Below are 115,343 nucleotides of genomic sequence, written 5' to 3'. Positions count from 1 at the left end.
GGAGGTTTTCCGGGCCGCCGGTCAGGACCGGAAGGGATGCCAGGGGAACCAGCCTGGCCTGGGCTGCGCCGCTGGTCGCGTAGATCTCGATCGACGGCCGCTGCAGCAGGGTGCGGTAGTCGACGGTGATCGTGTCGGACTCGCCGACGGCCCCACTGGGAGGACCGAAGGTGGCGACGCGCTCCAAGCCCGACTCCTGAAGGGACCGCACCATGACACTCGGGGGGTCTCCTTGGGCATCGAGCCGGATGTCGTTGCGCACCAGCACGAACGCGACACCTGCCATCGCGAGCGTGCTGCCCAGTCGCTCCACCCGCTGACCCGTCGCCAGCAGGTCCATCACCGAGTCGAGGAGGCGAGTGGCGCCGGCGGAACCCAGCGGCACGGCATCGCGCACGACGTGGGGCCGCTCCAGGAGCGCCTGGAACGGCTCGTCCTTGGTCGAGCCCCACGTGAAGTCGGCAAAGGCGGCCGAGGGTGCCACGAGCACGCTGCCCGTCTCCGGCTGAGCGTCCAACCAGGCTGCCGCGTCGCGCCAATGGTCCGGGATGGCCGCGTACCCCTCAGGGCGGGCCATGGAGGAGGAGACGGCCGGGGCGGCGGAGGCGACCAGGACACAAGCGACGGCGAATGCCATCAACGGCCTGACCGCAGATCGGACGGGCCGCGTCGGAGTGCGGGCCCGGACCAGTGTCGCCCCCCGCTCAAGAGCCAGGGCGACTCCGACGGTGATCGGGATGCGGACGACGAGCTCGAACTTGTGGGTGTTGCGGAAGGCCGCCAGTGGCCCGTCGAGGAGGTCCTGCAACCAGCTGGCCCAGGGCCACCCGCCCCCACCGTGGTGCCCGAAGGTGACGAGAGCAACCCCCACCACCAACCCGAGCACGAGGAACGAGCGGACCTCCCCCCCAAACCGAAGGCCCAAGAGGCCGACCGCGGCGACCAGGACGGTCGCCATGAGGACCACGGGAACAGTCGTCTGGAGCCAGGCCGCGGGCCATGAAGGGCCGGTCGGGGTGAGCAGGAACCCGAGCCACGCGGAGGTCCCGCGCACCACCTCGAAGGGGCTGGCGGTGCCCGTCGTCACGCTCGCGTTCTCGATCCAGGACAGGAATGGCGGGCTGAAGCGTCCCAAGGCCAGCAGGGGCACGATCCACCAGGTGGCCACGGCCATGATGGCCAACCCCCACGCCACAGCGAGGCGCACGTGGGCCTTGTGCCAGCGCCGGGTCATCAGCCACAACATCGGCAGCACGAGTGTGGCCAGCGTGGCCGCAGCGTTGACGGCGCCGACGAGCAGGAAGGCGAGGGCCGACCGGCTGGCCCTCCAGCTCGTCGAGCGGTCCCGGACGACCAGGGGGAGCAGAACCCAGGGAGACAGGGCCAGCGGCCATACCTCGACCGAGGTCACCGCGATCTCGGCCACAAACCTCGGCGCCGCCGCGAAGGCGATCGCCGCGCCCAGACGTGCCCAGGGGTCCCGTACGCCCAGGGCGCGCGTGAGTAGCCACATGCCGAGCAGCGCCGTGGCGAAGATCGTTGTCCACCAGAGGCGCTGGACCACCCACGGTGGGAAGCCGGCGGAGGACAGGGCCCAGTGGAACGGCCCGACCGGGAAGAGGTAGCCGTACGCCTGGTTCTGCAGCTGTCCGAAGGCCCCACCGGGGTCCCAGAGGTGCAAGGCCCGGCCCAGGAACGCGCCGGGGTCGGCAGTCAGGTCGAGCTTCGTGTCAGGGACGATGAGCCCGGTCGACTGACGGAAGGCCACCGCCGCGAACGCAGTGACGGCAACGAGCAGGCGTACCCGCCACACGAGCGCGCGGGGACCGCTCTTGAGGGCGCTGTGAGTGGGACGGAGCTCCTGGTGCAGAGCAGCTGTCATGACTTGCGCAAGACCAGGACGGCGTTCCAGCTGACGGCCTCACGCAGGCCCGGCACCCGGATGACCCACTTCGCCCATGCCGGGTGGTACCTCGGCAGTACGTCCACCACGTCCACCCGACCCTCAGCCGCCGCGCCGCCGGCCCAGCGCATCATGCGGCTGATCGAGCACGCGTAGAGGCTGCTACCGAAGTCGTTCTTGGGACGCCGCCCGTGGATGCGAGCGTACCGATTCGCGGCCCGCCGTCCCCCGAGGTAGTGCCACGGCGACGTCTCGTGGCCCCCCCAGGGCGAGAGCCACGGGGTCCATGAGATCACGATGGTCCCGCCCGACCGAGTGACCCGCACCATCTCCTCCGCCATCCGCTCAGGGGAGGGCACGTGCTCGAGGACATTGCTCGAGTAGGCGAGGTCGACCGAGGCGGTTGCCACCGGCAGCTCGAGGCCGGAGGCCCGGACGGTGTTCACTCCGGCGCGCCCCCGCGCTGTGAGCTCACCCACATCCGGGTCGAGTCCGGCGTAGCGCGCTCCTGCCGCCAGGAAGGAGTCCGCGAAGTAGCCGGGGCCCCCGCCGACGTCGAGAACCGTGGCGCCCTCCAGAGGAAGCCACCGCCGGAGCTCGCGGATGGAGTCCTGTGCGAGCATGGAATAGAAGTGGTCCGGGTCGCTCTGCTCGACACGAAAGGCCCTGAACAGCTGGATGGACCGTCGGAGCGAGCCCGAGGGCTCGAGGAGGTGTCCCGTCACGCGGAGACCACCTGGCGACCGCGGTCGCCGGCGTCCTTCCGGGCCACGGACTCGAGCAGTCGGTCCCACTCTTCGACGGCAGCGTCCCAGGTGTAGCGATGGGAGAGCGCTCGCGCGTTCTCGGCGAGCTGCTCCCGTCTGGGGCCATCGCCGAGGAGGGCACGGGTCACCTCCGCCATCTCCGCCACATCGGCGACGAGGACCCCGGTGACGCCGTCGACGACCGACTCGGACAGCCCGCCTGCGCCGTGGTGGGCGATCGTCGGCACCCCGTGTGAGGCCGCCTCCACGACATTGAGGCCCCATCCCTCTTTGGCGCTGGGGGCCAGGGCCAGCCAGGCGCGGGCCAGCTCGCGATGCTTCGTCTCCTCGTCGACATGACCGAGGAGCCGCACCCGGTCCGCGACACCCGACGTCGCCACGTACCTTTCGACGGCGGGACGCCACCACCCGTCCCCGACGACCCGCAGCTCGACATCCGGCACGTCATGGCGCACATCCGCCAGCACGTCGATGGCGAGCTCGACCCTTTTGTGGGGCACGAGCCGGCCGAGCACGACGATGGTCGGACGCTCGGATCGCGTCGCACCAAGGGCGAGCGGGCGATCGGCTCCGTTGTGGATGACATGGATCAACTCGGGGTCGCGTCCGAGCTCGATGATCTCCTGCCTGCTGCGGTCCGACACCGTGACGCAGCGAACGCTCCGGTAGGCCACGGGGGCGACACGAGACTCGATCCACCACCCCAGACGAGAGACGACGGGCCCGAAGACGACGGGCCACTGTTCCCGGTGGACGTGGTGGATCAGCGAGATGACTGGGTAGTCCACGGCCAGCGGAGCCCAGAACGGCAGACCGTTCTGCGTGTCGACCACGACGTCGAAGGAGCCTTCTTTGCGAGCCATGCGCCGCAGCGCCAAGAGGCTCTTGGCATAGACCCCGAGACGCCCACCTGAGCGCACGATCCGGTATCCGTCGAGGTCCTCGACACCAGGTGCACCGTCGTGAGCCGCACAGAAGAGCACGACGTCGTGGCCGCGGCTGGCGAGGCCGGCACAGATCGTCTGGGCGTAGCGTTCGGCGCCCCCACCCTCAGGGTGGGTGAGATCGCGCCAGTTGAGGAAGGCGATTCGCACTGGATGAGCCGGGTCGCGCCAGGAGCGGCGCCCTCAGCCTCCGTAGTGGATGAGCTGGCCCGGGTCGACCAGCTGCCCGGGACCGGACTGGACGGCAGACGAGTCGTTGGGCGCGCTCGAGGAGATCACCGCGTTGACGGCGGCGATGGCCAGGCCGGCTCCTGCGAGCAGGCTCACACCGGCGATGAGGAGGGCAGACAGGCGACTTCCGCGACGGGGCTGATTCGACACTGATTTCCTCTCAGCACGCCACCACGGCGTGACTTACTGGTGAGTATGTTAGCGGCAAAGCGGGATGTGGCAAGTGAGGCAACCGGTCTCGGTGCTGATCACGGGACTCCCCAGATCCTGAACGTCGAGGTCTCCGACAGCAGCCGGAGCCGACCGGCTGCCGCCGTCACTCCCGGGCTCTGCCGCCACTCGACCACCTTGGTGATCCCGAGCCTGCCGAGCTCGGTCGGCTCGATCCGCCCCTCCCGCCAACCGGTCGCCGCTGACGGGTCACTGGAACCGACCTCGAACCATTCCCCGTCGCGCTCGACGACGAGGTCGGATGCCGCGATCACGTCTCCGGGAAGAGCCCGTGGGAGCGGGTCCAGGAAGGGCCGATCCCCATTCCATGGCGTCAGCCGCATCGGCTGCCAAGGCAGCACCAGAGTGCGGTCGCCCGCGACGAGTGCGACCGCACTGCTCCAGTCCGGCGGGAAGTCGACCGGCACGTAGGCCTGACGCAGCCGCATGGGCGCGTCCGGGGACGCCAGGAGCACCACGGCCGCGCCGGCGCAGACGGCGCCCGCCACCACGGCCCGCCGTGCGACCCCGGTCTGCCCCTCCCCCACACGCTGGTGAGCAAGGTCCACGAGACGGCCGACGCCCAGGGGAACGGCCACGGCGAACGCGAAGGCCGAGATCGCGAGCAGCCGGTGCGTGTCGCGGAAGAGAGCCACGCCCGGCACGGACTGAGCCGCGGCGAAGGCTGGCAGCCCGATCGGGGAAGCGAGGAGCAGGACGAGCACCGGCGGAACGACCAGCCCCAGCCAGAGGAGGCGGCGACGCGAATGCCCACAGTGCATCGTTCCCAGAGCGGCGAGCAGCAGGAGGAGCGTCATGGCGGCCACTGCGGCCGGCTCGTCCCGCGAGGCCAACCTGGCCCCCTCCGCCCAGACACCACCGCCGGTGAGGATGTCGAGGACCCCGCTCGGCCCCGTGGAGTCGACGCGGAAGGCCGCGGCCCCTGCGGAGTCTCCGGCCCCGGTCCGACCCCCGAGAGCAGGAACGAGCCACGGGAGGCACCACGCGACCCCGAGACCCATGACGGCGCCCGTCTCCCCGCGGCTGCGTCCAGCGAGGACCGAGAGCGCCACTGCTGCGCAGGCGGCGGTCAGCCCGCCCGTGGGGGTGAGAGCAGCGGGCACTGCTGCGAGAACGACGAGGGCCACTCGCCGGCGGGGCCGCCCCGGACGGATGCTCGCCGCCACGAGCCAGGGCAACATGGACCAAGCCAGCAGGGTGGGTGCCTGGCCGAGCAGCAGCCGCTCGGCCGGGTAGGGAGACCAGGTGCCGACGACGCCGCCGAGGCCTGCGACGAGTGGGCCGCGGTGACGGAGCAGGACCGCGACCCCGGCGCCACCGAGCCAGAGGGACCCGAGGAGAATCATCTTCTGCTGCAACCAGGTCGGAACGACAGGATCGCACCACGCCATGAGCGCGTCGAGGGGCACCGCGCGCGGCGCGGAGCCGTCATATCCCCACGTGCGGGGGCTCAGGGTCGGGTCAGGCACCGTGACGAAGTCCCGGTAGAGCAGGTAACCCGGACTCAGGGCGGGCCACAGCATGAGCAAGGTCACGGCTGCCGAGAGCACGATGCTGACCGCTGCCGCCACCATGGCGGGGCGCCGGGCTGGCATCATGCTCGGCACTATGGCACAACGGACGACGCACGACGCCCCTGCCGCCAACCGGTTTGCCCGCTCGGGCGTGTTCCTGCTCGTCGGCACGTTGGTGTCGAACCTGCTCAGCTATGCGTTCTTCGCCGTCCTCAGCCGGCGCATGAGTCCGGCCGACCTCGGCGCGGTCGGCTCGATGATCAACCTCAGCGTCATTGCCGGTATCCCAGCCCTCGGCCTCCAGCTCGTGGCGGCTCGGTTGGTAGCGCGACGTGCGCATGACCGGACCCGTGTTCGCGATCTCGAGATCCGACTGCTCAAGGCGGCCTTCTGGCTCGGCGTCACCACGGCCGCCCTCCTGACCGTCGCGTCCCCGTTGCTCGCCATCGTCCTCGACATCACGGTGGGCGCAGCCCTGGTCCTCGCCGTGGGCATGGTCCCGCTCGCCGTTCTCCTCGCGGCCCAGGGTCTGCTCCAAGGACGCGAGCGCTTCATCGCACTGTCAGCAGCTCTCGCACTGGTCGGCGTGGGCAAGGTCGCGGCGGCCCTTCTCGCCAACCGGGTCGGCCCCGACGCCACGGCGGTCGTCGGCCTCTACGTCCTGGGCCTCCTGCTCGTTGCCCTCTTCTGCCTGCTCCTCGTGCTGTTCGACCCGGTTGACCGCGCGGGGCGGGCCGGCCTCACTCGACCCCTCCTTGCCCCACCCCCCGGGGCCACCGCACGCCTCGTCCGGCTCGTCGCGGCCGCCGTGGTACCGACGTCAGGCTTGCTCTTCCTCGTCAGCGTCGACGTTCTGCTGGCCAGGCACGAGCTGGCTGCTGCTGACTCGGGCCACTACACGATCGGAGCGCTCTTCGAAAAGGCCGCCTTCTGGGGCATGAGCTTCCTCGCGACCCTGTTCTACCCGGCGATGGCGCATGAGGCCCGCCGTCGCGCTGCGCTCGTCCGCGCCCTGACCGTCACGGCGGGCCTCGGCCTGGTCGGAACGGCGGGGACCGCAGCGGTCGGGAATCAGCTCGCCACGCTCGTCGGCGGGCCCAGCTTCACGTCGCTCGGCGCCGACCTGTGGCGCTTCGTGGCGTTCGGGGTGGCTCTCGCTCTCGTCCAGGTGCTGGCCTACGCCGGTGTCGCCGCGGCGTCGATGCGCATGGGCGTCGCCATGTGGGTCGTGAGCACTGCAGCGGTGACCTGGGTGGCCATGGCCGGCAAGACCGTCAGCGACGTCGTCACGATCATGCTGATCTGCGCCATCGGCCTGGTCGCCGCCGGGCTCTACATCGAGCGGGGGACGCTGCTCGGAGGCCGGGTCGCGTCGCGTCAGTGAGCCGCGTCGTGCCACGAGCGGCCCACCCCGATGTTGACGTCGAGCGGGACGTCCATCTCGGCGGCGTGCCCCATCTGCTCGCGCACGATCCGCTCGACGTCGGCGCGCTCGTCCCCGGCCACCTCGAGCACGAGCTCGTCGTGCACCTGCAGCAGGATCCGCGACCGGGCACCGGCCGCGGCCAGGGCCCGGTCGACGCCGATCATGGCCACCTTCATGATGTCGGCGGCTGAGCCCTGGATCGGCGCGTTGAGCGCCATCCGCTCGGCCATCTCGCGCCGCTGCCGGTTGTCCGACGTCAGGTCGGGCAGGTACCGACGACGTCCGAACATCGTGGCCGTGAAACCCGTACCGCGGGCCTCCGCCACGATCTCGTCGAGATAGGCGCGCACTCCCCCGAAGCGCGCGAAGTAGCCCTCCATGAGGGCACGAGCCTCGTCGGTGCTGATGGTCAGCTGCTTGGACAGGCCGTACGCGGAAAGCCCGTAGGCCAGACCGTAGGACATCGCCTTGACCTTCGAGCGCATCTCAGCCGTCACGTCCTGCGGGGCCACTCCGAAGACCTGGGAGCCGACGAAGCGGTGCAGGTCCTCCCCCGAGCGGAAGGCCTCGATGAGCCCCTCGTCCCCCGACAGGTGCGCCATGACCCGCATCTCGATCTGGGAGTAGTCGGCCGACATGAGCGCTTCGTAGCCGTCCCCGACGACGAACAGCTCGCGGATCCGTCGCCCCTCCTCGGTGCGGATGGGGACGTTCTGGAGGTTGGGCTCGGTCGACGAGAGCCGGCCGGTGGCGGCGATCGTCTGGAGGTAGGTCGTGTGGATCCGCCCGTCGTCGCTGACCGACTTCTGCAGGCCCTCGACCGTGACGCGCAGCTTGGCGGCGTCGCGGTGCCGGAGCAACGCCTCCAGGAAAGGGTGCTCGGTCTTGGCGTAGAGCTCCGCCAACGCGTCCGCGTCCGTGGTGTATCCGGTCTTCGTCTTCTTCGTCTTCGGCATGCCCAGGGTCTCGAAGAGGACGACCTGGAGCTGCTTCGGCGAACCGAGGTTGATCTGGTCGCCCCCGATGGCGTCCCAGCAGTCCTGCTGGGCCTGGGCCACCTTGGCGCCGAATGTCTGCTCGAGCGAGTCGAGCCCGGTCGCGTCCACCGCGATGCCCGCGCGCTCCATCCGGGCGAGCACGTCGACGAGGGGCAGCTCCACGTCCGCGAGCAGCTCGGTGCCGCCGGTGGCGGCCACCTGCTCGTCGAGCACGGCAGCGAGGTCGCGCACGGCGGTGGCTCGGACCATGTCCTGCAAGGCCGCCTTCTCGTCGGCGTCACCGCCGAAGTCGAGCATGCCCTGCCCGTGCGCGTCGATCGTCGCACTCAGCTCGCGCCTGAGGTGCCGTAGGACGAGGTCGTCGAGGTGGTAGGTGCGCTGGTCGGGCTTGACGATGTAGGCCGCCAGCTGCGTGTCACTGGTGAGCCCACGGAGCGTCCAGCCCCGCGCCGCGAGGGCCTCGATCGGACCCTTCGCATCGTGCATCGCCTTGGGCTGCTTCTCGTCCTCGAGCCACGCCCCGACGGCTGCCTCACCGGCGGGGTCGAGGGTCGTCAGGTCGATCCACGCCGCGGTGCCGTCCGGGGCAGCGACCGCCAGCGCGACGGCGTCCCCGGTGCCCCGCGCCCACGAGCCCGTCACGGCCAAGCCGGCGCGCTCCCCACCGGACAGGTGCTCACCGATCCACCGCGGCACCGCCGGCACCGCCAGGATGCTCCCATCGACCTCGAAGCCCTGGTCGGCCTCGGGGGTGCTGGCTTCGACCTCGGCGAAGAGGCGGTCGCGCAGCACGCGGAACTCCAGGCGGTCGAAGACCTCGTGCACCTCCTCACGGGCCCACTGGCGCCGTTCGAGGTCGTCGACCGTGCATCCGACCGGGGCGTCCTTGACGAGCTGGTTGAGCCGGCGGTTGCGGAGCACCTGGTCGAGGTGGCTTCGCAGCGAGTCACCGGCCTTGCCCTTGATCTGGTCGATCGCCGCGACGATGCCCTCGAGGTCGCCGAACTGGTTGATCCACTTCGCTGCGGTCTTGGGGCCGACTCCCGGGACACCAGGCAGGTTGTCGGACGACTCCCCCACCATCGCCGCGAGGTCGCTGTAGCGGGCCGGGGGGACGCCGTACTTCTCCTCGACCTGCGCCGGGCCCATCCGCCACACCTCCGACACGCCCCGGACCGGGTAGAGGATCGTGACGTTGTCGCTGACGAGCTGGAAGGTGTCGCGATCGCCCGAGCAGATGAGGACCTCGAGTCCCTTGGCGTCGGCCTCGCTGGCGATCGTGGCGATGATGTCGTCGGCCTCGTAGCCGTCGAGCTCGCAGTAGCGGATCCGCAGCGCGTCGAGCACTTCCTTGACCAGCGGCAGCTGGCCGGTGAACTCGTCCGGCGTGCGGGCCCGGCCGGCCTTGTACTCGGCGTACTCCTCGGAGCGGAACGTCTGTCGCGACTTGTCGAAGGCAACGACGACGTGCGTCGGCTGCTCGTCCCGCAGCATGTTGATGAGCATCGACGTGAACCCGTAGACAGCGTTGGTGTGCTGGCCCGTCACGGTCGAGAAGTTCTCCGCCGGAAGGGCGAAGAAGGCGCGGTAGGCAAGCGAGTGTCCATCGAGGAGGAGAAGTCGGCTCACCCGGGAGAGCCTAGTGTCCGGGGCCGACACCAGCGTGGGGCGGATGATCGTCCGACGCACCTGCTGGCGGCTGGCGCTACCATCGCCGTCATGTCTGAGCCCACGCATCTCGAGTCGATCCACACGGTGGGCGTCGGTGCCCTGGCCGATCGGATGGGGATCGAGATCGTCGAGGCGACACCCGAGCGGTTGGTGGGCACGATGCCCGTCGACGGGAACACCCAGCCCTACGGCCTGCTCCACGGCGGTGCCAGCGTCGTCCTCGCTGAGACGCTCGGCTCGTTCGGCGCCGCGCTCTCGGCGGGCCCGGACCGCGTCGCCGTCGGCCTCGACATCAACGCGACCCACCACCGGGCCGCACGGTCGGGGATCGTCACGGGCACGGCGACGCGGCTGAGCGCGGGGCGCTCGGTGGCCAGCTACGAGGTCGTCGTGACCGACGACGAGGGGCGTCGCCTCTGCACGGCGCGGATCAGCTGTCTGCTGCGAGACCGGGCCCCCGGCGCCTGACTCCCCTATCCGGCGGCCCCCGGGGACTGGGCCGTGGCCGTCCGGGCGCGCACGTCGCGGCGTCGCTGCAGCACCTTGTCGAGCGAGTAGCGCTGCGCCCGCGGCTCGCCGGCGAGCTTGCGTTGCAGCGTCGCCGACGAGGTGACACGACGGACCGTCTCTGGGGCGAACCCCAGCCGGGCGAAGAACCGGTTGGCCTCACGGTCCTGGGCCGGAACCGCGCTGACGAGGTGCTCGCACCCGTTGCGGTCCGCGTAGCGTGAAGCCGCGGCGAGCAGGCCCTTCCCGACCCCTTGCCGCCGGTAGTCCGCGTGCACGTAGAGCATGTCGATCGAGACGCTCGGCGCCGCCACCAAGAGGCTGCGCGTGGTGTCGGCGATGACGACATAGCCCGCGGGGACGCCGTCGACGAACGCGATGTATGCCGTCACGTCGTGTCGCGCCAGCGCGCGACGGAGTGTGCCGTCGGCGGCGAGGCGACAGGCAGCCTCGGGCGTCGTCCCGATCTCGATGCGGTGAGCGATCCACAGCTCGATGAACTGGGCTTCTAGACCGGCCTCGACCCGCTGGACGGTAACCAGCGAACGACCCATACGTCCCTCCAAGTTGTGTGCCCCGGAAGTCACCCGCCTGACCTTACGTGCAGAAGGGTCCAGAGCGAAAGGGGCAGGTTTGCGGCCTCTCGTCCGCTCCGCCGGGGTTCGCGACAGACGTCGGTATGCCGCTGGGCCGGCCGCCAGCCAAGCGCCGGCTTGCGGTGTGGCTGGCCTAGGGTCGGGCGGACCACAGCCGGTTGGGCCCGTCGCCCTGCCGGGTCACCAGATACAGCACGTCGCCGACGGCCGCGGCGGCCATCGGCGCCCCCGGGGGGCCGGTGCGCTCGTCCCACCCGCGTGACGTTCCTTCGAGGACGAGACCGGGCAGGGCGATGTAGCTCGATCCGGCGATCCCGACCGGGGGCGGCACCACCTGCTTGTCCGCGAGGACGACCTGCGGCGTCGTGAGTCTCGTCGGCGTCGACCCTTGCACGTCCCAGACGGCCAAGGCGTCGCCGTCGGCACCCACCACGAGGCAGCGGGACTGTTCACAGCGTGCAGAGTGGGCCTCCGCGATGGACTGGGCTGCCGGGAGCCGGACGAGTGTCCAGGGACCCTGTGGGCCGGACGCGAACCACAGCGCCGGAACCGACACCACGGACCCGCCGCCGAGGTCGGTGACCGATCCTGCCAGGGCCAGCCCCTGCCCTGTCGTGGCGATGAACCGGGCACCGTTGAGGGCTGTCGGCGTGCTCCCGAGTGGCGTACCCGTGGAGTCCTGCCGCGCCCAGCGGTCCTCAGAGGCCCGCCACAACGACACGTCGTTGCCGGTCCGCTCGCTGGCCCAGGCCCCCGCGATGACCGGTTCGGCTCCCGCGAAGGCGACACCGGTGAGGTCGCCGGCGCCCCAGCCACCGAAGACTCCGAAGGGTTGCGGGTGCTCGACGAGCTGAGGAGTCCTGCCTGTGGCGCTGCCCTGCCACACCGTCCACCGGACGTTGGCGTGCGCCCCACCACGGGCCCCACCCACAGCGACGAGGTGACCGTCGGCGACGGCGATCGAGACCCACCGCGCGACGAAGGCGTACGGCGAGTGCGGCTCGACCTGGATGGGCGTCAGGCGCTGGTCCCGGACGATGAACATCACGGGGCGCGGGCGGTCGGTGGCGAAGCCACCGATGACCAGCGCGTCGTCGGCTGGCACCACCGTGACGGGCTCGACCCCGTCGGGCAGGGTGAGCTCGGCCCACGTCAGGGGTTGCGCGGTCGTGACGGCCCCCGAGCCGGACGTCGACCGGCCCGGCGCCCCGACCTGGCAGCCGGCAGCCAGCACCGCCACCGCGAGAACGACGAGCACCGACAGCTGGGCTCGTCCTCTGGAGCGGGGACGGCGACCACCCGAAGGTCCCATCCACTGATGGTCCCAGAGCGGCCGCCGTCCCCTCAACGGGAATGTGTCGCGGTCAGTCCTCGCCGAGGTAGGCCTTGCGGACCTCGTCACTGGTGAGCAGCTCCTTGCCGGAGCCCTTGAGGACGATCTTGCCCACCTCGAGCACGTAGCCGTGGTTCGCCCGCTGCAGCGCGGCCTGGGCATTCTGCTCGACGAGCAGGATGGTGGTTCCCTGCTGCTGCAAGGTCGTCACGGTCGACATGATCCGCTTCATCATGATGGGTGACAGACCCATCGACGGCTCGTCCAGCATGAGCAGCTTGGGGCGGCTCATCATGGCCCGGCCCATCGCGAGCATCTGCTGCTCGCCGCCGGAGAACGTCCCGGCGGGCTGCTGGCTGCGCTCCTCGAGGATCGGGAACAGCTCGTAGACCGCCTTGAGGTCCTTGCCGATCATGTTGTCGCGCCGTGCGAACGCCCCGAGGCGGAGGTTCTGCTCCACGGAGAGGCGCGGGAAGATCCGACGCCCCTCCGGGGACTGGGCGATACCGAGGCTGACGATCTCGTGGGCGGCCACCCCGTCGATCCGCTTGCCAAGGAAGCGGATCGAGCCGGCCGTCGGACGCATCAGTCCCGAGATCGTCCGGAGCGTCGTCGTCTTGCCGGCGCCGTTGGTGCCGATGAGGGTGACGACCTCACCCTCGTCGACCGAGAAGCTGATTCCCTTGACGGCCTTGATCTTGCCGTACGAGACGACGAGGTCGCGGACCTCGAGCATGGCGCTCACTCGTCTCCCTCCTCGTCGTCGGCGCTTCCGCCGATGTATGCCTCGATGACTCTCGGATCGGACTGCACCTCGTTCGGTGAGCCCTCGACGAGGACCTCTCCGTTGACCAGGCAGAGCACCCGGTCACAGAGGTTGAAGATGAACCGCATGTCGTGCTCGATGACGACGACCGCGAGCCCACTGTCCCGGATCCGGAAGATCAGGTCGCTGGCCTGCTGCGTCTCGCGGGGGTTCATGCCTGCGGTCGGCTCGTCGAGGAGGAGCAGCTTCGGGTCCGTGGCGAGGGCGCGGGCGATCTCGAGCCGCCGCTGGTCGCCGTACGGCATGTTGCGCGCCAGATGTTCGGTCGACGCGCCCAGCCCGACGAACTCGAGCAGCTCCTGCGCTCGCTCCCGGGTCTCTCGTTCCTCACGACGGAACTTGGGACCGCGAAGGATCGAGGTCAACGCCATGGAGCTGGTCCGGCAGTAGCGCCCGACCATGACGTTCTCGAGCGCGGTCATGTTGCCGAACAGGCGGATGTTCTGGAACGTCCGCGCCATACCGGCCATGACCACGAACCGTGGTTTCGGCGGGAGGTCGTTGCCGAGCAGGCGGACTCGTCCCTCGGTGGGCTTGTACATTCCCGTGAGGCAGTTGAAGAACGTCGTCTTGCCGGCTCCGTTGGGACCGATGAGCCCCAGGATCTCGCCGGGACGAACGGTCATCCCGACGTTGTTGACGGCGGTGAGGCCACCGAACCGCATGGTGACGCCGGTGGCCTCGAGCACCGGCCCGTCCGCGTGGCTGTCGGTGCGCACGGTCTCGTCGACGGCGGTCATGCCTTGGCCTCCTGTTCTTCGACGAGGTGGACTTCCTCGACTCGGTCGGCCAGCTCCTCGTCCTCTTCGTGGAACTCGAGCTGACGGCGCTTGCTCGCCACGAGTCCCTCGGGCCGGAAGCGCATCATGAGGACGAGCAACAGGCCGAAGATGAGCAGCCGGTAGTCCGCCACGAAGCGCAGCTTCTCCGGCATCAGCTTGAGGATCGTGGCCCCGATGAGCACGCCCGCGACGGTGCCCATGCCGCCGAGGACGACGGCCGCCAGCAGGAAGGCGGACTCGAGGAAGATGTACTGGTCCGGGGTGACCGACACGTCGTGGTGTGCCTTGATCGTGCCGGCCATGCCGGCGAGGAAGGCGCCCCCGGCGAACGCGAACAGCTTGAGGCCGAAGGTGTTGACCCCCATGGCCTCGGCAGCCTTCTCGTCCTCGCGGATCGCGATCCAGCCCCGGCCGATCCGGCTGTTGTTGAGCCGCGTGAAGACCGTGATGATGAACCCTGCGACGACGAGCAGGAGGAAGTAGTAGTTCGCGAACCGGCCGAGCGTGATGCCGAAGAGCTCATGGGTGTCGCCGAAGTTGAACCCTCCGATCTCGAGCTCGGGGATGGCGGGGATGCCGTTGGGTCCGTTCGTCAGCCGCGGTCCGTCCTGCCCGTCAAGGTTGCCCATGGCGAGCCGGAAGATCTCACCGAAGGCCAGGGTGACGATGGCGAGGTAGTCGCCGGACACCCGCAGCGTCGGTGAGCCGATGATGAGACCGAGCGTCGCCGAGACCAGCGCGCCGATGATGACGACGACGAGGAACGGCGGCTTCCAGCCGACAGTGGCGAACGCGGAGTGCGAGAACATCGCCCCGATGTAGGCCCCGGCACCGAGGAACGCGATGTAGCCGAGGTCGAGCAGACCGGCGAGGCCGACGACGATGTTGAGCCCGAGGGCGGTGGACGCGAAGATCAGCACCTGGGTGGCGATCGACATGTTGGCGTCCGACCCGTCCTGGGTGAACGGGAACAGGAACGCCACCGCGACGGCGCCGAGCATGAGGACCCGTCGGTGGGTCTGCGCGATGATGCCCACCCACGTGAAGAACCCAGCCCGGGTGAGCGTCAGGGCGACGAGCCCGACGAAGAGCACCACGAGCGAGAACACGGTGCCGTCCCTGACGTCGAGGGCGTACGCGGCACCGAACAGGACGATCGAGAGCAGCACCACGATGGTGAGGATCTCGAGCCACGACGGCAGGCTCGCGTGGATGGGGTCGCGGTGGGCGCGGGGGGTGAGCCCCGCGGAGCCCACCAGCAGCATGAGCGCTCCCACGAAGGAGACCCAGGCGCCGGGCATGACGTTGATCAGGCCACCGGACTGGACGCCGATGAGGGCGATGACCAGTGCCATGAAGATCGTCGTGCCGAGGCCGAGCGTCCGCAGCGCGGTCGCCGACGCGAGCCACTCCCCCAGTCGGGCGAAGGGTCCGCGGTACATCAGGGCGAACAGCACGGCCAGCACGGCTGTGATGATCATGAGGTTCTGGACAGCGCCGGGATAGAAGTTGATCGACAGGTCGCCGAGAACCTCGTCGGTGTAGCTCCAGGAGAGGAAGCAGCCAGCGGCCAGCACGACCGCCCCAGCCAGGGCGAGCGGCCAGGCGAACGGGGCCACGGGTCGGCCGACGCGGTCCCAGAGGGTCACCTTCTCGGGCTCGTCGGCGTAGGTCGTCTCGATGTCGGTTGCCGTGCTCATGCGCGATCCACCACCCGTGCCCCGAGGATGCCCTGTGGCCGGAAGACGAGGACGACGATGAGCAGGACGAACGCCCAGACGTCCTTCCATGCCGACCCACCGAACTGGCCGGGGATGAAGCCGACGGCGAGGGCCTCGGCAACGCCGAGGACGAGGCCGCCGACGACGGCGCCCTGGATGTTGCCGATACCACCGAGCACCGCTGCGGTGAAGGCCTTGAGGCCGGCGAGGAAGCCCATCCGGAAGTCGACGTTGGCGTTGAGCAGGCCCTGGGCGACGCCGGCGATGGCGGCGAGGAAGGCGCCGAGCGCGAAGGCGATGACGATGATGCGGTCGACGTTGACGCCCATGAGTCGGGCGGTGTCCTTGTCCTCGGAGACGGCTTGCATGCCGTGGCCGGTCCTCGTGTGGTTGACGAACCACCACAGGAAGGCGGCGCTCATGAGGAGGGCGCCGACGGTGAAGACCGCGGCGCGCTGGACGGTGACGCCGGCGAACGAGAGCGCGGGGCCGGTCACCACGTCGATCTGCGGGAACGGGATCTTGCTCTTCGCACCGGGGTAGAAGAGACGGACCGCCTCCTGCAGTGCCACGGAGATACCGATGGCCGTGATGAGCGGGGCCAGTCGGGGCGCCCCCCGCAACGGCCGGTAGGCGATCCGCTCCATGATGACGGCGGTGGTGACCGAGGCGACGACCGCTCCGAGGAGCATGAGGGGAAGCACCCAGAAGGCAGTCGTGCCCTGGAAGAGGAGGGTCCACGTGGCCAGGGCGCCGAACGCCCCGATCATGAAGACCTCGCCGTGGGCGAAGTTGATGAGCTGGACGATGCCGTAGACCACGGTGTAGCCGACGGCGATCAGGGCGTACAGGGAACCAAGGGTCAGGCCGTTGATCAGCTGTTGGAGCAGATCTGTCATGGCGCCGGAACCACCTTTCGTACTCGACGGTTTCGGCCAGGGACGGGTGTCTCCCGCCCCTGGCCGAAACGTGTCAGATGAGAATCCGGGTCAGCCGAGGTTCTCCGACTTCACAAAGGTCCACTTGCCACCCTCGACCTTGTAGCCGGAGATGACCTTGACCTTCGTGTCGCCGAACTCGTCGAAGCCGACCTGGCCGGTGACGCCGGCGAAGGAGACCTTGCCGACGGCGTCCACGATGGCCTGACGAGCGCCCTTGACGTCCTGGGCATCCTTCAGGGCGACCTTGAGGCCCTCGATGATGGCGTTGGCCGCGTCGTACGAGTAGCCGCCGTACGCAGCGGACGGCTCGGCGAACTTGGCCGCCTCGTAGTCCGCCAGGAACTTCTTCCCGGCCTCCGTGTTGTCGGTCGGCTCGCCGACCGAGGTGGCGAGGTCACCCTCGGACGTCTGGCCAGCCAGCTGGATGAACGTCGGGTCGTAGATGCCGTCGCCGCCCATCAGCGGGACGTTGAGGCCGGCGGCCTTCATCTGCTGCGAGAGCGGACCGGCTTGCGGGTACTCACCGCCGTAGTAGACGGCAGCGGGCTTGGCCGGGGCCACCTTGGAGACGACCGGGGCGTAGTTGGACTCGTCCGGGTTGATCGTCTGGGCCGCGACGATGGTGCCGCCGCCGGCCTTGAAGGCCTCGGTGAAGTACTGGACCAGGCCCTGCCCGTAGGTCTTCTTGTCGTGGATCGTCGCGACGTTCTTGATGCCCTGGTCGAGCAGGAACTTGGCGGCGAAGGCACCCTGGGTGATGTCGGTGGTGCAGGTGCGGAAGAAGGTCTTGTACGGGCGGGTGTTGCCGTCCGCGCCGCGGGTCAGGGAGGGGCCGGTGTTGGCCGGGGACACCTGGACGATGTTCGCGGCGGCGAAGACCGGCTGGGTCTGCTGCGAGACGCTGGAGTTGAGGTTGCCGACCACTCCGGCGACCTCGTCGTCGGCGGCCAGCTTGGTGGCGCCGTTCTTGCCGACGTCGGCCTTGGCCTCGTCGTCGACGGCCTCGACCTTGATCTCCCAGCCGGGGATGGCGTTGGCCGCGTTGGCCTGCTGCACCGCGAGCTCGACGGAGTGCTGGATGCCCTTGCCGAGGGCGGAGAGGTCACCGGACAGCGGAGCGATGACACCGATCTTGACGGTCTTCTTGGCACCATCGCCGCCGGTGGACCCGGTGCCGGGCTCCTCGCCACGAGTGCCACAGGCACTCAGGGCCAGAGCGGCGACCACCACGGGCACCGCAAACTTCATGTGGGAACGCACTGCTGTCCTCCTGATGTCACACATCCCTCGGGTCGAGGGCTGAGCAGGACACTAGAGCCATCGCGTCGCCACGTCACCCCTCTCGCGTGTATCGGTGACCGTGTCGTGACCTGCGGACCCGTTCAGGGGTCCAGCGTCCGCTCAGCGGACGCGGGAGATCAGCTCGTCGGGAAGCCGTTGATCACGGCCTCGGCGACTTCCTTCATCCCCAGCCGGCGGTCCATCGCTGTCTTCTGGATCCAGCGGAAGGCGTCGGCCTCGCTCAGCTTGAGCTGGGTCATGAGGACTCCCTTGGCCCGGTCGACGAGCTTTCGCGTCTCGAGCCGCTCCCCGAGGTCGGCGACCTCCGCTTCGAGAGCGGTCAGCTCGACCCACCGCGAGTGGGCGATGTCGATCGCCGGTCGCAGGTCGTCGGCGGTGAAGGGCTTGACGATGTAGGCCATCACGCCTGCGTCGCGGGCGCGCTCGACGAGCTCGGTCTGGCTGAACGCGGTCAGCATGATGACCGGGCACAGCTTGGCCTCGTGCAGCTGCTCGGCAGCCGAGAGCCCGTCGAGGACGGGCATCTTCACGTCCATGATGACGACGTCGGGCCTGAGCTCCTTGGCCAGCTCCACGGCCTGCTCGCCGTTGCTCGCCTGACCGACGACCTGGTAGCCCTGCTCCGCGAGCATCTCCACGAGGTCGAGGCGGATCAGCGCCTCGTCCTCGGCCACGAGGACGCGGGTCGCCCCGCCGTCTCCGGGTTGCTGCTGTCGTGCCGTGTTCTCGTCTGTGCTCACGAGTCAAACCCTATCTGTGTGCCGGGAGCGGGACTCGAACCCGCACGACCTTGCGGCCAAAGCATTTTGAGTGCTCCGTGTCTGCCATTCCACCACCCCGGCGAAGGTGCCGGGCAAGCATACCGGCGAGACGTGTCGCGGAACGAGGCGAGGATGGGGCACAGGTGCGGTATGCCGCTGAGCTGGCTTGCGCGCGCAGGCCCTCCGACCGATGTCCCGACTTCCTGGCCCCCACGAGCCGGCACCGGATGGCCGGCTCGGTCAGCCGGTGACCTCGTCGGGGTTGTAGGCGGGGGCGGCGCGGTTGACGGCGTCGCCGACCCGGTGCACGCGAAGGGCGTTCGTGGAGCCCGGGATGCCGGGAGGAGAGCCGGCCACGATGAGGACCCGGTCCCCCTCGGTCACCCGGCCCTCCGGGATGAGGTTGAGGTCGACCTGCATCGCGAACTGGTCGGTGTGCATCATCCGTGGCACGAGGTAGGTCTCGATGCCCCAGACGAGGGCCAGCTGTGAGCGGGTCTGCGGCTCGGAGGTGAAGGCCAGCATGGGTCGCCGGGGACGGAGTCTCGCCTGACGCCTCGCCGAGCCGCCCGTCTCGGTGAAGGTGATCAGGAACTTCGCATCGACGACCTCCCCGATCTCGACGGCCGCCTTGGTGACCGCGCCGGCCACGGTGGTCATGGGCGTGCGCATCGGCGAGATCTTGTCGTGCCCGTGCTCCTCGGTCGACTCGATGATCCGAGCCATCGTCATGACCGCCTCGATCGGCCACGCGCCGATGGACGTCTCACCGGAGAGCATGAGGGCGTCGGCCCCGTCGAGCACCGCGTTGGCGGCGTCGGAGGCCTCGGCCCGGGTGGGCCTCGGGTTCTCGATCATCGACTCGAGCACCTGCGTCGCGACGATGACGGGCTTCGCCTCCTGCCGGGCGAGCTCGCACGCACGCTTCTGCACGATCGGGACGTCCTCGAGCGGCATCTCGACCCCGAGGTCGCCTCGGGCGACCATGATGCCGTCGAACGCAGCGATGATCTCCTCGAGGTTGTCGACCGCCTGTGGCTTCTCGATCTTGGCGATGACGGGGACGCGGCGCTCGAACTCGTCCATGATCTCGTGGACGTCGTCGATGTCGGCTGCCGAGCGCACGAAGGACAGGGCGATCATGTCGACGCCGAGCCGCATCGCGAACCGCAGGTCGTCCCGGTCCTTCTCGGAGAGGGCGGGGACGCTCACGGCCACGCCGGGCAGGTTGATGCCCTTGTTGTTGGAGACCTGTCCGCCGATGACGGTCTCGGTGACGACATCCGTGTCCGTGACGTCGACGGCCCGGAGGCACACCTTGCCGTCGTCGATGAGCAGGACGTCACCGGGGCGGACATCCTGCGGCAGTCCCTTGAAGGTGGTGCTCACCTCGGTGTCGTCACCCTCGACGTCCCGGGTCGTGATGGTGAAGCGCTGGCCCGGGGACAGATCGACCGGGCCGTCCTTGAAACGTCCGGTGCGGATCTTGGGTCCCTGGAGATCGACCAGGATCCCCACCGCGCGCCCGGAGGCGTCGCTGGCCGCCCGCACGTCGCGGTAGACCTGCGCGTGGAGGGACTGCTCCCCGTGCGAGAGGTTGAGTCGGGCGACGTCCATGCCCGCGTCGACGAGGGCTCGGAGCTGCTGAGGGGACGATGTCTTGGGACCGATCGTGCAGACGATCTTGGCGCGACGCATGGCTCAACCTTATGGGTCGTGTGACGTGGGTCACCGTGGCGCGTTCATCCTGTGGGACGAACGTGGCCTCGCGTCGTTGGGAAGCCGTTTCGGGCGGTCAGGACCGTGCTGCTCGGCCGTCGGGTGGCGGCCGGGACCGGGCCCGGGCGGGTCGACGAACATCGTCCCGCAGCGCCCAGTATCCCCCATGACGGGAGCGGCCCCTCCCGTCCCGCCGCAGCGGGCGAGGGTCCGGGAGGGGCCGTGAGCCTGTCAGACGGTCAGTGGTCGCGCCGTCGGAGCGATCGGCCGAGGCAGCGAGCTGGAGCCCGTGAGCCAGGCGTCGACCCCCGCCGCGGCGGCCCGGCCCTCGGCGATGGCCCACACGATGAGGCTCTGGCCACGGCCGGCGTCGCCGGCCACGAAGACGCCGGGCACGGAGGACATGTAGCTCTTGTCGCGACGCACGTTGGAGCGCTCGTCGAGGGCCACGCCGAGCTGCTCGACGACCCCGGGGCCCTCCGGCCCGAGGAAGCCCATGGCGAGGAGCACGAGCTGAGCGGGAATCTCGCGCTCCGTACCCGGCTTGGGCTGGGGGCGGCCGTCGACGAACTCGACCTCCACGAGCCGGAGTCCCGCGACGTGGCCCGCTGCGTCGCCCGTGAACTCGGTCGTGTTGACCGCGTAGATCCGGTCCCCGCCCTCCTCGTGGGCGCTGGCGACCCGGAAGATCATCGGGTAGGTCGGCCACGGCTGGGAGGCGGGGCGCTCGTCCCCGGGCTGCGGCATGATCTCGAGGCTGGTGACCGAGCGGGCGCCCTGCCGGTGGGCCGTGCCGATGCAGTCGGCCCCGGTGTCACCACCGCCGATGACGACGACGTCCTTGCCCGTGGCGAGGATCTGGTCAGGGACCGTCTCGCCCACGGCGACCCGGTTGCCCTGCGGAAGGAACTCCATGGCCTGGTGGATGCCCGCGAGCTCCCGCCCGGGGACCTTGAGGTCCCGAGGGACCGTCGCGCCGACGGCGAGGACGACTGCGTCGTACCGGTCACGCAGCTGTTGACCGGTGATGTCGGAGCCCACGTCGACACCGCTGCGGAACCGCGTGCCCTCGGCCTCCATCTGGCGCAGGCGCCGGTCGAGCACCGACTTCTCCATCTTGAACTCCGGGATCCCGTATCGGAGCAGGCCGCCCGGCTTGTCCGCGCGCTCGAAGACGGCGACGGTGTGCCCGGTCCGGGTCAGCTGCTGGGCCGCAGCGAGGCCGGCAGGACCGGAACCGATGACCGCGACGGTCTTGCCCGAGAGTCGCTCAGGCGGGAGCGGGCGCACGAGGCCCCGGTCGAACGCCTCCTCGATCGTCGTCACCTCGACCTGCTTGATCGTCACGGCCGGCTGGTTGATGCCCAGCACGCACGACGTCTCGCACGGCGCGGGGCACAGGCGCCCGGTGAACTCCGGGAAGTTGTTCGTGGCGTGGAGGCGCTCGATCGCGCTGGGCCAGTCGCCGCGCCAGGCGTGGGTGTTCCACTCCGGGATGAGGTTGCCAAGAGGACAGCCCTGGTGACAGAACGGGATCCCGCAGTCCATGCAGCGCCCGGCCTGGCGCTGGAGCACCCCGAGCTCCTGCTCCTCGTAGACCTCCTTCCAGTCCCGGATGCGCACCGGGACCGGCCGACGAGCGGGGAGCTCGCGCTGCCGGGTCTTCAGGAAACCTTGGGGGTCAGCCATGGGAAGCCTCCATGATCCGGTTCCACACGTCCGTCCCGTCGAGATCGAGGCCCTCGGCCTCCGCCTCGGCGCGGACGTCGAGAACACGCTGGTAGTCGCGCGGCAGGACGAGGGTGAAGCGCTCGCGTGCGCCGGCCCAGTCGTCGAGCAGCGCCTGCGCGACCGGGGAGTCCGTCCAGGCCACGTGGTCGGTGAGCAGCTGCCGGACGACGGTCTCGTCATCGGGCCGCAGGGGTGACAGGTCGACCAGCTCGTGGTTGACGAGCTCGGGTCGCAGGTCGAGGACATAGGCCACGCCACCGGACATGCCGGCGGCCAGGTTGCGACCGGTGGGCCCGAGGATGACGACAGTTCCTCCGGTCATGTACTCGCAACCGTGGTCACCCACGCCTTCGACGACCGCCTTCGCCCCGGAGTTGCGGACGCAGAAGCGCTCGCCGACGATCCCCCGGAGGAACAGCTCACCGGTGGTGGCGCCATAGCCGATGACGTTGCCGGCGATGACGTTCTCCTCGGCGACGAGCGGTGTCTCCCGGTGCGGGCGCACGACGACCCGCCCACCGGACAGGCCCTTGCCGACGTAGTCGTTGGCGTCGCCGAAGAGGCGGATCGTCACACCCGCCGGCAGGAAGGCGCCGAACGACTGGCCGCCGGAGCCGGTCATCGTCAGCTCGATGGTGTTGTCGGGCAGTCCGCGCGGGTGGGCGCGGGTGACGTGGTGCCCGAGCATCGTGCCGACGGTGCGGTTGACGTTGCGCACCGCGATCTCGGTGCGGACCCTCTCGCCACCCTCGATGGCCGGGAGTGCGCGAGTGATCAGCTCGTTGTCGAGGGCCTTGTCGAGTGCGTGGTCCTGGGCTGTCGACTGGTAGAGGGTCCCCCCGGTGGGGTTCTCCGCAATCGCCAGGATCGGTGCGAGGTCGAGTCCGGACGCCTTCCAGTGGGCGATCGCCTTGTCGAGGTCGAGGCTCGAGACCTGGCCGACGGCCTCCTCGATCGACCGGAAGCCGAGGGCGGCGAGGTGCTCCCTGACCTCCTCGGCGATGTACTCGAAGAAGGTCTCGACGAACTCCGGCTTCCCGGTGAAGCGGGCCCGCAGCTCGGGGTTCTGGGTGGCGATGCCCACCGGGCACGTGTCGAGGTGGCAGACCCGCATCATGATGCAGCCCGAGACGACGAGCGGCGCCGTCGCGAACCCGAACTCCTCTGCGCCGAGCAGCGCGGCGATCACGACGTCACGTCCCGTCTTCAGCTGCCCGTCGACCTGGACGACGATGCGGTCACGCAGCCCGTTGAGGACGAGCGTCTGCTGGGCCTCGGCGAGCCCGAGCTCCCACGGGGCTCCCGCGTGCTTCAGGGAGGTCAGCGGCGAGGCCCCGGTCCCCCCGTCGTGGCCGGAGATGAGGACGACGTCGGCATGTGCCTTCGACACCCCCGCCGCTACCGTGCCGACCCCGACCTCGGACACGAGCTTGACGTGGATCCGCGCCGCGGGGTTCGCGTTCTTGAGGTCGTGGATCAGCTGGGCCAGATCCTCGATCGAGTAGATGTCGTGGTGCGGCGGCGGTGAGATGAGGCCGACCCCGGGCGTGGAGTGCCGGGTCTTGGCCACCCAGGGGTAGACCTTGTGGCCAGGCAGCTGGCCGCCCTCCCCCGGCTTCGCCCCCTGCGCCATCTTGATCTGGATGTCGTCGGCGTGGGTCAGGTAGAGGCTCGTCACGCCGAACCGCCCCGAGGCGACCTGCTTGACGGCCGAGCGCCGCTCCGGGTCGAGCAGCCGGTCGAAGTCCTCGCCGCCCTCGCCGGTGTTGGACCGGCCGCCGAGCCGGTTCATCGCGACGGCGAGGGTCTCGTGGGCCTCCTGGGAGATGGACCCGTAGCTCATCGCGCCCGTGTTGAAGCGCTTCACGATCTCGCTGACCGGCTCGACCTCGTCGAGCGGCACGGGGAGACGACCGGTCACGCCCGTGGGCTTGAAGCCCATGAGACCCCGCAGGGTCATCAGCCGGGAGGTCTGGTCGTCGATCCGCTCGGTGTACTGCTTGAAGACGTCGTAGCGACGCTGCCGCGTCGAGTGCTGCAGGCGGAAGACCGTCTCGGGGTCGAAGAGGTGCGGCTCGCCCTCACGACGCCACTGGTACTCGCCACCGACGTCGAGGACCCGGTGCGCCTGGTAGACGCCGTCGGGCGGGTAGGCCTTCGCGTGCCGCTCGGCGGTCTCCCTCGCGAGGACATCGAGGCCGACCCCGCCGAGCTGCGAGACGGTGCCGGTGAAGTAGCGGTCGACGAGGTCCTGGGAGAGGCCGATCGCCTCGAACACCTGGGCGCCGCGGTAGGAGGCCACCGTGGAGATGCCCATCTTCGACATCACCTTCAACACACCCTTGCCGAGTGCCTTGATCAGGTTCTTGACGGCCTGCTCGGGCGTCACGCCCTCGATCTGGCCGGACCGGACGAGGTCCTCGACCGTCTCCATCGCGAGGTACGGGTTGACCGCGGCGGCACCGTAGCCGATGAGGAGCGCGACGTGGTGGACCTCGCGGACGTCACCCGCCTCGATGAGCAGGCCGACCTGGGTCCGCGTCTTCTCTCGGATGAGGTGGTGGTGCACCGCAGCCGTGAGCAGGAGGGACGGGATCGGGGCGAGGTCCCGGCCGGAGTCGCGGTCGGAGAGGACGACGAAGCGCGCCCCACGCGTGATCGCCTGCGAGACCTCCGCGAAGATCTCGTCGAGGCGGTCTCGCATGGCGGCCGCGCCCCCGGTGACGTCGTAGAGCCCCCGGACCACGTGGGTCGCGTAGCCGGGCAGGTCGCCGTCCGCGTTGACGTGGACGATCTTGGCCAGCTCGTCGTTGTCGATGACCGGGAAGGTGAGGACGATCTGGCGCGCGTGCGCCGGCGATGCCGACAGCGCGTTGCCCTCGGGCCCCATCGTCGTGCCGAGGGACGTGACGAGCTCTTCCCTGATCGCGTCGAGAGGGGGGTTCGTCACCTGCGCGAAGAGCTGGGTGAAGTAGTCGAAGAGCAGGCGTGGGCGGGAGGAGAGGACGGCGATCGGCGTGTCCGTCCCCATCGAGCCGAGCGCCTCGGCGCCGGACTTCGCCATCGGCGTGAGGAGGATCCGCAGGTCCTCGGTGGTGTAGCCGAAGGTCTGCTGCCGACGGGCCACCGAGGCCGACGTGTGCACGATGTGCTCGCGCTCGGGCAGGTCCTCCAGCCGGATCAGCCCGGCGTGCAGCCACTCCGCATAGGGCTTGCCGGTCGCCAGCTGCCCCTTGATCTCGTCGTCGCTGACGATGCGCCCGTGCTCCGTGTCGACCAGGAACATCTTGCCCGGCTGGAGCCGGCCACGCTGGATGACCCGCGCCGGGTCGAGGTCGAGCACGCCAGACTCCGAGGCGAGGACCACGAGACCGTCGTCCGTGACGCTGTAGCGCCCGGGTCGCAGACCGTTGCGGTCGAGGACCGCACCGACGAGAGTGCCGTCCGTGAAGCAGACGTTGGCCGGGCCGTCCCACGGCTCCATGAACATCGAGTGGAACTCGTAGAAGGCGCGTCGAGCAGGGTCCATCGACTCGTGGTTCTCCCACGCCTCGGGGATCATCATGAGGACGGCGTGAGGGAGCGACCGGCCACCGAGGTGCAGCAGCTCGAGGACCTCGTCGAAGCTCGCGGAGTCCGAGGCACCCGGCGTGCAGATCGGGAAGAGCCGCTCGATGTCGCCGGGGATGATGTCGGAGGTGAGCAGGCTCTCCCGGGCCCGCATCCAGTTGCGGTTGCCCTTGACGGTGTTGATCTCACCGTTGTGGGCGATGAGGCGGTACGGGTGCGCCAGCGGCCACGAGGGGAACGTGTTGGTCGAGAAGCGCGAGTGGACGAGAGCGAGCTCGGTCGCGAAGCGCGGGTCGGACAGGTCTGGGAAGAACGGCTCGAGCTGTCCCGTGGTGAGCATGCCCTTGTAGACGATGGTGCGCGCCGACAAGGAGGCGAAGTACACCTCGGCCTCCCGCTCGGCGCGCTTGCGCAGACCGAACGCCAGACGGTCGAGCCCCAGAGCGACCTGTCGGCCCATGGAGGAGCTGACGAAGAGCTGCTCGAAGTGCGGCATGCACGCGCGGGCGGCCTCGCCGACGAGGTCTGAGTCGACGGGCACCTCGCGCCACCCGAGCACCTTGAGGTGCTCCTCGACGGCCAGCGCCTCGATCTTCGTCTTGGCGGCGGCCCGGGCCTCGGGGTCCGTGGGCAGGAAGGCGAGCCCGGCGGCATACGCTCCCACGTTGGGAAGAGCGAACGGCACCGTCTCGCGGAAGAACGCGTCGGGGATCTGCGTCAGGATTCCGGCGCCGTCGCCGACGAGGGGGTCGGCACCGGTGGCGCCGCGGTGGTCGAGGTTGCGGAGCGCCGTCAGCGCATGGTCGACGATGTCGTGGCCGGCCGTGCCCCTCATCGTCGCGACGAGGGCGACCCCGCAGGCGTCGTGCTCGAACTCGCGGCGGTACAACCCGGAGTCCTCCGGCTGGGCACTGAACAGTGCGCGCTGGCGGGTGTGCGACGACATCTTCACCGTCCTTCTGGCTGTGATCAATCCCCTGGCATGACAAAGGGCATGTGGACGGCTCTGGCCACAAGCATTGGGGAGAAAGATACTGCCGACACGTTCCGTCCTACGTATTGATACGCCGTATTTCGGATGGTGAGACAGGGTGCGGCAGGTCAGGTGCTCGGGCGCTCGGGGGGCTCCCCTGCCCCAGCGGTTTGGGAGGTGTCCGCCTCCAGGTCGACGTCGGAGTCGCGCCCCTCCACGTCACCGTCCGACGAGGCGAGCCGGTCGTCGGCCCGTCTGCCGAACCACCACCACAGCCACAACCCGAGAAGGAAGACGAGGATCGAGGTCCAGGTGTTCACCCGCTGGCCGAGGATGTGGGTCGCCGGGTCGGTCCGCATGTTCTCGACGATGATGCGCCCGATCGGGTAGCCCATGACGTACGCGGCGAAGACCTGACCCCTGGCCAGGTCGAATCGCCGACCCAGCCACAGCAGGACAGCGGCGAGCAGGAGCACCCAGAGGGCCTCGTAGAGGAAGGTCGGGTGGAAGTAGCCGAGCACGATCGGGTTGCCCGCGGCATCGAGCCGGGCCCGGCCGGCCCCGGGATCCCAGGCATGGATCTGCAGTCTCCACGGCACGTCGGTCGGCCCGCCGTAGAGCTCGTTGTTGAACCAGTTGCCGAACCGCCCCAGGGCCTGGGCGATCGCCACCCCCGGCGCCGCGGCGTCGATGAAGTCACGGAAGTCCACGCCGGCCTTGCGACAGCCGATCCAGGCGCCCACGGCCCCCAGCGCGATCGCGCCCCAGATGCCGAGCCCGCCCTCGTAGATCTTGAGGGCGTCCATCGGGTTGCGGCCCTCGCCGAAGTACTTGTCCGCGTCCGTGATGACGTGGTAAAGGCGCCCCCCGACGATGCCGAACGGGACGGCCCACGCCGAGATGTCGACGGCGACCCCCGCAGGCGCGCCTCGAGCGGCCAGACGCCGCTGGGTCAGCCACACGGCCACGACGATGCCCGCGAGGATGCACATCGCGTAGGCGCGGATGGGCACCGGCCCGAGGTACCAGACCGCCTGCGTCGGCGAGGGGATCTCGGTGACGAGCGAGGCCCTCAGGGTCGGCACGGCCGCCAGCGGGAGCGTCAGTGCGGTCATCGGTGTCCTCGTCGCACGCCGTCAGCGAGCTCGCGGGCCAGCTGCTCGAGGGCTCGAAGGCCGGCCTCGGGGCTCGCCGCCTCGGTGAGGCATCGCACGAGCGCGGACCCGACGATGACTCCGTCGGCGAAGCGGGCCACCTGGCTCGCCTGGTCGCCGCTGGAGACCCCGAGGCCCACGCACACCGGAAGGTCGGTGACCGCTCTGGTGCGCGAGACGAGGTCCTCGGCGGCGTCACCCACGCTCGACCGGGCGCCCGTGACGCCCATGACGGCCGTGGCGTAGACGAAGCCGCGGCACTGGGAGGTGACTGCGGCAAGGCGCTCCGGTGTCGAGCTCGGAGCGACGAGGAAGACCTTGTCCAGGTCGTGCCGGTCGGCCGCCCGGATCCAGTCGCCGGCCTCGTCGGGAATGAGGTCGGGCGTGATCAGGCCATCGCCGCCCGCAGCCGCCAGGTCCGCGGCGAACCGGTCGGCGCCGTATCTCAGGACGGGGTTCCAGTAGGTCATGACCAACGCCCCCGCGCCGGCCGCACTGACGGCCCGGACGGCGTCGAAGGTGTCGGCGAGACGCACCCCGGACGCGAGCGCCCGCACGGCGGCGTCCTGGATGACGGGGCCGTCCATGACCGGGTCGCTGTAGGGGACACCGACCTCGACGATGTCGACTCCGGACCGGACGAGCACCTCCATGGCCTCGATCGAGCCGGTCACGGTGGGGAATCCCACGGGAAGGTATCCGACGAGGGCGGCGCGCCCCTCGGCGCGGGCGGCCTCGATGATCCGGCTGACACTCACTGCTGGTGCCCCATCCCCTTCGCACCGGGTGCGTCGCGTCCGTCCGGTGGCTGGCTGGTCCCGCCCTCGTCGTCGATGAGACCGAACCACTGAGCCGCAGTGTGGACGTCCTTGTCGCCGCGGCCCGAGAGGTTGACGAGGATGACGGCCTCCGGTCCGAGCTCGCGACCGAGCTGCATGGCTCCCGCCAGCGCGTGGCTGCTCTCGATGGCGGGGAGGATCCCCTCCGTGCGGGCGAGCAGCCGGAAGGCCTCCATCGCCTCGACGTCGGTCACGGGGCGGTACTCGGCGCGCCCCGACTCGCGCAGCTGCGCGTGCTCGGGCCCCACGCTGGGGTAGTCGAGACCGGCGGACACGCTGTGGGACTCGATCGTCTGGCCGTCCTCGTCCTGCAGGACGTAGGTGAACGCGCCGTGGAGCACTCCGGGGATGCCGGCCGAGAAGCGCGCCGCGTGCCGGCCGGACTCGACGCCGGAGCCTCCCGCCTCGAGCCCGACGAGCCGCACGGAGGCGTCGTCGAGGAACCGGTGGAAGATGCCGATGGCGTTGGAGCCCCCACCCACACAGGCACAGACGACGTCAGGCAGCCGCCCGACGAGGTCGAGGACCTGCTCTCTCGCCTCGATGCCGATGATCCGGTGGAACTCGCGGACCATCTCGGGGAACGGGTGCGGACCGGTCACCGTGCCGAGCACGTAGTGCGTCGTGGCGACGTTGGCCACCCAGTCGCGGAAGGCCTCGTTGACCGCGTCCTTGAGGGTCTGGCTGCCGTGCTCGACGGGGACGACCTCGGCCCCGAGCAGCTTCATCCGAGCGACGTTGAGGGCCTGCCGCTCGGTGTCCTTGCGCCCCATGTAGACGACGCACTCGAGCCCCAGCAGGGCGGCCGCAGTGGCCGTGGCCACGCCGTGCTGACCGGCTCCGGTCTCGGCGATGACGCGGGTCTTGCCCATCCGCTTGGTGAGCAGCGCCTGCCCAAGGACGTTGTTGATCTTGTGCGAGCCGGTGTGGTTGAGGTCCTCACGCTTGAGCAGGACGCGAGCCCCGCCGCAGTGCTCGGCGAACCTCGGCACCTCGGTGAGGATGCTGGGACGGCCGGTGTAGGTGCGATGCAGCCGCTCGAGCTCGCCGGTGAATGCGGGGTCGACCACGGCCTTGCGCCAGACCTCCTCGAGCTGCTCCAGAGCGGGGATCAGCGCCTCGGGGACGTAGCGCCCGCCGAACTGGCCGAAGCGCCCGACGGAGGCCGGCTGGCTCGGTGTGGAGGGGGACATCGTCACTCCTTGTCGTGGGACACGTCTCGGGGCGCGACCGCGCCGGGCGCGACTCCCGCCTCGCGGGCGGCCGCGATGAACTGCGCGACGGCCTCGCTGGGCGCCCCGCCGGTCACGAGGGCCTCGCCCACGAGCACCGCACGGGCGCCCATGCGGACGTAGTCGGCGACGTCGGTGGGACCGGAGACGCCCGACTCCGCGACCGCGACCACGTCCGGGGGAAGCAGCGGCAGCAGGCCTGCGACGACCTGCCGGTCGACCTCGAGGGTCTTGAGGTTGCGCGCGTTGACGCCGACGAGAAGGGGACCGACGGCCAGGGCCCGCTCGAGCTCGTCGGCGTCGTGCACCTCGACGAGGGGGGTCATCCCTAGTCGCGTCGCGACGCCGTGCAGCTCGTGCAGGTCGTCGTCGGCGAGGGCCGAGGCCATCAGCAGGACGAGGTCGGCGCCATGCGCCCGCGCCTCGAACACCTGGTAGGCATCGACGATGAAGTCCTTGCGCAGCACCGGGATCTCGACCGCGGCACGGACGGCGTCGAGGTCGGCGAGACTGCCGCCGAAGCGCCGTTGCTCGGTGAGGACGCTGACCGCGCTGGCGCCGCCGGCCGCGTAGGCCGCTGCGAGCCGGCCCGCCTCGGGGATCTCGGCGAGGGCACCCTTGCTCGGGCTGCGGCGCTTCACCTCGGCGATGACCGCGACACCGGGCGCCGAGCGGAAGCCGGGCAGCGGGTCGAGCGCCGTGGGTGCGGCAGCCGCCATCTCCTGCACGTCCGACAACGGGACGGCGGCGCGCCGCGCCGCGAGATCCTCGCGGACGCCGCTGATGATCTCGTCGAGAACTGTCGGCACTGCTCTCAGCTCTTGCCGACGGTCGAGGTGCCCCGCTCGTCGGGGGCGTCGGCGAGCAGGTCCTCGCCCTCGCGGTCATGCGGCTTGCTGCCGTAGCCGGCCATGGCGAGCACCTTGCCCACGATCGCACCCGCCACGATGACGACGGCCGCGATGATGCCGAGCGCGACGCTCGGGATGACGACGGCAATGCTGCCCACGGCTGCGCCGACGAGCATGATGCCCACCGCAACCCAGGCCGCAATGCTGTGTCCGTGGTCCTCGTGCTGCTCTTCCATGACGTTGTCTCCCATCCGGTCGGCGTCTCTCTCGTCGGTCGCCGATGCGTCGTCCAGCGGCCGGTCTCGGTGCTTCCTTGCGAAAGTCCGAGGATCGTCACGATGGTCCTCGGCGGCCGCCCTCGGTCATTCTGTCAGGTCCGGTCCGTCATTCTGTCAGGCTCGGTCCGGCTCGTCGCGCAGGGTCGGGTCGGTGCCGTCGCTGAGCTCGTCCCACGCGGTGCGCACCTCGCCGCGTGGACCGCTTGCCGGTCTGGCCCGCTCGTAGCGGGCCGACAGGCCGGCCCACCGCCGGCTCGAGGCTGCTGCGGCGGCGGCCCCGACGACGAGCAGGACTCCTGTGCCGACGGCCGCCCAGCCCCACGGGGTCGTCACGCCGGTCGCGTCCGGCGCGGTCGTGCGGGCCAGCTCCTGGGACAGGGCCCCGGCGACGACGGCCGCGGGGCGCAGTGCCACGAGGCCCGCGAGGACGAGGGCACCCATGGCGGAGAGGATCATCAGGGCCGCGGACGCGACGCGGATGACGCGCCCACCGGTCATCAGGGCGATGAGGGAGACGATGCAGACGACGGCCAGACCGACTGCCCCGGGAGCGGCACGCCCGCCGGTGACGTCCACGACCCCGGAGCTGAGCGCGTCGCCGGTGGCGCCGCGGGCCCACACCCGGGTGGACAGGCCGATGAGGGTGAGCGCTGGGAGCGCCACGGCCAGTGCGGAGCGTCGTTTGTCGGGGATCACCTGACCACCGGCTTCATGCCGGCCGCCGCGGCGACGGCGCGCAGGGCGGCCGCGGCCTTGTTGACGGTCTCCTGGTACTCGAGGTGCGGGACCGAGTCCGCGACGATGCCGGCCCCGGCCTGCACGTGGGCCTGACCGTCCGTGATGAGTGCCGTCCGGATCGCGATCGCCATGTCGAGGTCACCGGCGAAGTCGAGGTAGCCGACGACGCCTCCGTAGAGCCCGCGACGCAGCCCCTCGTAGCGGTCGATGAGTGCCATGGCCCTGGGTTTGGGAGCGCCGGAGAGGGTGCCGGCCGGGAACGTCGCGACGAGGGCGTCGTAGGCGCTGCACTCGGGTCGCAGCTCCCCCACGACCGTCGACTCGATGTGCATGATGTGGCTGTAGCGCCGAACGGACATGAAGTCGACGGTGTCGACGGTGCCGGCTCGGCAGATCCGTTGGAGGTCGTTGCGGGCGAGGTCGACGAGCATGAGGTGCTCGGCTCGTTCCTTGGCGTCGCCGAGCAGGTCCTCGGCGAGGTGCGCGTCGTGGTCCGGGCTCTTGCCGCGCGGGCGGGATCCTGCGATGGGGTGGGTGATCGCCTGGCGGCCGGTGACCTTGATCAGGGCCTCGGGACTCGACCCGACGACGTCGTAGGACGACCCGTCCGGGTGCGGCAGACGCAGGAGGTACATGTAGGGGCTGGGGTTGCTCACCCGCAGTGCCCGGTAGACGTCGAGCGCGTCGGCGGGACACGGCACGGTGAAGCGCTGGGAGACGACGACCTGGAAGGCCTCTCCAGCCCGGATCGCCTCCTTGGCCTGCTCCACCATGCCCTCGAACTGCTCCTCCGTGTGGCTGCTGCGTGGCTCGGCCGCGCGCGGCTCGATCGTCACGACGGTGCTCGGCGCGGGCGCCGCGAGCTCCTCGGTCATGCGGTCGAGGCGGGAGACGGCATCGGCCCAGGCCTCCTCGATCCGGTCGTCGGTGGCGTCCCGGTTGACCGCGTTGGCGACGAGGAGCAGGGAGCCGTCGCTGTGGTCGAAGACGGCGAGGTCGGTCGCCAGCATCAGAGCCAGCTCGGGCAGGTGCAGGTCGTCGCGTCCCTCGTCCGGCACGCGCTCCCACCTGCGCACCGCGTCATAGGTGATCGCCCCGACCAGTCCGCCGGTCAGGGGCGGGAGGCCCGCGATCCGCGGTGTTGCGAGGGCTGCGACGGTGTCCCGGACGGCTGCGGTCGGGTCCCCGGAGCGGGGCAGACCCACGGGCACGTCGCCGATCCAGTGCGCCTGACCGTCCTGCTCGGTCAAGGTGGCGGCGCAGCGCGCCCCGACGATCGAGTATCGGGACCACACGCCGCCGTGCTCGGCCGACTCGAGCAGGAAGGTGCCGGGCGCATTCTTGGCGAGCTTGCGGTAGACCCCCACCGGTGTCTCGGCATCCGCGAGCACGCGCCGCACGACCGGGATGACGCGGGTGTGCCCGAGCGCGAGCTCGGTGAAGACGTCGAGGCTCGGCCACGTCGCGCCCCAGGTGAGGTCAGCGTGAGGCGCGGGCGCGGCGCCGCTCGGGGTCGTCCGCTCGGTCGCCGGACTGGCTGCCGTCGTCGTGTCGGGCGTCATCTCGGGCACCTCGTCATTCTCCCGTACGCGGTGGTCCTTCCGGGACCCGCCCGGCATCCGGGACGGCCGGCTGACCCGGTCAGGCGTCCGGGGACCCGGTCGTTCGGTCGCCGACCACGACAGGCAGGACGCGCGCGTCGAAGCAGGTCCGGTCGCCCGTGTGGCAGGCTGCGCCGACCTGGTCCACCTGGACGAGGAGGGCGTCGCCGTCGCAGTCCAGCCGGATGCCCTTGACCCACTGGACGTGGCCGCTCGTGTCGCCCTTGCGCCAGTAGGCCCGGCGGCTGCGGGACCAGAAGGTCACGCGCCCGTCGGCGAGGGTCCGGCGCAGGGCCTCGTCGTCCATCCACCCGAGCATGAGGACCTCACCGGTGTCGTGTTGCTGCACCACTGCGGCGACGAGTCCGTGCTCGTCGCGCTTGAGCAGGGCTGCAATGGCGGGGTCGAGCTCGGTCAGGCCGGGGCTGCTCTCGGTCACCGGCACATTGTGCCCCGCTCCCGCGTGGAACGTTGCGTCGGTCGCCTGCTGGAGGGGCTGGAGGGTCCGGGCCGTATGCCGCTGGGCCGGGTCGCGCGCGTCGTCGCCCTCTCGATGGGCCGGGTTGACGTCCCCCCGGTCAGCCCGACTGCTGCTGGGCGACCCAGGACGCGTGGAGCCCGCTGTAGGCGCCGCCGCGGCCCACCAGCTCGGAGTGGTGCCCACGCTCGACGACTCGACCGGCGTCGACGACGACCACCTCGTCCGCGGCCTCCGCGGTCGAGAGCCGGTGGGCGATGGCGATGGAGGTCCGGCCACGGGTGAGCGAGTCGAGGGCCCGCTGGAGTCGGACCTCGGTGCTGGGGTCGACCGCCGAGGTCGCCTCGTCGAGAACGAGCAGGTCCGGGTCTGCGAGGTAGGCCCGCGCGAGGGCGACGAGCTGGCGCTCGCCGGCCGAGAGCGACTCCCCGCGCTGGCCGAGGTGCGTCGCGAGGCCGAGGGGCAGCGTCGCCACCCAGGCGTCGAGGCCCAGCTCGGTCAGGGTCAGCCGGATGTCGTCGTCCGTCGCGCCGGGGCGGCCGAAGCGGATGTTCTCGCGAAGGGTGGCGTCGAACAGGAAGCCCTCCTGCGGAACGAGGACGACTCGCTGTCGCAGGGAGTCGAAGGCGATCCGGCGCAGGTCGGTCCCGTCGATGAGGACCCGTCCGGTCGTGGGGTCCATCAGCCTCGTCAGCAGCTTGGCGAGGGTCGACTTGCCTGAGCCGGTCTCCCCCACGACCGCCACCCGGCTCCGGGGCTCGATGGCGAGGTCGATCTCGTGGAGGACCGGCTCACCGCCGGGGTAGGCGAAGCCGACCTCGTCGAAGCGGACGGTGATGGGCCCTCTCGGGAGGGAGACTCCGTCCTCGGGATCGGCGACGTCGGCGGGAGTGTCGATGATCCCGATGACCCGACGCCAGCCGGCCACGGCGTTCTGCATCTCGTTGAGGATCTCGGTGGCCTGCTGGACCGGCATCGTGAAGAGGTTGACGAGGAAGAGGAAGGCGAGCAGCTCGCCGAGCGTCAGCCTCCCGTCGGCCGCGAGCACCGTGCCGACGACGAGGACGACTGCCGTGGTCAGTCCCGAGACCAGCTGACCGGACGTGAAGGCGACCACCGCGCGGGCCTGGGCGCCGATGGCCGCCTTCCGGTGGTTCTCGATCGCGGTGTCGATCCGTCGGGCGGTCCGGTCCTCGACGCTGTAGGCCCGGATCGCCTGGGCGCCGACGACGGCCTCGGAGATGGCGCCGAGCATGTCGCCGACACGCTCGCGGACCGTCGTGTAGGCACGGCCGACGATGCCCTGGAACAGGCGGATGATGAAGAAGAGGGGGACGAAGCAGGCCCACACGACGAGCCCGAGGATCGGGCTGTAGACGAGCATGAGCACCGTGGCCAGCGTGATCTGGGCGACGTTGACCAGGAGCATGAGCCCGCCGAACTGCACGAACATCGAGATCGTGTCGACGTCGGAGGTCACCCGCGAGACGAGGGATCCGCGCCGCTCGGTGTTCTGCGTCAGCATGGCGAGGTCGTGGATGTGCCGGAATGCCTTGAGGCGCAACGTCGCGAGGCCGGTCTCCGAGGTCCGGAACAGCCGGACGTTGACGAGGTAGGCGGACACTGCGGTCACGACGACCCCGAGCAGGGCCAGGGCGATGTAGCGCAGCACGACGTCGGCGTCGGGTCCGCCCGGTCCGAGGATGCCCTCGTCCGTGACCCGTTGGACGACGAAGGGCACGAGGACCCGCCCGAGAGTCGAGAGCCCGGCGAGGAGCACCGTGACGCCGATGCCCTTGCGGAGCTCGGGCGACAGCTCGATCCCGCGCCGGAGCGTGCCCCACGTGGACATCTCTCGGCCGGACGCGATGCCGTGGTGCTCGACCGGGGGCGCGAACCGCATGCTCATCGAGCCACCTCCTCCTCGGCCGCCGCGATGGCGGCACGCTCCGCGGCCTCGCGAGCGTAGGCCGTGACCAACCGCTCGTAGCCGGCGCAGCGAGCGATGAGCGCGGCGTGCGTGCCGTGGTCGACGACCCGCCCCTCCTCGACGTAGACGACCTCGTCGGCGAGCAGGATCGTCGCCATCCGGTAGGCGACCACGAGGACCGTGGTGCCGGAGGCGGCGTCGCGCAGCCGGGAGAGGATCGACTGCTCGACCGAGGGGTCCACCGCCGAGGTGGCGTCGTCGAGGATGAGCAGCTGGGGCTCTCTGACGACGGCGCGCGCCAGGGCCAACCGCTGGCGCTGGCCTCCGGACAGGCTGGTGCCCCGCTCGCCGACGCGCGTCTCGAGCCCGTCACCGAGGCGCCGGACGAACGTCGTGGCCTGCGCCACGTCCAGCGCCCGCCACACGGCCTCGTCGCCGTGATCGGTCCCGAGGGTGACGTTGCCGCGGACCGTGTCGTCGAACATGAAGGTCTGCTGGGGGACGAGGGCAGCGACCTCCGAGACGCCCCCACGGCGCACGTCACGCAGGTCCACCTCGTCGACGAGGACAGCTCCGGAGTCCGGGTCGACGAGCCGCATGAGCAGGTTGGTCAACGTCGACTTGCCGCTCCCGGTGGGTCCGACCAGGGCCACCGTCGAGCCGGCGGGGATGTCGATCGTCACGTCGACGACGGCAGGGTTGACCCCGGGCTGACCGTCATCGGTCTCGATCTCGTAGGCGTAGGAGATCGACTCGGTCGCCACGGTGCTCGCCCGGCCGCGCGGGAGGTCGCGCTCCCCGTGGTGCATCGCCCCGGTGGCGTCGAGAACCGCCGAGACCCGCTGCCACCCGACGACGGCACGTGGCATCTCGGCGAGCACCCAGCCGAGGGCACGCACGGGGAAGGCGGTGATCGAGAACAGGTAGGCGATCTGCGCGACCTCGGCCGCAGAGACGTCTCCGGAGCGGACCCGATGGGTGCCGACGAGAAGGACGGCAAGCGTGCCGAGGGTGGGTATCGCCTCGATGGCCGGGTCGAATCGACCACGCGTCCGGCCCACCTCGATGTTGGCGTCGCGGAGCTCGTCGGCAGCCTTGCGGAACCGTTGCGTCTCATGGTCCTCGCGCCCGAGGGACTTGACGACGAGCGCGGCCTCGAAGCTCTCGTGCGCCACCTCCGCCACGTCGGCGCGCAGTTGCTGCGCCCGGGTCATCCGCGGGGACATCGCCCGCTGGAAGGCGACGTTGGCCGCGAAGAGCATCGGGAAGACGGTGAGTCCCACCACGGCCAGGGTCGGGTCCACGACGACCATCTGGACGATGCCGAAGGCCAGCATGACGACGACGCCGATCGCCATGGGGAGCGGGGCGAAGATGTTCCACGTCGCCTCGACGTCGGCGTTCGCGTTGGACAGCAGCTGCCCGGAGGGGTGACGGTGGTGCCAGCTGAGGGGCAGCTGGAGGTACTGGCGGGTGACGGCGCGGCGGTAGTGGGCGCCGAGGTTGTACATCGCGATTCCGCCGGCGAGGCGCCTGCCGATGACGCCGATGACGTTGGTGACGACCACTGCGGCCAGGACACCGCCGATGAACCACAGCTGTCCGCTCGTCACCCGCCCTGCCTCGATGGCCGGGGTGACGGCCTCCCGCACGACCCAGCCGATCGCCCAGGCGGTCAACCCGGTCATGATGCCGTAGATCGTGGCGCCGACGACCGCGAGCGCGAACCAGCGAGGCTGTCCGGCGATGCCGCGGCGCACCACGGTCAGGCCCGCACGGAGGGTGGACCGGGCGGCGGGGGCGGGCGCTGCCGCGCTGCTCACAGGGGGATCTCCTCGCGTCGGTCGGGGCCACGGTGGTCGCCGGGCCCGGCCACGCAGCATCTCACGCGGGGGCCCGCCGTCCCGCCCAGTCCGCAGCGTCGGCAGCTGGAACGGCAGGGTCGGCAGAGTCGGCAGAGTCGGCAGGGTCAGCGGCCAGAACCGTGCCGAGCATCGGTGGCGTCGGTGGCGTCGGTGGCGTCGGTGGCGTCGTGGGGACCCAGTAGCGCCGGCTCGTCCCGAGGACGTTCTCGAGGACGCCGCCGCTCGCCTCGATGGTGCGCGCGGAGGCGAGGTTGTCGTCCTCGCACGTGACGAGCGCGGGGTCGATGCCGAGCCGCGCCGCCACTCCGAGGGCCTGGCGCAGCGCTGCGGTGGCGATCCCCCGTCGACGTGCACTCGGACGCACCGCATAGCCGATGTGGCCGCCGACGACCAGGAGCGCGCCGGTCAGCCGGTGACGAACGGTGATCGTCCCGACGAGCTGCTCGTCCTGCAGGATCCAGCGGTAGGAACCGGGCACCCACCCCTCGGGGAGGTCCGACCCGTCCACCTCGTAGGAGGCGAGCAGGTCGACCCAGGCCTCGAGCCCTCCCGGCCGCTCGAGCTCGGCCCGGTCGGCGAACCGGTAGCCCGAGCCGTGGATCGGCGCCTCGCCGAACTCGTCCACCAGCTCCCACCACTGCTCGGCCAGGAGGCTGGTGGGGCGGATGAGCTCGATCACGCCACGACCCTAGGTCGCCGGCGGTCGAGCGTGCCACCGGTTTGGCCGCCTGCGGGGCGCGGCCTGGATCCTGAGAGGATGCGGACATGACGCGACACGCCTGGTCCGAACGCCAGCTGCTCTGCGATGAGCTCGAGCAGCTGGGGCCCGACGCCCCGACCCTGTGTGAGGGGTGGGCGACCCGGGACCTCGCAGCGCACCTCTACGTCCGCGAGGGTCGACCCGACCTCAGCATCGGGGCCTTCGTCCCGCTGCTCGCAGGCCGGCTGGAACGTGAGCAGGATCGGCTCGCCCGCGGCGACTACTCGGCGCTCGTCTCCCGGGTCCGCGGCGGGGCCCCGACGTGGAACCCGACGTCCCGCCCCAGGGTGGATGAGCTGGCCAACCTCGTGGAGTACTTCGTCCATCACGAGGACGTGCGGCGGGCCCAGCCGGGCTGGGAGCCGCGAGATCTGCCCGAGGACCTCCAGCAGGCCCTGTGGGCAGCGCTGCGCAGGCTGGCGCGGCTCATGTTCCGCTCGGTCCCGACGGGAGTGGTCCTCGTCGCGCCGGGCATCGGGCGCCACTGCGCCAAGCTGCCCGACGAGCACGGCACGGTGATCCTCCGGGGCGCCCCGGCCGAGCTGGTCCTCCTCGCCTACGGGCGCGCCGACCACGCCCGGGTGGAGCTCGACGGACGCGCCGACGACATCGCCGCCCTCCGCTCGGCACGGCTCGGCCTCGGCTGAGCGTGAAACGCGGAGCTCCCGCGAGGCCGGACGCCGCCGGGCTCGCAGCCGCGAGCCGCTGACCATCGGTTCCGCGGCCGGGCACCCCGGCGCGGCCGGCTCAGCGGACGACCACTCCGGCCTCCCGCATGGCGGCCTTGACCTCACCCACGGTGAGCTCACCGAAGTGGAAGACGCTGGCAGCGAGGACGGCGTCGGCCCCGGCCTCCACCGCCGGCGCGAAGTGGTCGGCCCGGCCGGCGCCACCGCTCGCGATCACCGGCACCGACACGGCGGCCCGGACCCGTCGGATCAGCTCGAGGTCGAAGCCCTCCTTGGTGCCGTCCAGATCCATCGAGTTGAGCAGGATCTCCCCCGCGCCGAGCTCGGCGGCCCGGGCGCACCACTCGATCGCGTCGAGGTCCACCGGGGTGCGGCCACCGTGGGTGGTCATGACGAAGTCGTCGGTGCGCCGCCCGGAGTCGGTGACGCGCCTGCGGACGTCGGCGGACAGCACGAGGACCTGGGCGCCGAAGCGGTCGGCGATCTCGGAGATGAGCGCGGGCCGGGCGATGGCGGCCGTGTTGACCCCGACCTTGTCGGCGCCGGCTCGCAGCAGTCGGTCCACGTCGTCGACGGTCCGCACTCCCCCACCGACCGTCAGGGGGATGAAGACCTGCTCCGCGGTCCGCCGGACGACGTCGTAGGTGGTCTCACGGTTGCCCGAGCTCGCCGTGACGTCGAGGAAGGTCAGCTCGTCCACGCCCTGGGAGTCGTAGAGCTCGGCCAGCTCGACGGGGTCTCCGGCGTCACGGAGGTTGGCGAAGTTGACGCCCTTGACGACGCGGCCGGCATCGACGTCGAGGCAGGCGATGACGCGCGTGGCGACAGAGGATCGGACGAGCACGGGGCCAGCCTAGATCGCGAGTAGGGTCGCGCTCATGTGGGACCGGATCACGGGACCGGCCGACCCACTCCACGTGGAGGCCGTCGTCGAGCTGGCTCTCGACGTGCTGCCCTGCTGTGGGGACGTCGCCGTCGTCGCCATCGACGGGCGCAGTGGTGCGGGCAAGACCACGCTCGCCCGCGGGGTGGCGGCCGAGCTCGCCACCTACGGGACGGTCGAGATGGTCCACATGGACGCGATCTACCCGGGCTGGGACGGGCTGGCCGAGTCGTCGGAGATCCTCGCCACGCGCGTGCTCGAGCCGCTCTCCCGAGCGAGCCCAGCGGCATACCCCCGATGGGACTGGGAGGAAGGGGGCTGGGACGGCTCGGTGACGGTGCGCCCGGCTGACTTCCTCGTCGTCGAGGGGTGTGGCTGCAGCGTCGGGCCCGCTCGGCCCTTCACCTCCGTGGCCGTCTTCATGGAGGCCGAGCGTGAGCAGCGGATGCACCGCGGACTCACCCGCGACGGCGAGACCTACCGGCCGCACTGGCAACGGTGGGCGGCCCAGGAGGAGGCGGTGTTCGCCGCCGACGGCACCCGGGCGCGGGCAGACCTGGTCATCGACACGAGCACCGGCGGTATACCGTCGGCCGGGTGGACCCCGCTGACGTGACCTCTGAGTCCCCGGAGGTTCCACGGTTCCTCAAGCCACTTCCCCCGGCGTGGGTGATGGCCGCCGCGCTCGTCGCCGTGGCCGCCAACCTGCGCACGGCGATCACCAGCGTCCCCCCGCTCCTCGATGCCATTGCGGGCGACCTGGGGCTGAGCCACGCCGCGGCGGGAGCCCTGACGACGCTGCCCGTGCTCTGCATGGGTCTCTTCGCCCCCCTCGCGTCGACCATCGCGCACCATCTGGGCGCCGTGGCCGCGGTCCTCGCAGCGATGGGGTGCGCCCTGGTCGGCCTGCTGAGCCGGTGGTTCGGCGATGACGCCCTCACCCTCTACGTCGGCACGTTCGTCGCCGGGGTCGGTATCGCGGTCGCCGGCACGCTGCTGCCCCGCCTCGTCAAGACGTTCTTCCCGCCTCACCGGGCCGGCCTGGTCACCGGCCTCTACATGTTCGCCATGATGGGCGGCGCCGCGCTCGCGTCAGCGCTCTCGGCGCCCCTCGCCGAGCGTCTCGGGTCGTGGCAGGGGTCGCTCGCGTCGTGGTCGGTCATCGCCCTGGTCGGACTGCTCGCCTGGGCTCCCTTCACCGTCCGAGCCAACCCCCACCACACCCCCGGCGAGGAGGGCCCCGGCCGCCTGCCGTGGCGGCACCCCACCGCGTGGCTCGTCGCCGGCTACCTCGGGCTCCAGTCGTGGGGCTTCTACTCAGCGGTGACCTGGCTCCCCCCGACCTACGTCGAGCTCGGCTGGGACCGGGCCACCGCGGGCTACCTCGGCGCGGCCTTCAGCGGCTCGCAGGTCGTGTCCGGCCTCGTCGGGCCGCTGCTCAGCGACCGGGTCGACGACCTGCGCCGCCTGCTCTTCCCCGCGGCAGCGCTGGCGGTCGCCGGCTGCCTCGCCATCTGGGTCGCGCCCGAGACGGCTCCGTGGACCTGGGTGATCGTGCTCGGCCTCGGCCAGGGTGCGGCGTTCTCCGTGGCCCTCGTCCTCCTCGTGCGCTACGCCCGGACGCCGGAGGCGAGCGGTCGGCTCACGGGGATGGCCTTCCTCATCTCCTACGGCGTCGCCTCGGTCGGACCGCTCGCCATGGGGCTCGTCCGAGACGTCACGGGCGGGCTCGCACCGGTGTGGGTCCTGCTGGCCGGCATCACGCTCACCCAGGCCGCCGTCGTCATCCGGATGCGCCCGGACCTCCGTCGGGTGACCTGAGCCGGAGCGCGGCCACGCCCAGGGCGACGTGCCGCCCGGCACGACGTGCTGCCCCGGCCACCTCAGCCCCAGTAGTCGTCGCGAGCCTCCCCGGCGAGGTCCTCGTCCTCAGCCGTCTTCTCCGTGACCGTGAACTGCCCGCGGTAGAACAGCATCGGACGTCCATGACCCGTGTCGTCGAGGCTGAGCACCCGACCGATGACGACGTCGTGGTCGCCCGCCACGTGGACCTGCTCGACGGAGCAGTGGATCCGCATCAGGGCATCGGTGAGACTCGGCCCGGCGTCGACCGACGGGTACCAGTCGAGGCCGTCGAACCGGCGCCCCCGCGGCGACCCGAACCGCTCGACGACGTCGAGCTGCTCGTGGTGCAACACGTTGACGGTGAAGAGGCCCGTGTCGCGCATGTGGGGCCAGGAGCGACCGCGGTGGTCTGCGCAGAACAGGACGAGCGGGGGGTCGAGGGACACGGACGCGAACGACTGGCAGGCGAAGCCGACGGGGTCTCCGTCGAGGGTCGTGCCGGTGATGACCGTCACGCCCGTCGCGAAGTGGCCGAGCGCATGGCGCATCTCGTCAGGCGTCGGCTGGCGGGTCTGTCGGGTCACTGCGTCCCGCCTTCCGGGGCCTCCCCGAAGGCCTCGATGAGAGCGGCCAGGCGGGAGGCCTCCCGGTCGGCGGCCGCACCGTCGGCCTTCTGGATGGCCATCACGGCCAGGGTGTCGCCGTCCTGCAGGTCGAGGCTCACCCACGGCTCGCCACCACCGAACTGGATACCGACCACCTCGGGCCACTCGAGGGTGCGGGTGAGCAGGAGGTTGCGGATGGTGAGGCCGGCCCGGCTCGGCACCGCGACGATGGACGCGTAGCGCCAGGCCAGGGCCGCGATGACCACACCGACCCCGAAGAGCATGAAGCGGTCGGCGAGCCCCCAGCGGCCGTCCTGCTCCGGCATGATGACGGCGATCGTGCCGAAGATGACCAGTGACGTCCAGACGACCCCGAGGGCCACCATCCGGCCCCGCCGTGGGCGAAACGGCGCCAGCGCGTCCGACGGACGGGGGTCCGGTGCGCCGCTCACAGTCGGCAGGCGGCGATGTCGGTGACGAGGATCGCCCGCGCGCCGAGGTCGTAGAGCTCGTCCATCAGGCGGTTCCGTCCGACTCGCGGCACCATGGCCCGCACCGCGACCCAGGCGTCGTCCTGCAACGGCGAGACGGTCGGGGACTCGAGGCCCGGGGTCAGCTCGGTCGCCTTGGCGACGAGCTCCTTCGGGCAGTCGTAGTCGAGCATGACGTAGGTGCGGGCCGTGATGACGCCCGTCAGGCGACGCTGCAGGACCGCGGTCGCCTGCTGCTCACCGGGGCGGTCCCCGCGGATCAGGACCGCCTCAGAGCGAAGGATGGGCTCTCCGAAGACCTCGAGGCCCTGCTGCCGCAGGGTGGTGCCGGTCTCGACGACGTCGGCGATGACGTCGGCGACCCCGAGAGTGATCGCCGTCTCCACGGCTCCGTCGAGACGGACCACCTCGGCGTCGATCCCCCGCTTGACGAGGTCGGCCCGGACGAGCCCCGGGTAGGACGTCGCGACACGCTGCGCCGAGATCTGGTCGACGGTCGTGACCATGCCCGGGCGCGCGGCATAGCGGAAGGTCGAGGCCCCGAAGCCGAGGGACATCACCTCGATCGCGCTCGACCCCGAGTCGAGCAGCAGGTCGCGACCGGTGACACCGGCGTCGACCGTGCCCGAGCCGACGTAGACGGCGATGTCGCGGGGTCGGAGATAGAAGAACTCGACGTCGTTGTCGGGGTCGGCGACGACGAGCTCCTTGGCGTCGCGACGGGTGCGGTAGCCCGCCTCACGGAGCATCTCGACCGTCGAGTCGGACAGGGAGCCCTTGTTGGGCACGGCGATACGGAGCATGGCTGGTCCTCGGCGTCGGGGAGGGCGGATGCGGGGTCTCGGGCCTTCAGAGATGGGCGTAGACGTCGTCGAGCGTGATGCCCTTGGCGAGCATGAGGACCTGGAGGTGGTAGAGCAGCTGGCTGATCTCCTCGGCCGCCTCGGCGGTCGACTGGTACTCCGCGGCCATCCAGACCTCCGCCGCCTCCTCCACGATCTTCTTGCCGATGGCGTGGACGCCGGCATCAAGGGCGGCCACCGTGCCGGATCCCTCCGGCCTGGTCTGCGCCTTCTCAGCGAGTTCGGCGTACAGCTGCTCAAAGCTCTTCACGGTCTAGAGGGTACTTTCCGTATGCCGCTGGGCTGGCTCCCGCCCAGCAGGTGGCCTCGTCGACGGAGCAGTTCGCGACCCGGGCCGGCGCGAACGGTCCGGCCCGTCAGGGCGTGTCGCGAGCTGCTCCGCCGATGGAGCGCAGCGTGACGACGGTCGCAACGGCCGCGGTGGCCGCCTCGTGCCCCTTGTCCTCGCTCGAGCCGGGCAGGCCCGCGCGGTCGAGCGCCTGCGCCTCGGTGTCGCACGTGAGGACACCGAACCCGATCGGCGTCCCGGTGCGCACGGACACGTCGGTGATCCCGCTGGTGGCCGCCTGGCAGACGTACTCGAAGTGAGGGGTGCCGCCCCGGATGACGACGCCCAGCGCGACCAGTGCGTCGTAGCGGGGCGCCAGCGTGGCGCAGGCCACCGACAGCTCGAACGTTCCGGGGACCCGGATCTCGTCCACCCCGGTGACGCCCGCCTCGGCCAGCCCACGGCGGGCGCCGGCGAGCAAGCCGCCCATGACCTGCTCGTGCCAGCTCGCGGCGACGACCGCCACCCTGAGGCCCCGGCCGTCGACGGCGAGAGTGGGTGCTCCGTCCTTCATGTGAGCGTCTCCTTCAGGCAGATTCGGACGTGGCATGGATGACGGTCGGCAGGTCGTGGCCGAGTCGTTCCCGCTTGGTGACCAGGTAGCGCTCGTTCTCGGCGGCCACCTCCGTGTGCAGTCGCTCGACGGCGACGACGTCGATCTCGAAGTGACGCAGTGCGGCGACCTTGGTGGGGTTGTTCGTCAGGAGCACGATGCGGGTGGCGTCGAGGTCGTGGAGCACCGCGGCCCCGGCGGCGTACTCCCGTGCGTCGACCGGCAGGCCGAGCGCAGTCTGGGCGTCCACCGTGTCGGCGCCTCGGTCCTGCTCGGCGTAGGCGCGCAGCTTGTCCACGAGGCCCACCCCCCGCCCCTCGTGCCCGCCGAGGTAGACGATCACCCCACCTTCCCGCCCGACCCGAGCCATCGACGCCTGCAGCTGCGGGCCGCAGTCACACCGGAGGGAGCCGAAGGCGTCCCCCGTGAGGCACTCCGAGTGGAGACGGACGAGGACCGGAGCCGCCGGACGAGGACCGTGCAGACCCCTGGGGCTGACCAGGGCGACGTGCTCCTCCCCGGTCAGGGTGTCGCGGTAGCCATGGGCGGTGAACGCGCCGTGGCGAGTCGGGATGACCGTGGTCGCCAGGCGTTCGACCCGGTCGTGCTGCTGGCGCCAGGCGATGAGCCGTTCGATGGTGATGACGGGTAGGCCGGTGTCGTGCCCGAGACCGACGACGTCGTCATAGCGCATCATCCGGCCGTCGTCGTGGACGAGCTCGCCGATCACGCCCACCGGCGGCAGGCCGGCGAGCCGCGTCAGGTCCACCGCGGCCTCGGTGTGACCCGGGCGGGTCAGCACGCCCCCGGCCCGCGCCCGCAGCGGCAGCACGTGACCCGGGCGGATGAGGTCGGCCGGGGTCGCCGACGGGTCCGCGAGCACGCGCACCGTGCGCGTCCGGTCGGCCGCGCTGATGCCGGTCGAGACCCCCGTCGCCGCATCCACCGAGACGGTGTAGGCCGTCCGCAAGGGGTCTCGGTTGTCCGTCACCATGAGCGGCAGCTCGAGCCGGTCCGCGACGTGATCGGGCATGGGAGCACAGAGGTAGCCGGACGAATGGCGAATCGTCCACGCCATCCACTCCTCGGTGGCGGTGTGCGCCGCGAGGACCAGGTCACCCTCGTTCTCCCGGTCCTCGGAGTCGAGCACGAGCACGGGCCGCCCGGCGCGCAGCGCCTCGAGGGCCTCCTCGACGGTCGACAGGTCGCTCATGAGTCCTCCTTGCTGGTCGCCCCGTGCTGGAGCAGGCGCTCGACGTACTTCGCCACCACATCCACCTCGAGGTTGACCGAGTCGCCGACCTCCTTGCGTCCCAAGGTCGTCGCCTCCAGGGTCGTGGGGATGAGAGACACGCTGAAGGTGGCCGGGCCGACATCCGACACGGTGAGCGAGACGCCGTCGACGGTGATCGAGCCCTGCTGCACGACATAGCGGGCGAGCGACTCCGGAAGGCTGCAGGTGACCACCTCCCAGCGGTCCCCGGGGACGCGCTCGACGATCGTGGCCGTGCCGTCGACGTGCCCCTGGACGATGTGGCCCCCGAAACGGCTCGAGGCCGCCATGGCACGCTCGAGGTTGACCGGATCGCCCGGACGCAGCGCGCCGAGGCTCGAGCGCCGCAGGGTCTCGGCCATGACGTCGACGCTGAAACCACCGCCGTCATGGGCCGTCACGGTAAGGCACACACCGTTGACGGCGATGGAGGCGCCGGGGACCGCGTCACTCGCGACGAGCGGGCCCTCGATGCGCAGGACGGCGGACTCGGCCGACTGGTCGATCGAGCCGAGGGTGCCGAGCTCTTCCACGATTCCCGTGAACATGCTGTGCTACTCCTTCTCCGCGGTCATGGTGCCCCTGGACCCGCCGGCCGGGTGCACAGGGGTGGCATGGATGCGGACGTCACCACCGACCTGACGGACGTCCGTGATCTCCAGCCTCCGGATGCCCTCCATCGACCTGACGCCGAGGTCGCCGACCGCGGCCGCGCCGGCTCCGAGAAACGCCGGGGCGAGGTAGGCGTAGACCTCGTCGACGAGGTCAGCGGCGAGGAAGGCGGCGGCGAGCGTCGGACCGCCCTCGAGCCACACGTCCCGGACGTCCCTCTTCCACAGCTCGGCGAGGACCCGCTGTGGATCACGCGTCCGCAGGTGGACGGCCTCGCCGGGCTCCGTGTGAACGCGGGCCCCCGAAGGGACGTCACGAAGGCCGACCACGACGCGAAGCGGCTGTCGGCGGGGAACCGAGCCCGGCGGCATACGACCAGGCTCCGGGCGAGCCGTGAGCCGAGGATCATCCATGAGAACGGTCCCCGTGCCGGCGACGATGGCGTCGCGCCCCGCCCTCTGGGCGTGGACGTCCGCCCGCGCCTCCGCGCCGGTGATCCACCGACTCGATCCGTCCGCAGCGGCGCTGCGGCCGTCGAGCGTCGCTGCGAACTTCCACGTGACGAGCGGTCGCCGGAGGGCGATGGTCCGGGCCCAGCGGGCGTTGAGGGCAGCGGCCTCGTCGGCGAGGACGCCGCCGACGACCTCCACCCCTGCGGAGCGCAGGAAGCCCGCGCCGCCAGCGGCCTCGGCGTTCGGGTCGTCCTGGGCGTAGACGACCCGGACGATCCCCGCCGCCGCGAGCGCCGGAGCGCAGGGGCCGGTGCGCCCCGTGTGCACGCACGGCTCCAGCGAGACGTAGGCGGTGGCCCCTCGGGCCCGGTCGCCGGCCGCTGCCAGGGCCACTGCCTCGGCGTGCGGCGTGCCGGCGCCCCGGTGCCAGGCCTCGGCGACGAGTCCACCCGCTGCGTCAACGATGACGCAGCCGACGCGAGGGTTCGGGTCAGGCCAGATCCCACGCTCGGCGAGGGCGATCGCGCGCCGCACGAAGGTGGCGTCCTCCGCCGCTCCGGCGCTGCTCCCGCGTGGCGTGTCGTCCATGCCTCACCCCACCCGGGCCCCGGCCAGCACGGGCTCGACGTCGCGATGCTCGGTCCGCGACGCCTTGACCCACTGGACGAAGCCGTAGACGACGAACAAGCCGTAGAAGACGTAGAGGACCGCCGTCGGGACGTAGCCGGTCGCGAAGCCGAAGGGCACCCCGACGAGGTCGACGGCGATCCAGGCCAGCCAGAACTCGTTCCACCCGCGAGCCATCGCGAACGTCGCCACGATCGACCCGACGAAGATCCAGGCGTCGCACCAGAAGAACCACCAGTCCGGCGCCCAGAAGGGGTTGGGCGCCAGCGACCAGAGCCAGGTGAAGGCCTGGTGCACGGCGACGGTGCCGACCAGCCAGAACCCGATCACGGCGGCCCGCTCCCGAGGAGTGGCCCACCGCGGCGTGATGGCAGCACCGCTGGGGTCCTCGGCGTGGCTGAGCCGCCGCACCTGCGTCCAGCGCCACCAGCCGTAGGCGCTCATGAGGATGAAGAAGACCTGCCTCCCGGCCTGACCGAAGAGGGGGATGCGGTCATCTGCCCCGAAGAGCGCCCCGAGGTAGACGAAGAAGAGCATGACGTTGGCGATGATGCCGACCGGCCAGGCCCAGACGCGGCGCTTCATGCCGAACCAGGCCGAGACGACGCCGATGAGGACGGCGATGAGCTCGGTCCAGTGCAGCTGGTAGATCCCGATCGGGATGGCGGCGTCGAGGACCTGTTGGAAGAGGTTCCTGGTCTCGTCGGCGAGGGCGAGTGACTGCATGTGGTGTTCGTCCTTGGAGTTCGTGGTGCTGAACGGACGAACTCCGGGGAACTCCACAGCTGGCGCTGCCGTGCTCCGCGACCCTGCTTGCGAGGGTATGCGGACCACCACAGACGCCAGTCTGTTTCGTGCTGCCTCCCATCCGGACTTTCACCGTCGGTCCTGGAGTTCCACCAGGTCAACCGGCCACTCGTGAAGCTGTTGAGCAGTCGGGTCGCGGACTGTCACCGCCGGCTCGGAATTACACCGACCCCGGAGCACGTACGCCCAGTATGCACCGTCCGGCCGGGAGAGCCCACATCGCGCTCACGTGACGGTCGCCACCGGTCGCCACCGGTCGCCACCGGTCGCCACCGAGCGCCGGCCGGCGCCAGACGAACTCGGCAGGGACGCCCTCAGTGCGCGTGCGCCGACACCAGTGCCCGCAGCTCGTCGACGGCCCGAGTGGCGTCCTCCGCGCCATAGACGGCCGAGCCGGCGACGAAGACGTCCGCACCGGCCTCCGCACACTGCTCGATCGTTCTCGCGCTCACGCCGCCGTCGACCTGGACCCAGATCTCGCCACCGTGCCGCTTGACGGCCTCACGGACCTGTCGGACCTTCGGCATCTGGTCGGCCATGAACGACTGTCCGCCGAAGCCGGGCTCGACGGTCATGACGAGAACCATGTCCAGCTCCGGCAGCAGCTCTTCGTACGGAGCGAAGGGGGTGCCGGGCTTGAGGGCCATCGCCGCCCGCGCACCGGCAGCGCGCAGGGTGCGCGCCAGCGTGCGCGGGTCCCGGGCGGCCTCGACGTGGAAGGTCACGGACGAGCAGCCTGCCTCCGCGTACATCGGCGCCCACCGGTCGGGGTCCTCGATCATCAGGTGGGCGTCGATGGGGATCGGGCTCACCGAGAGCAGGGCCTCCACGACCGGCAGACCGAGGGTGAGGTTCGGGACGAAGTGGGCGTCCATGACGTCGACGTGGGCCCAGTCGGCATTCGCGACCCGCCGCAGCTCACGCTCGAGGTTGGCGAAGTCGGCCGACAGGATGCTCGGGGAGATCTGCACGGAGCACAGCGTAGTTGGGTCCGCGGCGCTCCGAGGACCGCGCCTGCGAGGATGCCCCCATGCTGCAGCGACTGGTCGACGACGACGTCCTCGTGCTCACCCTCGACCGCCCGGACAAGCGCAACGCCCTGAGCGTGGAGCTGTGCCAGGCCGTGCGGGCGGCCCTCGACGACGCCGGCGGCGGCGGGCGGCCGGCCCGGGCGGTCGTCATCACCGGCGCAGGCACGACCTTCTGCGCCGGCGCAGACCTCGACGGCGTCCACGGCGACGACTTCCTCGAGGCGCACTACGGCATGCTCGGTGCGATCACCACGACGGCGGTCCCGGTCATCGCGGCCGTCAACGGCCCCGCCATCGGGGGCGGCACCCAGCTCGCGGCCGCCTGCGACCTACGGGTGGCCACTCCACAGGCGCGCTTCGCCGTGCCGACGGCCCGGAACGGCCTTGCGGTCGACCCGTGGACGATCCGCCGGCTGGCCGAGCTCGTCGGCGGCGGCCACGCCCGTGGGATCCTGCTGGCCGCGGAGACCCTCGACCTGTCCGCGGCGCTCGCGTGTGGGCTGGTGCAGCGGGAAGGGGACGTCACCGACGCCATCGCTCTCGCCCACGACCTCGCCGCGCTCGCACCGCTGTCGCTGGCCTATGCGAAGCGCGCGCTCAACTCTGCGCACCTGCCCGACGACGACCCCGGCCTCCGGGCGGAGTTCCTCGCCTGTTTCGCGAGCCAGGACGCGGCCGAGGCGGAGACCGCTCGGCGGGAGGGCCGCCGACCGGTCTTCCACGGACGGTGACTCAGCGCTTGCGCAGCAGGGCGAGGAACATCGCGTCCGTGCCGTGGACGTGTGGCCACAGCTGGACGTAGGGGCCGTCACCGAGGTCGGGCAGCGGCGCCCCGGAGGCGTCGACGAAGAGGGGCCGGGCGTCCTCGAGCTCGACATCGTCGCGCCTCTTGAGGACGTCCTGGACGACGAACCTGGTCTCGTTGAGGTGGGGACTGCACGTCGCGTAGCCGATGATCCCGCCCGGCATCGTCGCGTCGATCCCTGACGCCAGCAGCTCGCGTTGGAGGGTCGCGAGGGCGGCGACGTCCTCGGGACTGCGCCGCCACCGGGCTTCGGGTCGCCGTCGGAGGGCGCCCAGGCCGGTGCACGGGGCGTCGATGAGGACGCGGCTGTAACCCGCGGGGCTGAGCCCGCCGATGTCGCGGCCGTCCCCATGGCGCACCTCGAGCGTCGTCCCGGCGGCGCGGGCAGCGGCTGAGGCGGCGGACAGCGTCTGACGGACGAGCTGTGCCCGGTGCTCATTGACCTCGTTGGCCACGAACGGGATCCGGCGCTGCACCGCGACGGATGCGAGCAGGCCGGCCTTGCCTCCCGGCCCGGCGCAGAGGTCGAGCCATCGCTCCGCGGTGAGGGCGCCCTGGCCCACCTCCGCCATCGCGATCGCCAGGGCGAGCAGCTGCGAGCCCTCGTCCTGGACGGCGGCGCGGCCCTCGCGCACCGCCGCAATGGCGCCCGGGTCACCCTCCGGCAGAACGGCACCGACCGGGCTGGTCGTGGACGCCACCGCACCGGCCTCGACCAGCTCCGCGACGCTGGCGAGACCCGGACGGGCCGCCAGCGCGACCTTGGGCGCGGCGTTGTCCGACTCGAGGAGGTGGCCGAGCTCGGTCGCGGCTTCGTCCGCCGACACGCGCCCGTGCCCGATCAGGGCGGCCCGGAGCGCCTTGGCGATCCACAGGGGATGCGACGTCCGGATCGCGAGTGTCTCCACGGGGTCGGTCACGTCTGCCGTGACGATCCCGAGCCAGTCGTCGAGGCTCCGCTCGCTGATCCGGCGCATGACGGCGTTGACGAAGCCGGCCGCCCCGGCCCCGTTGACCTGTCGGGCGAGCGCCACGGTCTCGTCGACGGCAGCGTGGGTCGGCACCCGCATCCCCAGCACCTGGTGGGCGCCGAGGCGAAGGGTGTCGAGGACCTGCGCGTCGATCTCGCTGACGGGTCGTCCGGCTGCGTGAGACGCGATGGCGTCGTAGAGCCCGGACAGCCGGGTCGCTCCGTAGACCAGCTCGGTCGCGAACCCGGCGTCCCGACCGTGGAGGCGCTTCTCGCGGAGCAGCCTGGGCAGGGTGAGGTTGGCGTAGGCGCCCTGCGCCACCTCGCGCATGACGGTGTAGGCGGCCAGGCGCGCCGGGTCGGTGCGGCGAGCTCGCTCGGCGGGGCGCTGGGCGGACCGGTGCTGGTCAGACCGCGCCCGGGCCGGAGGACGTTGCCGTCCTCGACGTCTCTCGTCACTCATCGCCCAACCGCTCTCCCGGCGCGACCCGGACACCCCGCGCCCAGTCCTCGGCGGGCATCGGCCTCTTGCCATGCCCCTGGACCACCCCGAGACGAACCGGCATCGTCCCGGTCCCCACGAGGACCGCCTTTCTCGTGACGAGGAGCTGACCCGGCGACAGGCCGGACCCCGGAGGCAGGTCCTCCGGTGCCCCTGTTCTCACCGGGGCCACCTTGAGACGCTCACCACGGAAGGTCGTCCACGCACCGGGCGCCGGTGTGCAGCCCCGGACGAGCCGGTCGATCGCGGGGGCCGGCCGGCTCCAGATGATCCGCGCGTGCTCCGTCTCGATCTTGGGAGCGAGTGAGACACCGTCCGGGGACTGCGGTCGTGGGACCAGGTCACCGGACTCGATGCCGTCGAGAGTGGCGACCAGCAGACCCGCTCCGGCGGTCGCGAGACGGTCGAGGAGGTCGCCGGCGGTGTCGGTGGGCCGGATCTGCTCGGTCATGACGCCGTAGACAGGCCCCGTGTCCAGCCCACGGTCCAGCCGGAACGTCGAGGCGCCGGTGATCTCATCCCCCGCCATGATCGAGTGCTGAACGGGTGCCGCGCCCCGCCACGCCGGCAGGAGCGAGAAGTGCAGGTTGACCCAGCCGTGCGAGGGGATGTCCAGGGCCACCTGTGGGATGAGGTTGCCGTAGGCGACGACGGGACAGGCATCGGGTCCGAGCCCCCTGAGCGTGTCGAGGAACTCCGGGTCCTTCAGCGAGGTGGGCATGAGGACCGGCACGCCGAGCTCCTCGGCCCGGACGCGCACCGGCGACTCCTCGAGTCGCCTGCCGCGACCGGCCGGGGCGTCGGGACGGGTGATGACACCGGCGAGCTCGTGCCGAGAGCCGGCGATGGCCTCGAGGCTCGGCACCGCTGCCTGCGGGGTTCCCGCGAAGACGACGCGCACGTCACATCCCCAGGCCGAAGGTGGAGTGGGGACTGACCTTCACCCTGGGCGCCGGCTCACCGAACCACTCGGCCTCGCGGATGGCGCGCATCGCCACCTTGCGGGCCTCCGGGTCGAGGCGGTCGACGAAGAGGATCCCGTCGAGGTGGTCGGTCTCGTGCTGGACGGCTCGAGCCAGCAGCTCGCTGCCCTCGAGCACGACCGGCTCCCCGAACATGTTCTGACCCTTCGCGACGACCGTGAGGGCGCGCCGCGTGTCCACTGTCACCCCCGGGATGCTGAGGCAGCCCTCCGGTCCCTCCTGCTCCTCCGCGGACAGGTCGAGGACGGGGTTGACGAGGTGCCCGACGATGCCGTCGACCCAGTACGTGAAGACCCGCAGGCCCACGCCGATCTGCGGGGCGGCGAGACCGGCCCCCGGCGCGTCGAGCATCGTGTCCTCGAGGTCCTTGACCAGAGTGCGCAGCTCCTTGTCGAAGTCGACGACGTCCGCGGCGGGAGTGCGCAGCACTGGGTCTCCGAAGAGGCGGATGTCCTTGATCGCCACAGGTGTCAGTCCTCGGGGTCGACGGCGCCCGCGACAGGGCGTGGAAGCCCAAGTCTAGGCGGCCGCGCGTCCCGACCCGGTCCCCCTCGACCTGGTGCCACAGCGGCCCCTCGCGCCACGCCGGCCGGCCGCAGCGCTCCCTCAGGACAGGCGCTCGACCTCGAGGGTGAACCCCTGCTCACGCAGCCGCGCCACGAGCACATCCCCGAGCGCGGTGGCGGGGGTGAGGACGCCGGCTCGGCCCGGCAGGCGATGGCCGTCCTGGAGCAGCGCCAGGGCGCTCTCGCCGAGCATGACGGCGGTCCCGGTGTAACCGGGGTCGTAGGGTGCGGAGACACGCGCCACGTACTTGGCGCCCGTCGACGTCGTCGTGCGGATCTCCATCGCGAAGTGACCCTCGGCCATCCGCGCGGCGCTCGGCCCCTCCCCCGGCTTGGGCAGGAACCGGTCGAGGACGGCTCGGGTCGGACCCCAGGAGAGCCCGGTCAGGCCGCTGGCCAACCCGACCGCCATCCCGCCGGCGAGGAGCGGAGAGAGCGGACCCGACCCGAAGTCGACGACCTCTCGGTAGCGGAAGTCGCGGCCGTAGGACCACTCGGTCAGGGTGTTGGAGAGCCGCACGATGCGGGTGTTGAACCCAGCCATGACGAACGGGCCGTGCCAGCGACCGGTCTCGGGGTCTCGGTCCACGGGGACGAGCCTGCGCAGGAGGCCCACGGCCCCGCCGAGCCGGTGCGACCTCGACCTCGGCTCCTGGTCCCGGCGCGGGCTGAGCGCGTGCGGGTCGCCGAGCACCCGACGGGCAGCGGGGTCCTGGCGGGCGACGATGGCCTGCTGGCGAGCGGAGTCGACGGTGCCACCACTGAAACCGCCCTTGGCCGCCTTGACCGCGAGGAGGGTGTCACCGAGGGTCCCCGCTCCGTCCGAGGAGACCCGCTGCGCGAGCAGCATCACGCCGAGATCGGAGGGCACGGAGTCGTACCCACACGCGTGGACGACCCGGGCTCCGGAGGCCTCGGCGATGGGGGCCAGCTCGTGGACGGACCAACGCACGAACAAGATCTCGCCCGTGAGGTCGGCATAGTGCGTCCCCGCATGGGCGCACGCTCGGGCGACGGCCTTGCCGTGCACACCGTAGGGGCCGACCGTCGTCGCGAGAACGGTGGTCCGCCGGGCCAGGGCCAGGAGGCCGTCCGTGTCCCCCGCGTCGACCTCGACGACCTCCCAGTCCCTCGCCACCTCGCCGAGGTCCTGCCGCAGCTCCTGGAGACGCTCCCGCGATCGTCCGGCGAGCGCCACGCGCACGCCCGCGGCGCGGCCGGCGAGATGGCGCGCGGTCAACGTGCCGACGAATCCGGTGGCCCCGTAGAGGACGAGGTCGAGGTCGCGAGTCACCATGGCGCCACTGTGTCACGAGGTGGGCCCCACGTCGGACTCGAGCCGTGGCCAACCGACTACCACTGGTCCAGGGGATCGACCCGGACGGTGACGCCGTCGGACTCCTTGCGTGCCGACCGGAACGCCTTGAGCGCGGCGAGGGCGTGAGTCAGCTCAGGGGTCGACTCCAGAGGCGCGCGGACGAGGGCGTGCCAGCTGGGCGCAACCGCCTCGGACGCCTCGGCCTGCGGGCGGCTCCTGGCGGGCCGCCCCACGTCCAGGGGCATCGGCCCGAGGACCTGGGCCTCGGATGGCAGGTCGAGCTGGCTCAGCGCGCCGGCAACTGCTTCTCGGCTCCCGACGAGCTGGGCCATCCGGACGGCGGGCGGCAGGCCGAGCTCACGGCGCTCGGCGAGCTCACGAGCGGCCAGCCACCCGGGGTCCCACCGGACCAGTGCCTCGATCGCCGGCAGGCTCACACCCTGCGGCACGCCGGCCAGGACCACGGTGCGTCCCGGCTGGACGAGCGAGGCCGCGGCGGTCCATCGCCGCAGGGACTCGAGCGGCGCATCGAGCACCGGCAGATCGAGGCTCGCCCAGGCGTCGAGGAGAAGCACTGCGGCATAGCCGCCCTCGGCGACCGGCTCAGCGCCCGGCGTGGCGACGACGAGGGCGGGCTCGTGGCTGACGACCGGCAGGACCTGCCCGGCACGGGAGGTGTGGACCGGAGGACCGGGGAACGATCGGCCGATCTCCTCGGCCGTCCGCCCCGCCCCGGTCACGCTGGCGCGCAGCCGGCGCGCGCCGCACGACCTGCACTCGAACCCCGACGAGCCCAGGCCGGACCCACACCACCGGCACCTCGGCGGGCTTCCCGACGAGCCGACCGCGACCGGTCCTTGGCAACGCTGGCACCTGACCGGTGTCCGGCACTCCCCGCAGCTGAGCGCTGGGACGTAGCCGCGCCGCGGCACCTGCAGCAGGACGGGACCGTCGCGCAGCGCATCCTTGGCGACCCGCCAGGCCACCGAGGGCAGATGGGCCCGCGCGGCTGGACCGTCGCGCTCGTCGTCGAGCCCCTCACCCGCGATGACGACCCGCGGGGCGGCATCCCGGACGACGGCCGCCTCGGCCGTCACCGGGATGAGCCGTCCTGCCTCGACCTCGGTCTGGAGCCGCAGGCTGCGCACGAGGCCACCGGAGAGCAGGGCCGCACCGGTCTGCTCCGCCCTGAGCGTGAGCACGACCCCGGTGTGGTGGTAGGGAGCGCGCTGCTCCGCCAGCAGGTCGTCCCCGTCGTCCCACCACGCGACGAGGCCGAGGCGGTGCACGGGGGCGAACGCGGCGGCGCGCGTGCCGATCGCCACGCGGACGTGGCCGCGCAGCACCTTGAGCCAGGCCGTGTAGCGCGCCTGCGGCCCCTGGTCCGCCGTCAGCCGCACGTGGAGGCCCCTCCCGAGCAGTCGGGTGAGTGCCGCGTCCAGGCGGTCGACGTCACGATGGTCCGGCACGACGACGACCGCGCCCCGTCCACCGGCGAGCGCGGCGCCGACCGCGACCGCGACGGCCTCCGGCCAGTCGGCGTCGGCCGGCTGGCTCGGCAGTGCCGTCCAGACTGCGGCCGGCCCCTCGCCTCCGGCCACCCGTCGCAGCCAGGCCGGACCAGCCGGGTAGGCGGTCCAGGGCCCCGGGGGTGGGGCGGTCCGAGCCTCGGCCCCCGGCCCGACGCCGGGGTCTGCGCCCGCCGCGCCGCCGTGCGGGGACTCGCTCGGCTCGTCGGGTGGTGACGACGTGGGCAGGTTGCGCTCGGCAGCGGCGTGGCGCTTGGGCACCGCGAGGCGCAGGACGTCGCTCAACGTCCCCGCGTAACGGTCGGCCACGGCGCGGCAGAGTGCGTGGATCTCGGGCGTCAGCACCGGCTCGGGGCTGACCACCTTGCGCAGCGGCGTGAGGCGCCCCTCGTGCTCGGCCGCCGCACGTCGGTCGACGACGAACCCCTCGAGGTCGCGTCCGGCGAACCGGACCCGCACCCTCGCCCCCGGCACGGCGTCCGCCGACATCTCGTCCGGGACGGAGTACTCGAAGAGCCGGTCGAGGTGCGCGAGCGGGGTGTCCACGACAACGCCAGCGACCGGCCCCTCGGGGACCGGTCGCTGCTCGCTCGTCGCGAAGTTGTCGTCGCCCACGAGGGCGAATCTAGTGTCAGCGGGAGACAGCCGCCCGCAGGGCCTCGATCCGGTCGGTGCGCTCCCAGGTGAAGGCGTTGTCCACACCGTCCGCCTTGGTCCGACCGAAGTGACCGTAGGCCGCCGTCGGCGCGTAGATGGGGCGGAGCAGGTCGAGGGCGTCGACGATGGCCGCGGGACGCAGGTCGAAGACCTCGCCGATGGCGTCCTGGATCCGGTCCACCGGCACCGTCTCCGTGCCGAAGGTCTCGACGTAGAGGCCGACGGGCTGCGCCTTGCCGATGGCGTAGGCGACCTGGACCTCGCACCGACGCGCGAGCCCGGCGGCCACGATGTTCTTGGCGACCCAGCGCATCGCATAGGCACCGGAGCGGTCGACCTTGCTCGGGTCCTTGCCGGAGAAGGCGCCGCCCCCATGGCGGGCCATCCCACCGTAGGTGTCGACGATGATCTTGCGGCCGGTGAGTCCGGCGTCACCCATCGGGCCGCCGATCTCGAAGCGGCCGGTGGGGTTGATCAGGGCGCGGTAGGCCGAGACGTCGAGGTCGCTCCCGCCCGCATGCAGCTCCTCGAGGACCGGCGCGATGACGTGCTCCTTGATGTCCGGCTCGAGCATCCCCTCCAGGGACACGTCCGGGGCGTGCTGGCTCGAGAGGACGACGGTGTCGAGCCGCACCGCACGATCGCCCTCGTAGGCGATCGTCACCTGCGTCTTGCCGTCCGGTCGGAGATAGGCCAGCTCGTTGCTCTTGCGCACCTGGGTGAGCCGCTCCGCGAGGCGGTGCGCGAGGAAGATCGGCAGCGGCATGAGCTCAGGAGTGTCGTCGCACGCGTAGCCGAACATCAGCCCCTGGTCGCCGGCGCCCTGCTTGTCCATGGGGTCGACCCCGCCGTGGCGTGTCTCGTGGGCCGTGTCCACGCCCTGCGCGATGTCGGGCGACTGCGCGCCGATCGACACGGAGACACCGCAGGTGCGGCCGTCGAAGCCCTTCTGCGACCCGTCGTAGCCGACCGCGAGGATGGTCTCGCGCACGATCCGCGGGATCTCGACGTAGCCCGTCGTGGAGACCTCACCGGCGACGTGGACGAGCCCGGTGGTGACCATCGTCTCGACGGCGACCCGGGCCTGCGCGTCCTCGGCGAGCAGCGCGTCGAGGATCGAGTCGCTGATCTGGTCGCAGATCTTGTCCGGGTGTCCTTCGGTGACGGACTCGGACGTGAAGAGGCGTGCGGACACGTGGGCTCCTGGCTGATGGGTGGGCGGTGACGGCGAGTGTAGTCCCGGCTCAGAGAAGGGTTTCGACGGCGTCCAGCACGGCATCGGCGACGACATCCTTGGACGCCGGCCCGACCGTGCGCACCTCGTCACTGCCGCGCGTGAGGATGTGGACGGTGTTGTCGTCCCGACCGAACGCCTTGTCGAAGCCGACCTCGTTGGTGACCTGGAGGTCGCTGCCCTTGCGGGCGAACTTGGCCCGGGCGTGGTCGAGGACCGAGCCGGCGGCGTCACCGGTCTCGGCGGCGAAGCTGACGATGCACGGCCGGGACGCGCCCCGCTGCGCCCGGTCGACGACGAGGCCCTTGACGATGTCGGGGTTCTCGACGAGCTCGAGGTGCAGGCCCTGGCCGTCCTCGCCCTTCTTGATCTTGCTGGCGCTCGTCGTGGACGGCCGGAAGTCCGCCGGCGCTGCCGCCATGATGACGACGTCGGCATCGCCCGCTGCGTCCGTGACCGCCTGCTGGAGCTCGAGGGTCGTCCCGACGGGGACGACTCTCACTCCGTCGGGCGCGGGAAGGGAGACGTTGGCCGCCACCAGGGTGACCTCGGCGCCCCGCGCCGCGGCGGCGCGGGCGATCGCGAGGCCCTGCTTGCCGGACGACCGGTTGCCGAGGAAGCGCACGGGATCGAGGGGCTCCCGGGTGCCGCCCGCGGCGACCACGACCTTCCGCCCCGACCACCGGCCGTATGCCGCTGAGCTCGCCGCGCGGGTCGTGGATCCTCTGGTGCCCTCCCGCGCTGCTGCGTCGGCGAGGACGGGAGGAGCGTCAGGTCCGGCCCCGACGACGGCGAGCACAGCGGCATACAGCTCATCGGGCTCGGGGAGACGGCCGGGACCGGTGTCCGTGCCGGTGAGGCGACCCTCGGCCGGGTCGATGACGGTGACCCCGCGCTCGCGCAGGGTCGCGACGTTGGCCTGGGTCGCGGGATGGAGCCACATCTCGGTGTGCATCGCGGGCGCGAGCACGACGGGGCAGCGTGCCGTCAGGAGGGTGTTGGTGAGCAGGTCGTCGGCGAGGCCGTGCGCGGCCTTGGCGACCACGTCCGCCGTCGCCGGTGCCACGACGACCACGTCAGCGTGCTGCCCGATCCGCACGTGCGGCACCTCGTGGACGTCCGTCCAGACGTCGGTGCTGACCGGCTTGCCCGAGAGGGCGGCCCATGTCGGGGCGCCGACGAAGCGGAGCGCTGCCGCGGTGGGCACCACGGTGACGTCGTGGCCGCTCTCGGTGAACAGCCGAAGCAGGGAACACGCCTTGTAGGCGGCGATGCCGCCGCTCACACCGAGGACGACGCGCATCGGCCCGAGCGCCTCAGGCCTCGGTCGGCTCGGAGGTGAGGAGACCCTCGTTGATCTCACGCAGGGAGATGGACAGCGGCTTCTCGTGCACCTCGGTCTCGACGAGCGGGCCGACGTAGTCGAGCAGGCCCTCCTGGAGCTGGGAGTAGTACGCGTTGATCTGGCGGGCGCGCTTGGCGGCGTAGATGACGAGGGCGTACTTCGAGTCGGCGGCGGTCAGGAGGTCGTCGATCGGCGGGTTGGTGATGCCGATGGGAGCAGCCTGGGTACCGGACACAGTGATCTCGTTTCGTTGGGGTCGTGGTCGTGCAGGGTCTCGTGGCGCCGCGCCGAAGCGTGCGGCAACGAGGGGACTCACCGTCCGGAGCGTCCCGATCTCATCAATGATACGAGTTCTTCGCTCGCCCTCCGAACATCGTCGTTGACGATGACCTTGTCGAACTCCGCCTGGGCGGCCAGCTCGGCCCGGGCGGTGTCCAGTCGACGGAGCCGCTCGGACTCCTCCTCGGTCCCCCGGCCGACGAGGCGCCGGACCAGCTCGTCCCAGCTCGGCGGCGCGAGGAAGACGAAGAGGGCATCGGGCCAGGTCACGCGCACCTGACGCGCGCCCTGGAGGTCGATCTCGAGGAGGGCGTCACGGCCCTCCCGGATGGCTCGCTCGACCGGGCCCCGCGGAGTGCCGTACTTGGCAACCCCGTGCACGACGGCGTGCTCGAGGAACTCCCCCGCCGCGACGAGGCGGTCGAACTCGAGGTCGTCCACGAAGTGGTAGTGCACACCGTCGACCTCGCCGGGGCGAGGCTTGCGGGTCGTCATCGACACCGAGAACCAGACCCCGGGGAAGTGGGTGCGCACGTAGGCAGCGATGGTCCCCTTCCCGACCGCGGTCGGGCCGGCGAGGACGGTCAGCCGTCCGGGCTCGCGGGGTGCCGTCCCGGAGGCTGCCGTCACGGTCGCTCGAACCGGCGCAGCAGTGCGGCGATCTGGTTGGCGCCGAGCCCGCGGACGCGTCGGGACTCGGCGATCCCGACCTCGGCCATGATCGCCTTGGCGCGGACGCGGCCGACCCCGGGCATGGACTCGAGCAGCTCGGTCACCTTCAGCTTGCCGATGACGGGATCGACCTTGCCGTCCTCGATGACCTCGGCGAGCGAGGCACTGGAGTACTTGAGGCGGTTCTTGACGGCAGCTCGCTCCCGGCGCGCGGCAGCAGCCTTCTGCAGGGCTGCGGCGCGCTCTTCGGGGGTGAGCGGTGGAAGGGCCACGGTGTGAAGTCTCCTCGCTGAGCACGCCGCTGGGCGTGCCGGTTGATGTGGACCGACAGGGTGCACCGATCGGACAGGCCGACCGTGCTGACAGGGTCAGCGCCGAACCTAGCGAGCCCGGTGGCGCCGGTGCAACGCGGGGCGGCCGGAAGGAGCCGGTCTCAGCCCGCCCACGCGGCGAGCGTCTCGGCGGTCCGGGTCGCGGCGTCAACGAGCCGCGACGGGTCGGGTCCGGCCGCGAGGATGTCGCGGCTCGACGAGGCGAGGACCTGCCGACGTGCCGGTCCGAAGGTCGCCTCGAGGGCGGCCACGTCGCCGCCCTGGGCACCGAAGCCCGGGGCGAGCACGGGAGACGCAGCCGCACGCAGGTCGAGCCCGAGATCGCTCACCGCGGAGCCGACCGTCGCCCCGATGACCAACCCGATGCTGCCGAGCTCACCGCGCTCGTGGGCCACGGCGTTGTCGACGGTGGCCCCGTCCACGATCGAGGCGGCCACGCTGCGGCCCGCGTGCACGGCGTGCTGGACTGCAGCCCCCTCCGGGTTGGAGGTGAGGGCCAGCACGAACAGGCCTCGCCCGGTCTGGGCCGCCAGGTCGATGGCGGGACGCAGCGAGTCGTAGCCGAGGAAGGGGCTGGCCGTGATGGCGTCGACCGGCGCCGACCCGTCCTTGCCGAGGAAGGCCTCGGCGTAGGCCGCCATCGTCGTCCCGATGTCGCCGCGCTTGACGTCGAGGATCGTCAGGGTCCCGGCCTCGTGCAGCTCGTCGAGCACGCGCTCGAGAACGGCCACCCCCTTGCTGCCGAAGACCTCGAAGAAGGCCGACTGGGGCTTGACCGCGGCAACCCGGCCGGCGAAGGCCTCGACGCAGGTGAGCGAGAACCGCTCCAGCCCGGCCAGGTCGTAGCTCAGGCCCCACGACTCGACGAGCGACCGGTGCGGGTCGATGCCTGCGCAGAGTGGACCGTGTCGGTCCATGGCGGCGGCGAGCCTGGTGCCGAAGGTGTCAGTCATGGGTTCCTCTCCGGCGACGGTGCGCCGTGGTCAGGGGCTGGGTTGGGGGGCTGGGTTGGGGGGCTGGGTTGGGGGGCTGGGTTGGGGGGCTGGGTTGGGGGGCTGGGTTCGGGGGCTGGGTCACAGGTGGGGGTCAGGCGTCGGTCACGGGGGCGGGGCACCGGCGGCCCGGCTGAGCGCAGCAGCCAGGGTCGGGTGACCCCAGGAGTCGCACATCCGGGACAGCTCGTCCCGAACCCGGGCGGGAGCGGTCGGGTCGCCGAAGGTCGCGCTGCCCACCTGCACGGCGGTGGCGCCGGCCACGAGGAATTCCAGGGCGTCCCGGGCAGAGCCCACCCCGCCCACGCCGATGATCGGCACGGTCCGGAGGCGACGAGCCAGCATGACCTCGTGGACCCGTCTCACGGCGAGGAGCGCGAGCGGCCGCGTCGCCGGGCCGGATACCCGCCCGGCCACCCAGACCGAGCCCCCGAGGGGCGGGCCGACGTCCAGCGCCAGCCCGCGCGCCCCGTTCCCGATGGTGAGCGCGTCCGCCCCTGCCTCGACGCAGGCCGCGGCGACGGCAACGAGGTCAGTGGCGTCGACGGCGATCTTGGCGAGCACCGCGATGTCGCGCGGCAGCTGCCCGCGGACGCGTCCCACGACCGTGGCCGCTGCCAGCGCGTCCTCGTCGAACGCCCGACCGGCCGTGCTCTCGTTGGGCACCGAGAGGTTGAGCTCGACGCCGAGGACACAGTCGAAGGACTCGCTCGCGCCGAGCCGTTCGACGACCTCGCTGTACTCGCTGCTCGTGCTTCCCGCGACCGATGCGATGACCGTGGCGCCGACCGAGCGCAGCCACGCGAGGTCCCGCGCGGCGAACGCGTCCACGCCGGGGTTCGGCAGCCCGCTGTCCCAGACGAGCCCGGCCGGCGTCTCCAGGAGTCGGGGCACTCCCCCGCCCGCTCGCGGGCTCGCCGTCACCGAAGGCGTCACCACCGCACCAAGGCCGGACACGTCGAAGAAGCGGTGCAGCTCCGGACCGCATCCGCCGCAGCCAGAGGCACTCATGACGGGGTTGCGCAGCCGATGGCCGGCGAAGGTGACTGAGAGGTCCGCCATCAGGGCGCCCCCGGCACGACGACATCCGGGGGCAGCTGCCACCGGCCGTCGACGAGCTGGTCCCACCGGACACGGTCTCCTCGCAGGACCGGGCCCTCCGTGCAGACGCGGACCGCGCGGGTCAGGCCGTCATTGCCGACCACGGGCATGACGCAGTCGAGACAGATGCCGATCCCGCAGCCGGGTCGGCTGGGCAGGCCGATCATGCTGACGGCGCCGGCGCGTGTCGCGGCTGCGGCAGTCGCGCGGAGCAGGTCCACGGGGCCGGCCGCATAGACGACGGCGGCGGCGCTCCGGTCGAGCAGCCCGGGCAGGACGTCGGTGGGGCGTCCCCGGACACCGGCCGACCCGTCGCACGTCGTCACGATCGTCTCGTCACACCGACGGCGCGCTTCGATGACACCGAGAAGCTGGTCCTCGCTCGCTCCGCCGAGGACCATGTCGACGCGACAGCCCCGGGCCCGCAGGAGGGCGGCCAGCCAGAGGAGCGTTCCCCCGGACGGCCCCTCTGCGACGAGGATGCAGTGCTGCGGTGCCGCGGGCAGCGGGAACCGCCTGCCGAGCGGGCCCACGACGTCGACGTGGTCGTGCGGACGCCGCCGGGCCAGCCACTCGGAGCCCCGGTCTGCGCCCTGGGCGGCCCGCAGGGGGAGCTGGACGACGACCTCCACGGTGCCCCCGTAGGTCCCGCTCGGACTGACCTGGTGGATGGGCAGGAGCCGGCGCAGTGGCAGTGCCGCCCCTGCGTCCCCGACGGCAAGGGCCACGAGCTGCCCGGGGCCCGCCGTCTCCGCCACCCTTGGTGCGACGAGGGTGAGGTGCTGGAAGGACCCGACCCGCCGGGCCGCGATGACCTCGCTCCTCTCCTGCGTGACCCGAGACCTCCGGATGACCTGGGTCGCCTCGCTGTCGGGCGTCACCGTCACACCGAGAGCTCCACTGCGGGCTTCTCCGCCTCCTCGGCTCCGCTGGGCGGCGATCCCGCCCTCGCCCCTCGTCCGAGGAGGTCGAGGTCGCGGGCGTGCTCCTGGAGCGACTTGACCCGAATCTCCTCGGTGAGGTGCGCCTCGATGGCCAGCACCGCGGCAGCGAGCGTGGCGATCGTCGTGATGATGGGAAGGTCGGCGCTCGTCGTCGCGGCCCGGATCGCGTAGCCGTCCGCGCGGGCGTCCTGCCCGCTCGGAGTGTTGACGACCATCTGGACCGTGCCGTCCTCGATCAGCTCGACGATCGACTTCTCCCCCTCGTGGTCCCCGGTCCGCTCGGTCAGCTTCCGGACCAGCGTGGCCTCGATGCCGTTGCGCTTGAGCACGGCAGCGGTGCCCGCCGTCGCCAGGATCGTGAACCCGAGATCCACGAGGCGCTTGACCGGGAAGAGCATCGCCCGCTTGTCGCGGTTGGCGACCGACACGAAGATCGACCCGGACCTCGGCAGCCCGCCACCGATGGCCAGCTGGGCCTTGGAGAAGGCGGAGCCGAAGTCGCGGTCGATGCCCATGACCTCGCCGGTGGAGCGCATCTCGGGGCCGAGGATCGAGTCGACGGCGAGCCCCTCGGGTGTCCGGAACCGCTTGAACGGCAGCACCGCCTCCTTGCAGGAGATCGGAGCGTGGTCGGGCAGCCGTCCACCGTCACCCGTGGGCGGCAGGAGGCCTTCGCTGCGCAGTTCCCGGATGGTCGCGCCCAGCATGACCCGGGAGGCCGCCCGCGCGAGGGCCACGCCGGTCGCCTTCGACACGAAGGGCACCGTGCGCGAGGCGCGCGGGTTGGCCTCGATGACGTACAGGATGTCCTGGGCGAGAGCGAACTGGACGTTCATCAGCCCCCGGACCCCGATCCCCTCAGCGAGCTTGCGCGTCGCCACGCGGACCCGCTCGAGCTCCGCGTCGCCCAGGGTGGCGGGCGGAAGCGTGCAGGCGCTGTCACCCGAGTGGATGCCGGCCTCCTCGACGTGTTCCATGATCCCGCCGAGGTAGAGGTCCTCGCCGTCGAAGAGCGCGTCGACGTCGATCTCGATGGCGTCGTCGAGAAACCGGTCGACGAGGATGGGGTGGTCGGGCGAGGCCTCGGTGGCCTTCTCGACGTACGTGACGAGCGAGTCGTCGTCGTAGACGATGACCATCCCGCGACCGCCGAGAACGTACGACGGCCGCACCAGGACCGGATAGCCGATCTCCCGGGCGACCTCGAGAGCCTCGTCGGCGCTGACGGCGGTGCCGTGCTTCGGGGCGATGAGACCGGCCCGGGCGAGGACCTGACCGAAGGCTCCGCGGTCCTCGGCGAGGTGGATCGCCGCGGGTGAGGTCCCGACGATCTGCACGCCCTCGTCGGCGAGCGCCTGGGCGAGCCCGAGCGGGGTCTGACCGCCGAGCTGGACGATGACGCCTGCGATGGGACCCGCCTGGGCCTCGGCGTGGATGACCTCGAGGACGTCCTCGAGCGTCAGCGGCTCGAAGTAGAGACGGCTGCTCGTGTCGTAGTCCGTCGACACCGTCTCGGGGTTGCAGTTGACCATGACGGTGTCGTAGCCGGCTTCGCGCAGGGCGAACGAGGCGTGGACGCAGGAGTAGTCGAACTCCACGCCCTGCCCGATGCGGTTGGGGCCCGATCCGAGGATGATCACCGCGGGCTTCTCCCGGCGCTCCACCTCGGTCTCCTCGTCGTACGACGAGTAGTGGTACGGCGTCGTCGCCGCGAACTCGGCTGCGCAGGTGTCGACGGTCTTGTAGACCGGGCGGACGCCGAGAGCGTGACGGACGCCCCGGACGACTGCTTCGGGCATGCCGCGCAGGGCCGAGACCTGCGCGTCGCTGAAACCGTGCCGTTTGACGAGGCGCAGCAGCTCGGGCGTGAGTGTGGGCGCCTCCGACAGCAGGACGGCGACCTCGTTGAGCAGCTGGATCTGGTCGAGGAACCATGGGTCGATGCCGGTGGCCTCGTGCACCTCCTCGACGGTGCACCCGCCGCGCAGCGCCTGCTGGACCTGGACGATGCGACCGTCCGTCGGGACCGCGGCCGCCTCGAGCAGACGACTCGCAGCCGCCCGGGTGATCTCGCCGTTCCAGTGGAAGGTGGCGTCCTTCTTCTCGAGGGAGCGCAGCGCCTTCTGCATGGCCTCGGTGAAGTTGCGCCCGATCGCCATCGCCTCGCCGACCGACTTCATCGTCGTCGTGAGCGTGGGGTCGGCCGCCGGGAACTTCTCGAACGCGAAACGTGGCACCTTGACGACGACGTAGTCGAGCGTCGGCTCGAAGCTCGCCGGCGTCTCCTTGGTGATGTCGTTGGGGACCTCGTCGAGGGTGTAGCCGATCGCCATCTTCGCGGCGATCTTCGCGATCGGGAACCCGGTTGCCTTGGAGGCGAGGGCACTCGACCGGGAGACGCGTGGGTTCATCTCGATGACGATGACGCGGCCGTCCTCCGGGTTGACCGCGAACTGGATGTTGCAGCCGCCGGTGTCCACACCGACCTCGCGGATCACCGCGATGCCGATGTCGCGCAGGCGCTGGTACTCGCGATCCGTCAGGGTCAGGGCCGGCGCGACGGTGATCGAGTCACCGGTGTGGACCCCCATCGGGTCGAGGTTCTCGATCGAGCAGACGACGACGACGTTGTCGCGGTGGTCCCGCATGACCTCGAGCTCGTACTCCTTCCAGCCGAGGATCGACTCCTCGAGGAGCACCTCGGTCACCGGGGAGTACTGGAGTCCGGCCCCGGCGATCCGGCGCAGGTCCTGCTCGTCGTAGGCGAAGCCCGACCCCAGGCCTCCCATCGTGAAGGAGGGCCGGACGACGACGGGGTACTGGAGGTCCTCCGCGGCCGCGAGGCACTCTTCCATGGTGTGGCAGATGATCGAGCGGGCGGACTCGGCGCCACAGCGCTCCACCACTCCCTTGAACTTCTCCCGGTCCTCCCCGAGCTGGATGGCCTCGACGTTCGCGCCGATCAACGGGCAGTTGTACTTCTCGAGGACGCCGTTGCCGTGGAGGGCGATCGCGCAGTTGAGGGCGGTCTGGCCGCCGAGCGTGGCCAGCACGGCATCGGGGCGCTCCTTGGCGATGATCGCCTCAACGAACTCGGGGGTGATCGGCTCGATGTAGGTGGCGTCCGCGAACTCCGGGTCGGTCATGATGGTCGCCGGATTGCTGTTGACGAGGACGACACGGATGCCCTCCTCGCGCAGCACGCGACAGGCCTGCGTGCCGGAGTAGTCGAACTCCACCGCCTGTCCGATGACGATCGGCCCGGAGCCGATGACGAGGACGCTCTTGATGTCGTCGCGCTTGGGCATCAGTGAACTTCCTCGATCTTCTCGTCCTGGTGGTGGGTGCGCCGGGCCTGCATGAGCTCGATGAACCGGTCGAAGAGGTAGGCCGCGTCGTGGGGTCCTGCTGCTGCTTCGGGGTGGTACTGCACCGAGTACGCCGGCACGTCGAGGCACTCGAGCCCCTCGACGACGTCGTCGTTGAGGCACACGTGTGAGACGCGCGCCCGACCGAAGGGCGTGTCGCTGACCGCGTCGAGCGGGGCGTCGACGGCGAAGCCGTGGTTGTGGGCGGTGACTTCGACCTTGCCCGTGGCCCGGTCCATGACCGGCTGGTTGATGCCGCGGTGACCGTACTTCAGCTTGTAGGTGCCGAACCCGAGGGCGCGGCCGAGCAGCTGGTTGCCGAAGCAGATGCCGAAGAAGGGAACGCGCCGGCTCAGGACGTCCCGGAGCAGCGTGATCTCGTGCTCCGCGGTCGCTGGATCCCCGGGGCCGTTGGAGAAGAACACTCCATCGGGGCCGTGCTCGCCCACCGCCAGGACGTCGTCGAGGGTGGAGGTCGCGGGCAGGACGTGGACCTCGATGCCGCGTTCGGCCATCATCTGCGGCGTCATCTCCTTGATGCCGAGGTCGAGCGCAGCGACAGTGAAGTGCTTCTCGCCCCGGGCCGGCACGACGTAGGCCTCGGTCGTCGAGACCTCCTGCGCCAGGGCCGCTCCCTCCATCCGGGGGGCCGCGGTCACGACGTCGAGAAGCTCGCTCTCGGGTCGCTGGGCGGCAGCCCCGCTGAAGACTCCGACGCGCATCGACCCGCGCTCGCGCAGGTGCCGCGTCAGGGCCCTGGTGTCGATGTGGCAGATGCCGACGATGCCCTGGTCGCGCAGCTCGTCCTCGAGGTCGCGCCGAGCCCGCCAGTTGGAGGATCGCAGGGCTGGGTCGCGCACGACGAAGCCCGCCGCCCAGATCCGTCGGGACTCGCCGTCGTCGTCGTTCACCCCGGTGTTGCCGATGTGCGGGGCCGTCATCACGATGACCTGCCGGTGGTAGCTCGGGTCGGTGAGGGTCTCCTGGTAGCCGGTCATCCCGGTCGAGAAGACGGCCTCACCCAGAGCCTCGCCCACTGCTCCGTAGGACAGGCCCCGGAAGCTGCGACCGTCCTCCAGGACGAGCACGGCGGGCTCACGGACGAGCCCGCTGGGGGTCGGGGGGTTCAGGGTCACGATGCGCTCTCCATCACGGTCGACTCGATGCTGTGGGTGACCCTCCCGCGGAGGATGGTCGTGTGGACTGCGCCGCGGAGCGTGCGCCCGTGCCACGGGTTGTTCCGGGAGCGGCTCAGGCTCGCCGCTGCATCGACGGTCACCTGACGATCCGGGTCGATCAGCGTGACGTTCGCAGGGGCACCCACCTCGAGTGCTCGGCCCTGGTCGGTGAGCCCGCCGATCCGGGCGGGGGTGGTCGACATGACTCGGGCGACGTCCGCCCAGTCGAGCAGGCCGGGTCGGACCATGAGGTCGCTGATGACGGCCAGGGCGGTCTCGAGGCCCAACATCCCGAAGGCCGCGTCGACGAAGGCGTGCTCCTTGTCGTGACGGGCGTGCGGTGCGTGGTCGGTCGCGACGGCGTCGATGGTGCCGTCGGCCAGCCCGGCCCGCAGCGCCTCGACGTCCTCCTGGGGGCGAAGCGGCGGGTTGACCTTGTAGACCGGGTCGTAGCCGACGAGCAGGTCGGTCGTCAGAGCCAGGTGATGGGGGGTGACCTCGGCAGTGACGGCGATCCCTTGAGCCTTGGCCCAGCGGACCACCTCGACGGTCCCGGCAGTGGAGACGTGGGCGACGTGGACGCGCGAGCCGGTGTGCCGGGCGAGCATGACGTCACGGGCGACGATGGACTCCTCCGCGACGGCCGGCCAGCCGGGCAGCCCGAGGCGACCGGAGACCTCCCCCTCGTGGCAGCACGCCGCCGCATCGGCGAGCCGGGGGTCCTGCGCGTGCTGGGAGATGACTCCGCCGAAGGGCTTGACGTACTCGAGGGCCCGTCGCATCAGGCGGGCATCGTGGACGCACCGGCCGTCGTCGGAGAAGACCCGCACCCGGGCGCGCGACCTGGCCATGAGCCCGAGCTCCGCGAGCTCGGCCCCGTCGAGGCCCTTGGTCACGGCGCCGACCGGGACGACGTCGACGCGCCCACTGGCCCTCCCGAGGTCGAACACGCGCTCTGCGGCCTCGGCGGTGTCGGTGACCGGGCTGGTGTTGGCCATCGCGAAGACCGCGGTGAACCCGCCGGCGGCTGCCGCAGCCGATCCCGTGGCGATCGTCTCGGCGTCCTCGCGGCCGGGCTCGCGCAGGTGGACGTGGAGGTCCACGAGGCCCGGCAGCGCGACGAGTCCGTCGGCGTCGATGACCTCGGCCCCGTTCGGGGCATCAGCACCCGCACCGAGCGCGCCGACCTGGCGGATCAGGCCGTCCTCGACGAGCAGGTCTGCCGGGTCGCCACCGAGGATGCGGGCTCCACGGACGAGCAGGCGGGTCATCGGGAGACTCCTTCGGGCTGCATCGCCGACGGTCGCGTCCCGTCGGCGGGTGGGGCGTCGAGCTCGACATGGGGATCAGGTCCGCTGGGGGGCGCACCGTCGTCGTTGCCGGCGAGCAGGTGGTAGAGGACCGCCATCCGCACGGCCACCCCGGCCGAGACCTGGTCGAGCACGACGGATCGTGGGCTGTCGGCTGCCTCTGGGGCGATCTCGAGGCCGCGGTTCATCGGGCCGGGGTGCAGGATCAGCACGTCCGGGTTGCGGGCCACCAGCTGGTCGAGCCGCTCCCTCGTCAGACCGTAGCCGACGGTGTACTCCCGGGCGGTGGGGAAGTAGCCGCCACTCATGCGTTCGCGCTGGACGCGCAGCATCATCACCGCGTCGACCGGGTCGTCGCCGTCGAGCACGGCGTCGAGGTCCCAGGACGTCGCGAAGCCGTCGGCCGCGCTCCATGCCGCGATCCCGCTCGGCATCAGGGTCGGCGGCGCCACGACGGTCACCCTCGCGCCGAGGGTCTTGAGCGTGATGACGTTGCTGCGGAAGACCCGGGAGTGGGTCAGGTCTCCGACGATGACGATGTGCTTGCCGTCGAGGTCACCCAGACGGGTCCGCAGGGTGTGGGCGTCGAGGAGCGCCTGCGTCGGGTGCTCGTGGGTGCCGTCGCCGGCGTTGATCACCGAGCACCGGACCCACTGTGCGACCTGGTGGCAGGCGCCGGAGGCGTTGTGCCGGATGACGAGCGCATCGACGGCCATGGCATCGACCGTCATCGCCGTGTCCCGCAGGCTCTCGCCCTTGGAGGTCGACGATCCCTTGGCCGACAGGTTGATGGTGTCGGCGGACATCCACTTGCCGGCGATCTCGAAGGAGGACCGGGTCCGCGTGGAGTCCTCGAAGAAGAAGTTGATCACGGTGCGACCCCGCAGGGTCGGCACCTTCTTGACCTCGCGCCGCTGGAGGTCGTGCATCGAGTGGGCCGTGGCCAGGATGTCCTCGACCTCGGCGCGGGTGAGGTCGGCCGACGAGAGCAGGTGCTTGGTCATCGGCCCTCTCCCCCGCTGATCCGGACGACGTCGAGGCCGTCGAGCTCGGAGACCCGGACGTGGACCCGCTCGTCGCGGGACGTCGGGAGGTTCTTGCCGACGTGGTCGGCCCGGATCGGCAGCTCGCGGTGACCGCGGTCGACGAGCACGGCGAGCCGCACGGCGCGCGGCCGGCCCAGCTCGGAGAGGGCATCGAGGGCCGCTCGGATGGTCCGGCCCGAGTAGAGCACGTCGTCGACGAGGACGACGACCTTGTCGTCGATGCCGGACTCGGGGATGCGCGAGCGGTGGGCAGCTCGGACGGGCTGACGGCGCAGATCGTCGCGGTGCAGGGTCACGTCGAGCTCCCCGACCGGGACCACCACTCCCTCGACGGCCTCGATCGCCGCCGCCAGCCGCTTCGCGAGCGGAGCTCCGCGCGAGGGGATACCGAGCAGGACGAGGTCGGCGGCGCCCTTGTTGCGCTCGAGGATCTCGTGACCGATGCGCCGCAGCGCCCGGGAGATGTCATCCGCGCTGAGGACATCTCTGGCGTCCTCGGGGATGGTTGGACGTGGGGCCGGCGCACTCAGGTCAGGGCAGGTCACAGCCGCTGGACCTCCTTCCCCGCCTCACAGGACGGTGGTTAAAGGATGTCTTCCGCTCGGAAGTGTAGCCGCCGCAGTGCGGTGGTCCGGCCACCGACCCGTTGGTGGACGCGCGGCCCGCCGCGACGCGGTGTGACGAGGACGCGAGCCGGCCCCGCTCCGAGCGCCCCTCACTCCATGAGCGAGGCGGCCAGTGTGCCCCCGAGCTCGAACGCCGCCTCGCGCACCGCCTTGTCGACTGCGCCCGCCACGAGGAGTGGGGACCCCGCCAGCACCCAGCCGAGCGCTCCGGCGATCGACTCGACCGCGCGGCGCGCGCCTTCTACGTCGTTGTTGCCGTGCACCCAGTAGGAGTAGGGCAGCCCGGCCCTGGCCGTCAACGTCGGGTAGTAGACCGTGTCGAAGAAGTGCTTGAGTGCCCCGCTCATGTAGCCGATGTTGGCCGGCGTCCCCAGGAGCAGGCCGTCTGCTGCCAGCAGGTCGCTCGCCGTGGCGGAGAGCGCGGGGTGGACGTCCACCTCGACGCCCTCGATCCCCTCGGCGCGCGTTCCGGCGAGCACCGACTCGAGGATCTCCTGCGTCCCCGGCGACGGGGTGTGGTGAACGACGAGCAGACGGGCGGTCACCCCGCCAACCTAGCCCGATCTGCCGCGACCACGCCCGGCTGGGACCGGAGCGGCCCGCGGAGCGAGCCCGACGGCATACGACTCCGGTGGGGCCAGCCGCTGCGGGTCGTCAGAGGATGGTCGCCTTGACCTCGGAGAGGCGACCGAGCAGGCCGTTGACGAAGGTCGGCGACTCGTCCGTCGACAGCTCGGTGGCCAGGGCGACGGCCTCGGAGATCGCGACGGCGTCGGGGATCTCGTCGTTGTAGAGCACCTCCCAGGCGCCGAGGCGCAGGATCGCCCGGTCGACCGCCGGCATCCGCTCGAGCGTCCACCCCTGGCTGTAGTCCGTGAGGGCGGCGTTGACGTCACGCCACCTCGCGACCACACCGCGCACGAGCGTCGCGGTGTAGGGGTTGTTGCCGGCGCGGGACTCGGCATCCTTGAGCCGCTCGTCGAGCAGCGCCTCGGCGTTGAGTCCCCGCTGGTCGGCCTCGAAGAGGATGTCGAGGGCCCGTGTGCGGGCCTTGGTGCGTGCGGACAACGGGATCAGTCGTTGACTCGGCCGAGATACGACCCGTCGCGGGTGTCGACCTTGACCTTGGTGCCGGTCTCGAGGAAGAGCGGGACCTGGATCAGCGCGCCCGTCTCGAGCGTGGCGGGCTTGGTGCCACCGGTCGAGCGGTCACCCTGCAGGCCCGGGTCGGTGTGCGTGATCTCGAGGACGACGCTGGCCGGGAGCTCGACGTAGAGCGGCACTCCCTCGTTGGTGGCGACGATGGCGTTCTGGTTCTCGAGGAGGTAGTTGGCGGCGTCACCGACGGTGGCCTGCGGCACGTGGAGCTGGTCGTACGTGTCGGTGTCCATGAAGACGAAGTCGTCGCCGTCCTTGTAGAGGTACTGCATGGTGCGCTTGTCGACGTTGCTCGTCTCGACCTTCACGCCCGCGTTGAACGTCTTGTCGACGACCTTGCCGGACAGGACGTTCTTCAGCTTGGTGCGCACGAAGGCCGGGCCCTTGCCCGGCTTGACGTGCTGGAACTCGACGACGGACCAGAGCTGTCCCTCGAGGTTGAGCACCAGGCCGTTCTTCAGGTCGTTGGTCGTTGCCATGAGTGAAGTACCACTTTCGTATGCCGCTGGGCTCGCTCGGCGCGCACGTGCACGCGGGTGCCCCCGGGCGTTTGCGTCGGATGTCGGGGAGTTGCCGCGCAAGTCTAGCGGCGGGCCACGGCGGGAGCGGAATCGCACGTGCACGGGCCGCGGCGCGGCGGGTAGGCTGGCCCGCTCGTCCCGTCCTGCGCGACACACCGAGCAGACGACAACTCACCGGCTTCCGGTCGCGGTGTGTCGCGATCTGACGGGTGTGTCGCCCCTGGAGAGAGGTCCCCCGTGTCGCGCCTCGATGCTGAGCTGGCCCGCGAGCAGGCGCACCTGGACAGGGCCCGGGCCGAGCTGGCGCGCATGCGCACGGCCGCGGAGTCGCTCGACGCCTCGCGGGCGAGTGACGCGGTCTCCGGCGAGGTCCTCTCCCGCGTGCTAGCCCGGAGGATCCTCTCGCTCCAGGACGACCCGAGGACGACGCTGTTCTTCGGCCGGATCGACACGGCCGCCACGTCCGAGCACCCCGGGGGTGAGGCGTTCCACATCGGCCGGAGGCACGTCTCCGACGGGGCGGGCGACCCCGTCGTCGTCGACTGGCGCGCCCCGGTCTCGACCGGGTTCTACCGGGCGTCCGCTGCGGACCCGATGGGGCTGGTCCGGCGGCGGCGCTTCGGGGTGGAGCACGGGATGCTGACCGCACTGGAGGACGAGCCCCTCGTGGCCGGCGTGGGGACCGGTCCCAGCGCGCTGCTCGCCGCCGAGATCGAGCGGCCGCGCACCGGCCCGATGCGTGACATCGTCTCGACGATCCAGCCCGAGCAGGACGAGATCGTCCGCAGCGACGTGGACACGACCATCTGCGTCCAGGGGGCGCCGGGCACGGGCAAGACGGCGGTGGGGCTGCACCGTGCGGCATGGCTGCTCTACTCCTTCCGGGACCGGCTCGACCGGGCGGGCGTGCTCGTCATCGGCCCCAACCGCGCGTTCCTCGACCACATCGGTGCGGTCCTTCCCGCGTTGGGCGAGATCCGGGTCGGTCACGCGACGATCGAGTCGCTCGTCGGCCACGCCCGGGTGCGGGCCGAGGACCATCCACGGGTCGCCGCGCTGAAGGGCGATGCTCGCCTCGCTCCGGTCCTGCGTCGCGCGGTGTGGTCCTCGGTCGGTCGCCCTGCGGGTCCCCTGGTCGTGCCGCGGGGAGTCCGCAAATGGCGCGTTCCCGCCTCCGAGGTCCAGGACGTCCTGGACGAGCTCGTGGCCCGCGACGTCCGCTACGAAGCGGCCCGGGCCCTCCTCCCACAGCGCCTCGCGCACCACGTGCTGCTCGAGATGGAGGCGTCAGGAGAGGCACCCGATGATCGCGTCCAGGACGCTGTCGCCAAGTCGAGCGCGGTGCGGGCCTACACCGCGTCCGTGTGGCCGGCCCTGGACGCCACCTCGGTCCTGCACCGGCTCTGGTCGGACCCCGCCGCGTTGGCCGCGGCCGCCGGCGACGACCTCACGCCCGAGGAGCAGGCCCAGCTCGGCTGGCCCCGGCCGCCTCGCAGCAAGGGGTCGGCGCGGTGGAGCCGCGCGGACCTCGTGCTCCTCGACGAGCTGTCCGACCTCCTCTCCCGCACCCCGAGCCTCGGACACGTGATCGTCGACGAGGCCCAGGACCTCTCCCCGATGCAGCTGCGCGCGGTGGGCCGGCGGTGCACGACGGGCTCGGCGACCGTCCTCGGCGATCTCGCGCAGGGCACGACCCCGTGGGCGACCGGCTCGTGGTCCGAGGCGATGGCGCACCTGGGCAAGCCGAGCCATGCGCTCGTTGAGCTCGACCGTGGCTTCCGCGTGCCGGGTCGGGTCATCGACTATGCCGCCCGACTCCTGCCCCACATGTCCGACGGGCTCACCCCTCCCCGCTCGGTGCGCGACAACCCGGGGGTGCTGACCGTCGCGCACGTCGACCCGGCGTCGCTCGACCAGCGTCTCGCGCAGCTGCTCATCGGGCGCGCCGGGGAGCCCGGCTCGACCGGGGTCATTGCCGCCGGCGGCGATCTCGACCGGATCGCAGCGTCCTTCGACGCCCGGGACCTGACCTACGGACGACTCGACCTCGACCACGGTGACGACGCGGACCACCCGTTGCAGCTCGTGCCCGCCACGGTGGCGAAGGGGCTCGAGTTCGACCGCGTCGTCGTGGTCGAGCCGGCGGCGATCGCGGCTGCTGAGCCGGACGGCAGGACCGGCCTGCGGCGGCTCTACGTCGTTCTCACCCGGGCGGTGTCAGAGCTGACGGTGCTGCACGCGCAGCCCCTCCCCCTGCCGCTGCAGTGACCCCGCGTCGGGGCGCACCTAGACGAGTGCGCGCAGCCCGAGCAGGTAGGACTGCAGTCCGAAACCGGCGATCGTGCCGGTCGCCACTCCGGCGATGACGGACGTGTGGCGGAACTCCTCGCGCGTCGCCGGGTTGGACAGGTGGACCTCGACGAGGGACCGGCCGCTCGTGGTGACGATCGCGCAGGCGTCGCGGACGGCATAGGAGTAGTGCGTGAAGGCGCCGGGGTTGAGCACCACGTCGGCCTTCGCGTCCACCGCCTCGTGGAGCCAGTCGATCAGCTCACCCTCGTGGTTGGTCTGGCGGCAGTCGGCCACGAGACCGAGCTCGCGCGCCTCGCGCTGCACGGCAGCGTGGATGTCGTCGAGCGTGTCGGATCCGTAGACGTCCGGCTCTCGCGTGCCGAGGCGGCTGAGGTTGGGTCCCGAGAGGACGAAGACCGTGGGTGCCGTCATGCGCGCAGTCTAGTGAGCGGTGCCGAGCGTCGGCGGGTCAGTCCTGCGTCGTCCCAGGAGCCGGTCGAGGCAGGAGCCGGATGACGGGCAGCTCGCGGTCGGTCTTCCGCTGGAAACCGGCGAACTGCCGTGACGTCGCAGTGACCTGCCGCCAGGCAGCCTCCCGCTGCTGCCCATGGAGCTGCTCGGCGGTCACGGCAACCCTCCGACCGTCCACCTCGATCCACAGGTCGTCCGGGTGGGCCGCGACGTTGTGGTACCAGGCTGGATTCGAAGCAGTCCCACCGGCGGCGGCGACTACCAACCAGCCACCCCCCTCGGACGGGAAGCAGCAGAGGCGCACGGACCGCTCGACCCCGCTCCTGCGACCGACCGTGGTCAGCACCAAGGTCTGGCCCATCCCCACCATGGTGAACAGCTGGCGCGCCGCCGGTCGGCTCATCTGCCTGTCGAGCCAGCGGAAGGCACGTGGGAAGCGCGTGGAGGCGCCTCGGGTCCCGGCTCGTGTGTCGAACGTCGTCGTCATCACGGCCACCTCCTGATCTCTCGGCACCAGTGTCGTCCGAGGGTCGGCCACGCAGGAGGGGCGAAGGTCCCGCGACCCGGTTGCCGTCAGCAGGTCATCCGGCTGACACGAGGCCGTATGCCGTGTGCATCAGCTCGTCCGGAGGGCCGACGAGGCGGGCGGGCTCGGCCAGACCATCCAGGACGACGAAGCGCAGCGTCGAGCCGCGCGACTTCTTGTCGCGGCGCATGGCGGTCAGGAGCGCCTCCCAACGGTCGCCGCGGTAGCTCGTCGGCAGGCCCACCGACTCGAGCACCCGGCGGTGCTGGGCCACGAGCGCTTCGCCGTCCGGACCGCTCAGGTGACCCGCGAGCCGGGCCAGCTCGGCGACATAGACCATGCCGACGCTGATGGCTTCCCCGTGCCGCCAGGTGTAGCGCTCCACCTGCTCGATGGCGTGCCCGAACGTGTGGCCGTAGTTGAGGATCTCGCGGACCGCGTTGTCCTTCAGGTCGACGGCGACGACGTCGGCCTTGACCCGGATGGCCCGCGCGATGAGCTCACGCAGATGCGGGTTGTCCGCGCGCGTGGCCGCGGCCGGGTCTGCGGCGACGAGGTCGAGGATGACCGGGTCGGCGATGAAGCCGCACTTGATGACCTCCGCGAGGCCGCCGACGAAGTCGGCCTGCGGCAGCGTCGCCAGCACGTCGACGTCGCAGAGCACCCCGACCGGTGGGTGGAAGGCCCCGACGAGGTTCTTGCCCTCAGCCGTGTTGATACCGGTCTTGCCGCCGACGGCCGCGTCCACCATCCCGAGCAGTGTCGTCGGCACCTGCACGACCGGCACCCCCCGGAGCCAGGTCGCGGCGACGAAGCCCGCGAGGTCGGTGACGGTCCCCCCGCCCACCCCGACGACCGCATCGGTCCGGGTGAAGGCCGACCGACCGAGGCGCTCCCAGAGCGAGGCTGCGACGGAGGACGTCTTGGCGGACTCCGCGTCGGGCACCTCGGCGAGCTCAGCGGCATACCCCTTGGTGGAGATCGAGGACGCCACCCGGCGGGCAAGATCGCGCAGGGTCGGCGGGTGGACGACGAGGACGCGCTCGGCCTGCTCACCGATGAGATCGGGGACACGGTCGAGGATGCCGGAGCCGATGACGACGTCGTAGTCGTCCCCCACTCTGATCACCGTCTGGCTCGCCGCGGGCTCCTCCGTCATGCGTTGGCCTCCTCGAGCAGGCCCGCCACCTCGGCCGCGACGTCCTCGGCGGTGCGGCCGGCGGTGTCCACTCGATGCGTCGCCACGCGTTCGTAGGTCGCGCGACGGGCGTTCATCATGGCGACCCATGAGGCTCGCGGGTTGACCGTGAGCAGCGGCCGGGAACGGTCGAAACCGACCCGCTTGCTCGCGTCGGCGATGGCCACGTCCAGGAAGACGACGACGTGCCCCTCGAGCGCCCGCTCGGTGCGCGGGTCCATCACCGCCCCGCCGCCCAAGGCGACGACACCGCGTTGCTCGGACAGGGCGCGAGCCACCTCGGCCCGTTCCAGCTCCCGGAAGGCGGGCTCGCCGTCGTCGACGAAGATGTCGGAGATCGACTTGCCTGCGGCCGCCTCGATGGCGGCGTCGGTGTCGTGCAGACTCGTCCCCAGCTCGGCGGCAAGCAGCCGACCGACCGTGGACTTGCCCGCACCGGGCGGCCCGACGAGGACGACGACGGGGCGGTCGGCCCGGGTCACCATGTGCGCAGCCCCTCCGGGATCCCCGCGAGGTAGGCGGTGTGGTTGCGGGCAGTCTCCGCGACCGAGTCCCCACCGAACTTCTCGAGGCACGCCTCGGCCAGGACCAGCGCGACCATGGCCTCCGCCACGACGCCGGCCGCCGGCACGGCACACACGTCGGAGCGCTGGTGGATCGCCGTGGCCGGCTCACCGGTGGCGACGTCGATCGTCGCCAACGACCGAGGCACGGTGCTGATCGGCTTCATCGCGGCGCGCACGCGCAGCGGCTGGCCGGTGGACATGCCGCCCTCGGTGCCGCCGGCCCGGCCCGTGCGACGCCGGATCCTGCCGTCGACGACATCCATCTCGTCGTGCGCCTCGGACCCGCGACGCCGGGCCGTCTCGAAGCCGTCGCCGACCTCGACCCCCTTGATCGCCTGGATGCTCATCAGCGCGGCAGCCAAGCGGGCATCGAGCTTGCGGTCCCAGTGCACGTGCGACCCGAGGCCCGGGGGCAGGCCGTACGCGAGCACCTCGACGACACCTCCGAGGGTGTCGCCGTCCTTGCGGGCCGCGTCGACCTCGGCGACCATCGCCGCGGATCCCGGCTCGTCGAGCGTGCGCACCGGGTCCGCGTCGAGACGCTCCACGTCATCGGGGGTCGGCAGCACCGCTGCGGACCCGACCGCCGCCGTCCCGATGGCGACGGTGTGGGAGACGAGACGGATGCCATAGGCCTGCTCCAGGAAGCGGGCAGCGACCTCACCCAGAGCCACTCGTGCGGCCGTCTCTCGTGCGGATGCCCGCTCGAGCACGGGACGCGCGTCGTCGTGGCCGTACTTCTGCATGCCGACCAGGTCGGCGTGACCCGGGCGAGGACGCGTCAGCGGCTTGTTGCGGGCGATCTCCTTCTCCGCGTTGACGTCGTCCGCGGCGGCCAGGTCAGCCGCACTCACCGGCTCCGGGCTCATCACCGTCGTCCACTTGGGCCATTCGGAGTTGCCGACGCGGATCGCGATCGGGGAGCCGAGGGTGATCCCGTGCCGCACGCCACCGAGGAACTCGACCTCGTCCTGCTCGAACTTCATCCTGGCCCCCCGGCCGTAGCCGAGCCGTCGGCGGGCGAGGGCACCCTGCAGGTCCTGCGAGGTCACCCGGACCCCTGCTGGGAGACCCTCCACCATGGCCACGAGAGCGGGCCCGTGCGACTCTCCAGCGGTCAACCATCGCAACATGGGTCGATCCTCCCACGCGGTTGACGGGCGCCTCGGCGGGCGCCCGCCAGCCGGGACGGGCTCGCGCGGTCTGGCACGTCGTCACCGGCCCGTGGCCGCGGGCCCGCCCTGGACGACTCAGCGCTCTCGGGTGGAGATCGCCGAGAGCCCGGGAGACCAGCCCGTCGTCCGCGGCCACGGCCGCCTGCGTCAGGGAAACAGACGCACCTGCGTGACCAGGGCGACGAGGGCCCCGACGAGCATCCACGGACCGAAGGCGATGTGGTCCTTGCGCGTCCCTCGGCGCACGATGATCCGCCCGAGGCCGTACGCGCCCGAGAGCAGGAACGCGGCGTAGGTCGCGACCACGGGGCCCCAGGCCGAGACGTAGCCGGTGGCCAGGCCGACGAGTCCGGCCAAGGTGACGTCACCGAGCCCGAACCCACTGCGGAGCAGCGCCGCCAGGAGGGCCAGCAGGAGGTAGACGCCCCAGAGGACGGCGCCGGCGATCACGGCGCGGCCGAACGCGCCCCAGTTGCCGGATGCCCAGGACGCCAGCGCGAGCTGTCCGGCCAGCATCGGGTAGGCCGGTCGGGTCAGGCCGTGTGGCAGACGATGGACATCGATGTCGACCCAGACCAGGGCCACGCCCACGACGGCGAATCCGAGGTAGGCCGGGGCAAGCGCGTACTCGGCGGCGGGGCCGAACCGCCAGGCGAGCAGTCCCCACAGGAGCGCGACGCCGCCGGCGACCGCCCAGCCGGGGGCGCGAGGGCCCCGCCCCGTCTCGTGGTCCAGGCGGTACTCGAGGCTGCGCAGCTGCGTGGCGAGGACCCCTCCGACCGCGGCACCGGCGACCATGAGGACGGCGACGTACCACCACGGCGTCGCCGGGAAGTCGACCCAGGTCATCGGGCGGGCCGCTGCGCGAGCGCTGCCTCCAGCGCGGACCGCATCGCTTCGAGGGGCGCCGGGCGTCCGGTCATCAGCCGGACCTGCTCGGTCGCCTGGTGCAGGAGCATGACGGTCCCGTGCTGGACCGTCCACCCGGCCGCCGCTGCCGCCCCCTCGAGGGGCGTGGACCCCTCGCCGTAGACGACGTCGAGCAGGGTGCGCGTCCGGTCCCCCGGCAGAGGACGCGGGAAGCCGTCCAGCCCGGCGATGGCGGCTGGGGGAACCGTGCTGATGACGACGTCCGCGAGCCGCCAGTGGCCCATCGGGACCTCGTCGACCTCGAACCCGGCCCGCCGGGCCTGCTCGACCGTGGCGGAGCGCGCCCGGTCGCGAACCATGAACGTGATGCGCCGCGTGCCTGACGTGGCCAACGCCGCCACCGCAGACCGCGCGGTCGCACCACTGCCGACGACCAGGGCGTGGGTCGTCGCGCCGCACCCGGCCTCGCGCAGGGCGACGGCGATCCCGTGCACGTCGGTGTTGTGAGCGGTCCACCCCTCGGATCCGCGGACGAGCGTGTTGGCCGCCCCGGTGTCGGCGGCCGTGCCCGCGACGAGGTCGGCGGCCGCCAGGCCGACCTCCTTGAGCGGCATCGTCAGCGACAGTCCTCGCCACGACTCGTCGAGCTCGGCGAAGGCGCGCGCGAAGCCGTGCTCGTCGACGTCACGGCGCTCGTAGCTCCAGGTGCGCAGGCCCAGCGCGGCGTATGCAGCTCGGTGCAGCACCGGCGAGAGTGAGTGTCTGATCGGGGAGCCCCAGACCGCGCACCGGGCCCTCGCGAGGTGCGGGGCGACGTCACCACCCATCCCGGCGATCCTGCCCCTCGCGCCGGCGAGCCGGGAGCCGAGCGCTCAACACTTGCCCTTGTTGGCCTGGCACCAGGCCTGGAACTCGGCGACGTTGGCCTGGTGCTCCTCGAAGGTGACCGCGAACTTCGTCGTCCCCTTGCCCGGGTCCACGGTGACGAAGTACAGCCACGGACCGTCCGCGGGCTGCGCGGCGGCCCTGATCGCGCTCTCGCCGGGGTTTCCGATCGGCCCCGGCGGCAGGCCCTTGACCCGGTAGGTGTTGTAGGGGCTGCTGCTGCCCCGGTCGGCATCCGTCGTCGTGATGCCGTGCTTGCCGATGGCGTAGTTGACGGTGGAGTCGAACTGGAGCGGCATGTCCTGGGCGAGGCGGTTCTCGACGACCCGGGCCACCTTCGGTCGGTCCTCCTCGAATCGGGCCTCGGCCTCGACGAGGCTGGCCACGATCATCGTGTGCTCCATCCGCTCCGCCGTCACCCCCAGCGCCTCGAGTCGCTTGGTCGTCTCGGCGACCATCTGGGCGAGGTGGTCGGCTGCCGTGCTGTCCGGCTCGAACTCGTAGCTGGCCGGGAAGAGGTACCCCTCGACGTTGCCCTTGGCGGACGCCGGCAGCCCGAGTGCGTCGCCGTCCTTGGCTGCCCGGGTGTACTCCGCGACGGGGATGCCGGTCGCCTCGGCCAGGATCGGGTAGACCTCCTTGGCCCACTTCCCCTCCGGCACGACGACGCGGGTGACGATCCGGTTGCCGGGGTCGACGAGGATGGCGAGGGCGTCGGTCGCCTTCATCTGCTTGCGCATCTCGTAGACCCCCGGCTGGATCCCGGCGCTCTCGGGGTTCTCCTGGGCCGCCTCGATGAAGGCCTTCGTCGACTTGACGACGTCCTGCTCAGCGAGGACCTGCGCGATCGCCGAGCCCCCGGCGCCCTGCGCCACGGTCACGCGCACCGCCCCGCCGCCCGGCCCGGGATAGTCGTTCGACTCGAACAGGCCCGCGACCATCGGCCGCAGGAAGGTGAAGGCCACCGCGGCCCCGCCCCCGACGATGGCGAGGGCGAGGAGGATGACGGCGAGACGGCGCAGCACGGAGGGCTTGCCCTTGGTGTCGCCGGGCGTGCGCCGGCCGTGACGCTGCGCGGCGAGCTCGGCCTCACGAGCCTCGCGCCGCGTCCGAGGCGGCGGCGTGGTCGGCGGCGCGGGGTCGCGTGGGTCCTCCTCGTCACCGAAGATGGAGGTCTCGAGGTGGTCCTTCATCGACGACGTTCCTTCTTCCGTGGTTTGCCGAGCCCGACGATCTCACCTGCAGGCCTACCCGCGGACGCCTCCGCGTCCAGCGCGGACTGCAGGATGAGCACGGCCGCTGCCTGGTCGACGACGGACCGCTGCCCCCGACCGGGCACTCCGCTGTCGCGTAGTCTCTTGTGCGCCGCCACGGTGGTCAAGCGCTCGTCGACGAGCCGCACCGGCACCGGCGCGACCCGCGCGGCCAGCCGAGCGGCGTAGGCGCGGGCGGCCCGGGCTGCCTCGCCCTCCGTGCCGGACAGGAGCCTGGGCAGGCCGACGACCACCTCCACGGCCCCCCGTTCGGCGGCCAGCGTGGCGATCGCCTCGATGTCAGCGGACGTGCGCTCGTCCCGGGCGAGGGTCTGCACCGGGTGCGCGAACGAGCCCGAGGGGTCCGACGCGGCGACGCCGACGCGGGCGTTGCCCACGTCGACGCCGATCCGCACTCCGGGTCGGGACGACACCGTCAAGCGCCTCGCTGGTGGAGCTGCTGCTCGACGGCACCGAGCGCAGCCGAGACCATCGAGGCGTCGGTGCCGCCCCCTTGGGCGATGTCGTCCTTGCCGCCGCCGCCCCCGCCGAGCACCTGGGCCGCCGTCCTGACGAACAGCCCGGCCTTGAGGCCGGCCTCCCGCGCCCGGTCGTTGGTCGCGACGATGACGATCGGACGACCGTTCGCGACCGATGCCATGGAGACGAGGCTGGGGCGGTCGGTGCCCAGCCGACGACGCACGTCGAGGACGAGGGCGCGCAGGTCGTCGGCGGTGACGTCCTCGCCTGCGTCGTGGCTGACGAAGGTGACGCCACCGATGTCGCGGGCCGTGGCGACGAGCCCCGAGGCGGCCCCGAGGACCTGCGCCTGCTTCACCGCGGCGATCTCCTTCTCGGCCTCCTTGAGCTTCGACAGGATGCTCGCGATCCGCTGGGGCAGCTCCTCCTTGCGCACCTTGAGCTGGTCGGTCAGCTGGCCGACGATGGCCGCCTCGCGAGCAAGGTGGTGGTAGGCGTCCGCGCCGACGAGGGCCTCGACGCGCCGGACACCCGAGCCGATGGACGCCTCGCCGAGGAGCTTGACGACCCCGAGCTGACCCACCCGCAGCGCGTGGGTGCCACCACAGAGCTCGATCGACCAGTCGCCGATCGACACGACGCGGACCCGGTCGCCGTACTTCTCACCGAACAGCGCGAGAGCGCCCATCCGGCGAGCCTCGTCCAGCGACATGATGTCTGCGGTCACGGCCAGGTCGTCGAGCAGCACGGCGTTGACCTTGGCCTCGATGTCGGCCATCGCCTCCGCCGGGACGGGGCTCTGCGCTTTGAAGTCGAAGCGCAGCCGCCCCGGAGAGTTCTCCGAACCCGCCTGGGTCGCGGTGTCGCCGAGCTCCTCACGCAGGGCCTGGTGCACCATGTGCGTCGCCGTGTGGGCCCGGGAGACGGAACGACGGCGCACGACGTCGACGACAGCCTCGGCGTCGTCACCCGTCACGGCCTCACCCTCGAGGACGGTGGCCCGGTGGACGATGAGGCCGTTGATCGGCTTCTGCACGTCGCGGACCTCGATGAGGGCGCCGTTGGACAGCCGGATCCTGCCCTGGTCGGCGAGCTGGCCACCGGACTCGGCGTAGAGCGGAGTGCGGTCGAGCACGACCTCGACCTCGTCCCCGGCGCGCGCCGACGGGACGAGCTGTCCTTCCCGGATCAGGCCGCGGACCCGGGAGTCCGACACGACCTCGTCGTAGCCGGTGAACTCGACGTCACGTCCGAGGGAGTCGGCGACCTGCCGGTAGACGGACAGGTCCCCGTGCGCCATCTTCTTCGACTTCGCGTCGGCCTTGGCGCGGTCGCGCTGCTCGGCCATCAGCCGCCGGAAGCCGGCCTCGTCGACGTTGAGTCCCTGCTCGGCGGCCATCTCGAGGGTGAGGTCGATCGGGAAGCCGTACGTGTCGTGCAGCTGGAACGCCTCGGACCCGCTCAGCGTCGCCGAACCGCTCGACTTCGCCTTCGCGACCGCCACGTCGAGGATCGTCGTGCCGGCGGTGAGGGTGCGTCGGAACGCGTCCTCCTCGGCGTAGGCGACCTGGCTCATCCGGCCGAAGCCGGTCTCGAGCTCCGGGTAGGAGGCCTTCATCCGTTCCTTGCTGACCGGCAGCAGGTGCTCCAGCGTGGGCGCGTCGACGCCGAGCAGCCGCATCGAGCGGACCGCACGACGAAGGAGCCGGCGCAGGACGTAGCCACGGCCCTCGTTGCCGGGCGTGACCCCGTCGCCGATGAGCATCAGGGCGGACCGCACGTGGTCGGCGACGACGCGGAAACGCACGTCGTCCTCGAGGTTGGCGCCGTAGCGCCGACCCGACAGGTCCTCGGCGGCCGCGATGACGGGGAAGACCTCGTCGATCTCGTAGATGTTGTCGACGCCCTGCAGCAGGTAGGCCACCCGCTCGAGGCCCAGCCCGGTGTCGATGTTGCGCTTGGGCAACGGGCCGGCGATGTCGAAGTCGTCCTTGGCGCGCACGGCGGACAGGTCGTCCTGCATGAAGACGAGGTTCCAGAACTCGAGGTAGCGGTCGCCCGCCTCCCAGTCACGGTCGGCGCCGAACTCGGGCCCGCGGTCGATGAGGATCTCGGAGCACGGTCCACCCGGCCCGGGGACGCCCATGTTCCAGTAGTTGTCCTTCTTGCCGAGCCGCACGATGCGGTCGTCGGGCAGGCCGGCGACGCGCTTCCAGATCGCGATCGCCTCCTCGTCCTCGTGGTAGACGGAGGCGTAGAGGTCCTTCTCGTCGAAGCCGTAGCCGCCCTGGCCCTGCGGCGTCGTGACCAGCTCCCAGGCGAGCGCGACGGCCCCTTCCTTGAAGTAGTCGCCGAAGCTGAAGTTGCCGTTCATCTGGAAGAAGGTGCCGTGCCGCGTCGTCTTCCCGACCTCCTCGATGTCGAGGGTGCGCACGCACTTCTGGACACTGGTCGCGCGGGCGTAGGGCGGGGTCTCCTGGCCGAGGAAGTAGGGCTTGAACGGCACCATCCCGGCGTTGACGAACAGCAGGTTGGGGTCGTCGTGCACGAGCGGGGCGCTCGGGACGACCGTGTGGCCGCGGCTCTCGAAGAAGGAGAGCCAGCGTCGCCTGATCTCGGCGGTTTCCATGAGTTCAGATCCTTGCTGATGTGGGTGGGATGAGGTCGGGGCGGGGGCAACCGGGGCTCACGCGCGCGCGGCTGACCCCCGGGGAGCTCGGGCCCACCCGGCGACTCGCACACCCGTCCGGCGCCACGGCGTCGGGCCGGTCATCTCGCACACATCCATGGCCTCTCACCCTAGCCGACCGACACGGAGCCCGCCCAAAGCGCAGGTCGGGTTGCCCGCCGGCCGAGCCCAGCGGCATACGCCCCCTCGTGCCGTATGCCGCTGGGCCGGCTCCCGAGGAGCAGCCCGCCCACGTGGGTGGTGGGGTCCTCACGCCCCGGGGCTCACCGGAGGTTCAGGGCGTGGGCACCCTCTCCGGGCCGGGTGCTGCCGCGGGGGGACGGCCGGGCACGGACCCGGCGACCTCGCCGTGCAGTCCGTCCCGCACCTGTGGGAAGTGGCAGGCGTGCAGGTGCAGACCGTCCTCTCGGCGGCTCCCGGGGCCCGTCATGGACTGCGTCGACACGAGCGGCGGCTCGACGCGCCCGCAGATCTCCCGCGCCTTCCAGCACCGGGTGCGGAACCGGCAGCCGCTCGGCGGGTCGACCGGGCTCGGGACGTCGCCGACCAGCCGGATCCGCTCCCTGGGGGCGCCGCCGCGGGCGACCCGGACGTCCGGAGCCGCCGACAGCAGCGCCTGCGTGTAGGGGTGCTCCGGGGCCTCGTAGATCTTGCGGCGGTCGCCGTACTCGACGATCCGGCCGAGGTACATCACCGCCACCTGGTCGCAGAAGTGCCGAACCACCCCGAGGTCGTGGGCCACGAGGACGAAGCCCAGGCCGAGCTCGCGTCGCAGGCGCGCCAGCAGGTTCATCACCTGGGCCTGGATCGACACGTCGAGCGCCGAGACCGGCTCGTCGGCGACGACGAGCCGCGGCTCCACCGCAAGGGCGCGAGCGATCCCGATCCGCTGCCGCTGACCACCCGAGAACTCGGACGGGTAGCGGTGGGCGTGCTCGGGTGCCAGGCCGACCAGCTCGAGCAGCTCCATCACCCGGGCGGTCTCCCGCCCGGGATGGAGGCCGTGCACGCGAAGCGGCGTCGCGAGGATCGTGCCGACCGTGTGCCTCGGGTTGAGCGAGCTGTAGGGATCCTGGAAGACCATCTGCACCTGGCGCCGGAACGAGCGCAGCTGCGTCTCCTTCAGGTGGGTGATGTCGCGCCCGCGGAACTCGATCCTTCCGCCTGTCGGCTCGTCGAGCCGGGTGACGAGCCGCGCCGTGGTGGACTTCCCGCAGCCCGACTCACCGACGATGCCGAGGGTTTGGCCGGCGCGGACCGTGAAGGACACGCCGTCGACGGCGCTCAGCGTCGACCGCACCATCCGCAGACCGCGCATCTCACGGATCGCGAACTGCCGCTGGAGGTCAGTGACCCGGAGCAGGGGGGCACCATCGGTCATCGAAGGCCTCCCGTCTCCTGGATGGCGACCACCGGGTCGGTCAGGTGGCAGCGCAGGTGCCGGTTCACCAGGCCGGGGGCGGGGCGCCACCCCGGCAGGACGGTCTGACACGGTGCCCCGACCCGGTCCGCGAAGGGGCAGCGCGGATGGAACGAGCAGCCCGGCGGGATCGCCAGCAGGCTCGGCGGCGCGCCCGGGATCGTGCGCAGCTCGGTGAGCTCCTCGGAGGGTGACAGCAGCGACTGGAGCAGCCCCGCGGTGTAGGGATGCGAGGGTCGCGCGAGCACCGCCTTGGCGTCCCCCTGCTCCACCGCCCGACCGGCATACATGACGAGGAGGTCGTCGGCCGTCTCGGCCACCACCGCGAGGTCGTGCGTGATGAGGATGACGGCGGAGCCGAACTCCTGTTGCAGGTCGCGGACCAGGTCGAGGATCTGCGCCTGCACCGTGACGTCGAGCGCGGTCGTCGGCTCGTCGGCGATGAGCAGCCTGGGGTTGTTGACGAGGCCGAGCGCGATCATGGCGCGCTGGCGCATCCCGCCGGAGAACTCGTGGGGGAACTGCTTCGCCCGACGGTCCGGGTTGGGGATGCCGACCCGGTCGAGCATCTCGACCGCACGCCGCTGCGCGGTCGCCCTGCTCACCTCATGGTGAGCCCGATACGCCTCCGCGATCTGCGCGCCCACCCTGTGCAACGGGTGCAGTGCGCTCAACGGGTCCTGGAAGACCATCGCAGCATGGGTGCTGCGCACGCTCTGGAGGACCCACTCGGGCGCGCCGACCAGCTCGTGGCCGTCCAGGCGGATGCTGCCCGTGATCCTGGTCCGGCTCGGGTCGTGCAGGCCGAGCACCGCCATGCTCGCGACGGACTTGCCGGAGCCCGACTCCCCCACGATGGCCAGGGTGCGTCCGAGGCGGGCCCGGTAGCTGAGGTCGGAGACGGCACGGACGACGCCCTCGTCGGCGGGGAAGGCGACCGAGAGGGCAGTGACGTCGAGGACCACGTCATCGGACCACGGCTGCGCGGCGGTCACGAGAGCCTCACTCGGGGGTCGATGAGCGAGTAGGCGATGTCGACGACGAGGTTCATCGTGACGACGAGCACCGCGGTGACGAGGACCGTGCCCATGATGATCGGCAGGTCGTCCCGGACCAAGGCGTCGATCGACAGCTTGCCGATGCCGTCGATCTCGAAGATCTTCTCGGTGACGAGTGTCCCCGAGAGCAGCGCCGCGACGTCGAGACCGAGGATGGTCACGACCGGTCCGAGCGCCCCTCGGAGCGCATGGGTGCGCAGCACCCTGCCCTCGCTGATGCCCTTCGACCGAGCGGTCCTCACATAGTCGGTCGCGAGGGTCTCGATCATCGAGCTCCGCGTGTATCTGGCGTAGCCGGCCGAGTAGACCAACCCGAGGATCAGGCACGGAGCGAGGAGGCCCGCGAGGAACCCCGGCAGGCCGTCGGACAACGGAACTGCCTGCGGGAGGATCCCGTGGATCCGGGTCAGGTAGAGCGCGAAGACGAGCGCGACGACGTAGTACGGGATGGCCCCGAAGGCCTGCGACCCGCCGATGAGCAGCCGGTCCAGTGCGCTGCCGCGGGCCCTCGCCGTGACCACGCCGATGGTGATGCCGACGGCGAGGAAGACCGCGACGGTCCCGAGGGCGAGCAGCGCCGTGGCCGGGAAGCGGGTGAAGATCTCCTCGGCGACGGGCCGTTTCGTGAGGAAGGACACCCCCAGGCACGGCGCGCTGCAGTGCACCACGTCGCCGGCGAACTCGAAGTCGCGGCCCACGAAGAGGCCACCGAAGTACTCGGTGAACTGCGCCGCGAGCGGCCGGTCGAGCCCGAGGTTCTCCCGGATCTCGGTCAGACGCTCGGGGCTGCACCTCTGCTCCGGGCACATCGCCTGAGCGGGGTCGGCCGGTCCGGCGAAGAAGAGGAGAAACGCGGCGACGAGCGTGGCCAGCAGGACGGTCAGTCCGAGGCCGATGCGTCGCAGGACGTACGTGAGCACGTGATGCCTTCCGTGGTCGAGAGGTGGGCGCGAGGGTCGCTCGCGGCCCTACCGGTGGGAGCGGTGAGCGGCTCCCCTACTGCTCGATCCAGATCTGCGTCATGATCGGCATCCCGTGGTGCGGGTCGTTGACGACGTTGCGGACCTTGGTCCCGAACACCGCGTTGCCCTTGCTGTACTGGTACGGGATGGCTGGCAGGTAGCTCTCGAAGAGCCACTTGTCGAACTTGCCCCACTCCGGCCCCTGGTCAGCGATGGGCAGCTCCTGGATGCGGCGGATCTTCTGGTCGATCTTCTCCTCGGAGATGTTCCCCCAGCTCGTGGCTCCCTGCGAGACGGCGACCGAGGAGACCATGGGCGGGAAGATCGAGTCCGCTGACGGCCAGTCGTAGCACCAGCCGGCCGGGCTCTGCAGCATGTTCACCGGCGCGTCGATGGTGCCCGCGAGCTCGCGGCGCTCCTTGGCCGGCACGCCCTTGTCGACGACCCTGAAGCCGGCGGCCTCGAGCTTCTGCTTGCGGACCTGGTTGACGCGCTGGGCGACGGCGGAGTCCTTCTCGTAGTAGTAGCTCAGCTCGAAGGGCCGGTTGGGTCCATAGCCGAGGTCAGCGAGCATCGTGCGGGCCTTCTCCGCGTCGCCGTCGCCGGTGCCGTCGAAGCCCTCCACGCCCGGGTAGTCCAGCCATCCCGGCACCTGCGGTGGGATGAACGTCGTCCCGGGCAGGTAGGCGTGCGTGGACTGCCCACCTGCCTTGCGGACCGAGTCGAACGGGTAGGCGACGGCGATGGCCTTGCGGACCTCGAGCGGGATCTTCCGCACGTCGAGGTTCAGGGTGTAGACACACGAGGAAGGACCCTCGACGAACTGCGCCTTCTTCGGGCCCTCGATCTGCTCGACGAGGGACGAGTCGATCGGGCTCCAGTTGAGGGACGTCGCGTCGACGCCGTTGCTGGAGAGGATCGCGGTCTGCGCCTTCACGTCCTCGACCCCGAACTTGAAGTGGAACCCGTCGACGTAGTCGTTGCGGGCCGGGTCCGTGGCCGGGTCCCACTCGGGGTTGCGCTCGAGGATGAGCTCTGACCCCGGGGTGTAGCTCTTGAACTTGTAGGGGCCGGTGGCGAGCGGGTGGAGCGTGTAGTCCTGCTTCTTGTCCTTGGCCTGCGGGATCGGCGAGAACTGCGGGTAGGCGGCGAAGTACGGCAGCGACTCGAAGCGCTTCTCGAGGCGGATCAGGATCGTCTTCTCACCTCGGGCCTCGACTCCCTTCCACTTCGGATCGCCTTGGTAGGGGCCGTCGTACGTGCTGCCACCCTTGAAGAACTCGCGCTGGTAGGTGGGGGCGTTCTGGGCGAGGTCCTTGTCGAAGGACCGCTTGAGCGCGAACACCACGTCCTGCGCCGTCACCGGGGCGCCGTCCTCGTAGGTGATGCCGTCCTTGAGCGTGAAGGTGAAGGTCAGACCGTCCTCGGACACCTGCCCGAGGTCGGTGGCGAGGTCGGGCACCAGCACCGACTGCCCGTCGATGTAGGCGTAGGCAGTCAGCGCCCGGTGGGTGAGGCCGAGGATCGTCAGGGTGTCGTTGAAGTACTGGTCGCTGGGGTCGAAGTTCGCGGGCGTCGAGAAGTACGGCACGGTGAGGATGCCGCCGCGCTGGGCACCGGCGACCTCCGGTGCGGGCCCCTTGACGTCGGGGAGCATCCCCGACGTGGCCGTCGCGATGGTCGACTTGTCGAACTGAACCACGTCCGTCGGCTCCGTGGGCGTCGGCGCTCCACAGGCCGCGACGAATCCGAGCGAGACCGCGGCTCCCACGGTCAGGACTTTGGTCCAGCGCATTGGTGGCTCCCTTGCGTTGCTCTCCCTGCTCCGTGCCGGGCAGGTCGATGGGTTGGTCGGATCGGTCGGTGTCCAGGGATCCGCCGACTAGCGGCGGGTCGTCGGGTCGAAGGCGTCTCGGATCGAGTCACCCAGCAGGGTGAGGGCGAGCACGAGGGCCGAGATGCTGAGGACTGGGGGCCAGAGCCACAGGGGGTAGCTCTGGAAGGAGTTCTGCGCGTCGGCGATGGTCCGGCCCCACGTCGCTGTGGGCTCGACGAGGCCGGCGCCGAGGAACGTCAGCGTGGCCTCCGCAGTGATGTAGGCGGGGACCGCGATCGAGGCGGAGACGATGATCGGCCCGACGAGGTTGGGCAGGATCTCCCGAGAGAGGATCTGATGGGTGGGGACGCCGATCCCCCGCGCGGCCTGGACGAACTCCCGCTCGCGCAGACTGACCACCTCACCTCGGACGAGGCGGGCCAGAGCCATCCAGCCGAACGTCACGAGGACCGCCATGACGATCCAGAAGCGGATGGTCGACGTCTGCTCGGCGGTGAGGGAGCCCCGTTCGCCGAACCGCAGCTCGACGATGGGCACCACGGCGATGATCAGCAGGAGCAGCGGCAGGCTGAGGAAGAAGTCGATGACCCAGGAGACGATGCGGTCGACGACACCCCCGAGATAGCCGGCGAGGAGACCGAACGTCACCCCGAGGACGGTCGAGAGCGCGGCCGCGGCGAAGCCGATGACGAGCGAGGGTCGGGCGCCGTGGGCCCAGCGGGCGAAGAGGTCACGGCCGAGGCCCTTTTCGATTCCGAGCCAGTGCGCGGCGCTCATCCCCTCGCTCGGAAAGCCGTTGAGGTCGAGCAGCTCGGTGTGGGCGGTGTAGGGGTCCGCCTCGGTGCCGGTGACCGGGTCCACCGCCTGGAGGCTGGTCAGCAGGGGGGCGAAGACGGCGACGAAGACGAAGAAGAGGACGACGCTCGCGCAGACGATCGCCACCTTGTCCCTCCGGAGGCGGTCCCAGGCCACCTGCCCGGGAGAGCGGCCCGCCCGGGTGGAGAGAGGGCCGGGCGCCTGCGGCGGGGCCTCCGGGGCGAGCTCGACGGAGGGTCCCACGGCGGTGTGGAGGAAGGCGCCCGTGGCAGCGCCCGGAGTGGTCAACGCGATGTCTCCGTCCTGCGGATCAAGGAGATCGAGGGGATCAGGTGGAACGAGGGAGGTCGGGGGTGGCCCGCCGACGGCGGTGTCGCAGACGGAGGAGCGGCTGTCAGGTCGACCCCGTCACGGAACCGACGGCGACTCTGCCACAGACGGAGGCCCGGGCACCTGTTGCGGGGGTCAAAATTGACAAATCGTTACGCAGTTCGGCCGATGAGCCGCAGGTCGTGCGCCGGCCAGCCTCAGATCAGGTCAGCCGTCCTGGTCCGGTCCCCGGCCGAGGCGCTCGCGCAACCACTCGAGCCTGGTCCGAAGACGCTCCTCGAAGCCCCGGTTGGTCGGCACGTAGTACTCGGTGCGCCCGTGCAGGTCGTCGGGGAGGTACTGCTGTCGAGCGACGCCGTCGGGCTCGTCGTGGGCATAGACGTAGCCATCCCCGTGCCCGAGCCGCTGGGCCCCCGCGTAGCCGCTGCCGCGCAGGTGGGCGGGGACCGCCCCGCCCCGGCCCGCCCGCACGTCGGCGATGGCCGCGTTGATCCCCGTGTAGGCGGCGTTGGACTTCGGCGCCAGCGCGTTGTGGACGACGGACTGCGCGAGGATGATGCGCGCCTCGGGCATCCCGATCTGGGCCACGGCGTGCATCGCTGCGACCGCTGTCTGCAACGCGGTCGGGTCCGCCATGCCGACGTCCTCGCTGGCCGCGATGACGATCCTCCGGGCGATGAACCTGGGGTCCTCGCCCGCTTCGAGCATGCGGGCCAGGTAGTGCAGGGCGGCGTCGACGTCGCTGCCTCGCATCGACTTGATCAGGGCGCTGGCGACGTCGTAGTGCTGGTCACCGGCACGGTCATAGCGGACGGCGGCGTGGGCGATGGCCTGCTCGACGTGTCCCACCCGGATCGGCACCGCGGACTCGTCGGTCCGTCCGGCCGGCTCCGCGTCGAGGGCCACTCCGGCAGCCGCCTCCAGGGAGGTCAGGGCCCGACGCGCGTCGCCCCCTGACGTGCGCACCAGGTGGTCCATCGCATCGTCGTCGATCGTGTGCGCGCCGGCGAAGCCGCGCTCGTCGACCAGGGCGGCGCCGACGACCTCGCGCAGGTCCTCGTCGGACAGGGAGCCGAGGGTGACGAGGACGGACCTGGACAGCAGTGGCGCGATGATGCTGAACGACGGGTTCTCGGTAGTGGCCGCGACGAGGATGACCGTGCGGTTCTCCACCCCGGGCAGCAGGGCGTCCTGCTGTGCCTTGGTGAAGCGATGGATCTCGTCGAGGAAGAGCACCGTCTCCCGCCCGTACAGGTCGCGCTCCCGCACCGCGGCCTCCATCACCGTCCGCACGTCCTTGACGCCCGCGGTGACCGCCGACAGCTCGACGAAGCGCCGGTCGGCCGCGGTGGCGACGAGGTGGGCGAGCGTCGTCTTGCCGGTGCCCGGTGGGCCCCAGATGATGGCGGAGAGCGGTCCGGCCGGTCCCCCGCTACCCTCGATCAGACGTCGCAGGGGCGAGCCGGGGCGCAGCACGGCGTCCTGCCCACGGACCTCGTCGAGGGAGCGGGGACGCATCCGAACGGCGAGCGGGGCGCCGCCGGCCGAGGGCGGCCGCTCGCCCCGCTCCGCGGCGGAGGCGGCGCCGAAGAGGTCGTCGGAGGTCACTGTGGAAGGCTATCTGGCGTGCCGGACCGACCTTTCCCGACGCAGCCGCCAGAGCCGTTGCTGCCCAGGTCCCGACCCTCGCGCCTGGGCCGCCTGGGTCGAGCCACCGGGCGCCATCCCTGGTGGTGGGTCCTGGGTTGGGCCGTCGCTGCCGTGGCCTCCTTCGCCGTCGCTGTCGGCGGGGTCACGGGCGAGTCGCTCTTCGATCGCCTGACGTCGGGTGAGCCGCAGGTCCCGGGTCAGTCCCAGACCGCGCGCGACATCGTCCAGCAGATCGAGCCGTCCCTGGACAACATCATGCTCCAGGTCGACGGCGCCGGGCTCGAGGACCCCGCGGCACGGGAGGCCGCGGCTGCCGTCACGGCTCGCCTCGCGCGGCTTCCGGGTGTCGCCGCGGTGAGGTCACCGCTGTTGTCCCCCGGGGGCCTCGACGACCCGTCGATCCGGCCCCTGCTCGCCGGAGGGTCTGCCGACAACGGCCGCTTCGTGACGATCGTCGACCTCGAGCAGGGACTCGGCGATGCCCAGCTGACGACGGTGCGAGCCGCGGTCGAGGACACGCTCAAGGAGGTCGTCGCCGTCCTGCCCGGCGCGACGGGGTCCGTCGGCAGCTACCACCACGTGCTCAAGGCGGTCACCGACACCATCGAGAGCGACCTCGTCCGGGGGGAGGGCATCGCGCTACCCCTGACCTTCCTCGTCATGGTCCTCGTGTTCGGCGGGTTCGTCGCCGCGGGGATGCCGATCGTCGGCGCGGTGGTCTCGATCGGCGGAGCGCTGGTGTCGCTCTTCGCCTTCTCGCACGTGATGGATCTCGACGCCACGGTCGTCAACATCGTCACGCTGCTCGGTCTCGGGCTCTCCATCGACTACGGGCTGCTGACCGTCAACCGCTTCCGTGAGGAGCTCGCAACCGTCGCGCTCGGCCGCAGCCCGACGCGAGCGGACGCTGTCGTCGCGGCGGAGCGGACCGTGGCAACAGCCGGCCGGACCGTCCTGTTCTCGGGTGTCACCGTGGCCATCGCCCTCGCCGGCCTGCTCATCTTCGAGGCCCAGATCATGCGAGCGATCGGCCTCGCGGGGGTCAGCGTCGTCCTCGTCGCCATGGTCGTCGCCGTCACCCTCGTCCCAGCCCTCGCGGTGCTCGGCGCCCGGCGTCTGAGCCGCAGGGCGACGCGAGTGGTGGAGGACACCGGGCTGTTCTCGCGGCTGGCCAGGGCCGTGCAGCGCCGTCCCGCCGCCGTGATCGTCGGCAGCCTCGTCGTGCTCACCGGGCTGGCTCTGCCGACCCTCGACATGCGACTGACCGCCTCCGGGACCGAGCTGCTCCCGGTGTCGGCCCCACAGCGTGTCTTCTTCGACACGCTGCGCCGGGACTACCCGGCGCTGGCCGCCCCAGAGGTCACCGTCGTCGCCCACAGCTCGGACACGGCAGCGGTGAGCGCGGCCCTGGAGACGTTCCGGGACGACCCCGGAGTGACCGCCCTGCGGGTTCGCCCCCTGGGCAGCGACCACCAGCTCGCCGGCTTCCGGGTCGCCGGTCCTCCGACCTCGGACGAGGCGCAGGACCTGGTCACCGCCCTGTCCGGGCTCGAGCCGGGATTCGAGACCTGGGTCACCGGTCAGGCGTCGGGCCAGATCGACTTCCTCGGCTCGATGGCCCGGGGTGCGCCGTGGGCCGTCGGGCTGGTGGTCCTCGGCACGTTCGTGCTGCTCTTCCTCATGACCGGGTCGGTTGTCATCCCCCTCAAGGCCCTGCTGCTCAACGTCATCTCCCTCGGCGCGGCCCTGGGCGTGGTCGTGTGGGTGTTCCAGGACGGCAACCTCGAGGGGGTGCTGCACTTCACGTCGGTCGGTGCAGTCGAGTCGATGGTGCCCTTCCTCGTCCTCGCGTTCGGCTTCGGCCTGTCCATGGACTACGAGGTGTTCCTGCTCTCGAGGATCGCCGAGGAGCACGACGCTGGGGCGGACAGCGACCGCGCGGTGGCCCTCGGCCTCCAGCGCACCGGCCGGATCATCACCTCGGCCGCCCTGCTCATCATCATCGTCTTCGCGGGGTTCATCGCTGGCGACATCCTCATCATCAAGCAGATGGGCGCTGCTCTCGTCGCCGCCGTCGTCATCGACGCGACGATCGTCCGGATGCTCCTCGTGCCGGCGACGATGACGGTGCTCGGCCGATGGAACTGGTGGGCGCCCGCTCCGTTGCGGCGCCTGCACGCCCGCTTCGCCCTGAGGCACTGACCCCCGGCGGACTCGCCCCGACACACCGAACGAAGGAGTGCACGCTGATGACCGACCGCACCCGCTTCCGCGCCGTGGTGCTCGAGACGCATGCAGAGCTGCTCGCAGCCACCGGGGGCGACGCCTTCATCAGGCACGACCTGGCCGACCCCCTCGAGGGGCCGGGCTGGTCGTTGGGGTCGGCGCTCGTCGTGCCGCGCAGGACGCACACCAGACGGCTCGGCCTCGTGGTCCTCGGCCGGCCCGACGACGTCGCCGAGCTGGCGACGGAGCTCTCCGAGCTGCCCGCCGGCGAGAGCCCCTTCAGGGATCCCCATGTCCTCCACGCCACCGTGGAGCGCGCGGCCTTCCACGCCTTCGCCGCCGTCGTTCCGCTCACCGACCCGGGCGGCGACTGGGAGTGGATGTGCTGCCGCACCCCACCGCCGCTCGTGGCAGGTGAGCAACGCGTCGTCCGCCTCGATGAGACCGACGAGAAGCAGATCAGGGCGCTGCTCGCCGCCGCGAACGCGCGCACGGACGCGCGGCCCTTCGAGACGCCCGACCAGAGCTGGGTGGGCGTCATTGACCCGGACGGAGAGCTGGTGGCCTGCGGCCTCCGCGACCGCACGGTGTCGGGCACTCCGATCCTCGAGGGCATCACCGTCCGCGCGGACCGGCGGGGCACCGGTCTCGGCCTCGCCGTCACCGCCGCCCTGACCCGCGACGCGATCGACTCGGACGGGGTGTGCACCCTGGGGATGTACTCCGACAACGACGTGGCACGCCGGCTGTACCACGGGCTCGGCTACGGCGACGACCACGTGTGGTCAAGCCGCCGGCTCGCCCGTCAGTCGTAGTCGGCGGCGCTGCAGGGCTCCCGAGCGGGTTCCACGCGGACCAGCCAGTTGCCCGAGTTGTCCGGGCAGACGGCCTCTGTGCCCTCGGTGCCCTCGGTGCCCTCGGTGCCCTCGGTGCCCTCGGTGCCATGGGGACGGGTGGCCGACTCCTGGATGAACTCGACGCCACGGGCGGACAGCTCCTCGAAGGCGCGCCACCGCGCGAAGCGCCGTCCTGCGACAGCTTGCGAGGGGCACGGATGCCGCTGGGCTGAGCCGGCCCAGCGGCATCCGGTCCCGTGGTGGTCGGGTCGTCAGACCCGCGTCGGCTCCGGCTCCGGAGCCGAGTCGACGCCCGCCTCCTTGCGCTGCTCGGTGGTGATGGGCGCGGGTGCCCCGGTCAGCGGGTCGTAGCCGCCGCCCGTCTTGGGGAAGGCGATGACGTCGCGGATCGACTCCGTGCGGGCGAGGAGGGAGACGATCCGGTCCCAGCCGAAGGCGATGCCACCGTGCGGCGGCGCACCGAACTGGAACGCGTCGAGGAGGAAGCCGAACTTCTCCTGGGCCTCCTCGTGGCCGATGCCCATGACGGTGAAGACCCGCTCCTGGATGTCGCGTCGGTGGATACGGATCGACCCGCCGCCGATCTCATTGCCGTTGCACACCATGTCGTAGGCGTAGGCGAGCGCCGATCCCGGGTCGGTGTCGAAGGTGTCCTCGAACTCCTGCTTCGGTGACGTGAAGGCGTGGTGCACGGCGGTCCAGGCGCTGTAGCCGAGCGCGACGTCACCGGAGGCGGTCGCCTCGGCCGCCGGCTCGAAGAGCGGCGCGTCGAGCACCCAGAGGAAGCTCCACTGCGACTCGTCGATGAGGTCGCACCGGCGGCCGATCTCGAGGCGTGCCGCCCCGAGCAGGGCTCGCGACGACTTGGCCGGGCCGGCGGCGAAGAAGATCGCGTCGCCGGGGTTCGCCCCGACGTGGGCGGCGAGGCCGGCCCGCTCCGCCTCGGTGAGGTTCTTGGCGACCGGTCCGCCGAGCTCGCCGTCGTCCTGGACGAGGACGTACGCGAGGCCCTTGGCACCGCGCTGCTTGGCCCACTCCTGCCACGCGTCGAGCTGCTTGCGCGGCTGCGACGCGCCACCCGGCATGACGACGGCACCGACGTAGTCCGACTGGAAGACGCGGAAGGGAGTGTCCTTGAAGTAGTCGGTGCACTCGACGAGCTCCTGGCCGAAGCGCAGGTCGGGCTTGTCCGAGCCGAAGCGGGCCATCGCCTCGGCGTAGGTCATCTGGAGGAAGGGGGGCTTCAGCTCGACGCCGATCAGCTTCCAGATCTCCGTGACGACGGCTTCGCCGAGCTCGAGGACGTCGGCCTGCTCGACGAAGGACATCTCGATGTCGAGCTGGGTGAACTCCGGCTGGCGGTCGGCGCGGAAGTCCTCGTCGCGGTAGCAGCGGGCGATCTGGTAGTAGCGCTCCATGCCGGCCACCATGAGCAGCTGCTTGAACAGCTGCGGGCTCTGCGGCAGGGCGTACCACGAGCCGGGGGCGAGCCGGGCGGGCACGAGGAAGTCGCGGGCCCCCTCGGGGGTGGAGCGGGTCAGGGTGGGGGTCTCGATCTCGACGAAGTCGCGCTCACCGAGGACCTTGCGGGCCGCCGCGTTGACCTTGCTGCGCAGCCGGATGGCCGCTCCGGCCGAGCTGGCGCCGGGACGCCGCAGGTCGAGATAGCGGTGCTTGAGCCGGGCCTCCTCGCCGACGGTGACGCGCTCGTCGATCTGGAAGGGCAGCGGCGCGCTCGGGTTGAGCACCTCGAGCCGGCTGACGATGACCTCGATGTCGCCCGTGGGCAGGTCGGGGTTGGCGTTCCCCTCGGGCCGCACGCGCACCTCCCCGGTGACCTTGACGCAGTACTCGTTGCGCACGTCGTGTCCGCCGCCCTGCGCGAGCACCTCGTCCCGGGCGACGACCTGGGCGATGCCGCTGGCGTCGCGCAGGTCGAGGAAGGCCACCCCACCGTGGTCTCGCCGCCGCGCCACCCATCCGGTGAGGGTGACGATCTGACCTGCGTGGTCGGCGCGCAGGGTGCCGGCCTCGTGACTGCGGAGCACGGAGGTGTCCTTCCGATGGTGCGGGGTTGGGTCCACGCGGCCGTATGCCGCTGGGCTCGCTCACGCGCCGACGGTGCCGTCGGGCGCGGGGTCGGGGCGCTGGGCGCTGGGCGCTGACCACCAATCCTACGGGGTGCTCGGCGGAGCACGCTGCCACCCGGACTGCGCGTGGACGGCCCACCCAGCGGCGCACGACCAGGCTGTCCCCGAGAACCGCCTAGGCTCTGCGGGTGCAGCATTCCCGAAACCGTGACCTCGACGGGGTGCGCGGCCTGGCGATCCTTCTCGTCGTCGCCGCGCACAGCGGCCTGCCCGTTCGGTGGGGCGGCCTCTCGGGCGTCACGCTCTTCTTCGTCCTGTCCGGGTATCTCATCACGAGTCTGCTCATCCGCGAGTGGGACCGGTGGGGTTCTTTGTCCCTCTGGCGCTTCTGGGGACGGCGGGCGCTGCGGCTGCTCCCGGCGCTGGTCGTCTTCCTCGCCCTCGTCCCGGTCCTGCTCTGGGCGACCGGCGACTCCCGGCTGCCGGACTACCCAGCCGCTGCCCTCGCCTCGCTCTTCTACGTCGGCAACTGGGTCCGGATCGCGGGCTCCGACCTGGGCGTGCTCAACCACCTGTGGTCCCTCTCCGTCGAGGAGCAGTTCTACGTCGTGTGGCCGCTGCTGTTCATCGCCCTGATGGCCTGGGGACGCGCCCACCTGCTCGGGCTCGTCTTCGGACTCACCGGCCTGGCGACGGTCTACAGCGTGTGGACCAAGGGCGACTTCATCCGCCTCGACATCTCGACGGAGACCAACGCGTTCGCGCTGCTGCTCGGCGTGTCGCTCGCGTTCGCGCTCGCCTCGATGGCGCGCAAGGGCTGGCATCCGCCGCGGGTGAACGTGCTCATCCCGTTCGTCGTCATGGTCCTCGTCTCTGCCTTCCCCTCGCACGACGTCGCGACCGACCACACCCTGTTCCGGCCGCTGGGCGCCATCTATGCCGTCCTCGGCGTGTGGCTCGTCGCCAGCGCGGTCCTGGGCCACTCGTCCATCGTCGCCTCACGGGTCATGGTCTTCTTCGGCACGATCAGCTACGCGCTCTACCTGTGGCACCAGGCGCTGATCAACTCGGTGCTCCTCGGTGACAAGACGATCCCGCGCAACCTCGCGCTCATCGCTGTGGCCGTGCTCCTGTCGTGGCTGTCCTGGGTCCTCGTCGAGCGCCCGGTCGGCGGGCTTCGGGGTCGGTTCCGCCTGGACGAGCCCTCCGCGCGCCAGCGGGCCGCCCTCGAGAAGGAGCCGGTTCCCTGATGGCGGCGTCGGAGGTCACCGGGTCGGTGGTCGGGGTGCGCGCCACCCTGCCGGGCTGATCGGGTCGATCCGGGCCGGCGAGGGTCAGCACGGGTCAGCACGGTTCGACAGGGGTCGGCAGGGGTTGACAGGGGTCAGGACGGATCCGCGTCGAGGTAGAACCATCGGCCGGCTCGCCGGGCGAACCGGCTGACCTCGTGGAGCTCTCCGTGGCCGTGGGGTCCGCGGTTGCGCGCGACGAACTCGACGGTCCCCATGTCGTCGTCCGGTCCGCCGGCCTCGACACGGACGATCCTCAGCCCCTCCCACGCGACGTCGGGGTCGACGAGGGGCCGGTCAGGGCGGGTCCGCGGGTGCCAGGTCCGGAAGACGTGGTCGGCCTGGTGCAGGGCGTAGGCCGTGTAGCGGGACCGCATCAGCTCCTCTGCCGTGAGCGCCGGTCGAACACCGTCGAGCACCGGCTCGCAACACTCGGCGTAGGCGCCGCCCCCGCAGGGGCACGCCCGGCCCGCGATCCTCGTCATGAGCCGTGGCTCGACGGGCGGGGCCGGCGTTGGGCTTCCCAGGCGGGCCACGGGGCGTCCTTGGGGCGCAGCGTTGCCCAGCCGGAGGCGCGCGACGCGTGGGCAGCGAGGATGCCGATGAGGGCCGCGCTGTTGCTGATGCGGGCCGACAGGGCCGCCTGGTGCGCCTCGTCGAGCGGCACCCACAACGGCCGGATCGTCAGCTCCTCGGCATGCCGCTCGTGGAGGTGCTCCCCGGGCACGTCGGTCAGGTCGCGGGCGAGGAAGATGCGGACCGGCTCGGGGAACGCCCCCGCGGACACCACCTCGTCGATGAGCACGTCCCACTGGCCCGCGACGAGGTCGACCTCCTCGGCGAGCTCACGGGCCGCCGCCCTCCACTGCGGCTCGCCGGGCACGTCGAGCAACCCGGCGGGCAGCTCCCAGACGTGCCCGCGCGTGGCGTGACGGTACTGGCGGATGAGCAGGACATGGTCCACCCCGTCGAAGGGCTGCAGGGCGACGACCGCCACCGCCCCGGGATGCTCGATGAACTCCCTGACCACGAGGCCGCCCTCACCGAGGTCGACCCGGTCACGACGCACGTCGAAGATCACGCCCGAGTAGGGCACGGACGACTCGACGACCGGCGCCGAGCCCCATTCCTCGACGACGTCCGAGAAGCTCCCCCTCGGGGCAGCGAGGCTCACTCGGACTCGATGGCGACCGGCACCCGCCCCGCGTCCGCGCTCCGCTCGGCGGAGTCGGGCTCGGCAGCTGGTCCGGCGTCGGCGTGCGGTAGCCCGTCCTCGTCGAGGGCGTGCTTGGGGCGCTCCACCTCGACGAGCCGCTCGGCGCGCTGCTGCTCGAGTGCGGCGCCGATCAGCCCGGCGAAGAGCGGGTGCGCCCGGTTGGGGCGCGAGAGGAACTCGGGATGGGCCTGGGTCGACACGTAGTAGGGGTGCACGTCCCGGGGCAGTTCGACGAACTCGACGAGGTGCCCGTCGGGCGAGGTGCCGGAGATGACGAGTCCGGCCTCCTCGAGCCGGTCGCGGTAGCCGTTGTTGACCTCGTAGCGATGGCGGTGGCGCTCCTTGACCTCCGCGGTCCCGTAGCTTTCGCGGATGACGGAGCCGGCCTTCAGGTGGGCCGGGTAGAGGCCGAGCCGCATCGTGCCACCCAGGTCTCCGGCGCCGTCGACGAAGGCCTTCTGCTCCTCCATCGTGGCGATCACGGGGTCAGGCGTCTGCGGGTCGAACTCCGTGGAGGACGCGCCGGTGACGCCGAGCACCGACCGCGCGTACTCGATGACCATGCACTGCAGGCCGAGGCAGATTCCGAGGGTCGGGACCTGCCGCTCACGAGCCCACGTCAGGGCGCCGAGCTTGCCCTCGATGCCGCGGACGCCGAAGCCTCCGGGGACGAGGACGGCGTCGACTCCTCCGAGGGCATGCTGCGCGCCGGCGGGGGTCTGGCACTCGTCGGACGCCACCCAACGGATCCGGACCTTGGCGTCGTGGTGGAAACCGCCGGCCCGCAGCGCCTCGGTGACGGACAGGTAGGCGTCGGGCAGGTCGATGTACTTGCCGACGAGAGCCACCTCGACGTCGTGCTCGGGATCGTGCACCCGCTGGAGCAGCTGGTCCCACTCGGTCCAGTCGACGTCGCGGAACCCGAGTCCGAGCCGACGGATGACGTAGGCGTCGAGGCCCTCCCGGTGGAGCACCTTGGGAATGTCGTAGATGCTCGGGGCGTCGACGGCGGCGGCCACGGCGTCGACGTCGACGTCGCACATGAGCGAGATCTTGCGTTTGATCGGCTCCGGGATGTCGCGGTCGGCGCGCAGCACGAGGCCGTCGGGCTGGATGCCGACCTGCCGCAGGGCGGCGACCGAGTGCTGGGTCGGCTTGGTCTTCAGCTCACCGCTGGGCGCGATGTAGGGCACGAGCGAGACGTGCAGGAAGAAGCAGTTCTCCCGGCCGATGAGGTGCCGGACCTGCCGCGCCGCCTCGAGGAAGGGCAGCGACTCGATGTCGCCGACGGTGCCACCGATCTCGGTGATGATGACGTCCGGCGCGTCGGGCGTCCCCGTGGCGAGGTCGCGCATCCGGGCCACGATCTCGTTCGTGATGTGCGGGATGACCTGGACGGTGTCGCCGAGGTACTCGCCGCGACGCTCCTTGGCGATGACCTTGTTGTAGACCTGCCCGGTCGTCACGTTGGCGCTGCCGACGAGGTTGACGTCGAGGAACCGCTCGTAGTGGCCGATGTCGAGGTCGGTCTCGGCGCCGTCGTCGGTCACGAAGACCTCACCGTGCTGGAACGGGTTCATCGTTCCGGGGTCGACGTTGATGTACGGGTCGAGCTTCTGCATCGTGACCCGCAGGCCACGGGATCGAAGCAGTCGGCCGAGGCTGGAAGCCGTCAAGCCCTTGCCGAGGGATGAGGCGACGCCTCCGGTCACAAAGATGTGCTTCGTCGTTTCCACCACGGGCTTTAAGTCTACGTCATGAGTGGAGTGCTGCTGTGTAGCGCGACACCCAGCGGCGCGCCTCCTCCTCCGGTGACGCCCACGTCCCCGCTCGGGCTCGCGCCGCCGCCCCCAGGCGCTCACGCAGCGCGTGGTCCCCCAGAACCGCGTCGACGGCCTCCGCAACCGCAGTCGAATCCCCCACGGGCACAAGCAGGCCCGCGTCGCCGACGAGGTCGGGCAGGCCACCGGTGCGGGTGGTGACGACGGGCAGGCCGGAGGCCATCGCCTCCTGGACGACGAGGGCCCGGGCCTCCCACCGACTGGTCAGGACGAAGACGTCGGCGGCGCGAAGCCAGTGCTCGACGTCACGCTGGGCCCCGACGAAGCGCAGGGGTATGCCGCTGAGCTCGCTCTCGAGCGAAGCCCGGAGCCGCTCGTCCCCGCCTCCCACGACGACCCAGGTAGCGGGGGCCCGCGCCGCACGCGCGGCCGCGACGAGGGTCACCAGGTCCTTCTGTGGTGCGACCCGGGCGATGGTGAGAACGAGCGGACGGCTGTCGTCGATGCTGTGGCCCGCAGCTCGAAGGGCGACACGGGCGGCGCGGCGCTCCCGGTCGTCGGGGGGCGACGTCGCGAGGATGCGCTCGACCGCGGGTGAGGCGACGGTGGCGAGCTCCGCACGGGCGGCACCGAGCCGGCGGGCCAGGTCGACGAGGTCGGCGCTCGCCCCCGTCACGAGCGTGGCGCGCCCGAGAGCCCACCGTAGGAGTGTGCGGACCACGGCGGCCACCACACCACGAGTGGCCCCACCACCCACACCACGAGTGGCCCCACCACCCACACCACGAGTGGCCCCACCACCCACACCACGAGTGGCCCCACCACCCACACCACGAGTGGCCCCACCACCCACAGGTCGGGTGGCCACGCCCCCGGGAACGGTGTTGTGGAGCGAGACAACGAGGCCCGGGCGGGGCTTGGCCCGGGCCACTGCGACGGCAGCGACGAAGGCTGCCTGGTGACCGTGCGCGTGGACGACGTCTACCGTTCCGGCGAGGTTCTTGAGCAGGTGCCAGTCCACGAGCCCGCGCGGCGCCGACCAGCCCCGGTGCACCGGCCACAGGCGTCGGGCGCCGGCCCAGTCGAAGGCCGTCGCCGTGGATTCCGAGGTCGCGATGACGACCTCGTGCCCGGCGGCTTCGAGATCCTGCGACAGTCGGTCGACATGGGCTCCGATCCCTCCGGTCGAGTCGCCGAGGACCATGAGAACCCTCATGCTGCCCCTCCCCCGGTCGTCGTCCGGGCTTCCGGTGCTGCCGAGGCACGCAGACCTCGGAGCCTTCTCGGCAGCGTCGGGTCGACGGCGAGCGCGACCAGTCCCATGACGAGGATCGCACCGGCTCCGATGGCGGTCCCGGCGCCGAGCGCGCCGAGAAGGTGGTCGCTCTGGGCCCGTGAGCCGACGGACCAGCCTGCGAGAGCGGCGACGAGCGCCCCGGTCAGGATGGCGAGGAGAGGACGCCACGGCACCGACAGGACCGAGCGGCCCCACTCCCGCCTCACGAGGACCGCGAGCGCCACCGCGCCACCGCCCAGCCCCACGCTGGAGCCGAGCGCCAGGACCCACAGGGTCCTGGGCCCGTCAGTGGCCCCCGGCTCCAGCACGGCGAGGGCGGGCACCGTCGTGGCGAGCCAGGCGAGGCCGACGACCGCACCCGCGAGAACCGCCTTCTCGCGCAGGTAGCAGGCGCGGCTCAGCAGGGCGATCGCGCCCAGGGCCGGGACAGACGGGGCGAAGGCAGCGAGCGCCTGCGACATCGTGGCGAGGGTGCGCGCCGAGGCATCGGTACCACCGCCGGCGTCGAGGAGCCTGAAGAAGGCACCGACGGGCCCGGCGACCGCGACGAGGAGGCCCGCACCCGCGATTCCCACGGCGAGGACGGCGAACCAGCTGTGGCGCAGCGTCGTGTCGGCCTCGCGGACGGCGTCGGCGTCGCCTCCGCGACCGGGTGTGTCCTGCACCGCCTGCCTGCCGATGTGGGACCCACCGCGAGCGCCGGTCTCGACCCGGGCGACGGCTCGAGCGAGGCTGGGAAAGGCCGCGGTCGCGAGCGGGACCGCGAGCACGGCGTAGGGAAGGAGCATGACCGCCTGGGCGTACGTGAACACGTTGAGCGTCCCCACTCCGCCGCGGTCGTTGGCCAGCCGGATGACCACGAGAGTCGCCAGCTGCTGTCCGGCGACGGCCAGAAGTCCAGCCACGGCCAGTGACCGGACCCGTCGGCCGGCGCCTACCGGGAAGCCCAGCCGGGGGCGGAGGCGGAGCCTGGCGGATCGGAGCGGAAGGGCCAGCGTCAACGCCATGGCGGCCACGCCGAGCGTCGTCCCCACGGCAAGGACGAGCACGCCCTGGGTCGGGATGGCGGAGATCGGTGCTGCTGGGTCCGGCACGAGTCCCCGGTAGGAGAGGTAGGTGGCGATGACGACCACGCTGGAGATGAGTGGAGCGAGAGCAGCCGCGACGAAGCGTCGGTGGGCCTGGAGGATCCCACCCAGGACGATGGCGATCCCGTACAGCGGGAGCTGGGCGGAGAAGATGACGAGGAACTCGGCACCGAGGTCGGCCTCCCCCGAGCACCCCGTGCCGAGGAGCGTCGCGGCGATCGGTCGGGCAGCGAGTAGGACGAGGGCGCCGAGCGGGAGCAGCACGAGCAGTGCCCACGTGAGCAGGGCGGAGGCCGTGTCGTCCGCCGCGCGGCGGTTGTCCCGTGCGAGCGCCCCCGCGACAAGGGGCACCACCACCGCGGCCAGGACACCACCCGCAGCGATCTCGAAGATGACGTTGGGCACGGCGTTGACCGACTGGTAGACGCTTCCCACGCAGGTCGCACCCACGGAGTGCGAGAACGCGAACCACCTGCCGAAGCCGACGACTCGCGCGACCAGCGTGATCGCGGCGATGGATCCGGCCGCCGCGACCACCGTGCGCACGACGGGCGAGGGCCCTGACGGTGGTCTCGCACTCATGGCCTGACCCGACCCCACTCGTCCAGCCGGCGCAACCCGTCGTGGGCTTCGATGACCTGCGTGAAGCTGACCCGCTCGGACGCGAGGGTCAGGGCCGCGAGGCAGGCGAGCGCGACCACCCTGCCACGCAGGCCGGTGGCCTCGACCAGGGCAAGCCCGACGAGGGCTCCGGCGGCGTTGGCGCCCGTGTCCCCGAGCATGGAGGTCCCGGCCAGGTCGTCACCGAGGGCCACGAGGGAGGCACCGAGACCCGCTCCGGCCGGGGCGGACCCGAGCACCGCGAGCGGCGCTGCCGACAGGACGACCACCTTGAGCGCCCGGCCGGGACGCAGGTCGAAGAGGTTGACCGCGTTCGCTGCTCCTGCGACGACCCCGCCCCCCACGAGTGTCCCGAGAACCCCCTGCGACGGCCGGACCGTTGCCCGACGGCTGGTGCTGGGATCTGCCGTGCAGCCTCGCTTCGTGCGATCGGCCACGAAGGCGCTCGCGAGACCGGTCGCGGCGAGGCCGGCGACCTTGATCGCCCCGGTGGTGACCTGCCCCCTGCGCAGGGCACCGAGGTGCCCCTTCAGACCCTTGCTCGAGGCAGTCCCGACGAGGTCGTCGAGCGCCCCCAGCGCTCCGCCGGCGACGAGGAGCCCGGCGACGTGGGCCCATCCCCTGGCGCCATCACCTCTCCGGCGGCGCGGGACGGTTGCGCGTGCCGCGACGAGCCCGGTCAGGGCACCGGTGATCCACACAGGGCCCTCGAGCAGGGTCACTGGTCGCCCTGCGTGGTTGATGCGCTCCCACGGCTCGCGCGCCGACTGGGGCAGCCACGCCGAGAGCCGTCGCGCCGCAGCAGCACCCACGGCGGCGCCGAGGGCGGCTGCGACAGCGGTCGCGACGCCATCCAGACCTGCGGTCCCCGAGGGCTGCACCGCCCCTCGCTCTTTGCCGCGGTCGTCTGCAGGTGCGTCGAGGACACCCGGGACACCAGCACCCCCGCCTGGGCCAGGTCTGCCCTGGCCACGGCGCTGGATCACTGAGCCACCCTCGGCGACGCCGCCGTCGCTCCGTCGGCCGACCCGTAGTGGCCGATCTCGCCGGCAAGCTCCGACTCCAGCGCGAGGACGACGATCGCCGGACCTGAGGGCTCGCTCGCGTGGTCGACCGTGGAGATGAGACGGGACGCTGCATCGACACTTCGGATCGAGGCAACCGCATCGGAGCTGACCGGCTGGCCGGCAGCCCTGACAGGTTGCGGGCCGGCGACGACGGCACCGGCGGAGTTCTCCGCCACGAGGCGGGCCAGGGTGCGGATGGTCTCGCCTTGCCGCTGGACCTCGGCCGCGTCGCCCGAGATGGGGCCCGAGACGATGACGGCGAGGTCAGCCGGCTCGAGCTGGTCAGTCGTGGAGTCGACCAGGTCGGCATCGCTCAGTGTCTTGAGAGCCGCCGTGCGCGACTCCGATGCCGACACGACGTCGGTGCTCACGGTGAGGCGCGCGAGGGCCTCGGCGAGGAGGGCGTCACCGGACAGCGGCGACGACATTCCGAGCGTCGACGCCGCCGCCGACGCGGCCTCGCTGCGCTCGGAGGAGAGGGCCGGGTCGAACCAGTCGTTGCCTACGGTTACCGTGGCGTTCAGCGTCGCACCGCTGGTCGTCACCGCCTCCTCGAGGAGGTCCACCAGTGCCCCGTCGGCGGACGGCAGGACGATGAGGACCACCTCGTGCCCGGTCAGTGCGCCGTCGATGACACGGTCGGAGATGGCCGCCGCGTACTCGTTGCCGGCAGCGACCCGCCGCTCACTCGCAGCCAGCTGGTCGTTGAGGTCCTGCTTCTCGGTGCGCAGGGCAGCCACCTGGTCGGTCAGCTGCGTGCCGAGGTTGGCCTGCAGGGGCCCGGCACCGAGAACGATGCCGACGGCCAGTGCGAGGAAGATCGAGATGATGGAGACGAGGTGATAGCGGAAGTCGATCACGTGAAGATCCCCACGACGGCGGTCCAGAGGTCGTCCCACTTCGCGGCGATCACCTGCAGCCACGCCTGGCCGGCCGGCGTGGCCGCGACGGCGACGAAGAGGGCGAACAGGCCGACGAGGAGCATGAGCAGGAGCAGCCGAGCCGGCAGGCGGGCCTGGTAGAGGCGGCTCACCCCTTTGGCGTCGACGAGCTTGCCGCCGACGCGCAGGCGGGTGAGGAACGTCGATGCCTGGCCGTCACGGCCCTTGTCGAGGAACTCGACCAAGGTCACGTGGGTGCCCACGGCCACGATGAGCTCGGCGCCCGCGTCATCGGCGAGGAGCATGGCGACGTCCTCGCTCGTGCCCGCCGCCGGAAAGACGACCGGCGTGAGTCCGAGCGCTTCGACCCGCGCCAGTCCCGGCGCGCGTCCGTCGCGGTAGGCGTGCACGACGATCTCGGCCCCGCAGCGAAGGGCGCGGTCCGACACGGAGTCCATGTCGCCGACGATGAGGTCAGGTTGGTACCCCGCTTCGAGGATGGCGTCGGCACCGCCGTCGACACCGATGAGCAGGGGGCGGTACTCGCGAATGTAGGGACGCAGGGTCTGCAGGTCCTCCCGGTAGTGGTACCCGCGCACGACGACCAGAGTGTGGCGTCCCTCGATCTTGGTCCTGATGGGCGGAATGCCGATGCCGTCGAGCAGCAGCTCGCGCTCCTTGCGGATGAACTCCATCGTGTTCGTCGCGAACGCCTCGATCTGCACCGCCAGGCCGGCCCGGGCGTCGTGCATCTGCGACTGGATCTCGTCCGCGTCGAGGACACGACCCGTCGCGACCTTCCTTGTCCCGTGCCAGAGGTCGCCGCCGTCCAGGCGCAGCTCGTCGCCGTCGTGCAGGTCCATGACCGCGGGACCTGCGATGTCGAGGATCGGGATGCCGGCCTCGTTGAGGATGAGCGGACCGACGTTGGGGTACCGCCCGGATATCGACGCGGATGCGTTGACGACCGCTGCAGGACGAGTTGCCACGAGGGCGTCGGCGCTCACCTTGTCGAGGTCGAGGTGGTCGATCACGGCGATGTCCCCGGCTCGGAGGCGCTTCGTGAGGTTTTTCGTCCGGGTATCGACGCGGGCAGGGCCGACCACCCCGGCGCCCGTGGCAGGGACGTGGGTGCGGCGGCGAAGAGACATGGCCATGGTTGCACCCATCGTGCCACGCCCGGGCAACCGCGCTGGCACCGCACCGCGGGCTCCGACCAGGGGTGACTCGCCCGCTCAGGCGGCCCCGGCCCGGGAGCCCCGAATGGCGGCGGTCTGCTCGAGCAGGTCGCGGGCATGGGCGAGTCCCGCCTCCGAGTTGGGGTCTCCGCCCATCATCCGGGAGAGCTCACGGAGACGCTCGTCGCCGTCGACGACGGTGACGCTGCTCGAGGTGACCGCCCCGTCGTCCGACTTGTGCACGACGAGGTGGCGGTCGGCGAAGGCGGCCACCTGAGCGAGATGAGTGACGACGATGACCTGGGCCTGGTCTGCCAGAGCGGCCAGCCGTGCCCCCACGTCGAGGGCGGCGCGTCCGCCGACCCCGGCATCCACCTCGTCGAACACGAAGGTGGGCGGGATCCCGGCCCGACGCGGGACGGTGGGCGGTGCGGCAGCCGCTGACGCAGGAGCCGCTCGGCCGCGGGGAACCCGGTCGTTGCCCGGCTCCCCCATCGACGCGTTCCCGGCCTCGGGGCCGGCAGCAGAGCCCGCGCCGACCACCTCCAGGGCGAGCATGACCCGAGACAGCTCGCCGCCGGAAGCCGCCTTGGCAACGCTTCTCGGCACCGCGCCACGGTTGGCGGCCAACAGGATCTCGACCTCGTCGGCACCGTGGCTGCTGACCCGCACCCGCTCTCCGGAGGGCAGCGCGATCCCGTCCTCGGCGAGGCGTTGCTCGACGCGGACGTCGACGACTGCCTGACCCATGGACAGGTGCGCCAGCTCGGCCGACACGCGCTCGGCGAACTCTGTGGCTGCGGCGGTGCGGGCGGCGGAGAGGTCTGCGGCCGCAGTCGCCAGCTCGGAGGTCAGCTGGTCCACCCGAGACCTCAGCAACTCGACCCGATCGTCGGCCGACACCAGGACGTCGACACGCGCGGCTGCCTGCTGCGACCACGCCAAGACCTCGTCGACGGTCTCGCCGTACTTTCGGGTGAGCCCGGCGAGCGTGGCTCGCCGCTCCTGCACGAACCCCAACCGGTCCGGATCCAGATCGACGTCGTCCAGGTAGGCGGTCAGCTCGGCCGCGACGTCGGTGACCAGGGTCGCCACCTCCTCGAGCCGAGTGTCGAGCTCGCCGAGCCGACCGTCGTGCTCTGCCCCGTGCGACAGCGCTGACCGGGCCGACCCCACCAGGTCGCGGACGTTGGGAGCGGGCTCAGCGGCATACTCGTCTCCGCTGAGGTCAGCGAGGGCGCGACCGGCCGCGAGGCGCAGGCTGTCGGCATGAGCGAGGCGCTCGTCCTCCGCCCGGAGGGCGATGTCCTCCCCCGGCTGCGGGTCCACAGCCTCGATCTCCTCCAGAGCCGCCGTGAGCGAGTCCATCTCGCGAGCTCGCTCACGCGACTCGGCGACGAGCCGGTCGTGCTCGGCTCGGGCGGCTCGCCATGCGTCGTGAAGTCGGCCGACCCGGTCGCGGAGTGCGCCGAGTGCCGCCCCACCGAAGTCGTCGAGCACCTCACGGTGGGCATCGCCCTGCTTGAGTCGCCACTGGTCTGCCTGACCATGCACGGCGACGAGGTGACGGCCGAGCTCCGCGAGCACGCCGACCGGTGCCGTTCGACCGCCCACGTGCGCCCGAGACCGGCCGGCGGCGCTGAGCGACCGGGCGATGACCAGCTCCCCGTCGTCGTGGTCGGCGCCGGCCTCCGCAGCACGCACCAGGGCCGGGTGCCCGGTCGGCAGCTGGACCACGCCCTCGACGAACGCCTGGTCTGCGCCGCTTCGCACCAGTCCCGAGTCAGCGCGCTCGCCGAGAAGCAGGCCGAGGCCCGACACGACCATCGTCTTACCCGCACCCGTCTCACCGGTCAAGACGTTGAGGCCCGGGCTCAGATCGAGCACGGCGTCGTGGATGACCCCGACCCCGCGGATCCTCATCTGGCTGAACACGGGACCACCTTAGGGCCGAGGACCCCCAGCGTCAGGCGTCCCCTCCACCTGGTCGGCCCGTGTCGGGTCAGCGGTGGCGCCACTCGACGCTGTCGCCGAGTCGGCGCCGAGGGCGGGGTGGCCCTCATGGGGGGTGCCGTCGGCGTGGCTCCGGATCCACAGGTCCGGGCGCGGCTGCCCCGTCGGCGGAGCCGCGGTGCGGCGGCCGTCCCCTCGCCACCCGCGCACCGGGAGGTGGAACTTGGCCACGAGGCGGTCGGTGAAGGGCGCGCGTGTCAGACGGGCGAGGCGAACAGGACGGATGCCGCGGCGGACCTCGACGCGGGCACCGGGCGGCAGCTCGATGTGGCGACGTCCGTCGCACCACATGATCCCCAGGACGTCCGTGCCCGTGCGCAGCTCGACCGCCACGTGCGAGTCCGGACCGAGCACCAGCGGGCGGGCGAACAGGGCGTGCGCGCTGTTGGGAACCAGCAACATCGCCTCGACCTGCGGCCAGATGACGGGTCCCCCGGCTGAGAAGGCATATGCGGTCGAACCCGTGGGAGTGGAGACGATGATCCCGTCCCCGCCCCAGCTGGACAGGGGCCGGCCGTCGACCTCGATGGTCAGCTCGAGCATCCGCTCGCGCGCCGCCTTCTCCACGCTCACCTCGTTGAGCGCCCAGCTGCTGGCCACCACCTCGCCATCGAACTTCGCGTCGACGTGCAGGGTCATCCGCTCGTCAACGGTGTACTGGCGGTTGGCGATGTGCTCGACCGTCGCGTCCAGGTCATCCCGCTCCGCCTCGGCGAGGAACCCGACGTGGCCGAGGTTCACCCCGAGCAACGGCACGTCGACGCTGCGGGCGAACTCCGCACCGCGCAGGATCGTCCCGTCACCACCGAGCACCACGACGAGGTCGCACCCCTCGGCGACCAGCTCCTCAGTGGCGATGTGGACGCGCCTGCTGTGCTTGAGGTCGAGGACCTTCGCCTCGTCGGCCTGGAGGGACACGTCGATCCCCAGGTGGGTGAGACGCTTGATGACGCCCTTGGCCACCGTCAACGCCTCGGGACGCCGTGGGTGGGCGACCAGCAGGATGCGGCGGGTCACGGTTCCTCCTCCTGGGCGTCGATCGAGTCCAGCATGTCATCCGCGGACAGGCCGCCGGGCCCCGGGCCGCGTGGCACGAGCCACAGCAGGAACTCCACGTTGCCATCACCGCCCCGGATGGGGCTCGGGGCTGCGCGCCTGACCTCCAGACCCAGGTCCCCCGCCGTCGAGTGAACCGCCCGCAGGACCCTGTGGTGCTCGAGGCGGGAGGTCACCACTCCGGTGCGGCCGAGCCGCTCGCGCCCCACCTCAAACTGAGGCTTGACGAGGACGACGAGGTCGCCGGCGTCGGACACGAGAGGGCGCAGGACCGGCAGGACGAGGGTGAGGGAGATGAAGCTGACGTCGCACACGACGACGTCGAAGGGTCGGCCCAGCGTCGCGGGTCGAACGTCGCGGATGTTGGTTCCAGGCAGGTCGACCACCCGGGGATCGGCAGCAACCTCCTCGACGAGCTGCCCGTGGCCGACGTCGAGGGCAGTGACGTGCGCGGCCCCGTGCTCGAGCAACACCTGGGTGAAACCGCCCGTGCTGGCGCCGACGTCGAGGCAGCGGCGACCGGCCACCTCGATCGGCCAGAGCTCCAGAGCCCGCAGCAGCTTGTGGGCCGCGCGACTGACCCACTGCTCAACGGCCGCGGTCACGACGAGGGTGGCTTCCTCGGATACGGGAATGCTCGGTTTGTGCACCACGCGGCCGTCGATCGTGACGCCACCCGCACGGATGAGATCGCCAGCCTGTGACCGCGATCGAGCCAGTCCCCGCGCGACGAGGACGGCATCGAGGCGGCGACGCGTCACGCGCCACCCAGGTCGCTCAGCCTGGAGCGCAGTGCCGCCTGGGCGCGCTCACCGGCCGAGATGCGCTCGGTCAGGGACCCGGCCTGAGCCGCGGCGACGTCGGCGAGCACGGCGTCGATCACCTCGTCGCCAGTGCGCGGTGTGGCGGCGGCCGGCACCGTGACCTCGAGGGCGCCGGCAGCCTGCTCGTCCTGCGCCTGCTCGTCCTGCGCCTGCTCGTCCTGCGCCTGCTCGTCCTGCGCCTGCTGCTCCTGCTGCGGACCCGGGAACTGCGTGCTCATCCTGCCTCCGTGTGTTGGCCGTACGACGTCCCCACCCGGCGACGCCTCCTGCCCAGCCACCGTAGCGGTTAGGCCCCCGGGGACCCCTCCAACAATCCGTCGAGCTGCTCAGCCGCTCGCTCGACGTCAACGCCACTGGGCTGTCGGGCCATCACCCGGTCGAGCAGTGCCGCCAGACCGGCCCGGACGACCTCGATCGGCCGCGCCGGTCCCGGGTCCACCTCCAGGCCCGAGGTCGAGACGCGGGCCCGGCCACCCGCACAGGTGAACACCCCATCGGCCCTGAGCACAGCGGCATACGGCTGCTCCAGCTCACTCAGGGAGGCGATCACCCAGGTCGGCACACAGCCGTCGAAGCGTCGCAGCAGCTCGCTCGGTCGGTGCACCCCAGTGAGGACCCACACCGAGTCTAGCCCGGCAGCGACGGCCCCGGCGATGTCGGTGTCCAGCCGGTCCCCGACTGCCAGGGTCAGCTGCGGCGGGGTACCGAGCCGGTCCACAGCAGCCCGGTAGAGCGGGGCGTGCGGCTTGCCCACGACACGTGGCTCACGGTCCACCGTGTCCGCCAGCAGGCGCACGTAGGCGCCGTTGCCCGGGGCCAGCCCCCACTCAAGGGGAAGGGTGTCGTCTGCGTTCGTGGCCACCCACACCGCCCCGTTGGTCAGGTGTCTCGCTGCCGCCTCGAAGTCGGCGACAGTGAGCTCGCGCCCCAACCCCTGCAGGACCGCATCGGTCTGCTCGTTCACACCAGGGGAGCTCGGCGCCACCACATCGAGCCCGACTTCGGTGAGAGCTGCGGCCACGCCCGGGCCCCCCAGGGCGAGGACACGACTCCCCGGCGGCAGGCAGGTCGCGAGCTCGGCGGCCCCCGCCTGCGCGCTCGTCACGACCTCCGCCGCCGTGACGCGCAGGCCCAAGGACTCGAGGTGATCAGCCACCTCCGACGGGAGGCGAGACGCGTTGTTCGTCGCGTAGACGATCCGCATGCCCTCGCTCCCGAGCCGCCTCAACACGTCAGGCGCACCCGGAACGGCCCCGGCTCCGCGGTAGACGACACCGTCCAGGTCGCAGACCAGGCCCGAGTAGGCCGTCCTCAGTGGACCGGTCGTACCCCGGGCCAGTGGGCCCAGGACCTCCGCGCCGACGGTCTCGTCAGTCGCCGCCATCGCGTCGGCCTCCGTGGGGGAAAGTTCTCGGGTCCACGCGAGTCACGATCCCGCTAGGGCTCACGGCTCGGGGAGTCCGCGTCCTCATCGAGCTCGGGCGAGAGGTCGACGACCTCGACGCCGTCGAGCTCGTCGAGCCGTTCTGCGGCGTCCGTCATCAGCTCGTGGTCGGCGTCGGCAGCGCGGGCGAACCATTCCCGCGCCTCCGCCGGATCGCCCGCAGCCAGCTTGGCGTCGGCGTAGGCGTAGTAGAGGCGCGCCGCCGATGGCCGGTTGGGGTTGAGCCGGCGGACCAGCGCGGACAAACCGGCGATCGCAGCGTCGAGCTGGCCCAGGTCACGCCGAAGCCCCGAGACGACGATCGCCAGCTCCACCCGGTCATCGATGGCCAGGTTCTCGGCTTCATCGCCCTGCGCGAGCTCGAGCGCCTTCGTGTGGCGTCCGAGGGCCCGCTCGCAGTCGACCATGAGCGGAAGCAGATGGCTCGACCCGGACAACCGCCGCACCGTGCGGAACTCGCTCAGGGCACGAGCCCAGTCCCCCATCCGGTAGGCCACCAGACCCAGGGCTTCCCGGGCCGCCGGAACTCGACCGGCGCGGCGCACGGCAGTCTCCGCGTGGGCCAGGGCAGCCTCCAGGTCGCTGTCGAGAAGCTCCGACACCATCACGAGATGCTGCGCCACACCCTCGGCGTTCTCCTTGGAAAGGGTGCGCAGCTGGTTCTTCACCCCGCGGTCGACCTCGTGGCCGGTGACCCCGTCGCGGATCGCCGGTTCCGGCTTACGAGGCGACTTGGGGGTGAGGCGCGGGCCGCCTCGCCGCTCGAGGTCGGGCCGGCCGCGGCTGGCCTGGCCCTCGCTGCGCTGGCCGTCCCGTCGCTGGCCCTCGCCTGCGCCGCGTCCGCCCCGAGCCCCCTCGCGACCCTCGCCTTCGGAGCGACGCGGTCCGCGGGCGCCACCAGAGGAACTGCGGGCATCCGCGCCCGTCGAGCGGCGGTCGTCACGGCGGTCGTCACGGCGGTCGTCACGGCGGTCGTCACGGCGCTGGTAGCGGGGCCCGTCTCCGGTGGGGCGAGACCCCGCGCGCCGGTCCCCGGTGGGGCGGCGGCGATCGGCGCCCCCGGATCGCGAGCCGTCGCCGGCTTCGCCTCGTCCCGGCCGGCTGCCCTTCCTGTCCCGCTCTTCGCTCATGGCTTCATCCTTCCGCGTCAGGCCGCGATCGCGCCATGCCCCTGGGCTTGGCGCACAAAAAAAGGGTCCCGGACGAATCAATGAAGTTCGTCCGGGACCCTGAATGGTTGTCCGGCTGCGTCCTACTCTCCCACACCGT

Annotated in this window: 102 protein-coding genes, 1 tRNA gene and 1 riboswitch (1 of these 104 running past the window's edge); of the genes, 11 read left to right on the top strand and 92 right to left on the bottom strand. The window is 71.4% G+C overall.

Annotated elements, in window-relative coordinates; translation table 11 throughout:
- The 5 genes from ABWV20_RS12585 to ABWV20_RS12565 all read right to left on the bottom strand — a co-directional run.
- Positions 1–1,882 carry the start of an alpha-(1->3)-arabinofuranosyltransferase domain-containing protein gene (locus ABWV20_RS12585; RefSeq protein WP_353355511.1) on the bottom strand. Its footprint begins 2,231 nt before the window's first position, so only the first 1,882 of its 4,113 coding nucleotides appear in the window; it begins with the start codon at positions 1,880–1,882; the stop codon falls past the left edge of the window.
- Entirely contained in the window at positions 1,879–2,628 is a 750-nt protein-coding gene (locus ABWV20_RS12580) for a class I SAM-dependent methyltransferase (RefSeq protein ID WP_353355510.1), read from the bottom strand. Before ABWV20_RS12580 ends, ABWV20_RS12585 begins: the two co-directional genes overlap by 4 nt.
- On the bottom strand, positions 2,625–3,764 hold the full coding sequence (locus ABWV20_RS12575) for a glycosyltransferase family 4 protein (RefSeq protein ID WP_353355509.1): 1,140 nt from the start codon (positions 3,762–3,764) through the stop codon (positions 2,625–2,627). Before ABWV20_RS12575 ends, ABWV20_RS12580 begins: the two co-directional genes overlap by 4 nt.
- A 33-nt stretch (positions 3,765–3,797) precedes the next feature.
- Complete coding sequence (locus tag ABWV20_RS12570; RefSeq protein ID WP_353355508.1) at positions 3,798–3,995, bottom strand: hypothetical protein; 198 nt, start codon at positions 3,993–3,995, stop codon at positions 3,798–3,800.
- Between the two features lie 98 nt (positions 3,996–4,093).
- Entirely contained in the window at positions 4,094–5,674 is a 1,581-nt protein-coding gene (locus ABWV20_RS12565; RefSeq protein ID WP_353355507.1) for an MmpA family trehalose lipid delivery protein, read from the bottom strand.
- 10 nt (positions 5,675–5,684) lie between these two features.
- Between ABWV20_RS12565 and ABWV20_RS12560 the strand changes: the two genes are divergently transcribed.
- The gene (locus ABWV20_RS12560; RefSeq protein ID WP_353355506.1) at positions 5,685–6,974 is read left to right on the top strand and encodes a hypothetical protein; all 1,290 of its coding nucleotides are present in this window, start codon (positions 5,685–5,687) and stop codon (positions 6,972–6,974) included.
- Here the strand turns inward: ABWV20_RS12560 and polA are convergent.
- On the bottom strand, positions 6,968–9,643 hold the full coding sequence (gene polA, locus ABWV20_RS12555) for a DNA polymerase I (RefSeq protein WP_353355505.1): 2,676 nt from the start codon (positions 9,641–9,643) through the stop codon (positions 6,968–6,970). The two genes, ABWV20_RS12560 and polA, sit on opposite strands and share 7 nt — an antisense overlap.
- 90 nt (positions 9,644–9,733) lie before the next feature.
- Between polA and ABWV20_RS12550 the strand changes: the two genes are divergently transcribed.
- Entirely contained in the window at positions 9,734–10,153 is a 420-nt protein-coding gene (locus ABWV20_RS12550; protein ID WP_353355504.1) for a PaaI family thioesterase, read from the top strand.
- Positions 10,154–10,158: 5 nt separating this feature from the next.
- Here ABWV20_RS12550 and ABWV20_RS12545 read toward each other — a convergent pair whose 3' ends face one another.
- The 23 genes from ABWV20_RS12545 to ABWV20_RS12435 all read right to left on the bottom strand — a co-directional run bounded on the left by ABWV20_RS12545 (position 10,159) and on the right by ABWV20_RS12435 (position 38,092).
- Positions 10,159–10,746 carry a GNAT family N-acetyltransferase gene (locus ABWV20_RS12545; protein WP_353355503.1) on the bottom strand — a complete coding sequence of 196 codons (588 nt, stop codon included), beginning with the start codon at positions 10,744–10,746 and terminating at the stop codon, positions 10,159–10,161.
- 175 nt (positions 10,747–10,921) lie between these two features.
- Positions 10,922–12,100 (bottom strand): hypothetical protein, encoded by a 1,179-nt coding sequence (locus ABWV20_RS12540; protein WP_353355502.1) that lies wholly within the window; start codon positions 12,098–12,100, stop codon positions 10,922–10,924.
- A 52-nt stretch (positions 12,101–12,152) separates the two neighbouring features.
- Positions 12,153–12,857 carry an ABC transporter ATP-binding protein gene (locus tag ABWV20_RS12535; protein ID WP_502901788.1) on the bottom strand — a complete coding sequence of 235 codons (705 nt, stop codon included), beginning with the start codon at positions 12,855–12,857 and terminating at the stop codon, positions 12,153–12,155.
- 5 nt (positions 12,858–12,862) lie between these two features.
- The gene (locus ABWV20_RS12530) at positions 12,863–13,687 is read right to left on the bottom strand and encodes an ABC transporter ATP-binding protein (RefSeq protein ID WP_353355500.1); all 825 of its coding nucleotides are present in this window, start codon (positions 13,685–13,687) and stop codon (positions 12,863–12,865) included.
- On the bottom strand, positions 13,684–15,429 hold the full coding sequence (locus ABWV20_RS12525; protein WP_353355499.1) for a branched-chain amino acid ABC transporter permease: 1,746 nt from the start codon (positions 15,427–15,429) through the stop codon (positions 13,684–13,686). Before ABWV20_RS12525 ends, ABWV20_RS12530 begins: the two co-directional genes overlap by 4 nt.
- The gene (locus ABWV20_RS12520) at positions 15,426–16,349 is read right to left on the bottom strand and encodes a branched-chain amino acid ABC transporter permease (protein ID WP_353355498.1); all 924 of its coding nucleotides are present in this window, start codon (positions 16,347–16,349) and stop codon (positions 15,426–15,428) included. Before ABWV20_RS12520 ends, ABWV20_RS12525 begins: the two co-directional genes overlap by 4 nt.
- Positions 16,350–16,439: 90 nt before the next feature.
- Positions 16,440–17,639 (bottom strand): branched-chain amino acid ABC transporter substrate-binding protein, encoded by a 1,200-nt coding sequence (locus ABWV20_RS12515; protein ID WP_353355497.1) that lies wholly within the window; start codon positions 17,637–17,639, stop codon positions 16,440–16,442.
- Positions 17,640–17,809: 170 nt separating this feature from the next.
- Complete coding sequence (locus tag ABWV20_RS12510; RefSeq protein WP_353355496.1) at positions 17,810–18,433, bottom strand: ANTAR domain-containing response regulator; 624 nt, start codon at positions 18,431–18,433, stop codon at positions 17,810–17,812.
- Positions 18,434–18,452: 19 nt separating this feature from the next.
- Positions 18,453–18,535, bottom strand: a tRNA-Leu gene (locus tag ABWV20_RS12505).
- Positions 18,536–18,694: 159 nt separating this feature from the next.
- Complete coding sequence (gene pyk, locus ABWV20_RS12500) at positions 18,695–20,152, bottom strand: pyruvate kinase (protein WP_353355495.1); 1,458 nt, start codon at positions 20,150–20,152, stop codon at positions 18,695–18,697.
- Positions 20,153–20,404: 252 nt separating this feature from the next.
- A complete protein-coding gene (locus ABWV20_RS12495) occupies positions 20,405–21,862 on the bottom strand; it encodes a glutamate synthase subunit beta (RefSeq protein ID WP_353355494.1) in 1,458 nt (485 codons plus the stop codon).
- Complete coding sequence (gene gltB, locus ABWV20_RS12490; protein ID WP_353355493.1) at positions 21,855–26,420, bottom strand: glutamate synthase large subunit; 4,566 nt, start codon at positions 26,418–26,420, stop codon at positions 21,855–21,857. Before gltB ends, ABWV20_RS12495 begins: the two co-directional genes overlap by 8 nt.
- Positions 26,421–26,575: 155 nt before the next feature.
- On the bottom strand, positions 26,576–27,562 hold the full coding sequence (lgt, locus tag ABWV20_RS12485; protein ID WP_353355492.1) for a prolipoprotein diacylglyceryl transferase: 987 nt from the start codon (positions 27,560–27,562) through the stop codon (positions 26,576–26,578).
- Positions 27,559–28,359, bottom strand: coding sequence for a tryptophan synthase subunit alpha (trpA, locus tag ABWV20_RS12480; protein ID WP_353355491.1), 801 nt, complete (start codon positions 28,357–28,359; stop codon positions 27,559–27,561). Before trpA ends, lgt begins: the two co-directional genes overlap by 4 nt.
- A complete protein-coding gene (gene trpB, locus ABWV20_RS12475) occupies positions 28,356–29,633 on the bottom strand; it encodes a tryptophan synthase subunit beta (RefSeq protein ID WP_353355490.1) in 1,278 nt (425 codons plus the stop codon). Before trpB ends, trpA begins: the two co-directional genes overlap by 4 nt.
- 2 nt (positions 29,634–29,635) lie before the next feature.
- Positions 29,636–30,481, bottom strand: a complete 846-nt coding sequence (gene trpC, locus ABWV20_RS12470; RefSeq protein WP_353355489.1) for an indole-3-glycerol phosphate synthase TrpC — start codon at positions 30,479–30,481, stop codon at positions 29,636–29,638.
- Positions 30,482–30,486: 5 nt separating this feature from the next.
- A complete protein-coding gene (locus tag ABWV20_RS12465; protein WP_353355488.1) occupies positions 30,487–30,774 on the bottom strand; it encodes an HGxxPAAW family protein in 288 nt (95 codons plus the stop codon).
- Between the two features lie 141 nt (positions 30,775–30,915).
- Positions 30,916–31,497 (bottom strand): Trp biosynthesis-associated membrane protein, encoded by a 582-nt coding sequence (locus ABWV20_RS12460; protein WP_353355487.1) that lies wholly within the window; start codon positions 31,495–31,497, stop codon positions 30,916–30,918.
- On the bottom strand, positions 31,494–33,101 hold the full coding sequence (locus tag ABWV20_RS12455) for an anthranilate synthase component I (protein WP_353355486.1): 1,608 nt from the start codon (positions 33,099–33,101) through the stop codon (positions 31,494–31,496). Before ABWV20_RS12455 ends, ABWV20_RS12460 begins: the two co-directional genes overlap by 4 nt.
- Before the next feature lie 79 nt (positions 33,102–33,180).
- Positions 33,181–33,585 carry a phosphoribosyl-AMP cyclohydrolase gene (hisI, locus tag ABWV20_RS12450; protein WP_353355485.1) on the bottom strand — a complete coding sequence of 135 codons (405 nt, stop codon included), beginning with the start codon at positions 33,583–33,585 and terminating at the stop codon, positions 33,181–33,183.
- A 133-nt stretch (positions 33,586–33,718) separates the two neighbouring features.
- Positions 33,719–35,527 (bottom strand): ABC transporter ATP-binding protein, encoded by a 1,809-nt coding sequence (locus ABWV20_RS12445; RefSeq protein WP_353355484.1) that lies wholly within the window; start codon positions 35,525–35,527, stop codon positions 33,719–33,721.
- Positions 35,524–37,371, bottom strand: a complete 1,848-nt coding sequence (locus ABWV20_RS12440; protein WP_353355483.1) for an ABC transporter ATP-binding protein — start codon at positions 37,369–37,371, stop codon at positions 35,524–35,526. The genes ABWV20_RS12445 and ABWV20_RS12440 overlap by 4 nt, the downstream gene beginning before the upstream one ends.
- A 61-nt stretch (positions 37,372–37,432) precedes the next feature.
- Positions 37,433–38,092 carry a GNAT family N-acetyltransferase gene (locus tag ABWV20_RS12435; protein WP_353355482.1) on the bottom strand — a complete coding sequence of 220 codons (660 nt, stop codon included), beginning with the start codon at positions 38,090–38,092 and terminating at the stop codon, positions 37,433–37,435.
- Positions 38,093–38,178: 86 nt separating this feature from the next.
- Between ABWV20_RS12435 and ABWV20_RS12430 the strand changes: the two genes are divergently transcribed.
- Positions 38,179–38,820 (top strand): TIGR03085 family metal-binding protein, encoded by a 642-nt coding sequence (locus ABWV20_RS12430; protein WP_353355481.1) that lies wholly within the window; start codon positions 38,179–38,181, stop codon positions 38,818–38,820.
- Positions 38,821–38,920: 100 nt separating this feature from the next.
- Here the strand turns inward: ABWV20_RS12430 and hisF are convergent, their stop codons facing one another.
- Positions 38,921–39,706 (bottom strand): imidazole glycerol phosphate synthase subunit HisF, encoded by a 786-nt coding sequence (gene hisF / locus ABWV20_RS12425; RefSeq protein WP_353355480.1) that lies wholly within the window; start codon positions 39,704–39,706, stop codon positions 38,921–38,923.
- 34 nt (positions 39,707–39,740) lie between these two features.
- On the opposite strand from hisF, the gene ABWV20_RS12420 reads away from it, so the two are divergent.
- Positions 39,741–40,361, top strand: a complete 621-nt coding sequence (locus ABWV20_RS12420; protein WP_353355479.1) for a nucleoside/nucleotide kinase family protein — start codon at positions 39,741–39,743, stop codon at positions 40,359–40,361.
- Positions 40,343–41,566, top strand: a complete 1,224-nt coding sequence (locus ABWV20_RS12415; RefSeq protein WP_353355478.1) for an MFS transporter — start codon at positions 40,343–40,345, stop codon at positions 41,564–41,566. The genes ABWV20_RS12420 and ABWV20_RS12415 overlap by 19 nt, the downstream gene beginning before the upstream one ends.
- A gap of 62 nt (positions 41,567–41,628) precedes the next feature.
- Here the strand turns inward: ABWV20_RS12415 and ABWV20_RS12410 are convergent, their stop codons facing one another.
- The 10 genes from ABWV20_RS12410 to rpe form a co-directional block, all read right to left on the bottom strand.
- Positions 41,629–42,174 (bottom strand): flavin reductase family protein, encoded by a 546-nt coding sequence (locus ABWV20_RS12410; protein WP_353355477.1) that lies wholly within the window; start codon positions 42,172–42,174, stop codon positions 41,629–41,631.
- On the bottom strand, positions 42,171–42,647 hold the full coding sequence (locus tag ABWV20_RS12405; protein ID WP_353355476.1) for a PH domain-containing protein: 477 nt from the start codon (positions 42,645–42,647) through the stop codon (positions 42,171–42,173). Before ABWV20_RS12405 ends, ABWV20_RS12410 begins: the two co-directional genes overlap by 4 nt.
- Positions 42,644–43,489, bottom strand: coding sequence for an ATP phosphoribosyltransferase (gene hisG, locus ABWV20_RS12400; protein WP_353355475.1), 846 nt, complete (start codon positions 43,487–43,489; stop codon positions 42,644–42,646). Before hisG ends, ABWV20_RS12405 begins: the two co-directional genes overlap by 4 nt.
- 46 nt (positions 43,490–43,535) lie before the next feature.
- Positions 43,536–43,799, bottom strand: a complete 264-nt coding sequence (locus ABWV20_RS12395; protein WP_353355474.1) for a phosphoribosyl-ATP diphosphatase — start codon at positions 43,797–43,799, stop codon at positions 43,536–43,538.
- Between the two features lie 106 nt (positions 43,800–43,905).
- Positions 43,906–44,391, bottom strand: coding sequence for a 6,7-dimethyl-8-ribityllumazine synthase (gene ribH / locus ABWV20_RS12390; protein WP_353355473.1), 486 nt, complete (start codon positions 44,389–44,391; stop codon positions 43,906–43,908).
- 13 nt (positions 44,392–44,404) lie between these two features.
- Positions 44,405–45,643, bottom strand: coding sequence for a 3,4-dihydroxy-2-butanone-4-phosphate synthase (gene ribB, locus ABWV20_RS12385; protein ID WP_353355472.1), 1,239 nt, complete (start codon positions 45,641–45,643; stop codon positions 44,405–44,407).
- Complete coding sequence (locus tag ABWV20_RS12380; protein WP_353355471.1) at positions 45,640–46,251, bottom strand: riboflavin synthase; 612 nt, start codon at positions 46,249–46,251, stop codon at positions 45,640–45,642. Before ABWV20_RS12380 ends, ribB begins: the two co-directional genes overlap by 4 nt.
- 6 nt (positions 46,252–46,257) lie before the next feature.
- Positions 46,258–47,355: a bifunctional diaminohydroxyphosphoribosylaminopyrimidine deaminase/5-amino-6-(5-phosphoribosylamino)uracil reductase RibD gene (gene ribD / locus ABWV20_RS12375; protein WP_353355470.1), complete on the bottom strand. Its 1,098-nt coding sequence runs from the start codon at positions 47,353–47,355 to the stop codon at positions 46,258–46,260.
- 3 nt (positions 47,356–47,358) lie between these two features.
- Positions 47,359–48,120: a nicotinamide riboside transporter PnuC gene (pnuC, locus tag ABWV20_RS12370; protein ID WP_353355469.1), complete on the bottom strand. Its 762-nt coding sequence runs from the start codon at positions 48,118–48,120 to the stop codon at positions 47,359–47,361.
- 125 nt (positions 48,121–48,245) lie between these two features.
- Positions 48,246–48,384: riboswitch (FMN riboswitch) on the bottom strand.
- Positions 48,385–48,515: 131 nt separating this feature from the next.
- A complete protein-coding gene (rpe, locus tag ABWV20_RS12365; RefSeq protein WP_353355468.1) occupies positions 48,516–49,172 on the bottom strand; it encodes a ribulose-phosphate 3-epimerase in 657 nt (218 codons plus the stop codon).
- A gap of 59 nt (positions 49,173–49,231) precedes the next feature.
- Between rpe and ABWV20_RS12360 the strand changes: the two genes are divergently transcribed.
- On the top strand, positions 49,232–49,963 hold the full coding sequence (locus tag ABWV20_RS12360) for an enoyl-CoA hydratase (RefSeq protein ID WP_353355467.1): 732 nt from the start codon (positions 49,232–49,234) through the stop codon (positions 49,961–49,963).
- Between the two features lies 1 nt (position 49,964).
- Here the strand turns inward: ABWV20_RS12360 and ABWV20_RS12355 are convergent, their stop codons facing one another.
- The 21 genes from ABWV20_RS12355 to efp all read right to left on the bottom strand — a co-directional run bounded on the left by ABWV20_RS12355 (position 49,965) and on the right by efp (position 72,626).
- On the bottom strand, positions 49,965–51,470 hold the full coding sequence (locus tag ABWV20_RS12355; RefSeq protein WP_353355466.1) for an RsmB/NOP family class I SAM-dependent RNA methyltransferase: 1,506 nt from the start codon (positions 51,468–51,470) through the stop codon (positions 49,965–49,967).
- Positions 51,463–52,410 carry a methionyl-tRNA formyltransferase gene (fmt, locus tag ABWV20_RS12350; protein ID WP_353355465.1) on the bottom strand — a complete coding sequence of 316 codons (948 nt, stop codon included), beginning with the start codon at positions 52,408–52,410 and terminating at the stop codon, positions 51,463–51,465. Before fmt ends, ABWV20_RS12355 begins: the two co-directional genes overlap by 8 nt.
- Position 52,411: 1 nt before the next feature.
- Positions 52,412–52,957 carry a peptide deformylase gene (def, locus tag ABWV20_RS12345; protein WP_353355464.1) on the bottom strand — a complete coding sequence of 182 codons (546 nt, stop codon included), beginning with the start codon at positions 52,955–52,957 and terminating at the stop codon, positions 52,412–52,414.
- Positions 52,958–53,098: 141 nt separating this feature from the next.
- Entirely contained in the window at positions 53,099–54,355 is a 1,257-nt protein-coding gene (locus ABWV20_RS12340; protein WP_353355463.1) for a saccharopine dehydrogenase family protein, read from the bottom strand.
- A gap of 56 nt (positions 54,356–54,411) precedes the next feature.
- On the bottom strand, positions 54,412–56,520 hold the full coding sequence (locus ABWV20_RS12335; RefSeq protein WP_353355462.1) for a primosomal protein N': 2,109 nt from the start codon (positions 56,518–56,520) through the stop codon (positions 54,412–54,414).
- Positions 56,521–56,536: 16 nt separating this feature from the next.
- A complete protein-coding gene (gene metK, locus ABWV20_RS12330) occupies positions 56,537–57,757 on the bottom strand; it encodes a methionine adenosyltransferase (protein WP_353355461.1) in 1,221 nt (406 codons plus the stop codon).
- Positions 57,758–57,806: 49 nt separating this feature from the next.
- Positions 57,807–59,099, bottom strand: a complete 1,293-nt coding sequence (locus ABWV20_RS12325) for a bifunctional phosphopantothenoylcysteine decarboxylase/phosphopantothenate synthase (RefSeq protein ID WP_353355460.1) — start codon at positions 59,097–59,099, stop codon at positions 57,807–57,809.
- A gap of 13 nt (positions 59,100–59,112) precedes the next feature.
- Positions 59,113–59,376 (bottom strand): DNA-directed RNA polymerase subunit omega, encoded by a 264-nt coding sequence (rpoZ, locus tag ABWV20_RS12320; protein WP_353355459.1) that lies wholly within the window; start codon positions 59,374–59,376, stop codon positions 59,113–59,115.
- 77 nt (positions 59,377–59,453) lie between these two features.
- Positions 59,454–60,050, bottom strand: a complete 597-nt coding sequence (gene gmk / locus ABWV20_RS12315; protein WP_353355458.1) for a guanylate kinase — start codon at positions 60,048–60,050, stop codon at positions 59,454–59,456.
- Positions 60,047–60,364, bottom strand: a complete 318-nt coding sequence (gene mihF, locus ABWV20_RS12310; RefSeq protein ID WP_353355457.1) for an integration host factor, actinobacterial type — start codon at positions 60,362–60,364, stop codon at positions 60,047–60,049. The genes gmk and mihF overlap by 4 nt, the downstream gene beginning before the upstream one ends.
- A gap of 161 nt (positions 60,365–60,525) precedes the next feature.
- On the bottom strand, positions 60,526–61,377 hold the full coding sequence (gene pyrF / locus ABWV20_RS12305; protein WP_353355456.1) for an orotidine-5'-phosphate decarboxylase: 852 nt from the start codon (positions 61,375–61,377) through the stop codon (positions 60,526–60,528).
- Positions 61,378–61,521: 144 nt separating this feature from the next.
- Entirely contained in the window at positions 61,522–62,478 is a 957-nt protein-coding gene (locus ABWV20_RS12300; RefSeq protein WP_353355455.1) for a beta/alpha barrel domain-containing protein, read from the bottom strand.
- Complete coding sequence (locus ABWV20_RS12295; RefSeq protein WP_353355454.1) at positions 62,478–63,398, bottom strand: iron-sulfur cluster-binding protein; 921 nt, start codon at positions 63,396–63,398, stop codon at positions 62,478–62,480. Before ABWV20_RS12295 ends, ABWV20_RS12300 begins: the two co-directional genes overlap by 1 nt.
- Before the next feature lie 2 nt (positions 63,399–63,400).
- Entirely contained in the window at positions 63,401–66,769 is a 3,369-nt protein-coding gene (gene carB, locus ABWV20_RS12290; protein WP_353355453.1) for a carbamoyl-phosphate synthase large subunit, read from the bottom strand.
- Positions 66,769–67,965, bottom strand: a complete 1,197-nt coding sequence (gene carA, locus ABWV20_RS12285) for a glutamine-hydrolyzing carbamoyl-phosphate synthase small subunit (RefSeq protein ID WP_353355452.1) — start codon at positions 67,963–67,965, stop codon at positions 66,769–66,771. The genes carB and carA overlap by 1 nt, the downstream gene beginning before the upstream one ends.
- On the bottom strand, positions 67,962–69,278 hold the full coding sequence (locus tag ABWV20_RS12280) for a dihydroorotase (RefSeq protein ID WP_353355451.1): 1,317 nt from the start codon (positions 69,276–69,278) through the stop codon (positions 67,962–67,964). The genes carA and ABWV20_RS12280 overlap by 4 nt, the downstream gene beginning before the upstream one ends.
- Complete coding sequence (locus ABWV20_RS12275; RefSeq protein WP_353355450.1) at positions 69,275–70,321, bottom strand: aspartate carbamoyltransferase catalytic subunit; 1,047 nt, start codon at positions 70,319–70,321, stop codon at positions 69,275–69,277. The genes ABWV20_RS12280 and ABWV20_RS12275 overlap by 4 nt, the downstream gene beginning before the upstream one ends.
- Positions 70,318–70,908 (bottom strand): bifunctional pyr operon transcriptional regulator/uracil phosphoribosyltransferase PyrR, encoded by a 591-nt coding sequence (pyrR, locus tag ABWV20_RS12270; RefSeq protein ID WP_353355449.1) that lies wholly within the window; start codon positions 70,906–70,908, stop codon positions 70,318–70,320. Before pyrR ends, ABWV20_RS12275 begins: the two co-directional genes overlap by 4 nt.
- A gap of 170 nt (positions 70,909–71,078) precedes the next feature.
- On the bottom strand, positions 71,079–71,534 hold the full coding sequence (locus ABWV20_RS12265; protein ID WP_353355448.1) for an NAD(P)H-dependent oxidoreductase: 456 nt from the start codon (positions 71,532–71,534) through the stop codon (positions 71,079–71,081).
- Positions 71,535–71,643: 109 nt separating this feature from the next.
- The gene (nusB, locus tag ABWV20_RS12260) at positions 71,644–72,057 is read right to left on the bottom strand and encodes a transcription antitermination factor NusB (RefSeq protein WP_353355447.1); all 414 of its coding nucleotides are present in this window, start codon (positions 72,055–72,057) and stop codon (positions 71,644–71,646) included.
- A gap of 5 nt (positions 72,058–72,062) precedes the next feature.
- Positions 72,063–72,626 (bottom strand): elongation factor P, encoded by a 564-nt coding sequence (efp, locus tag ABWV20_RS12255; protein ID WP_353355446.1) that lies wholly within the window; start codon positions 72,624–72,626, stop codon positions 72,063–72,065.
- A gap of 279 nt (positions 72,627–72,905) precedes the next feature.
- On the opposite strand from efp, the gene ABWV20_RS12250 reads away from it, so the two are divergent.
- Complete coding sequence (locus ABWV20_RS12250; protein WP_353355445.1) at positions 72,906–74,936, top strand: HelD family protein; 2,031 nt, start codon at positions 72,906–72,908, stop codon at positions 74,934–74,936.
- 18 nt (positions 74,937–74,954) lie between these two features.
- On the opposite strand, the gene aroQ is transcribed toward ABWV20_RS12250, so the two are convergent.
- From aroQ to ABWV20_RS12170, 16 genes are all read right to left on the bottom strand, one after another.
- Positions 74,955–75,392 (bottom strand): type II 3-dehydroquinate dehydratase, encoded by a 438-nt coding sequence (gene aroQ, locus ABWV20_RS12245; protein ID WP_353355444.1) that lies wholly within the window; start codon positions 75,390–75,392, stop codon positions 74,955–74,957.
- Positions 75,393–75,429: 37 nt separating this feature from the next.
- Positions 75,430–75,918, bottom strand: coding sequence for a nitroreductase/quinone reductase family protein (locus ABWV20_RS12240; protein ID WP_353355443.1), 489 nt, complete (start codon positions 75,916–75,918; stop codon positions 75,430–75,432).
- A gap of 94 nt (positions 75,919–76,012) precedes the next feature.
- A complete protein-coding gene (gene aroB, locus ABWV20_RS12235; protein WP_353355442.1) occupies positions 76,013–77,116 on the bottom strand; it encodes a 3-dehydroquinate synthase in 1,104 nt (367 codons plus the stop codon).
- Positions 77,113–77,640, bottom strand: a complete 528-nt coding sequence (locus tag ABWV20_RS12230) for a shikimate kinase (RefSeq protein ID WP_353355441.1) — start codon at positions 77,638–77,640, stop codon at positions 77,113–77,115. The genes aroB and ABWV20_RS12230 overlap by 4 nt, the downstream gene beginning before the upstream one ends.
- The gene (gene aroC, locus ABWV20_RS12225) at positions 77,634–78,854 is read right to left on the bottom strand and encodes a chorismate synthase (RefSeq protein ID WP_353355440.1); all 1,221 of its coding nucleotides are present in this window, start codon (positions 78,852–78,854) and stop codon (positions 77,634–77,636) included. The genes ABWV20_RS12230 and aroC overlap by 7 nt, the downstream gene beginning before the upstream one ends.
- A 189-nt stretch (positions 78,855–79,043) precedes the next feature.
- Positions 79,044–79,745: an A24 family peptidase gene (locus ABWV20_RS12220; RefSeq protein ID WP_353355439.1), complete on the bottom strand. Its 702-nt coding sequence runs from the start codon at positions 79,743–79,745 to the stop codon at positions 79,044–79,046.
- On the bottom strand, positions 79,742–80,593 hold the full coding sequence (locus ABWV20_RS12215; RefSeq protein WP_353355438.1) for a shikimate dehydrogenase: 852 nt from the start codon (positions 80,591–80,593) through the stop codon (positions 79,742–79,744). Before ABWV20_RS12215 ends, ABWV20_RS12220 begins: the two co-directional genes overlap by 4 nt.
- Before the next feature lie 45 nt (positions 80,594–80,638).
- On the bottom strand, positions 80,639–81,844 hold the full coding sequence (gene mltG, locus ABWV20_RS12210) for an endolytic transglycosylase MltG (RefSeq protein WP_353355437.1): 1,206 nt from the start codon (positions 81,842–81,844) through the stop codon (positions 80,639–80,641).
- Positions 81,841–82,338, bottom strand: coding sequence for a Holliday junction resolvase RuvX (gene ruvX, locus ABWV20_RS12205; protein ID WP_353355436.1), 498 nt, complete (start codon positions 82,336–82,338; stop codon positions 81,841–81,843). Before ruvX ends, mltG begins: the two co-directional genes overlap by 4 nt.
- Before the next feature lie 2 nt (positions 82,339–82,340).
- Positions 82,341–85,013 (bottom strand): alanine--tRNA ligase, encoded by a 2,673-nt coding sequence (gene alaS / locus ABWV20_RS12200; protein WP_353355435.1) that lies wholly within the window; start codon positions 85,011–85,013, stop codon positions 82,341–82,343.
- 334 nt (positions 85,014–85,347) lie between these two features.
- Positions 85,348–86,454, bottom strand: coding sequence for an ABC transporter ATP-binding protein (locus ABWV20_RS12195; protein ID WP_353355434.1), 1,107 nt, complete (start codon positions 86,452–86,454; stop codon positions 85,348–85,350).
- Positions 86,451–87,488 carry an ABC transporter ATP-binding protein gene (locus ABWV20_RS12190; protein ID WP_353355433.1) on the bottom strand — a complete coding sequence of 346 codons (1,038 nt, stop codon included), beginning with the start codon at positions 87,486–87,488 and terminating at the stop codon, positions 86,451–86,453. Before ABWV20_RS12190 ends, ABWV20_RS12195 begins: the two co-directional genes overlap by 4 nt.
- Entirely contained in the window at positions 87,485–88,471 is a 987-nt protein-coding gene (locus ABWV20_RS12185) for an ABC transporter permease (protein WP_353355432.1), read from the bottom strand. Before ABWV20_RS12185 ends, ABWV20_RS12190 begins: the two co-directional genes overlap by 4 nt.
- Before the next feature lie 76 nt (positions 88,472–88,547).
- Positions 88,548–90,308 (bottom strand): ABC transporter substrate-binding protein, encoded by a 1,761-nt coding sequence (locus ABWV20_RS12180; RefSeq protein ID WP_353355431.1) that lies wholly within the window; start codon positions 90,306–90,308, stop codon positions 88,548–88,550.
- An 87-nt stretch (positions 90,309–90,395) separates the two neighbouring features.
- A complete protein-coding gene (locus tag ABWV20_RS12175; RefSeq protein ID WP_353355430.1) occupies positions 90,396–91,454 on the bottom strand; it encodes an ABC transporter permease in 1,059 nt (352 codons plus the stop codon).
- Positions 91,455–91,703: 249 nt separating this feature from the next.
- Complete coding sequence (locus ABWV20_RS12170) at positions 91,704–93,104, bottom strand: replication-associated recombination protein A (protein WP_353355429.1); 1,401 nt, start codon at positions 93,102–93,104, stop codon at positions 91,704–91,706.
- 18 nt (positions 93,105–93,122) lie between these two features.
- Between ABWV20_RS12170 and ABWV20_RS12165 the strand changes: the two genes are divergently transcribed.
- The gene (locus ABWV20_RS12165; protein ID WP_353355428.1) at positions 93,123–95,348 is read left to right on the top strand and encodes an MMPL family transporter; all 2,226 of its coding nucleotides are present in this window, start codon (positions 93,123–93,125) and stop codon (positions 95,346–95,348) included.
- A 47-nt stretch (positions 95,349–95,395) separates the two neighbouring features.
- Positions 95,396–96,187, top strand: a complete 792-nt coding sequence (locus ABWV20_RS12160; RefSeq protein WP_353355427.1) for a GNAT family N-acetyltransferase — start codon at positions 95,396–95,398, stop codon at positions 96,185–96,187.
- A 293-nt stretch (positions 96,188–96,480) separates the two neighbouring features.
- Here the strand turns inward: ABWV20_RS12160 and aspS are convergent, their stop codons facing one another.
- A complete protein-coding gene (aspS, locus tag ABWV20_RS12155; RefSeq protein ID WP_353355426.1) occupies positions 96,481–98,277 on the bottom strand; it encodes an aspartate--tRNA ligase in 1,797 nt (598 codons plus the stop codon).
- 230 nt (positions 98,278–98,507) lie between these two features.
- Here aspS and ABWV20_RS12150 point away from each other — a divergent pair, with 230 nt between their 5' ends.
- Positions 98,508–99,569 (top strand): acyltransferase family protein, encoded by a 1,062-nt coding sequence (locus ABWV20_RS12150; protein ID WP_353355425.1) that lies wholly within the window; start codon positions 98,508–98,510, stop codon positions 99,567–99,569.
- 134 nt (positions 99,570–99,703) lie between these two features.
- Here the strand turns inward: ABWV20_RS12150 and ABWV20_RS12145 are convergent, their stop codons facing one another.
- The 14 genes from ABWV20_RS12145 to ABWV20_RS12080 all read right to left on the bottom strand — a co-directional run bounded on the left by ABWV20_RS12145 (position 99,704) and on the right by ABWV20_RS12080 (position 114,679).
- Positions 99,704–100,093 (bottom strand): YchJ family protein, encoded by a 390-nt coding sequence (locus ABWV20_RS12145; protein WP_353355424.1) that lies wholly within the window; start codon positions 100,091–100,093, stop codon positions 99,704–99,706.
- Positions 100,090–100,782 (bottom strand): NUDIX domain-containing protein, encoded by a 693-nt coding sequence (locus tag ABWV20_RS12140; protein ID WP_353355423.1) that lies wholly within the window; start codon positions 100,780–100,782, stop codon positions 100,090–100,092. The genes ABWV20_RS12145 and ABWV20_RS12140 overlap by 4 nt, the downstream gene beginning before the upstream one ends.
- Positions 100,779–102,563: a CTP synthase gene (gene pyrG, locus ABWV20_RS12135; RefSeq protein ID WP_353355422.1), complete on the bottom strand. Its 1,785-nt coding sequence runs from the start codon at positions 102,561–102,563 to the stop codon at positions 100,779–100,781. The genes ABWV20_RS12140 and pyrG overlap by 4 nt, the downstream gene beginning before the upstream one ends.
- A gap of 16 nt (positions 102,564–102,579) precedes the next feature.
- On the bottom strand, positions 102,580–103,821 hold the full coding sequence (locus tag ABWV20_RS12130) for a glycosyltransferase family 4 protein (protein WP_353355421.1): 1,242 nt from the start codon (positions 103,819–103,821) through the stop codon (positions 102,580–102,582).
- The gene (gene murJ, locus ABWV20_RS12125) at positions 103,818–105,572 is read right to left on the bottom strand and encodes a murein biosynthesis integral membrane protein MurJ (RefSeq protein WP_353355420.1); all 1,755 of its coding nucleotides are present in this window, start codon (positions 105,570–105,572) and stop codon (positions 103,818–103,820) included. The genes ABWV20_RS12130 and murJ overlap by 4 nt, the downstream gene beginning before the upstream one ends.
- A complete protein-coding gene (locus tag ABWV20_RS12120) occupies positions 105,569–106,492 on the bottom strand; it encodes a hypothetical protein (protein WP_353355419.1) in 924 nt (307 codons plus the stop codon). Before ABWV20_RS12120 ends, murJ begins: the two co-directional genes overlap by 4 nt.
- Before the next feature lie 101 nt (positions 106,493–106,593).
- Positions 106,594–107,538, bottom strand: coding sequence for a copper transporter (locus ABWV20_RS12115; protein ID WP_353355418.1), 945 nt, complete (start codon positions 107,536–107,538; stop codon positions 106,594–106,596).
- Positions 107,535–108,716 (bottom strand): putative cytokinetic ring protein SteA, encoded by a 1,182-nt coding sequence (steA, locus tag ABWV20_RS12110; RefSeq protein WP_353355417.1) that lies wholly within the window; start codon positions 108,714–108,716, stop codon positions 107,535–107,537. Before steA ends, ABWV20_RS12115 begins: the two co-directional genes overlap by 4 nt.
- A 78-nt stretch (positions 108,717–108,794) precedes the next feature.
- Positions 108,795–110,672 (bottom strand): DNA repair protein RecN, encoded by a 1,878-nt coding sequence (locus tag ABWV20_RS12105; RefSeq protein WP_353355416.1) that lies wholly within the window; start codon positions 110,670–110,672, stop codon positions 108,795–108,797.
- 9 nt (positions 110,673–110,681) lie between these two features.
- Positions 110,682–111,767 carry an NAD kinase gene (locus ABWV20_RS12100; RefSeq protein ID WP_353355415.1) on the bottom strand — a complete coding sequence of 362 codons (1,086 nt, stop codon included), beginning with the start codon at positions 111,765–111,767 and terminating at the stop codon, positions 110,682–110,684.
- Entirely contained in the window at positions 111,764–112,567 is an 804-nt protein-coding gene (locus ABWV20_RS12095) for a TlyA family RNA methyltransferase (protein ID WP_353355414.1), read from the bottom strand. Before ABWV20_RS12095 ends, ABWV20_RS12100 begins: the two co-directional genes overlap by 4 nt.
- Complete coding sequence (locus ABWV20_RS12090; RefSeq protein WP_353355413.1) at positions 112,564–112,848, bottom strand: hypothetical protein; 285 nt, start codon at positions 112,846–112,848, stop codon at positions 112,564–112,566. The genes ABWV20_RS12095 and ABWV20_RS12090 overlap by 4 nt, the downstream gene beginning before the upstream one ends.
- A 68-nt stretch (positions 112,849–112,916) precedes the next feature.
- Entirely contained in the window at positions 112,917–114,014 is a 1,098-nt protein-coding gene (locus tag ABWV20_RS12085; RefSeq protein ID WP_353355412.1) for an HAD-IIA family hydrolase, read from the bottom strand.
- Between the two features lie 53 nt (positions 114,015–114,067).
- Positions 114,068–114,679, bottom strand: coding sequence for a tetratricopeptide repeat protein (locus ABWV20_RS12080; protein WP_353355411.1), 612 nt, complete (start codon positions 114,677–114,679; stop codon positions 114,068–114,070).
- Positions 114,680–114,685: 6 nt separating this feature from the next.
- Between ABWV20_RS12080 and ABWV20_RS12075 the strand changes: the two genes are divergently transcribed.
- The gene (locus ABWV20_RS12075; protein ID WP_353355410.1) at positions 114,686–115,288 is read left to right on the top strand and encodes a hypothetical protein; all 603 of its coding nucleotides are present in this window, start codon (positions 114,686–114,688) and stop codon (positions 115,286–115,288) included.
- The last annotated feature ends 55 nt before the right edge of the window (positions 115,289–115,343 follow it).

The sequence above is a fragment of the Intrasporangium sp. DVR genome (assembly GCF_040365325.1).
Classification (GTDB): Bacteria; Actinomycetota; Actinomycetes; order Actinomycetales; family Dermatophilaceae; genus Intrasporangium.
The sequence above is the reverse complement of the archived record's forward strand: the minus strand, read 5'-3'. Positions and strand labels throughout refer to the sequence as shown.

Coding starts and splice junctions, on each gene's coding strand:
- hisG (WP_353355475.1), bottom strand. CDS start 43,489: ATGCTCCGTATCGCCGTGCCCAACAAGGGCTCCCTGTCCGACTCGACG.
- ABWV20_RS12230 (WP_353355441.1), bottom strand. CDS start 77,640: ATGGTGACCCGGGCCGACCGCCCCGTCGTCGTCCTCGTCGGGCCGCCC.
- aroB (WP_353355442.1), bottom strand. CDS start 77,116: ATGACGGAGGAGCCCGCGGCGAGCCAGACGGTGATCAGAGTGGGGGAC.
- ABWV20_RS12180 (WP_353355431.1), bottom strand. CDS start 90,308: ATGCGCTGGACCAAAGTCCTGACCGTGGGAGCCGCGGTCTCGCTCGGA.
- ABWV20_RS12360 (WP_353355467.1), top strand. CDS start 49,232: ATGCTGCAGCGACTGGTCGACGACGACGTCCTCGTGCTCACCCTCGAC.
- pyk (WP_353355495.1), bottom strand. CDS start 20,152: ATGCGTCGCGCCAAGATCGTCTGCACGATCGGTCCCAAGACATCGTCC.
- gltB (WP_353355493.1), bottom strand. CDS start 26,420: ATGTCGTCGCACACCCGCCAGCGCGCACTGTTCAGTGCCCAGCCGGAG.
- ABWV20_RS12515 (WP_353355497.1), bottom strand. CDS start 17,639: ATGAAGTTTGCGGTGCCCGTGGTGGTCGCCGCTCTGGCCCTGAGTGCC.
- ABWV20_RS12420 (WP_353355479.1), top strand. CDS start 39,741: ATGTGGGACCGGATCACGGGACCGGCCGACCCACTCCACGTGGAGGCC.
- ABWV20_RS12280 (WP_353355451.1), bottom strand. CDS start 69,278: ATGACCCGCCTGCTCGTCCGTGGAGCCCGCATCCTCGGTGGCGACCCG.
- ABWV20_RS12220 (WP_353355439.1), bottom strand. CDS start 79,745: ATGACCTGGGTCGACTTCCCGGCGACGCCGTGGTGGTACGTCGCCGTC.
- steA (WP_353355417.1), bottom strand. CDS start 108,716: ATGGCCATGTCTCTTCGCCGCCGCACCCACGTCCCTGCCACGGGCGCC.
- ABWV20_RS12550 (WP_353355504.1), top strand. CDS start 9,734: ATGTCTGAGCCCACGCATCTCGAGTCGATCCACACGGTGGGCGTCGGT.
- ABWV20_RS12130 (WP_353355421.1), bottom strand. CDS start 103,821: ATGAGGGTTCTCATGGTCCTCGGCGACTCGACCGGAGGGATCGGAGCC.
- carB (WP_353355453.1), bottom strand. CDS start 66,769: ATGCCCAAGCGCGACGACATCAAGAGCGTCCTCGTCATCGGCTCCGGG.
- ribH (WP_353355473.1), bottom strand. CDS start 44,391: ATGAAGGACGGAGCACCCACTCTCGCCGTCGACGGCCGGGGCCTCAGG.
- ABWV20_RS12215 (WP_353355438.1), bottom strand. CDS start 80,593: ATGGGTGGTGACGTCGCCCCGCACCTCGCGAGGGCCCGGTGCGCGGTC.
- ribB (WP_353355472.1), bottom strand. CDS start 45,643: ATGAGCGACCTGTCGACCGTCGAGGAGGCCCTCGAGGCGCTGCGCGCC.
- ABWV20_RS12465 (WP_353355488.1), bottom strand. CDS start 30,774: ATGGGAGACAACGTCATGGAAGAGCAGCACGAGGACCACGGACACAGC.
- ABWV20_RS12355 (WP_353355466.1), bottom strand. CDS start 51,470: ATGAGTGACGAGAGACGTCGAGGACGGCAACGTCCTCCGGCCCGGGCG.
- ABWV20_RS12455 (WP_353355486.1), bottom strand. CDS start 33,101: ATGACGCCCGACACGACGACGGCAGCCAGTCCGGCGACCGAGCGGACG.
- mltG (WP_353355437.1), bottom strand. CDS start 81,844: ATGAAGGACCACCTCGAGACCTCCATCTTCGGTGACGAGGAGGACCCA.
- pnuC (WP_353355469.1), bottom strand. CDS start 48,120: ATGCAGTCACTCGCCCTCGCCGACGAGACCAGGAACCTCTTCCAACAG.
- ABWV20_RS12495 (WP_353355494.1), bottom strand. CDS start 21,862: ATGGCTGACCCCCAAGGTTTCCTGAAGACCCGGCAGCGCGAGCTCCCC.
- ABWV20_RS12535 (WP_502901788.1), bottom strand. CDS start 12,857: ATGCTCGAGGTCCGCGACCTCGTCGTCTCGTACGGCAAGATCAAGGCC.
- ABWV20_RS12340 (WP_353355463.1), bottom strand. CDS start 54,355: ATGGTGACTCGCGACCTCGACCTCGTCCTCTACGGGGCCACCGGATTC.
- ABWV20_RS12145 (WP_353355424.1), bottom strand. CDS start 100,093: ATGACGAGGATCGCGGGCCGGGCGTGCCCCTGCGGGGGCGGCGCCTAC.
- alaS (WP_353355435.1), bottom strand. CDS start 85,013: ATGGAAACCGCCGAGATCAGGCGACGCTGGCTCTCCTTCTTCGAGAGC.
- ABWV20_RS12325 (WP_353355460.1), bottom strand. CDS start 59,099: ATGCGCGTCGTCCTCGGTGTGAGCGGCGGCATCGCCGCCTACAAGGCG.
- pyrF (WP_353355456.1), bottom strand. CDS start 61,377: ATGACTGACACCTTCGGCACCAGGCTCGCCGCCGCCATGGACCGACAC.
- ABWV20_RS12075 (WP_353355410.1), top strand. CDS start 114,686: ATGCTGCGCCACACCCTCGGCGTTCTCCTTGGAAAGGGTGCGCAGCTG.
- trpB (WP_353355490.1), bottom strand. CDS start 29,633: ATGTCCCCCTCCACACCGAGCCAGCCGGCCTCCGTCGGGCGCTTCGGC.
- ABWV20_RS12085 (WP_353355412.1), bottom strand. CDS start 114,014: ATGGCGGCGACTGACGAGACCGTCGGCGCGGAGGTCCTGGGCCCACTG.
- ABWV20_RS12530 (WP_353355500.1), bottom strand. CDS start 13,687: ATGACCGCCGTCGACGAGACCGTGCGCACCGACAGCCACGCGGACGGG.
- lgt (WP_353355492.1), bottom strand. CDS start 27,562: ATGACCGCACTGACGCTCCCGCTGGCGGCCGTGCCGACCCTGAGGGCC.
- efp (WP_353355446.1), bottom strand. CDS start 72,626: ATGGCAACGACCAACGACCTGAAGAACGGCCTGGTGCTCAACCTCGAG.
- ABWV20_RS12090 (WP_353355413.1), bottom strand. CDS start 112,848: ATGAGCACGCAGTTCCCGGGTCCGCAGCAGGAGCAGCAGGCGCAGGAC.
- ribD (WP_353355470.1), bottom strand. CDS start 47,355: ATGGACGACACGCCACGCGGGAGCAGCGCCGGAGCGGCGGAGGACGCC.
- ABWV20_RS12195 (WP_353355434.1), bottom strand. CDS start 86,454: ATGACCGATGGTGCCCCCCTGCTCCGGGTCACTGACCTCCAGCGGCAG.
- ABWV20_RS12160 (WP_353355427.1), top strand. CDS start 95,396: ATGACCGACCGCACCCGCTTCCGCGCCGTGGTGCTCGAGACGCATGCA.
- ABWV20_RS12430 (WP_353355481.1), top strand. CDS start 38,179: ATGACGCGACACGCCTGGTCCGAACGCCAGCTGCTCTGCGATGAGCTC.
- aroQ (WP_353355444.1), bottom strand. CDS start 75,392: ATGACGGCACCCACGGTCTTCGTCCTCTCGGGACCCAACCTCAGCCGC.
- ABWV20_RS12445 (WP_353355484.1), bottom strand. CDS start 35,527: ATGAGCATGCGGTTCGCGCCCCCGGTCGAGCACCACGGCATCGCGTCC.
- ABWV20_RS12560 (WP_353355506.1), top strand. CDS start 5,685: ATGGCACAACGGACGACGCACGACGCCCCTGCCGCCAACCGGTTTGCC.
- aroC (WP_353355440.1), bottom strand. CDS start 78,854: ATGTTGCGATGGTTGACCGCTGGAGAGTCGCACGGGCCCGCTCTCGTG.
- ABWV20_RS12545 (WP_353355503.1), bottom strand. CDS start 10,746: ATGGGTCGTTCGCTGGTTACCGTCCAGCGGGTCGAGGCCGGTCTAGAA.
- ABWV20_RS12520 (WP_353355498.1), bottom strand. CDS start 16,349: ATGACAGATCTGCTCCAACAGCTGATCAACGGCCTGACCCTTGGTTCC.
- ABWV20_RS12565 (WP_353355507.1), bottom strand. CDS start 5,674: ATGATGCCAGCCCGGCGCCCCGCCATGGTGGCGGCAGCGGTCAGCATC.
- ABWV20_RS12540 (WP_353355502.1), bottom strand. CDS start 12,100: ATGGGACCTTCGGGTGGTCGCCGTCCCCGCTCCAGAGGACGAGCCCAG.
- ABWV20_RS12525 (WP_353355499.1), bottom strand. CDS start 15,429: ATGAGCACGGCAACCGACATCGAGACGACCTACGCCGACGAGCCCGAG.
- murJ (WP_353355420.1), bottom strand. CDS start 105,572: ATGAGTGCGAGACCACCGTCAGGGCCCTCGCCCGTCGTGCGCACGGTG.
- ABWV20_RS12300 (WP_353355455.1), bottom strand. CDS start 62,478: ATGGCGGACCTCTCAGTCACCTTCGCCGGCCATCGGCTGCGCAACCCC.
- ABWV20_RS12275 (WP_353355450.1), bottom strand. CDS start 70,321: ATGACCAAGCACCTGCTCTCGTCGGCCGACCTCACCCGCGCCGAGGTC.
- ABWV20_RS12080 (WP_353355411.1), bottom strand. CDS start 114,679: ATGGTGTCGGAGCTTCTCGACAGCGACCTGGAGGCTGCCCTGGCCCAC.
- ABWV20_RS12380 (WP_353355471.1), bottom strand. CDS start 46,251: ATGTTCACGGGAATCGTGGAAGAGCTCGGCACCCTCGGCTCGATCGAC.
- ABWV20_RS12240 (WP_353355443.1), bottom strand. CDS start 75,918: ATGACGACGACGTTCGACACACGAGCCGGGACCCGAGGCGCCTCCACG.